The sequence below is a fragment of the Streptomyces sp. NPDC005799 genome (assembly GCF_040630525.1).
Lineage (GTDB): Bacteria > Actinomycetota > Actinomycetes > Streptomycetales > Streptomycetaceae > Streptomyces > Streptomyces griseorubiginosus_B.
Genome location: NZ_JBEXXQ010000022.1, coordinates 57093 through 153698 on the forward strand (window position 1 = coordinate 57093; position 96606 = coordinate 153698).

At 69.7% G+C, this 96606-nt stretch carries 94 protein-coding genes, 4 tRNA genes, 1 pseudogene and 1 riboswitch (1 of these 100 cut by a window edge); of the genes and pseudogenes, 27 read left to right on the forward strand and 72 right to left on the reverse strand.

Going from position 1 to position 96606, the window contains the following annotated elements:
* The 17 genes from rpsH to ABZ453_RS22450 all read right to left on the reverse strand — a co-directional run.
* Nucleotides 1-2, reverse strand: partial view of a 30S ribosomal protein S8 gene (rpsH, locus tag ABZ453_RS22370; RefSeq protein ID WP_007384075.1) — a 2-nt sliver only. The gene continues 397 nt to the left of window position 1, outside the view; a 2-nt sliver of its 399-nt coding sequence is all that appears in the window; its start codon straddles the left edge of the window (only 2 of its three bases are visible, at nt 1-2); its stop codon lies beyond the left edge, outside the window.
* Nucleotides 3-212: 210 nt separating this feature from the next.
* Nucleotides 213-398: a type Z 30S ribosomal protein S14 gene (locus ABZ453_RS22375; protein WP_003948630.1), complete on the reverse strand. Its 186-nt coding sequence runs from the start codon at nt 396-398 to the stop codon at nt 213-215.
* 5 nt (nt 399-403) lie between these two features.
* Nucleotides 404-961, reverse strand: a complete 558-nt coding sequence (gene rplE, locus ABZ453_RS22380; protein WP_020135807.1) for a 50S ribosomal protein L5 — start codon at nt 959-961, stop codon at nt 404-406.
* Complete coding sequence (rplX, locus tag ABZ453_RS22385; protein WP_133043289.1) at nt 961-1284, reverse strand: 50S ribosomal protein L24; 324 nt, start codon at nt 1282-1284, stop codon at nt 961-963. Before rplX ends, rplE begins: the two co-directional genes overlap by 1 nt.
* Before the next feature lie 2 nt (nt 1285-1286).
* Nucleotides 1287-1655, reverse strand: a complete 369-nt coding sequence (gene rplN / locus ABZ453_RS22390; RefSeq protein ID WP_003998823.1) for a 50S ribosomal protein L14 — start codon at nt 1653-1655, stop codon at nt 1287-1289.
* Between the two features lie 206 nt (nt 1656-1861).
* The gene (gene rpsQ, locus ABZ453_RS22395; protein ID WP_007384073.1) at nt 1862-2149 is read right to left on the reverse strand and encodes a 30S ribosomal protein S17; all 288 of its coding nucleotides are present in this window, start codon (nt 2147-2149) and stop codon (nt 1862-1864) included.
* On the reverse strand, nt 2149-2373 hold the full coding sequence (rpmC, locus tag ABZ453_RS22400) for a 50S ribosomal protein L29 (protein ID WP_007494763.1): 225 nt from the start codon (nt 2371-2373) through the stop codon (nt 2149-2151). The genes rpsQ and rpmC overlap by 1 nt, the downstream gene beginning before the upstream one ends.
* The gene (gene rplP / locus ABZ453_RS22405) at nt 2373-2792 is read right to left on the reverse strand and encodes a 50S ribosomal protein L16 (RefSeq protein ID WP_007494765.1); all 420 of its coding nucleotides are present in this window, start codon (nt 2790-2792) and stop codon (nt 2373-2375) included. The genes rpmC and rplP overlap by 1 nt, the downstream gene beginning before the upstream one ends.
* A gap of 5 nt (nt 2793-2797) precedes the next feature.
* Nucleotides 2798-3634: a 30S ribosomal protein S3 gene (gene rpsC / locus ABZ453_RS22410; protein WP_359016914.1), complete on the reverse strand. Its 837-nt coding sequence runs from the start codon at nt 3632-3634 to the stop codon at nt 2798-2800.
* Nucleotides 3634-3981: a 50S ribosomal protein L22 gene (gene rplV / locus ABZ453_RS22415; protein ID WP_003974262.1), complete on the reverse strand. Its 348-nt coding sequence runs from the start codon at nt 3979-3981 to the stop codon at nt 3634-3636. Before rplV ends, rpsC begins: the two co-directional genes overlap by 1 nt.
* A gap of 44 nt (nt 3982-4025) precedes the next feature.
* The gene (rpsS, locus tag ABZ453_RS22420) at nt 4026-4307 is read right to left on the reverse strand and encodes a 30S ribosomal protein S19 (RefSeq protein ID WP_007384069.1); all 282 of its coding nucleotides are present in this window, start codon (nt 4305-4307) and stop codon (nt 4026-4028) included.
* Nucleotides 4308-4319: 12 nt separating this feature from the next.
* Entirely contained in the window at nt 4320-5156 is an 837-nt protein-coding gene (gene rplB, locus ABZ453_RS22425; protein ID WP_359016917.1) for a 50S ribosomal protein L2, read from the reverse strand.
* Nucleotides 5157-5194: 38 nt separating this feature from the next.
* Nucleotides 5195-5614: a 50S ribosomal protein L23 gene (gene rplW, locus ABZ453_RS22430; protein ID WP_359016919.1), complete on the reverse strand. Its 420-nt coding sequence runs from the start codon at nt 5612-5614 to the stop codon at nt 5195-5197.
* Nucleotides 5614-6270, reverse strand: a complete 657-nt coding sequence (gene rplD / locus ABZ453_RS22435; RefSeq protein WP_359016921.1) for a 50S ribosomal protein L4 — start codon at nt 6268-6270, stop codon at nt 5614-5616. The genes rplW and rplD overlap by 1 nt, the downstream gene beginning before the upstream one ends.
* 7 nt (nt 6271-6277) lie before the next feature.
* Nucleotides 6278-6922, reverse strand: coding sequence for a 50S ribosomal protein L3 (gene rplC, locus ABZ453_RS22440; RefSeq protein WP_046732368.1), 645 nt, complete (start codon nt 6920-6922; stop codon nt 6278-6280).
* A gap of 16 nt (nt 6923-6938) precedes the next feature.
* Nucleotides 6939-7247 (reverse strand): 30S ribosomal protein S10, encoded by a 309-nt coding sequence (rpsJ, locus tag ABZ453_RS22445; protein ID WP_003948644.1) that lies wholly within the window; start codon nt 7245-7247, stop codon nt 6939-6941.
* Between the two features lie 449 nt (nt 7248-7696).
* On the reverse strand, nt 7697-10906 hold the full coding sequence (locus ABZ453_RS22450; protein WP_359016924.1) for a BTAD domain-containing putative transcriptional regulator: 3210 nt from the start codon (nt 10904-10906) through the stop codon (nt 7697-7699).
* Nucleotides 10907-11118: 212 nt separating this feature from the next.
* Between ABZ453_RS22450 and ABZ453_RS22455 the strand changes: the two genes are divergently transcribed.
* Both ABZ453_RS22455 and ABZ453_RS22460 read left to right on the forward strand, forming a co-directional pair.
* The gene (locus ABZ453_RS22455; protein ID WP_359016926.1) at nt 11119-11850 is read left to right on the forward strand and encodes a helix-turn-helix domain-containing protein; all 732 of its coding nucleotides are present in this window, start codon (nt 11119-11121) and stop codon (nt 11848-11850) included.
* A 250-nt stretch (nt 11851-12100) separates the two neighbouring features.
* Nucleotides 12101-12478, forward strand: a pseudogene (locus ABZ453_RS22460) (S41 family peptidase); the annotation flags it as partial.
* Here ABZ453_RS22460 and ABZ453_RS22465 read toward each other — a convergent pair.
* The 6 genes from ABZ453_RS22465 to ABZ453_RS22490 all read right to left on the reverse strand — a co-directional run bounded on the left by ABZ453_RS22465 (nt 12475) and on the right by ABZ453_RS22490 (nt 19109).
* Nucleotides 12475-13617, reverse strand: coding sequence for an acyltransferase (locus tag ABZ453_RS22465; RefSeq protein WP_359016928.1), 1143 nt, complete (start codon nt 13615-13617; stop codon nt 12475-12477). The pseudogene ABZ453_RS22460 and the gene ABZ453_RS22465 sit on opposite strands and share 4 nt — an antisense overlap.
* A gap of 247 nt (nt 13618-13864) precedes the next feature.
* Nucleotides 13865-15058 carry an elongation factor Tu gene (gene tuf, locus ABZ453_RS22470; protein WP_359016930.1) on the reverse strand — a complete coding sequence of 398 codons (1194 nt, stop codon included), beginning with the start codon at nt 15056-15058 and terminating at the stop codon, nt 13865-13867.
* Between the two features lie 170 nt (nt 15059-15228).
* Entirely contained in the window at nt 15229-17355 is a 2127-nt protein-coding gene (fusA, locus tag ABZ453_RS22475) for an elongation factor G (RefSeq protein WP_359016932.1), read from the reverse strand.
* Between the two features lie 39 nt (nt 17356-17394).
* The gene (rpsG, locus tag ABZ453_RS22480; protein WP_003992340.1) at nt 17395-17865 is read right to left on the reverse strand and encodes a 30S ribosomal protein S7; all 471 of its coding nucleotides are present in this window, start codon (nt 17863-17865) and stop codon (nt 17395-17397) included.
* A gap of 2 nt (nt 17866-17867) precedes the next feature.
* Nucleotides 17868-18239 carry a 30S ribosomal protein S12 gene (gene rpsL / locus ABZ453_RS22485; protein ID WP_003948652.1) on the reverse strand — a complete coding sequence of 124 codons (372 nt, stop codon included), beginning with the start codon at nt 18237-18239 and terminating at the stop codon, nt 17868-17870.
* Nucleotides 18240-18554: 315 nt separating this feature from the next.
* Entirely contained in the window at nt 18555-19109 is a 555-nt protein-coding gene (locus tag ABZ453_RS22490; protein ID WP_359016934.1) for a DUF1707 and DUF4190 domain-containing protein, read from the reverse strand.
* An 801-nt stretch (nt 19110-19910) separates the two neighbouring features.
* Between ABZ453_RS22490 and ABZ453_RS22495 the strand changes: the two genes are divergently transcribed.
* The gene (locus ABZ453_RS22495) at nt 19911-20648 is read left to right on the forward strand and encodes a hypothetical protein (protein WP_359016936.1); all 738 of its coding nucleotides are present in this window, start codon (nt 19911-19913) and stop codon (nt 20646-20648) included.
* Nucleotides 20649-20673: 25 nt separating this feature from the next.
* On the opposite strand, the gene ABZ453_RS22500 is transcribed toward ABZ453_RS22495, so the two are convergent.
* The 11 genes from ABZ453_RS22500 to ABZ453_RS22550 all read right to left on the reverse strand — a co-directional run bounded on the left by ABZ453_RS22500 (nt 20674) and on the right by ABZ453_RS22550 (nt 34795).
* Complete coding sequence (locus ABZ453_RS22500) at nt 20674-24573, reverse strand: DNA-directed RNA polymerase subunit beta' (RefSeq protein ID WP_359016938.1); 3900 nt, start codon at nt 24571-24573, stop codon at nt 20674-20676.
* A 100-nt stretch (nt 24574-24673) separates the two neighbouring features.
* On the reverse strand, nt 24674-28159 hold the full coding sequence (gene rpoB / locus ABZ453_RS22505; protein WP_359016940.1) for a DNA-directed RNA polymerase subunit beta: 3486 nt from the start codon (nt 28157-28159) through the stop codon (nt 24674-24676).
* Between the two features lie 576 nt (nt 28160-28735).
* The gene (gene rplL, locus ABZ453_RS22510; protein ID WP_359017059.1) at nt 28736-29119 is read right to left on the reverse strand and encodes a 50S ribosomal protein L7/L12; all 384 of its coding nucleotides are present in this window, start codon (nt 29117-29119) and stop codon (nt 28736-28738) included.
* Nucleotides 29120-29241: 122 nt separating this feature from the next.
* Nucleotides 29242-29772, reverse strand: a complete 531-nt coding sequence (gene rplJ / locus ABZ453_RS22515) for a 50S ribosomal protein L10 (protein WP_133043302.1) — start codon at nt 29770-29772, stop codon at nt 29242-29244.
* Nucleotides 29773-30052: 280 nt separating this feature from the next.
* Nucleotides 30053-30904, reverse strand: a complete 852-nt coding sequence (locus ABZ453_RS22520) for a DUF1396 domain-containing protein (RefSeq protein WP_359016942.1) — start codon at nt 30902-30904, stop codon at nt 30053-30055.
* Between the two features lie 104 nt (nt 30905-31008).
* Nucleotides 31009-31875 (reverse strand): hypothetical protein, encoded by an 867-nt coding sequence (locus tag ABZ453_RS22525; RefSeq protein WP_359016944.1) that lies wholly within the window; start codon nt 31873-31875, stop codon nt 31009-31011.
* Nucleotides 31876-32006: 131 nt separating this feature from the next.
* On the reverse strand, nt 32007-32732 hold the full coding sequence (gene rplA, locus ABZ453_RS22530; RefSeq protein WP_359016946.1) for a 50S ribosomal protein L1: 726 nt from the start codon (nt 32730-32732) through the stop codon (nt 32007-32009).
* Between the two features lie 78 nt (nt 32733-32810).
* A complete protein-coding gene (gene rplK / locus ABZ453_RS22535) occupies nt 32811-33245 on the reverse strand; it encodes a 50S ribosomal protein L11 (protein ID WP_037858373.1) in 435 nt (144 codons plus the stop codon).
* 167 nt (nt 33246-33412) lie between these two features.
* Nucleotides 33413-34252: a transcription termination/antitermination protein NusG gene (gene nusG / locus ABZ453_RS22540; RefSeq protein ID WP_359016949.1), complete on the reverse strand. Its 840-nt coding sequence runs from the start codon at nt 34250-34252 to the stop codon at nt 33413-33415.
* A gap of 80 nt (nt 34253-34332) precedes the next feature.
* Nucleotides 34333-34617, reverse strand: a complete 285-nt coding sequence (gene secE / locus ABZ453_RS22545) for a preprotein translocase subunit SecE (RefSeq protein WP_133043307.1) — start codon at nt 34615-34617, stop codon at nt 34333-34335.
* 105 nt (nt 34618-34722) lie between these two features.
* Nucleotides 34723-34795, reverse strand: a tRNA-Trp gene (locus tag ABZ453_RS22550).
* 282 nt (nt 34796-35077) lie between these two features.
* Here ABZ453_RS22550 and ABZ453_RS22555 point away from each other — a divergent pair.
* A complete protein-coding gene (locus ABZ453_RS22555; protein WP_359016950.1) occupies nt 35078-36304 on the forward strand; it encodes a pyridoxal phosphate-dependent aminotransferase in 1227 nt (408 codons plus the stop codon).
* A gap of 118 nt (nt 36305-36422) precedes the next feature.
* Entirely contained in the window at nt 36423-37463 is a 1041-nt protein-coding gene (locus tag ABZ453_RS22560; protein WP_359016952.1) for an adenosine deaminase, read from the forward strand.
* On the opposite strand, the gene ABZ453_RS22565 is transcribed toward ABZ453_RS22560, so the two are convergent.
* Both ABZ453_RS22565 and ABZ453_RS22570 read right to left on the reverse strand, forming a co-directional pair.
* On the reverse strand, nt 37444-38115 hold the full coding sequence (locus ABZ453_RS22565; RefSeq protein ID WP_359016954.1) for a hypothetical protein: 672 nt from the start codon (nt 38113-38115) through the stop codon (nt 37444-37446). The genes ABZ453_RS22560 and ABZ453_RS22565 overlap by 20 nt on opposite strands.
* Nucleotides 38106-38708: a helix-turn-helix domain-containing protein gene (locus tag ABZ453_RS22570; RefSeq protein WP_359016957.1), complete on the reverse strand. Its 603-nt coding sequence runs from the start codon at nt 38706-38708 to the stop codon at nt 38106-38108. The genes ABZ453_RS22565 and ABZ453_RS22570 overlap by 10 nt, the downstream gene beginning before the upstream one ends.
* 122 nt (nt 38709-38830) lie before the next feature.
* Between ABZ453_RS22570 and ABZ453_RS22575 the strand changes: the two genes are divergently transcribed.
* Entirely contained in the window at nt 38831-39463 is a 633-nt protein-coding gene (locus ABZ453_RS22575) for an NAD(P)H-binding protein (RefSeq protein ID WP_359016959.1), read from the forward strand.
* Between the two features lie 148 nt (nt 39464-39611).
* Here ABZ453_RS22575 and ABZ453_RS22580 read toward each other — a convergent pair whose 3' ends face one another.
* From ABZ453_RS22580 to ABZ453_RS22615, 8 genes are all read right to left on the reverse strand, one after another.
* Entirely contained in the window at nt 39612-40667 is a 1056-nt protein-coding gene (locus ABZ453_RS22580) for a UDP-N-acetylmuramate dehydrogenase (protein ID WP_359016961.1), read from the reverse strand.
* Nucleotides 40668-40973: 306 nt separating this feature from the next.
* Entirely contained in the window at nt 40974-42419 is a 1446-nt protein-coding gene (locus ABZ453_RS22585; RefSeq protein ID WP_359016963.1) for a DHA2 family efflux MFS transporter permease subunit, read from the reverse strand.
* A 102-nt stretch (nt 42420-42521) separates the two neighbouring features.
* Nucleotides 42522-43091 (reverse strand): TetR/AcrR family transcriptional regulator, encoded by a 570-nt coding sequence (locus ABZ453_RS22590; RefSeq protein WP_359016965.1) that lies wholly within the window; start codon nt 43089-43091, stop codon nt 42522-42524.
* Nucleotides 43092-43294: 203 nt separating this feature from the next.
* Nucleotides 43295-43723 carry a MaoC family dehydratase gene (locus ABZ453_RS22595; protein ID WP_359016967.1) on the reverse strand — a complete coding sequence of 143 codons (429 nt, stop codon included), beginning with the start codon at nt 43721-43723 and terminating at the stop codon, nt 43295-43297.
* Nucleotides 43724-43730: 7 nt separating this feature from the next.
* On the reverse strand, nt 43731-44183 hold the full coding sequence (locus ABZ453_RS22600; protein ID WP_359016969.1) for a MaoC family dehydratase N-terminal domain-containing protein: 453 nt from the start codon (nt 44181-44183) through the stop codon (nt 43731-43733).
* Nucleotides 44184-44375: 192 nt separating this feature from the next.
* A complete protein-coding gene (rpmG, locus tag ABZ453_RS22605) occupies nt 44376-44540 on the reverse strand; it encodes a 50S ribosomal protein L33 (protein WP_003948671.1) in 165 nt (54 codons plus the stop codon).
* A 90-nt stretch (nt 44541-44630) separates the two neighbouring features.
* Nucleotides 44631-44703: transfer RNA gene (locus ABZ453_RS22610), tRNA-Met, on the reverse strand.
* Between the two features lie 46 nt (nt 44704-44749).
* A tRNA-Thr gene (locus tag ABZ453_RS22615) sits at nt 44750-44822 on the reverse strand.
* Between the two features lie 267 nt (nt 44823-45089).
* Here ABZ453_RS22615 and ABZ453_RS22620 point away from each other — a divergent pair.
* Together ABZ453_RS22620 and ABZ453_RS22625 are read left to right on the forward strand one after the other, a co-directional pair.
* The gene (locus tag ABZ453_RS22620) at nt 45090-46442 is read left to right on the forward strand and encodes an amidohydrolase family protein (protein ID WP_359016971.1); all 1353 of its coding nucleotides are present in this window, start codon (nt 45090-45092) and stop codon (nt 46440-46442) included.
* Between the two features lie 692 nt (nt 46443-47134).
* On the forward strand, nt 47135-47791 hold the full coding sequence (locus ABZ453_RS22625; RefSeq protein WP_359016973.1) for an SDR family oxidoreductase: 657 nt from the start codon (nt 47135-47137) through the stop codon (nt 47789-47791).
* Nucleotides 47792-47872: 81 nt separating this feature from the next.
* Here the strand turns inward: ABZ453_RS22625 and ABZ453_RS22630 are convergent, their stop codons facing one another.
* Nucleotides 47873-48085: a hypothetical protein gene (locus tag ABZ453_RS22630; protein ID WP_356949120.1), complete on the reverse strand. Its 213-nt coding sequence runs from the start codon at nt 48083-48085 to the stop codon at nt 47873-47875.
* Between the two features lie 36 nt (nt 48086-48121).
* On the reverse strand, nt 48122-48595 hold the full coding sequence (locus tag ABZ453_RS22635; RefSeq protein WP_359016975.1) for an NUDIX domain-containing protein: 474 nt from the start codon (nt 48593-48595) through the stop codon (nt 48122-48124).
* A 230-nt stretch (nt 48596-48825) separates the two neighbouring features.
* On the opposite strand from ABZ453_RS22635, the gene ABZ453_RS22640 reads away from it, so the two are divergent.
* The gene (locus ABZ453_RS22640; protein WP_359016977.1) at nt 48826-51219 is read left to right on the forward strand and encodes an MFS transporter; all 2394 of its coding nucleotides are present in this window, start codon (nt 48826-48828) and stop codon (nt 51217-51219) included.
* 183 nt (nt 51220-51402) lie between these two features.
* On the opposite strand, the gene ABZ453_RS22645 is transcribed toward ABZ453_RS22640, so the two are convergent.
* Nucleotides 51403-51484: transfer RNA gene (locus ABZ453_RS22645), tRNA-Tyr, on the reverse strand.
* Nucleotides 51485-51708: 224 nt separating this feature from the next.
* On the opposite strand from ABZ453_RS22645, the gene ABZ453_RS22650 reads away from it, so the two are divergent.
* Nucleotides 51709-52197 (forward strand): YajQ family cyclic di-GMP-binding protein, encoded by a 489-nt coding sequence (locus ABZ453_RS22650; RefSeq protein WP_359016979.1) that lies wholly within the window; start codon nt 51709-51711, stop codon nt 52195-52197.
* Between the two features lie 132 nt (nt 52198-52329).
* Here the strand turns inward: ABZ453_RS22650 and ABZ453_RS22655 are convergent, their stop codons facing one another.
* Nucleotides 52330-52596, reverse strand: coding sequence for a GlsB/YeaQ/YmgE family stress response membrane protein (locus ABZ453_RS22655; RefSeq protein WP_359016981.1), 267 nt, complete (start codon nt 52594-52596; stop codon nt 52330-52332).
* Nucleotides 52597-52812: 216 nt separating this feature from the next.
* On the opposite strand from ABZ453_RS22655, the gene ABZ453_RS22660 reads away from it, so the two are divergent.
* Nucleotides 52813-54078 carry an APC family permease gene (locus ABZ453_RS22660; protein WP_359016983.1) on the forward strand — a complete coding sequence of 422 codons (1266 nt, stop codon included), beginning with the start codon at nt 52813-52815 and terminating at the stop codon, nt 54076-54078.
* Between the two features lie 14 nt (nt 54079-54092).
* Here ABZ453_RS22660 and ABZ453_RS22665 read toward each other — a convergent pair whose 3' ends face one another.
* From ABZ453_RS22665 to ABZ453_RS22725, 13 genes are all read right to left on the reverse strand, one after another.
* On the reverse strand, nt 54093-54659 hold the full coding sequence (locus tag ABZ453_RS22665; protein WP_359016985.1) for an SMI1/KNR4 family protein: 567 nt from the start codon (nt 54657-54659) through the stop codon (nt 54093-54095).
* 185 nt (nt 54660-54844) lie between these two features.
* Nucleotides 54845-55237, reverse strand: coding sequence for a YccF domain-containing protein (locus tag ABZ453_RS22670; protein WP_359016987.1), 393 nt, complete (start codon nt 55235-55237; stop codon nt 54845-54847).
* On the reverse strand, nt 55234-56097 hold the full coding sequence (htpX, locus tag ABZ453_RS22675; RefSeq protein WP_359016989.1) for a zinc metalloprotease HtpX: 864 nt from the start codon (nt 56095-56097) through the stop codon (nt 55234-55236). The genes ABZ453_RS22670 and htpX overlap by 4 nt, the downstream gene beginning before the upstream one ends.
* A 193-nt stretch (nt 56098-56290) precedes the next feature.
* Nucleotides 56291-57799 (reverse strand): NADH-quinone oxidoreductase subunit N, encoded by a 1509-nt coding sequence (locus ABZ453_RS22680; protein WP_359016991.1) that lies wholly within the window; start codon nt 57797-57799, stop codon nt 56291-56293.
* Nucleotides 57796-59370: an NADH-quinone oxidoreductase subunit M gene (locus tag ABZ453_RS22685; RefSeq protein WP_359016993.1), complete on the reverse strand. Its 1575-nt coding sequence runs from the start codon at nt 59368-59370 to the stop codon at nt 57796-57798. The genes ABZ453_RS22680 and ABZ453_RS22685 overlap by 4 nt, the downstream gene beginning before the upstream one ends.
* Before the next feature lie 6 nt (nt 59371-59376).
* A complete protein-coding gene (locus ABZ453_RS22690; RefSeq protein ID WP_359016995.1) occupies nt 59377-61371 on the reverse strand; it encodes an NADH-quinone oxidoreductase subunit L in 1995 nt (664 codons plus the stop codon).
* On the reverse strand, nt 61368-61766 hold the full coding sequence (nuoK, locus tag ABZ453_RS22695; RefSeq protein ID WP_133043332.1) for an NADH-quinone oxidoreductase subunit NuoK: 399 nt from the start codon (nt 61764-61766) through the stop codon (nt 61368-61370). Before nuoK ends, ABZ453_RS22690 begins: the two co-directional genes overlap by 4 nt.
* Nucleotides 61766-62458 carry an NADH-quinone oxidoreductase subunit J gene (locus ABZ453_RS22700; protein ID WP_359016997.1) on the reverse strand — a complete coding sequence of 231 codons (693 nt, stop codon included), beginning with the start codon at nt 62456-62458 and terminating at the stop codon, nt 61766-61768. Before ABZ453_RS22700 ends, nuoK begins: the two co-directional genes overlap by 1 nt.
* A complete protein-coding gene (locus ABZ453_RS22705; RefSeq protein ID WP_359016999.1) occupies nt 62455-63063 on the reverse strand; it encodes an NADH-quinone oxidoreductase subunit I in 609 nt (202 codons plus the stop codon). Before ABZ453_RS22705 ends, ABZ453_RS22700 begins: the two co-directional genes overlap by 4 nt.
* Before the next feature lie 2 nt (nt 63064-63065).
* Nucleotides 63066-64034, reverse strand: coding sequence for a complex I subunit 1 family protein (locus ABZ453_RS22710; protein WP_359017001.1), 969 nt, complete (start codon nt 64032-64034; stop codon nt 63066-63068).
* The gene (locus ABZ453_RS22715; protein WP_359017003.1) at nt 64031-65842 is read right to left on the reverse strand and encodes an NADH-quinone oxidoreductase subunit C; all 1812 of its coding nucleotides are present in this window, start codon (nt 65840-65842) and stop codon (nt 64031-64033) included. Before ABZ453_RS22715 ends, ABZ453_RS22710 begins: the two co-directional genes overlap by 4 nt.
* Nucleotides 65839-66594, reverse strand: a complete 756-nt coding sequence (locus tag ABZ453_RS22720; protein WP_359017005.1) for an NADH-quinone oxidoreductase subunit B family protein — start codon at nt 66592-66594, stop codon at nt 65839-65841. Before ABZ453_RS22720 ends, ABZ453_RS22715 begins: the two co-directional genes overlap by 4 nt.
* The gene (locus ABZ453_RS22725; RefSeq protein ID WP_359017007.1) at nt 66585-66980 is read right to left on the reverse strand and encodes an NADH-quinone oxidoreductase subunit A; all 396 of its coding nucleotides are present in this window, start codon (nt 66978-66980) and stop codon (nt 66585-66587) included. The genes ABZ453_RS22720 and ABZ453_RS22725 overlap by 10 nt, the downstream gene beginning before the upstream one ends.
* A gap of 194 nt (nt 66981-67174) precedes the next feature.
* On the opposite strand from ABZ453_RS22725, the gene ABZ453_RS22730 reads away from it, so the two are divergent.
* The 5 genes from ABZ453_RS22730 (at nt 67175) to ABZ453_RS22750 (ending at nt 74049) form a co-directional block, all read left to right on the forward strand.
* Nucleotides 67175-68374 (forward strand): sensor domain-containing protein, encoded by a 1200-nt coding sequence (locus ABZ453_RS22730; RefSeq protein ID WP_359017009.1) that lies wholly within the window; start codon nt 67175-67177, stop codon nt 68372-68374.
* A 121-nt stretch (nt 68375-68495) separates the two neighbouring features.
* Nucleotides 68496-69860: a sensor domain-containing protein gene (locus ABZ453_RS22735; protein WP_359017011.1), complete on the forward strand. Its 1365-nt coding sequence runs from the start codon at nt 68496-68498 to the stop codon at nt 69858-69860.
* Between the two features lie 247 nt (nt 69861-70107).
* Complete coding sequence (locus ABZ453_RS22740; RefSeq protein WP_308286707.1) at nt 70108-70767, forward strand: response regulator transcription factor; 660 nt, start codon at nt 70108-70110, stop codon at nt 70765-70767.
* Between the two features lie 266 nt (nt 70768-71033).
* Nucleotides 71034-72977: a 2-oxoacid:acceptor oxidoreductase subunit alpha gene (locus ABZ453_RS22745; protein ID WP_359017013.1), complete on the forward strand. Its 1944-nt coding sequence runs from the start codon at nt 71034-71036 to the stop codon at nt 72975-72977.
* Complete coding sequence (locus ABZ453_RS22750) at nt 72970-74049, forward strand: 2-oxoacid:ferredoxin oxidoreductase subunit beta (RefSeq protein WP_359017015.1); 1080 nt, start codon at nt 72970-72972, stop codon at nt 74047-74049. Before ABZ453_RS22745 ends, ABZ453_RS22750 begins: the two co-directional genes overlap by 8 nt.
* Before the next feature lie 79 nt (nt 74050-74128).
* On the opposite strand, the gene ABZ453_RS22755 is transcribed toward ABZ453_RS22750, so the two are convergent.
* Nucleotides 74129-74536, reverse strand: a complete 408-nt coding sequence (locus tag ABZ453_RS22755) for a helix-turn-helix domain-containing protein (protein WP_359017017.1) — start codon at nt 74534-74536, stop codon at nt 74129-74131.
* A 92-nt stretch (nt 74537-74628) separates the two neighbouring features.
* Between ABZ453_RS22755 and ABZ453_RS22760 the strand changes: the two genes are divergently transcribed.
* A complete protein-coding gene (locus tag ABZ453_RS22760; RefSeq protein WP_359017019.1) occupies nt 74629-75483 on the forward strand; it encodes an SDR family oxidoreductase in 855 nt (284 codons plus the stop codon).
* 186 nt (nt 75484-75669) lie between these two features.
* A complete protein-coding gene (gene rarD, locus ABZ453_RS22765; RefSeq protein WP_359017062.1) occupies nt 75670-76623 on the forward strand; it encodes an EamA family transporter RarD in 954 nt (317 codons plus the stop codon).
* Between the two features lie 139 nt (nt 76624-76762).
* Here rarD and ABZ453_RS22770 read toward each other — a convergent pair whose 3' ends face one another.
* Entirely contained in the window at nt 76763-78223 is a 1461-nt protein-coding gene (locus tag ABZ453_RS22770; RefSeq protein WP_359017021.1) for a tetratricopeptide repeat protein, read from the reverse strand.
* A gap of 252 nt (nt 78224-78475) precedes the next feature.
* Here ABZ453_RS22770 and ABZ453_RS22775 point away from each other — a divergent pair, with 252 nt between their 5' ends.
* Nucleotides 78476-78994: a DUF6668 family protein gene (locus tag ABZ453_RS22775; protein ID WP_359017023.1), complete on the forward strand. Its 519-nt coding sequence runs from the start codon at nt 78476-78478 to the stop codon at nt 78992-78994.
* Nucleotides 78995-79123: 129 nt separating this feature from the next.
* Nucleotides 79124-79720 (forward strand): NAD(P)H-dependent oxidoreductase, encoded by a 597-nt coding sequence (locus ABZ453_RS22780; protein WP_359017025.1) that lies wholly within the window; start codon nt 79124-79126, stop codon nt 79718-79720.
* Between the two features lies 1 nt (nt 79721).
* Here the strand turns inward: ABZ453_RS22780 and ABZ453_RS22785 are convergent, their stop codons facing one another.
* The 6 genes from ABZ453_RS22785 to ABZ453_RS22810 form a co-directional block, all read right to left on the reverse strand.
* Entirely contained in the window at nt 79722-80621 is a 900-nt protein-coding gene (locus ABZ453_RS22785) for an ABC transporter permease (protein WP_359017027.1), read from the reverse strand.
* Nucleotides 80608-81582, reverse strand: a complete 975-nt coding sequence (locus ABZ453_RS22790; protein WP_359017029.1) for an ABC transporter ATP-binding protein — start codon at nt 81580-81582, stop codon at nt 80608-80610. Before ABZ453_RS22790 ends, ABZ453_RS22785 begins: the two co-directional genes overlap by 14 nt.
* Before the next feature lie 83 nt (nt 81583-81665).
* Nucleotides 81666-82910: a DUF2092 domain-containing protein gene (locus ABZ453_RS22795; protein ID WP_359017031.1), complete on the reverse strand. Its 1245-nt coding sequence runs from the start codon at nt 82908-82910 to the stop codon at nt 81666-81668.
* A 271-nt stretch (nt 82911-83181) separates the two neighbouring features.
* Nucleotides 83182-84144 carry a CHRD domain-containing protein gene (locus ABZ453_RS22800; protein ID WP_359017033.1) on the reverse strand — a complete coding sequence of 321 codons (963 nt, stop codon included), beginning with the start codon at nt 84142-84144 and terminating at the stop codon, nt 83182-83184.
* 258 nt (nt 84145-84402) lie between these two features.
* On the reverse strand, nt 84403-85413 hold the full coding sequence (locus ABZ453_RS22805) for a polyprenyl synthetase family protein (RefSeq protein ID WP_133043353.1): 1011 nt from the start codon (nt 85411-85413) through the stop codon (nt 84403-84405).
* Between the two features lie 85 nt (nt 85414-85498).
* Nucleotides 85499-85771, reverse strand: coding sequence for a hypothetical protein (locus ABZ453_RS22810; protein WP_359017036.1), 273 nt, complete (start codon nt 85769-85771; stop codon nt 85499-85501).
* A 282-nt stretch (nt 85772-86053) separates the two neighbouring features.
* Nucleotides 86054-86242: riboswitch (cyclic di-AMP (ydaO/yuaA leader) on the forward strand.
* A 5-nt stretch (nt 86243-86247) separates the two neighbouring features.
* Here ABZ453_RS22810 and ABZ453_RS22815 point away from each other — a divergent pair.
* The gene (locus ABZ453_RS22815; RefSeq protein ID WP_359017038.1) at nt 86248-86730 is read left to right on the forward strand and encodes a transglycosylase SLT domain-containing protein; all 483 of its coding nucleotides are present in this window, start codon (nt 86248-86250) and stop codon (nt 86728-86730) included.
* A gap of 13 nt (nt 86731-86743) precedes the next feature.
* Here ABZ453_RS22815 and ABZ453_RS22820 read toward each other — a convergent pair whose 3' ends face one another.
* The 3 genes from ABZ453_RS22820 to ABZ453_RS22830 form a co-directional block, all read right to left on the reverse strand.
* The gene (locus tag ABZ453_RS22820) at nt 86744-87547 is read right to left on the reverse strand and encodes an HAD family hydrolase (protein ID WP_358593153.1); all 804 of its coding nucleotides are present in this window, start codon (nt 87545-87547) and stop codon (nt 86744-86746) included.
* A gap of 196 nt (nt 87548-87743) precedes the next feature.
* Complete coding sequence (locus ABZ453_RS22825) at nt 87744-88943, reverse strand: FAD-dependent oxidoreductase (RefSeq protein ID WP_359017041.1); 1200 nt, start codon at nt 88941-88943, stop codon at nt 87744-87746.
* 66 nt (nt 88944-89009) lie between these two features.
* Nucleotides 89010-90278: an ATP-grasp domain-containing protein gene (locus ABZ453_RS22830; RefSeq protein ID WP_359017043.1), complete on the reverse strand. Its 1269-nt coding sequence runs from the start codon at nt 90276-90278 to the stop codon at nt 89010-89012.
* Nucleotides 90279-90473: 195 nt separating this feature from the next.
* Here ABZ453_RS22830 and fahA point away from each other — a divergent pair, with 195 nt between their 5' ends.
* The 6 genes from fahA (at nt 90474) to ABZ453_RS22860 (ending at nt 96534) form a co-directional block, all read left to right on the forward strand.
* Nucleotides 90474-91691 carry a fumarylacetoacetase gene (gene fahA / locus ABZ453_RS22835; protein WP_359017045.1) on the forward strand — a complete coding sequence of 406 codons (1218 nt, stop codon included), beginning with the start codon at nt 90474-90476 and terminating at the stop codon, nt 91689-91691.
* Between the two features lie 417 nt (nt 91692-92108).
* The gene (locus tag ABZ453_RS22840; RefSeq protein ID WP_359017047.1) at nt 92109-93050 is read left to right on the forward strand and encodes a M56 family metallopeptidase; all 942 of its coding nucleotides are present in this window, start codon (nt 92109-92111) and stop codon (nt 93048-93050) included.
* A gap of 120 nt (nt 93051-93170) precedes the next feature.
* Nucleotides 93171-93959, forward strand: coding sequence for a GntR family transcriptional regulator (locus ABZ453_RS22845; protein WP_359017049.1), 789 nt, complete (start codon nt 93171-93173; stop codon nt 93957-93959).
* A 59-nt stretch (nt 93960-94018) separates the two neighbouring features.
* Nucleotides 94019-94246 carry a ferredoxin family protein gene (locus ABZ453_RS22850; protein WP_016437651.1) on the forward strand — a complete coding sequence of 76 codons (228 nt, stop codon included), beginning with the start codon at nt 94019-94021 and terminating at the stop codon, nt 94244-94246.
* A 15-nt stretch (nt 94247-94261) separates the two neighbouring features.
* Nucleotides 94262-95632: an ABC transporter substrate-binding protein gene (locus ABZ453_RS22855; protein WP_359017051.1), complete on the forward strand. Its 1371-nt coding sequence runs from the start codon at nt 94262-94264 to the stop codon at nt 95630-95632.
* A complete protein-coding gene (locus tag ABZ453_RS22860; RefSeq protein ID WP_359017053.1) occupies nt 95629-96534 on the forward strand; it encodes an ABC transporter permease in 906 nt (301 codons plus the stop codon). The genes ABZ453_RS22855 and ABZ453_RS22860 overlap by 4 nt, the downstream gene beginning before the upstream one ends.
* Nucleotides 96535-96606: the final 72 nt, after the last annotated feature.

The window sequence follows — 96606 nt, forward strand, 5'->3', positions numbered from 1 at the left end:
ATGAATTGGCCTTCGGCCTCTCTCGCCGGGGTTTCCAGGTGCCCATCCCTCTCCTCGATCCGAGACGAGGCGGGTGCGGTGCGGTGGACCTACGGCGTAGTAAGTCGTACGGGCGTCAAGGCGCCCAACCCTCCCAGCCTAAGCCATGGAGGGATGGGCCCCTGACCAAACCCTTTGCTTACCGAGAGCTTCAGGTATCCCCAAGTAGGGGATTACCAGGAGCTCTTGGTCACGCCCGGCAGCTCGCCACGGTGAGCCATCTCACGAAGGCACACGCGGCACAGGCCGAACTTGCGGTACACGGAGTGCGGACGGCCGCAGCGCTGGCAGCGGGTGTAGCCACGCACACCGAACTTGGGCTTGCGAGCAGCCTTGGCAATCAGAGCCTTCTTCGCCATCTCGCTCACGCCTCCTTGAACGGGAAGCCGAGGTGACGAAGGAGCGCGCGGCCCTCAGCGTCGTTGGTCGCCGTGGTGACCACGGTGATGTCCATGCCCCGGGTACGGTCGATCTTGTCCTGGTCGATCTCGTGGAACATGACCTGCTCCGTGAGACCGAAGGTGTAGTTGCCACGGCCGTCGAACTGCTTGGGGGACAGACCGCGGAAGTCGCGGATGCGCGGGAGCGCGAGCGACAGGGTGCGGTCCAGGAACTCCCACATGCGGTCGCCACGGAGCGTGACGTGGGCACCGATCGGCTGACCCTCGCGCAGCTTGAACTGCGCGATGGACTTGCGGGCCTTGGTGACGGCCGGCTTCTGACCGGTGATGGTGGTCAGGTCGCGGATCGCGCCCTCGATCAGCTTCGAGTCACGGGCGGCGTCGCCGACACCCATGTTGACCACGATCTTCACGAGACCGGGGATCTGCATGACGTTCTCGTACTTGAACTCGTCACGCAGCTTGCCCGCGATCTCCTCGCGGTACTTCGTCTTGAGACGCGGAGTGGTGGTGGTAGCCATCAGATGTCCTCACCCGTCCGCTTGGCAACGCGGATCTTGTTGCCCTCGTCGTCGAAGCGGTAACCGACACGCGTGACGACCTTCTGACCGTCCTTCTCAACGACCAGCTGGACGTTGGAGACGTGGATCGGCGCCTCGGTCGTGACGATGCCGCCGGCCTGCGAACCGCTGGCGGTCGGACCGGCCTTGGTGTGCTTCTTGACCCGGTTGACACCCTCGACCAGGACGCGCTCGTCGCGCGGGTAAGCGGCAATGACCTTGCCCTGCTTGCCCTTGTCCTTGCCGGTGATGACCTGGACCAGGTCGCCCTTCTTGATCTTCATGCTTACAGCACCTCCGGAGCCAGCGAGATGATCTTCATGAACTTCTTCTCGCGCAGCTCACGCCCTACCGGGCCGAAGATGCGGGTGCCGCGAGGGTCGCCGTCGTTCTTCAGAATGACGGCGGCGTTCTCGTCGAAGCGGATGTACGAGCCGTCCGGACGGCGGCGCTCCTTGACGGTGCGAACGATGACCGCCTTGACGACGTCACCCTTCTTCACGTTGCCACCGGGGATCGCGTCCTTGACGGTGGCGACGATGACGTCACCGATGCCCGCGTAGCGGCGACCGGAGCCACCGAGCACACGGATGCAAAGGATCTCCTTCGCACCAGTGTTGTCGGCGACACGCAGTCGCGACTCCTGCTGGATCACGTCTATCTCCTGTTTGTCTGCCGGTTCCCGCAGCGGCCTTTCGGGCCGAGCCTGCGAGCCTGGCGGAACCGTCCTGCGAAGGTTGCCCCGCAGGAATTACTAACGCCTCTGGAAGGGAAGAACCCGCCCGCCGGGGACCTCGGCCCCCGGCGGGGTGCCCGGGCCGGAGCCCTGGCGGGGGTCAGCGGGGGCGAACCCCCGCTTGATTACTTCGCCTTCTCGAGGATCTCGACGACGCGCCAGCGCTTCGTCGCGGACAGCGGCCGGGTCTCCGCGAGGAGGACACGGTCGCCGACACCCGCGGCGTTCTGCTCGTCGTGCGCCTTGAGCTTGTTCGTACGGCGGATGACCTTGCCGTACAGCGCGTGCTTCACGCGGTCCTCGACGGCGACGACGACGGTCTTGTCCATCTTGTCGCTGACGACCAGACCCTCACGGGTCTTGCGGAAGCCGCGGGCCTCTGCGGTCTGCTCAGTCACGTTGCTCTCACTCATCAGGCGTTCTCCACCGTTTCGATGCCCAGCTCACGCTCGCGCATCAGGGTGTAGATCCGCGCGATGTCCTTGCGGACCGCCTTCAGACGGCCATGGTTCTCGAGCTGACCGGTCGCCGCCTGGAAGCGGAGGTTGAACAGCTCTTCCTTGGCCTCGCGGAGCTTCGCCAGAAGCTCCTCGTTGCCCAGCTCGCGCAGCTCGGACGCCTTGGTACCGGCCGACATCACGCTTCACCTGCCTCGCGCTTGACGATCCGGCACTTCATCGGCAGCTTGTGGGCCGCACGAGTCAGAGCCTCACGGGCGATCTTCTCGTTGGGGTACGACAGCTCGAACATCACGCGTCCGGGCTTGACGTTGGCGATCCACCACTCAGGAGAACCCTTACCGGAACCCATGCGGGTCTCGGCGGGCTTCTTGGTGAGCGGACGGTCCGGGTAGATGTTGATCCAGACCTTGCCACCACGCTTGATGTGACGCGTCATGGCGATACGAGCGGCCTCGATCTGACGGTTCGTCACGTACGCCGGGGTGAGCGCCTGGATGCCGTACTCGCCGAACGCAACCGTCGTGCCACCCTTGGCGGCGCCGGAGCGCCCGGGGTGGTGCTGCTTGCGGTGCTTGACCCTACGGGGGATCAGCATGTCGGTCAGGCCTCCGTTCCGGTGCTCTCAGCCGGTGCAGCGGCGGCGGGGCCCGAAGACTCAGTCTTGGGGGCCTCGGCACCGGCAGCCTGCTGCGGCTTGCGACCGCGCCGCTCGCCACCACGGCCACCACGGGCCGGGCGGTCGGCACCGCCACCACCACGGGCCGGGCGGTTGCCGGCACGGGCAGCGGCGTTCTCGGCGCGGACCTCGGCGATGTTCTTGACGTCGCCCTTGTAGATCCAGACCTTCACACCGATGCGGCCGAAGGTCGTCTTGGCCTCGAAGAAGCCGTAGTCCACGTTCGCGCGGAGCGTGTGCAGGGGCACGCGGCCCTCGCGGTAGAACTCCGAGCGGGACATCTCGGCGCCGCCGAGGCGGCCGCCGCACTGGATCTTGATGCCCTTGGCGCCGGCCTTCATGGCGGACTGCATGCTCTTGCGCATGGCCCGACGGAAGGAGACGCGGGAGGAGAGCTGCTCGGCGACGGCCTGCGCGACCAGCTGAGCGTCCGTCTCGGGGTTCTTGACCTCGAGGATGTTCAGCTGGACCTGCTTGCCCGTGAGCTTCTCGAGGTCACCGCGGATGCGGTCGGCCTCGGCGCCACGGCGGCCGATGACGATGCCCGGACGAGCGGTGTGGATGTCCACACGCACGCGGTCACGGGTGCGCTCGATCTCCACCTTCGAGATGCCGGCGCGCTCCATGCCGGACGTCATCATCCGACGGATGGCGACGTCTTCCTTGACGTAGTCCTTGTACAGCTTGTCGGCGTACCACCGGGACTTGAAGTCCGTGGTGACACCGAGTCGGAACCCGTGCGGGTTAACCTTCTGGCCCATTACCGGGTTCCTTCCTTGCTGCTGACGACCACGGTGATGTGGCTGGTCCGCTTGCGGATCCGGTAGGCACGGCCCTGGGCACGCGGACGGAACCGCTTCAGGGTCGGGCCCTCGTCGACGTACGCCTCGGAGATGAAGAGGCTGTCGGCGTCGGTGTGGTCGTAGTTGTGCGCGGCGTTGGCGATGGCGCTGTCGAGCACCTTGCCGACGGGCACGGAGGCTGCCTGCGGAGCGAATCGCAGAACAGCCTGAGCCTCCGTGGCGTCCATGCCACGGATAAGGTCCACCACGCGGCGGGCCTTCATGGGCGTAACGCGGATGTACCGCGCCTGGGCCCTGGCTTCCATGGTTGTCCCTCTCAGTTACTTACGTGTCTGAATGCGATCCGCTACTAGCGGCGCTTCGACTTCCGGTCGTCCTTGACGTGACCCCGGAAGGTGCGCGTCGGCGAGAACTCGCCGAGCTTGTGGCCGACCATCGACTCGGTGACGAACACCGGGATGTGGGTCTTGCCGTTGTGCACCGCGATCGTGTGGCCGAGCATGGCCGGGACGATCATCGAGCGACGGGACCAGGTCTTGATGACGTTCTTAGAGCCCGCTTCGTTCTGGGCGTCCACCTTCTTGATCAGGTGGTCGTCGACGAAGGGCCCCTTCTTGAGACTGCGCGGCATCTAAACCCGCTCCTAGCGCTTCTTGTTCGTCTTGCGGCGGCGGACGATGTACTTGTTCGACGCCTTCTTGGGCGAACGAGTACGACCTTCCTTCTGGCCCCAGGGGCTGACCGGGTGGCGACCACCGGAGGTCTTGCCCTCACCACCACCGTGGGGGTGGTCAACCGGGTTCATCGCCACACCGCGAACGGACGGGCGGACGCCCAGCCAGCGCTTGCGGCCGGCCTTGCCCCAGTTGATGTTGCTCTGCTCGGCGTTGCCGACCTCGCCGACCGTGGCGCGGCAGCGCTGGTCGACCAGGCGGATCTCACCGGAGGGCATGCGGAGGTGGGCCATCGTGCCCTCCTTCGCGAGCAGCTGCACGGAGGCACCGGCGGAGCGGGCGAACTTGGCGCCGCCGCCCGGACGAAGCTCCACGGAGTGGATCGTCGTACCGACGGGGATGTTGCGCAGCGCCAGGTTGTTGCCGGGCTTGATGTCGGCGCCCGGACCGTTCTCGATCCGGTCGCCCTGGGTCAGACCCTTCGGCGCCAGGATGTAGCGCTTCTCGCCGTCCGCGTAGTGGAGCAGCGCGATGCGCGCGGTGCGGTTGGGGTCGTACTCGATGTGCGCGACCTTCGCCGGCACGCCGTCCTTGTCGTGACGACGGAAGTCGATCACGCGGTAGGCGCGCTTGTGTCCGCCACCCTGGTGGCGAACGGTCACACGACCGGCGTTGTTACGGCCGCCCTTGCTGTGCAGGGGGCGGACCAGCGACTTCTCCGGCGTGGACCGCGTGACCTCGACGAAGTCGGCGACGCTGGAACCACGACGGCCCGGCGTAGTCGGCTTGTACTTGCGGATTCCCATTTCTCAGTCCTCGTCCGATATCGGACGATCCGACCCGCTTACGCGGTCGGACCGCCGAAGATGTCGATACGGTCGCCCTCGGCGAGGGTCACGATCGCGCGCTTGGTGGCCGCACGCTGGCCGAAGCCGGTGCGGGTCCGCTTGCGCTTGCCGATGCGGTTGATCGTGTTGACCCCGGTGACCTTGACCGAGAAGACCGCTTGGACGGCCTGCTTGATCTGGGTCTTGTTGGCGTTCGGGTCGACGATGAACGTGTACTTGTTCTCGTCCAGGAGCGCGTAGCTCTTCTCCGACACGACCGGCTTGAGCAGCACGTCACGGGGGTCCGTGTACGACTTGCTCAGCGGCGTCTCGACGGTGTTCTTGCCCTCGGCGGCGTGGCGACGCGCCTTGGCGACGCGCGCGGCCTTGGCGGCCTTCGCCGCCTTGGAGGCAATGCTCGGGTGACGCGTAGCCATCAGGCCTCGCTCCCTTCGGTGTCGTTGGCCTTCGGGCCGGCGACGAAGGACTCGAAAGCGGCCTGGGTGAAGACCACGTCGTCCGAGACGATCACGTCGTACGTGTTCAGCTGGCCCGGCTCCAGGATGTGCACCTGGGGCAGGTTGCGGGCGGACAGCCACGCGGCCTCGTCGGCGCGGTCGACGACCAGGAGCAGGTTCTTGCGCTCCGAGATCTTGCCGAACAGCGTACGAGCGGCCTTCGTGGAGGGGGTCTCGCCCTCGATCACGCCGGTGACGACGTGGATGCGGTTGTGGCGGGCCCGGTCGGTGAGGGCGTGGCGCAGGGCCGCGGCCTTCATCTTCTTCGGGGTCCGCTGCGAGTAGTCACGCGGCTGCGGGCCGTGGACGACGCCACCGCCGGCGAACTGCGGCGCGCGGGTCGAGCCCTGACGGGCGCGGCCGGTGCCCTTCTGGCGGTACGGCTTCTTGCCGCCACCGCGAACCTCGCCGCGGGTCTTGGTCTTGTGCGTGCCCTGACGGGCAGCGGCGTTCTGCGCGACGACGACCTGGTGGATCAGCGGGATGCTGACCTTCTCCACGCCGAAGATCTCCGCGGGGAGCTCGACGCTACCGGTCTTCTCGCCCGCAGGCGAAAGGATGTCAACAGTGCTCATCGGTACCTCAGGCCCCCTTGGCCGCGGTGCGGACCAGGACGAGGCCGCCGTTCGGACCGGGAACCGCGCCCTTGATGAGCAGCAGACCCTTCTCCGCGTCAACGGCGTGGACGGTCAGGTTCTGGGTGGTGACACGCTCGTTGCCCATGCGACCCGCCATGCGGAGGCCCTTGAACACGCGGCCCGGGGTGGCGCAGCCACCGATGGAACCGGGCGAGCGGTGCTTGCGCTGGGTGCCGTGACCGGCGCCGAGGCCCTTGAAGTTGTGACGCTTCATGACACCGGCGAAGCCCTTGCCCTTGCTCTTGCCGGTGACGTCGACCTTCACGCCGGCCTCGAAGACCTCGGCGGTGACTTCCTGACCGAGCGTGTACTCGGCGGCGTCGGCCGTCCGGATCTCGACGAGGTGACGACGGGGAGTGACGTCGGCCTTCGCGAAGTGGCCCTTGAGGGGCTTGTTCACCTTGCGCGGGTCGATCTCGCCGAAGGCGATCTGGACCGACTCGTAGCCGTCGACGTCGTTGGTGCGGACCTGGGTGACGACGTTGGGGCCGGCCTTGACGACGGTGACCGGAACAACACGGTTGTTCTCGTCCCACACCTGCGTCATGCCGAGCTTCTCGCCCAGGATGCCCTTGATCTGCTTAGCCATTCTCAGATCACCGGCCTCAGAGCTTGATCTCGATGTCGACACCGGCCGGGAGGTCGAGTCGCATCAGAGAGTCAACGGTCTTGGGGGTGGGGTCGAGGATGTCGATCAGGCGCTTGTGGGTGCGCATCTCGAAGTGCTCGCGCGAGTCCTTGTACTTGTGCGGCGACTTGATGACGCAGTACACGTTCTTCTCAGTGGGCAGCGGCACCGGGCCCGCGACCGACGCACCAGTACGGGTCACCGTCTCGACGATCTTCTTCGCCGAGGAGTCGATGACCTCGTGGTCGTAGGCCTTGAGCCGGATGCGGATCTTCTGTCCCGCCATGGCTACTCAGTAGTCCTGTCTCTTCTACAGCTCTGGAACCCGGTGTTCCCTTGACTTCCTCCGACCCACGCGGTCGGGCGTGTCGCGCTTTCACTGACACAGATGTCCCTTGTTCGAACATCCCTTGCCTGGGAAAGAGGTTCACCGGGTGCCTGGCCAGTGCCGCACCACACTTCCCGGAAGATTCCCGTACGTCCGCCCCAGTGCTGCCATCAGGCAGTTAGGACGACGAGTACTGTGGGACTCGCTTCCGGTCCCCCCGGCGGGAGGCGCGCAGCATCAACACTCGACCGAGCAACTCCGACAGTCTGCCATATGGGGCAGGGGCCTGGCCAATCGAGCCGGAGACAATACCCCCGGAGTGACGCAGGTCAAACACACGTCTCCACCCACGTCTCCACCGGCGAGGCGATCAGCCGCGGAAACGTGCCTGACTGTCTCCCCCTCGTTCAGCCAGAAACGGTCGGAGCAACTCCAGGCACACGCCCATCCGGAGGCGGCGGGCGGCGGAGCCGGTCGCGCAGTGGGTCGGCCTCCGGCAGGCCCAGCTCGTCGAAGACGGCCAGCGCCCGGCCCCAGGCGCCGCGTGCCGCCTCCGGCTCCCCCGCGGCATCGAGGGTGTCGCCCAGGTAGGCCAGGCCGATCGCCTCGCTGCGCCGGTCCCCCGTTTGCCTGAACAGGCGTAGCGCCTGCTCGTAGCAGTCCACCGCCTCCGCGAACCGCCCGAGGAGGCGGTGGACAAAGCCGAGGCTGTCCCAGGTGTGCGCCTCGCCGTTGAGGTCACCGATCTCCTGTACGGCGGCGAGGGCCTGCCGGCAGGAGGTGAGCGCCTCGCGGTGGTCGCCGAGTTTGGCGAGATACCAGCCGATCTGGTTCAGGGCGATGGCCTGTCCGCCGCGGTCGTGCGCGGCGCGGAAGTGGCCAAGGCTCAGCCGGGCGTGCTCCAGCGCCTCCGCGTGGGCGCCCCGCGCCGAGGCCGCGATGGCCAGGTTCTGGCGGATCCGGGCCTGTCCGGCGTGGTTGCCCAGCTCCTGGAACAGGCCGAGGCCCAGCAGATAGTGCTCACGGCCGCGGTCGGCGTTGCCCAGCCGGTACCAGGCGAGCCCGAGGCCGCGGTGGGCGTTGGCCTGACCGGCCTTGTCGTGGCCGCGCCGAGCGCTGTCCAGGGCGATGGTGTGCGCGTCGGCCAGCGCCTGCCAGTGGCCCTGCCGTTCCAGGAAGGTGCCGAGCGTCGTGGCGAGCTGCCAGGTGTGGGTCTCGAAACCGGGCTGCCCTCGCTGCACCGCGGACAGCAGCACGGAGTACTCGGCGGCGAACCAGGCCAGCGCCTCGTCGGGGTCCGTGGGCCGTCCCGGCAGGGCGCCGGGCAGCGCCGGGGCGAGCGTCATCGGGTCCCGCCGCCGGGTCAGCAGCGCGTCGGCTGCGTAGGCAGTGTGGAGATAGTGGTCGAACATCCGGTGGACGGCGGCGTGGCGAATGTCCTCGCCGTCGTGTCCGGCGGCCAGTTCGGCGGCGTACGCGCGCAGCAGGTCGTGGAAGGTGTACCGGCCGGGCCGGTGCTCGGTGAGCAGCTGCGCCTCGGTGAGTTCGGCGAGCAGGGTCCGGGCCGCGGGGGCGGTGGTCCCGGCCAGTGCCGCCGCGGCCGGCACGGCGGTGTCGGGTCCGGGGTGCAGGCCCAGCACCCGGAACAGCCGGGCGGCCTCCGGGCTCAGCATCCGGTACGACCACTGGAACACCGACCGCACTCCGGTGAGCGAGTCGCCGCCGTCCAGCGGGTCCAGTCGGCGGTCGGCCGTTCGCAGCTCCTCCGCGAGCCCGGCCAGCGGCAGTCCGGGCCGGCCGGCGGCGCGGGCGGCCACGACCGCGAGGGCCAGCGGCAGCCCCGCGCACTGCACGACGATCTCGTCCACCGCCGCGGGCTCGGCGGCCATCCGGACGGCCCCGAGCCGCCCGGCCAGCAGCGCGCGGGCCTCGGCGGGGGTGAGCAGGTCGACGGGGAGAAGATGGGCGCCTTCGGTGACCGCCAGTCCGGTGAGCCGGTTGCGGCTGGTGACGAGCGCCAGACAGCCGGGTGCCCCGGGCAGCAGTGGGCGTACCTGGTCCGCGTCCCGGGCGTTGTCGAGCACGATCAGCACCCGTCGGCCGGCCAGCAGACTGCGGTAGAGCGCCGCCTGGGCGTCGAGTCCGCGCGGCACCCGGTCCGCGGGCACCCCGAAGGCGTCGAGGAACCCCCGGATCGCCTCGCCCACGCCCACCGCGGCGCCGCCCGGGTCGTACCCCCGCAGGTTCACATAGACCTGCCCGTCCGGAAACTCCGCCCGCACCTGTCGCGCCCAGTGCACGGCGAGCGCGGTCTTGCCCACGCCGGCGGTGCCGGAGAGGGCCGAGATGACAACGGCCGTCGGCTGCCGCTCGACCTCGGCGAGGAGATCGTGGAGCCGTGCGAGCTCTTCGACACGACCGGTGAAGTCGCCGACGCTCATGGGAAGTTGAGCCGGGATGTCATGCGAGGGCCGCGGCGGCGCCCCGGTGACGGCACGCCTCCCGCCGGACGCCGCGGTGGCAGCCGGGGCGGGGGGTCGGACGGCGGCGAGCTCGGCCGCCGGCACGGCAGCGGTAAGCCCAGGCGGCACAGGCGGCGCGGCGGAGACCTCGGCCGAAGAACCGGCAGCGGCCGTCGCCACAGGCGGTGCGGAGGGAGCGATGCGTGCCGACCGAACGGAGGCGGCCGAGGGCGGCAGGGCGGGCTCCGTCGTACGCGGCGCACCGACCAGGCTCCGCACCTCACCGGTGACATACGTCCCCGACAGGCCGACGTCCCCTCCGAAACGCCGCCCCTCCTGGACCGACTGCCCTGTCCCGCCGGGATTCCCGGCGGAGGGCGTGCGCCCGCCCCCGCCGAATCTCCGCCCCCGCAGGATCGCCGCGTGCGTCCCGCCGAGCCGTTCTCCCGGGTCCGCCCCCAGCTCCTCCGCCAGCCGCTCCCTGATCTCCACGAAGCAGCGCAGCGCCCCCGCGCTGTCCCCCACGGCGTGCAGTGCCCTCATCAGCACCTCGGCCAGGGGTTCCGCCAGGGGGTACTCCCCCAGCAGTTCGGTCAGCGGCTGTACGACGGCGGCGGGGTCCCCCTCGCGGAGTTCCACCTCGGCCAGCAGAACGGCCGCGTCGACACGTCGGCGATGCCATGCCTGCCGTACTCGCTCGGCCCACGGACCGTCCAGCCCGGTCAGCGGCTCGCCGCGCCACAGGGCGAGCGCCTCCCGCAGCAGCGACACCTGTGTGCCGACGGGCTGTCCGGGCCGCCGGGCCAGCTCGTCCAGCCGACGGAACCGGTGCAGATCCACCTGGTCCGGGCCCGCCTCCAGCTGATATCCGCCGGAGCGCCGCAGCAGCCGTAAGGGCTCCTCCCCGGCGTCGCCCGTCCGCTCGCACACCCGCCGGATCCTGGCGACATGGGCGTACAGGGCCCGCCGCGCACCGGACGGCGGAGCGGCACCCCAGATCCTCTCGGTCAGTACGTCGACCGGGACCGGCCGACCGGCGTCCACCGCGAGAGCGGCCACCACGGTACGGCGCTGCGGCGGCCCGAGCTCCTCGACGCGCCCCCGCAGCTCCAGCTCGACCGGTCCCAACAGCCGTAACTGAACCAAGAGTTCCACCTCCCTGGCACATTTTCTTCACAGAATGCCCGTGGGAGAACGCGGCGCGACAACCTTTCGGCAACATCCCGCCCCAGACTCGCCCCCCACCCTGGTCGAGCGCCTCCCGCCACGGGGGAGCGGGAGGCGCTCGACCACCCGCGTCATCACCGCACGCGACCACCGCGGGGAAGACAAGGGAGAACAGAAGAAGAGAAAACGGGGATCTGCCGATGAACCAGGCGACATCGGTGTCCACACCCGCGCCCATGACCGGGGCGAACGGGCGTGGAGTACTGGAGGGCGCGTTCGCGCTGCTGAGAGCGGTGGAGCGGGCCGAAGGGGCGAGGCTGACCAGGCTGGCGGCGCAGTGCGGGCTGCCCAAGACGACCGCGCACCGGCTGCTGGAGCAGCTGATCGAACTCGGCGCGGTGCAGCGCAGCGGCGTCGGCTACGGGATAGGCCCGCGCGTGTACCAGCTGGGGCAGCGCTGGCAGCCGTTCCCGGGCCTGCGGACGGCCGCGCGCGAACCGGCGAGACGGCTGGCCGCCGCCACCGGCATGGCGGTCGGCCTCAATGTGCTGTGGCAGGGCCAGACCCTGGTCCTGGACTGGACGCCCGGCCGGGCATCGTCCGTCGGCTCGCCGGACACCGAGGCGACCTGGCCCTGGTACACGGCGGCCGGAAAGGTTCTGGTCGCCGGCGCCCACCCCGGCCTTCCGGTGGGCCCGCTGCCCGCCCTCTGGCGGCGCGAGGCGGAGTCGATACGGGACCTGGGCGCCGCCTTCGACCGGGAGGGGGTGCTGGAGGGGGTGTGCTGCGTGGCCGTACCGCTGTACGGCCCGGACCGTGCGCCGATAGCGGCGCTGAGCGTGCTGACCGACCCGTCGCACCACCTGGAACGGCTCGCCGGCCCGGCACGGCGCGCGGGGGCGGCGATCAGCAGGGCGCTGGGCCACCGCTGAACACCGCCCCCGCGGGTCTTCCGTCCCGCTTACCCCGTCCTACTGGGTGTGCCACCGGTCGTACTGGTCGGAAGGATCACAGGGGGTCGTCCGCAGGAGCGTGCCGTTGGCCACGCTCGGCGTCGACAGGCAGTATCCGCTCGACACGTTCTGCCAGACGTCGTACCAGCCCGAGGGCGGGCCCTCCGGGTTGTCCGCGAAGTACACCCGCCACTGCTGGTTGGCAGCGGCGGCGTTGCAGAACTCCTGCTCCAAGCGCGCCCGCGACGACCCCGCCGACGCCACCTGGCACACCCGCCCCGAGCCGATCCCGGTCGTCCCGGCCGCCGGGCCCCGCTACACCGGCCCGGTAGCCGTCCTGACCGGCGGCTCCACGGTGAGCGCCGGCGAGACGTTCACGCAGGCCCTCGTCGACCGGCCGGGCCGGACGGTACGGATCGGGCAACCGACGCAGGGCGTCTTCTCGGACGTCGTGATCCGCAGACTCCCCGACGGCATGGCCGTCTGGCTTCCCAACGAGGAGTACCTGACCCGCACCGGCCGCACCTTCGACGGCGCCGGCATCCCGCCCCACCTCACCGAGCCGGTCTTCACGAAGGAGGATTTCGCCCAGCTGCTGCGCCGCTAGGAAGCCGCGTTCCGCAGCCGGGCGAACGACGTCTCCAGGCCCCTTTTCAGCAGGCGGGCCACCGGTGCCTCCACGACGCGGTGGACCAGCCAGCTCAGGAGCAGGAAGCCGGCGATGACGGAGGCGACCAGGAGGCGGGCGTCCATCGTGTCCTTGAGGCGGCTGATGACCGCCGTACCGGCGGCGTAGTGCATCAGGTACAGCGGGTACGTCAGGCTGCCGGCCGTCACCAGCCACTTCCAGCGGACACGGTCCGTCGCGCCGAGCGCGATCGCCACCATGACCAGCAGGAACACGGTGTAGATCAGCAGCGCCCCGCGCCAGCTGGAGACGTGCTCGACGGTGTCGATCCGTTTGCCGAGCTCCCGCTGTCCCATCAGCCAGGACATCGCGAGGATGCCCCACAGCAGCAGGTCCTGGCCGAAGCGGTACATCAGGTACAGGGCGAGGCCGGCGATGAAGTACCAGGCTCCGTCGGGGTTGGCGACCAGGGTGAGGAGTCTGAAGTCCGCCACCGGCGTCAGCATCGCCGCCGCGCCCCAGACGCAGCAGAAGACGACGACCTTGCGGTACGTCAGCCCGGTCGCGACCACGAGCAGGAAGAGCAGGTAGAAACGGAGCTCGGACCAGAGGGTCCAGTACACGCCGTCGACGTTGCCCACGTTCGAACCGGCCTGCAGCATCGTGAAGTTGAGCAGCACGTCCCGTGCCCGCATCCGGTCCCAGAGGCCGGGTAGCAGCACCAGGACGGCGGTGGTGAAGGCTATGGCGAACCAGTACGCGGGGTAGAGCCGTATGACCCGGGAGACGAAGAACTGGCGTGGGCTGCGGCCCCAGCAGGACATGCAGATCACGAAGCCGCTGATGACGAAGAAGATCTCGACGCCGATCCAGCCGTAGGACGCGACGTGGAACACCGTCGGCATGATGTCGGACACCGGCCGGTCCCAGATGGCGTTGCCCGGCTGGTTCACCCGCCAGGTACCGGCGTAGTGGTGCGCGGCGACCATCAGCGCGGCCGCCAGCCGGATGCCGTCGATGGCGTACAGCCGCGGGCGTTGCCGGCGCGGCGGGTCGGCGGGACGGGGCACCCGCACCACGCGCAGCTGCTGCGTCGGCCGGTCGGCCATCACGGACATGCACGTCCCCCTGTCTGCCTGTTTCTGCCGGTCGGTCCACGCTAGGACGTCACAAGAACCCCACAGAGAACAGAGGCGAACAATCGGGGCACCGATGGCGGGGAGTTGGTCCAACTCTCGACGACATGTCCCGCAAGGTTTGCCGAGACTTCACCGGCCGACCATCGCCGGGCCGCGCGCCGGGCAAGCGAAAGGGCCCGTACGACCGAAGTCGTACGGGCCCTCTCAGAGGCCTAGCGGCTCAGAGTCACTTGGTGATCTTGATGACCTGGCCGGCGCCGACCGTCCGGCCACCCTCACGGATGGCGAACTTCAGGCCCTCTTCCATGGCGATGGGCTGGATGAGCTCCACCTTCATCTCGGTGTTGTCACCCGGCATGACCATCTCGGTGCCCTCGGGGAGGGTCACGACGCCGGTCACGTCCGTCGTACGGAAGTAGAACTGCGGACGGTAGTTGTTGAAGAACGGCGTGTGGCGGCCACCCTCGTCCTTGGACAGGATGTAGGCCTGCGCCTCGAACTCGGTGTGCGGGGTGACCGAGCCCGGCTTGATGATGACCTGGCCGCGCTCGACGTCCTCGCGCTTGATGCCGCGGAGCAGCAGACCGACGTTCTCACCGGCCTGGCCCTCGTCGAGCAGCTTCCGGAACATCTCGATGCCGGTGACCGTGGTGGTGGTCTTCTCCGGCTTGATGCCGATGATGTCCACGGTCTCGTTGACCTTCAGGACACCACGCTCGATACGGCCGGTGACGACCGTACCGCGACCGGTGATCGTGAAGACGTCCTCGATCGGCATCAGGAACGGCTTGTCGACGTCGCGCTCCGGCTCCGGGATCGCGGTGTCGACGGCGGCCATCAGGTCCAGGACCGACTGGCCCCACTCCTTGTCGCCCTCGAGCGCCTTGAGCGCGGAGACCTTGACGACCGGAACGTCGTCGCCCGGGAACTCGTACTCGGAGAGCAGCTCACGGACCTCGAGCTCGACGAGCTCCAGGATCTCCTCGTCGTCCACCATGTCGGCCTTGTTCAGGGCGACGACGATGTACGGAACGCCGACCTGGCGGGCCAGGAGCACGTGCTCCTTGGTCTGCGGCATCGGGCCGTCGGTGGCGGCGACAACGAGAATGGCGCCGTCCATCTGCGCCGCACCCGTGATCATGTTCTTGATGTAGTCCGCGTGACCGGGGCAGTCGACGTGGGCGTAGTGACGGGTCTCCGTCTGGTACTCGACGTGCGCGATGGAGATGGTGATACCGCGCTGGCGCTCTTCGGGAGCCTTGTCGATCTGGTCGAACGCCGAGGCCTCGTTCAGGTCCGGGAACGCGTCGTGCAGCACCTTGGTAATGGCGGCCGTGAGGGTCGTCTTACCGTGGTCGATGTGACCGATGGTGCCGATGTTGACGTGCGGCTTAGTCCGCTCGAACTTCGCCTTCGCCACTGGGGTCCTCCTGTGGAGTGGTTCTGTACGCCTTACTTCATCGGCGCCAGGTGATCTTTGCTGTCAGTGCCCGGGCCCCGGGGCATTCCCCCACGATTGGGGAGGAATACCCCGGCAGGCTCCGGAGTCAAGCCTACGGCGTATGAACGCGGTGCGTTAACGCGGTGCGTTTACTCGCCCTTGGCCTTCGCGATGATCTCCTCGGCGACGTTCCGCGGAACCTCGGCGTAGGAGTCGAACTGCATGGAGTAGCTGGCCCGGCCGGACGTCTTGCTGCGCAGGTCGCCGACGTAACCGAACATCTCCGAGAGGGGCACGAGGCCCTTCACGACGCGGGCACCGGCCCGCTCCTCCATGGCCTGGATCTGGCCACGGCGGGAGTTGATGTCGCCGATGACCTCGCCCATGTAGTCCTCGGGCGTGGTGACCTCGACGGCCATCATCGGCTCGAGCAGCACGGGGCTGGCCTTGCGCGCGGCCTCCTTGAAGGCCTGCGAACCGGCGATCTTGAAGGCGAGCTCGGAGGAGTCGACCTCGTGGTAGCCACCGTCGTGCAGGATCACACGGACACCGGTCATCTCGTAACCGGCGAGGATGCCGAACTGCATGGCCTCCTGCGCACCCGCGTCCACCGAGGGGATGTACTCCTTGGGGATGCGGCCACCGGTCACCTTGTTGATGAACTCGTACGAGGCGTCGCCGCCCTCGATCGGCTCGATGCCGATCTGGACCTTGGCGAACTGACCCGTACCACCGGTCTGCTTCTTGTGCGTGTAGTCGACGCGCTCGACGGCCTTGCGGATCGTCTCGCGGTAGGCCACCTGCGGCTTGCCGACGTTGGCCTCGACCTTGAACTCACGGCGCATGCGGTCGACCAGCACCTCGAGGTGCAGCTCGCCCATACCACCGATGATGGTCTGGCCGGTCTCCTCGTCCGAGTGGACCTGGAAGGACGGGTCCTCCTCGGCCAGGCGCTGGATCGCGACGCCCAGCTTCTCCTGGTCGCCCTTCGACTTGGGCTCGATGGCGACCTGGATGACCGGCGCCGGGAAGTCCATGGACTCCAGGATCACCGGGGCCTTGTCGTCGCACAGCGTCTCGCCGGTGGTGGTCTGCTTCAGACCCATGACGGCGATGATGTCGCCGGCACCCACCGAGTCGATCTCCTCACGCTTGTTCGCGTGCATGCGGTAGATCTTGCCGATGCGCTCCTTCTTGCCCTTGACGGAGTTCAGCACCGAGGTGCCGGACTCCAGGCGGCCCGAGTAGACCCGGACGAAGGTGAGCTTGCCGAGGTGCGGGTCGCTCATGATCTTGAACGCCAGCGCGGACAGCGGCTCGTCCTCGGACGGCTTGCGCTTGACCACGACCTCCGGGTCCTTCACGTCGTGGCCCTCGATGGCCTCGACGTCCAGGGGGGAGGGGAGGTAGCGCACGACCGCGTCGAGCAGGGGCTGGACGCCCTTGTTCTTGAACGCGGTGCCACAGAACACGGGGGTGACCGTGACGTCCTTGGACTTGCCGGACGCGATGGTGATACGACGGATCGCGGCGTACAGCTGCTCCTCGGTGGGCTCGACGCCCTCGAGGTACAGCTCCATGATCTCCTCGTCGTTCTCGGCCACGGCCTCCAGCAGCTTGCCGCGGTATTCCTCGGCAGCCTCGGCGTGCGTGTCCGGGATGTCGACGACGTCGTACATCTCGCCCTTGGTGGCCTCGGCGGACCAGACGAGCGCCTTCATGCGGACCAGGTCCACGACGCCCTTGAAGTCGGCCTCGGCACCGATCGGGAGCTGCATGACGATCGGCTGAGCGCCCAGGCGGTCCGAGATCATGTCCACACAGCGGTGGAACTCGGCGCCCGTGCGGTCGAGCTTGTTGACGAAGCAGATACGCGGAACGCCGTAGCGGTCCGCCTGACGCCACACCGTCTCGGACTGGGGCTCGACGCCGGCGACGCCGTCGAACACCGTCACGGCACCGTCGAGCACGCGCAGCGAACGCTCCACCTCGACGGTGAAGTCGACGTGGCCCGGCGTGTCGATGATGTTGATGGTGTGGTCGACGTCTTCCAGCGGCCAGTGACAGGTGGTGGCAGCAGAGGTGATCGTGATGCCACGCTCCTGCTCCTGCTCCATCCAGTCCATGGTGGCAGCGCCGTCGTGGACCTCACCGATCTTGTAAGACACACCGGTGTAGAACAGGATCCGCTCGGTGGTGGTCGTCTTGCCCGCGTCGATGTGGGCCATGATCCCGATGTTGCGGACCTTGGCCAGGTCAAGTGAAGTGGTAGCCATAAGGCTTCAGTCTTCTCTCGGTCTCGATGTGGGTAGCGACTACCAGCGGTAGTGCGCGAAGGCCTTGTTGGACTCGGCCATCTTGTGCGTGTCCTCGCGCTTCTTCACAGCGGCACCAAGGCCGTTGGAGGCGTCGAGAAGCTCGTTGAGCAGACGCTCGGTCATGGTCTTCTCGCGACGGGCGCGGGAGTAACCGACCAGCCAGCGCAGCGCGAGCGTGTTGGCGCGACCGGGCTTGACCTCGATCGGAACCTGGTACGTCGCACCACCGACACGGCGGGACTTGACCTCGAGGGTCGGCTTGATGTTCTCCAGTGCGCGCTTCAGCGTGATGATCGGGTCGTTGCCCGTCTTCTCACGCAGACCCTCCATGGCGCCGTAGACGATGCGCTCGGCGGTGGAGCGCTTGCCGTTCAGCAGCACCTTGTTGATGAGGGAGGTCACCAGAGGAGAACCGTAGACCGGGTCGATGATGACCGGGCGCTTCGGGGCGGGGCCCTTACGAGGCATTCTTACTTCTCCTTCTTGGCGCCGTAACGGCTGCGAGCCTGCTTGCGGTTCTTGACACCCTGGGTGTCGAGCGAACCGCGGATGATCTTGTAGCGAACACCCGGCAGGTCCTTCACACGGCCGCCGCGCACGAGCACGATGGAGTGCTCCTGCAGGTTGTGTCCCTCACCCGGAATGTAAGCGGTGACCTCGATCCCGCTGGTCAGACGCACACGCGCGACCTTACGCAGGGCCGAGTTCGGCTTCTTCGGGGTGGTCGTGAACACACGCGTGCAGACGCCACGACGCTGAGGGGAACCCTCGAGTGCGGGCGTCTTGTTCTTCTCGACCTTGTCCTGCCGGCCCTTGCGGACCAGCTGCTGGATCGTAGGCACTACTTCTCCGGTTTCTGTGTGCCGATGGGTACAGCTAACCTGGAACGTCGCCGACCCACGCGGTCGGGTGTGTCGAATCCGGCAGACTCCCGCCGCAAGGCAAAAGGGCACAGATTACGGTGGCCAGTTACGGCTCGCTATGCGGTTGATGGCACGCACAAGAGCCAGGGCACACCCCAGGCACAAGGTCTGAGCGTACCTACCGCATTCGCTGCGGTCAAAACAAATGGGCCCCGCCCGCATCACCATGCGGAACATGTCAAGACCCTACGCCGTACGTGATCTTCGATTTCACGTCCCGGTCACGTGGAGACGCTAGCCGGAAGCGAGCGACACCGCGATGAGAAGGGTCAGCACCAGGGCCCATCCGGCGGTCGACAGCCAGCCCAGCACCAGCCCGGTCATGGCGAGCCCCTCACCCGTCTCGCCGGTCCGCTCGATCTCGGCGCGCGCGGTGTGGCCGAGGATCACCGCCGGGATCCCGGTGAGCCCCAGCGTCGGCACGCACAGCAGCCCGCACACGGCGGCCCCGACGGCCTTCCCGTTCGTCTGGGGCCGCGCGGTGGGCAGGAACGTCCGCGGTACGGGCGGTACGGCCATCAGGGGCGCCGGCTGCGGTACGGGGCCCGCGGGCAGGTCGCCGACCAGCAGGGCCAGCTCCCCCACCGTCCGCGCCGCGTAGGCCCGCGCCACCCGCTTCTCGAACTCGGAGTGCTCCAGCCGCCCCTCCCCGTACCCGGCTCTGAGCACGTCGACGGCCCGCTCGCGGTCGGCGTGCGAGGCGAGCATGGAGGAGGTGGTGTGGGACTGCCACGGCTGCGGGACACCTTGCCCCGACTGCCACGGCTGCCATGGAGTCGGTTGAGACACGGGCGCCTCCCCCCAAAAGCGAATGAACGCCTCCATCATCCTCCAACGCCCCGCTTTCGCCACGGGTTCCCACACAGCGGACCCACTTCCGGCCACCCCTTGACCCACCGAGCGCCATTGACCGGACGGCAGGGTCGTCGCGTGGCGCCGGGGGCAGGCGTGGACCCGCGGCGGTCGTAGGCGGGTTCCACCGGACGCCGGCAGACCCGACAGTCGCGTGACCAGGGTCTGGGCCGCGGCTGGGGCCCCGCCGGATCCCGACCGGCCCGGCAGTCTGCCCGTGGCGGGGTGAGGGCGATCAGCCCCGGGTCCGACTCCTCACCGGGAGCTGGGGGCCGAGTGGCCCCGCGGGCGGATCGCGCGTGTAGCGCCGGGGCGGGGCGTTGCCCGGGTTCGGCGGTGAGGGGTGGCTCAACGCGGCGTGTTTGCTCCCTGACGGTGGTGTGGGTCCGCGTCGGACACTGGGCCCGGAGGAGTGACCGGGGGTGGGTCGCTGGCTGGTGGGGGAGCCTCGTGGGGGAGGTTTCTGGGTCATGGGCTGATCAGTGGGACCGTCGTCTTCGGGCTGATGGTCCTCGTGTTCGGCCTGGTGCCGGTCGGCGACGGCACGGCCGCGCTGCTGATGTATCTGGCCCTGGTGGTGCCACCGGCGCTGACCGCCCGCCGGTTCTCCCGGAAGGGCGGCGCAGGCGGAGAGGTCCGGTCACGCCGCACGCGAAGCCCGCCGGGGCGCGGGCGCCCCGGCGCACCCGACCCACGGCCACCGAGGCGGCAGAGCTCGCCGTCACGTCGTACGGCGAAATGCCGCGCCTGCACCCCTACCGCCCCGGCCCCTCGGCCGACCCCGACGACTACCGCACCGACCTGGAGGCCTACGACCCGGCGCGGACCAACACCCCGCGCCGGGTGCCGGAGCTTCTCGACCGCGGCCGGGAGGCGCTCGAGCGGCTGGACGCCGCCCGCCTCGCCGGCACCGACATCGCCTGGATCCACGGCGCCGGCGACACCAGGGTGCGCGTGCCCGCGCCGGACGACGGCCCCGTTCTGCTCGTCTTCGAGTCCACCGACCGGCACGGCGGCTTCTCGGTGCCCGAGGGCGGCGGCCTGAACCCCTGTCCGCAGGCTGTTCCGGGTCGCCCACGGGGACTGGCGCCCGGTGTCCGGCCGGGTCCGTGTCCTGCTGCCGCGCAGCGCGGCACGGAGCGGCTGCTGGACGTCTGGGCATTGGGGTCCGTGGCGGCCGCGCTGCGCCCGCCCGGCGAGGCCCGGCGACTGGAGACGGGTCTGCCGCCCACGGGACAGGGCATCGAGACGGTCCTGAAGGACGACGGATGCCGGGTTGCCGAGCACTACGACACGGGAGCGTTCACGCTGCACGAGGTGACCCGCACCCACCGCACCGGCCGCCTCCTCGCGAACGGCCACGACCCGGCCCGCCTGTCCGTGGCGGTGCCGGAATCCCGCCGCGTCCCGCGCGTCGAGTCCACCGGCCGCTGGACCCTGCGCACGCCGAAGGGCGGCCACCCCTCCACGAGGTGACCGCCCTTCAACTCAAGCTGCTCGCTTACTGGTTGTACGGACCGTAGTCGTAGTCCTCCAGCGGAACGGCCTGGCCGGAGCCCGTGCCGAACGGCGAGTAGTCGATGTCGTCGTAGCCGACGGCCGAGTACATCGCGGCCTTGGCCTCCTCGGTCGGCTCGACCCGGATGTTGCGGTAGCGGGACAGACCCGTACCGGCCGGGATGAGCTTACCGATGATGACGTTCTCCTTGAGGCCGATGAGCGAGTCGGACTTGGCGTTGATCGCCGCGTCCGTGAGGACTCGCGTCGTCTCCTGGAAGGACGCCGCCGACAGCCAGGACTCCGTGGCCAGCGAGGCCTTGGTGATACCCATGAGCTGCGGACGACCGGAGGCCGGGTGACCGCCCTCCTGGACCACACGACGGTTCTCGTGCTCGAACTTCGAGCGCTCGACCAGCTCACCGGGCAGCAGCTCGGCGTCGCCGGACTCGATGATCGTCACGCGGCGCAGCATCTGCCGGATGATGATCTCGATGTGCTTGTCGTGGATCGACACACCCTGCGAGTTGTAGACCTTCTGGACCTCGCCGACCAGGTGGACCTGGACGGCACGCTGGCCCAGGATGCGCAGCACGTCGTGCGGGTTGGTGGCACCCACGGTGAGCTTCTGGCCCACCTCGACGTGCTCGCCCTCGCTGACCAGGAGCCGGGCACGCTTCGAGATCGGGTACGCCGTCTCGTCGCTGCCGTCGTCCGGGGTGATGACGATCTTCTTGGTCTTCTCCGTCTCCTCGATGCGAACGCGGCCGCTCGCCTCGGAGATGGGAGCCACACCCTTCGGGGTACGGGCCTCGAAGAGCTCGACGACACGCGGCAGACCCTGGGTGATGTCGTCACCGGCCACACCACCGGTGTGGAAGGTACGCATCGTCAGCTGGGTACCGGGCTCACCGATGGACTGGGCGGCGATGATGCCGACCGCCTCACCGATGTCGACCAGCTTGCCGGTGGCCAGCGAACGGCCGTAGCACATCGCGCAGGTGCCGACGGCGGACTCGCAGGTCAGGACCGAGCGGGTCTTGACCTCGGAGACACCGTGCTTGACCAGCTCGTCGATGAGGACATCGCCCAGGTCGGTATTGGCCGGGGCCAGCACCTTGCCGTTGACGGTGATGTCCTCGGCCAGCGCACGTGCGTACACGCTGGTCTCGACGTTGTCCGCCTTGCGCAGCACGCCGTCCGCGCCGACCTCCGCGATGTGCAGCTTGAGGCCGCGCTCGGTGCCGCAGTCCTCCTCGCGGATGATGACGTCCTGGGAGACGTCGACCAGACGACGGGTCAGGTAACCCGAGTCGGCCGTACGCAGAGCGGTGTCCGCCAGACCCTTACGGGCACCGTGCGTGGAGATGAAGTACTCCAGCACGGACAGACCCTCACGGAAGGACGCCTTGATCGGACGCGGGATCGTCTCGTTCTTCGCGTTCGACACCAGACCACGCATACCGGCGATCTGACGCATCTGCATCATGTTGCCTCGTGCACCCGAGTTCACCATCATGAAGATCGGGTTGGTCTTCGGGAAGTTGTCGTTCATCGCCTCGGCGACCTCGTTGGTCGCCTTGGTCCAGATCGCGATGAGCTCCTGCGTGCGCTCGTCCTTGGTGATCAGACCGCGCTCGTACTGCTTCTGGACCTTCTCGTCCTGCGCCTCGTAGCCCTTGACGATCTCCTTCTTCGCCTCGGGAACGACGACGTCGGAGATGGCCACGGTGACACCGGAACGGGTCGCCCAGTAGAAGCCGGCCGCCTTCAGGTTGTCGAGCGTCGCCGCCACGATGACCTTGGGGTAGCGCTCGGCGAGGTCGTTGACGATCTCGGAGAGCTGCTTCTTGCCGACCTCGTAGTCGACGAACGGGTAGTCCTCGGGCAGCAGCTCGTTGAAGAGCGCGCGGCCCAGTGTGGTGTTCAGCCGGAAGCTGTCACCCTGCTGCCACTCCGGGTCGCCCTCCTCCCGCGCCGGCGGGGTCCAGCCGCGCGGCGGGATGGTGCCCACCGGGAAGCGGATGTCCACGCGCGACTGGAGCGAGAGCTCGCCCGCGTCGAACGCCATGATCGCCTCGGCCGCGGAGCCGAAGGAACGGCCCTCGCCCTTGACGCCCCGCATCTCGCCGTCGGTGGTGAGGAAGAACAGACCGAGGACCATGTCCTGGGTCGGCATCGTCACCGGACGGCCGTCGGCGGGCTTGAGGATGTTGTTCGAGGACAGCATCAGGATGCGGGCCTCGGCCTGCGCCTCCGCGGACAGCGGCAGGTGCACGGCCATCTGGTCACCGTCGAAGTCCGCGTTGAACGCGGTGCAGACGAGCGGGTGGATCTGGATGGCCTTGCCCTCGACCAGCTGCGGCTCGAAGGCCTGGATGCCGAGGCGGTGCAGGGTGGGGGCACGGTTGAGCAGCACCGGGTGCTCGGCGATGACCTCTTCGAGGACGTCGTACACGACGGTGCGGCCGCGCTCCACCATGCGCTTGGCGGACTTGATGTTCTGCGCGTGGTTCAGGTCGACCAGGCGCTTCATCACGAACGGCTTGAACAGCTCCAGCGCCATCGCCTTCGGCAGACCGCACTGGTGCAGCTTCAGCTGCGGACCGACGACGATCACGGAACGCGCGGAGTAGTCCACACGCTTGCCGAGCAGGTTCTGACGGAAACGGCCCTGCTTGCCCTTCAGCATGTCGCTGAGGGACTTCAGCGGGCGGTTGCCGGGGCCGGTCACCGGACGGCCGCGACGACCGTTGTCGAAGAGGGCGTCAACGGCCTCCTGAAGCATGCGCTTCTCGTTGTTGACGATGATCTCGGGCGCGCCGAGGTCCAGCAGCCTCTTCAGACGGTTGTTGCGGTTGATCACACGGCGGTACAGGTCGTTCAGGTCGGAGGTCGCGAAGCGGCCACCGTCCAGCTGCACCATCGGGCGGAGGTCCGGCGGGATGACCGGGACGCAGTCGAGGACCATGCCCTTGGGGCTGTTGGAGGTCTGCAGGAAGGCAGACACGACCTTCAGCCGCTTCAGGGCGCGGGTCTTCTTCTGGCCCTTGCCGGTGCGGATGATCTCACGGAGGCGCTCGGCCTCCTCGTCGAGGTCGAAGGACTCCAGGCGCTTCTGCAGCGCCGCGGCACCCATCGAACCGTCGAAGTACGTGCCGAAGCGGTCGCGCAGCTCGCGGTAGAGCAGCTCGTCGCCCTCGAGGTCCTGGACCTTGAGGTTCTTGAACCGGGTCCACACCTCGTCGAGACGGTCGATCTCGCGCTGCGCACGGTCGCGCAGCTGCTTCATCTCACGCTCGGCACCCTCGCGCACCTTGCGGCGCACGTCGGCCTTGGCGCCCTCGGCCTCGAGCTCGGCCAGGTCGGACTCGAGCTTCTTGGCGCGGGCCTCCAGGTCGGCGTCCCGGCGGTTCTCGATCTGCTGCCGCTCGACCGAGACGTGCGCCTCCAGGGAGGGCAGATCGCGGGTACGGCGCTCCTCGTCGACGTACGTGATCATGTACGCGGCGAAGTAGATGACCTTCTCGAGGTCCTTGGGCGCCAGGTCCAGCAGGTAGCCGAGGCGCGAGGGGACACCCTTGAAGTACCAGATGTGCGTGACGGGGGCGGCCAGCTCGATGTGGCCCATCCGCTCACGACGCACCTTGGCGCGAGTGACCTCGACGCCGCAGCGCTCACAGATGATGCCCTTGAAGCGGACGCGCTTGTACTTGCCGCAGTAGCACTCCCAGTCCCGGGTCGGACCGAAGATCTTCTCGCAGAAGAGTCCGTCCTTTTCGGGCTTGAGGGTGCGGTAGTTGATGGTCTCGGGCTTCTTGACCTCGCCGTGGCTCCACTGACGGATGTCGTCAGCGGTGGCCAGGCCGATCCGGAGCTCGTCGAAGAAGTTGACGTCGAGCACTATGCGTCAATCCCTCTCAGGGTTGTAAGTCTTGGGGTCTGAAACGGGGGTCCCGGAGCCGGCCGGAGGTTCCTCACCAGGTCCTCCGGCCGGACTCCCGTCAGACCTCTTCGACGCTGCTCGGCTCGCGCCGGGACAGGTCGATGCCGAGCTCCTCCGCAGCGCGGAAGACGTCCTCGTCGGTGTCACGCATCTCGATGGACATACCGTCGCTGGACAGCACCTCCACGTTCAGGCAGAGCGACTGCATCTCCTTGATGAGCACCTTGAAGGACTCGGGGATGCCGGGCTCGGGGATGTTCTCGCCCTTGACGATGGCCTCGTAGACCTTCACGCGGCCGGTGACGTCGTCGGACTTGATGGTCAGCAGCTCCTGGAGGGCGTACGCGGCGCCGTAGGCCTCGAGGGCCCACACCTCCATCTCGCCGAACCGCTGGCCACCGAACTGCGCCTTACCACCCAGCGGCTGCTGGGTGATCATCGAGTACGGACCGGTCGAGCGGGCGTGCAGCTTGTCGTCGACCAGGTGGTGCAGCTTCAGGATGTACATGTAGCCGACCGAGATCGGGTCCGGGAACGGCTCACCGCTACGGCCGTCGAACAGCCGCGCCTTACCGGTCGGGAGCACCATGCGCTCGCCGTCCCGGTTGGGGATGGTGTGCTGCAGCAGACCCGCGAGCTCGTCCTCGCGCGCACCGTCGAAGACGGGGGTCGCGACGTTCGTGCCCGGGTCGACCTGGTCGGCGCCGATCACCTGGAGGCGCTGCGCCCACTCCTCCGCGAGGCCGGAGACGTCCCAGCCGCGGCTGGCGAGCCAGCCGAGGTGGATCTCCAGGACCTGTCCCGGGTTCATTCGGGACGGCACACCCAGCGGGTTGAGGATGATGTCGACCGGGGTGCCGTCCTCCAGGAACGGCATGTCCTCGATCGGCAGGATCTTGGAGATGACACCCTTGTTGCCGTGCCGGCCGGCGAGCTTGTCACCGTCGGTGATCTTGCGCTTCTGCGCGACGTAAACGCGCACCAGCTGGTTCACACCGGGGGGAAGCTCGTCGCCCTCCTCGCGGTCGAAGACGCGCACGCCGATGACCTTGCCGGTCTCGCCGTGCGGCACCTTCAGCGAGGTGTCACGGACCTCACGGGCCTTCTCACCGAAGATCGCGCGCAGCAGGCGCTCCTCCGGGGTCAGCTCGGTCTCACCCTTGGGGGTCACCTTGCCGACGAGGATGTCACCGGCGATGACCTCGGCGCCGATGCGGATGATGCCGCGCTCGTCGAGGTCGGCGAGGACCTCCTCGGAGACGTTCGGGATGTCCCGGGTGATCTCCTCGGGGCCGAGCTTGGTGTCACGGGCGTCGACCTCGTGCTCCTCGATGTGGATCGAGGAGAGGACGTCGTCCTGCACGAGGCGCTGCGACAGGATGATCGCGTCCTCGTAGTTGTGACCCTCCCACGGCATGAACGCGACCAGCAGGTTCTTGCCGAGCGCCATCTCGCCGTTCTCGGTGGCCGGACCGTCGGCCAGGACCTGGCCCTCGATGATCCGGTCGCCCTCGTTGACGATGACCTTCTGGTTGACCGAGGTGCCCTGGTTGGAGCGGGCGAACTTGGCCAGCCGGTAGGTGATGTACGTGCCGTCGTCGTTGGCGGTGGTGATGTAGTCCGCGGAGACCTCCTGGACCACACCGGCCTTCTCGGCCTTGACCACGTCGCCGGCGTCGACCGCGGAGCGGTACTCCATGCCGGTGCCGACGAGCGGGGCCTCGCTCTTGATCAGCGGCACGGCCTGACGCATCATGTTCGCGCCCATGAGGGCACGGTTGGCGTCGTCGTGCTCGAGGAACGGGATCATGGCGGTCGCGACCGACACCATCTGGCGCGGCGAGACGTCCATGTAGTGCACGTCGTCACCGGCGACGTAGTCGACCTCGCCGCCACGGCGGCGGACGAGCACCCGGGCCTCGGCGAACCGCATGTCGTCGTTGAGCGTGGCGTTGGCCTGCGCGATGACGAAGCGGTCCTCCTCGTCGGCGGTCAGGTAGTCCACCTCGTCGGTGACCTGGCCGTCGACGACCTTGCGGTACGGGGTCTCGACGAAACCGAACGCGTTGACCCGGCCGTAGGAGGCGAGCGAGCCGATCAGACCGATGTTCGGGCCTTCAGGGGTCTCGATCGGGCACATGCGGCCGTAGTGCGAGGGGTGCACGTCACGGACCTCGAAGCCGGCCCGCTCACGGGAGAGACCACCCGGACCAAGGGCCGACAGACGGCGCTTGTGGGTGAGACCCGACAGCGGGTTGTTCTGGTCCATGAACTGCGACAGCTGGCTGGTGCCGAAGAACTCCTTGATGGAGGCGACGACCGGCCGGATGTTGATCAGGGTCTGCGGCGTGATCGCCTCGACGTCCTGGGTCGTCATGCGCTCGCGCACGACGCGCTCCATACGGGCCAGACCCGTGCGGACCTGGTTCTGGATGAGCTCGCCGACGCTGCGCAGACGACGGTTGCCGAAGTGGTCGATGTCGTCGGTCTCGACGACGATCGTGTCGCCGTTGTCCCCGGCGGTCTCGGTCTCGCCGGCGTGCAGCTTCACCAGGTACTTGATCGTCGAGATGATGTCCTCGACGGTCAGGATGCCCGCGTCCAGCGGGGCGTCCGCACCCAGCTTCTTGTTGACCTTGTAGCGGCCGACCTTGGCGAGGTCGTAGCGCTTGGGGTTGAAGTACAGGTTCTCGAGCAGCGTCTGCGCGGCCTCACGCGTGGGGGGCTCGCCCGGACGCAGCTTGCGGTAGATGTCGAGCAGCGCGTCGTCCTGGCCCTGGGTGTGGTCCTTCTCCAGGGTGGCGCGCATCGACTCGTACTCGCCGAACTCCTCGAGGATCTGCTCGGTCGTCCAGCCGAGAGCCTTCAGGAGAACGGTGACGGACTGCTTGCGCTTGCGGTCGATACGGACACCGACCATGTCGCGCTTGTCGATCTCCATCTCCAGCCAGGCACCCCGGGAGGGGATGATCTTGGCCGAGAAGATGTCCTTGTCGGACGTCTTGTCGATGGTGGAGTCGAAGTAGACACCGGGCGAGCGGACCAGCTGCGACACCACGACACGCTCGGTGCCGTTGATGACGAAGGTGCCCTTGTTGGTCATGAGCGGGAAGTCACCCATGAAGACCGTCTGGGACTTGATCTCGCCGGTCTCGTTGTTGGTGAACTCGGCCGTGACGAAGAGCGGGGCCGCGTACGTGAAGTCGCGCTCCTTGCACTCGTCGATGCTGTTCTTCGGCGGCTCGAAACGGTGGTCGCGGAACGTCAGCGACATCGACCCGGAGAAGTCCTCGATCGGGGAGATCTCCTCGAAGATCTCCTCCAGACCGGACTTGGTGGGGACGTCCTGACCGGACTCCAGAGCCTCCTCGACCCGACTCTGCCAAGCGGTGTTGCCGAGCAGCCAGTCAAAGCTCTCGGTCTGCAGCGCGAGCAGGTTGGGAACCTCGAGAGGCTCCTTGATCTTTGCAAAAGAGATGCGCAGCGGGGCGGTGCTGGCGCCGTTGTTCGTATTCGCGGTCGAGGCAGTGCGCGAGGCGGCCAAGAGGGGGTCCTTCCGAGGGCTCGGACTCACTACGCGCTCCCCGGCCCCTTGCCACCGCATCACGACAGGCCCTTCCAGATCTGGCAAAAGGCCAGGTCAGGGATGATCCGGTCGACAATGCTGAGGCGAGGGCAGACCCCTGGTGACGGGCAGGGGACAGCTAACAGGCAGCGCAAAGGGTCAGTGTAGCCACTTGGCGCACTGATGTCCAGCCCCGCTTTTCTGAGACCCTCGTTGTCCTCAACGCCCTCGGCATGCCTGCCCTCAACGCACGTTGATACTGCCCTCTTCGTCGCCGATCCATGCCTCGGATTCGGACCGTTCTGGCGACGCGTCCTGAGAATTGCGCGCTGCGTGCGGTTCGTCAAGGCCCCCTTGCCCGAACCGGAGTTCCGGGAGACACGACGAAGATCACCATACCCCTCGCATGCGAGCCTGCAAGGTGACCGTGGCCGCGCCCCCAGGAACGCCGAAGAGCGACCACCCGGATGGATGATCGCTCTTCGGTGCTTGAGCGTTACAGCCCTCTGTTACGACGGCTGCGGCGCACGTGAGTCCTGGCGGACCCGAGAGGTCTTACTTGACCTCGACGGAGGCACCGGCGCCCTTGAGGGACTCGGCGGCCTTGTCGGCGGCTTCCTTGTTGACCTTCTCCAGAACCGGCTTCGGCGCACCGTCGACCAGGTCCTTGGCCTCCTTCAGGCCGAGGGAGGTCAGCTCACGCACGACCTTGATGACCTGGATCTTCTTGTCGCCGGCGCCGGTGAGGATGACGTCGAACTCGTCCTTCTCCTCAGCCTGCTCGACCGGGGCGGCCGGACCGGCGGGGCCGGCGACGACGGCCGCGGCGGCGGCGGTGACGTCGAACTTCTCCTCGAACGCCTTCACGAACTCGGAGAGCTGGATGAGGGTCATGCCCTCGAACTCGGCGAGCAGTTCGTCCTGGGTGAGAGCCACGATGGCTTTCCTTCCACTAATTTCGGCTGGTGCCGGATGTACATGTAAGGCGGGCGTACGTTCGGCCCGCTACGACCACTGCCTGCGGCGGGCTGCCTCAGGCGGCGGTCATGATGCGAGCCGAGTTACTCGGCACCGCCCTGCTCGTCCTGCTTGGCGCGAAGGGCGTCCACGGTGCGGACGAGCTTCGTCGGAAGCGCCTGGAAGAGCTGTGCAGCCTGCGTCTGCTTGCCCTTCAGTGCGCCCGCCAGCTTGGCGAGCAGAACCTCGCGGGACTCGAGGTCCGCAAGCTTCTTGATCTCGTCGGCGGACAGAGCCTTGCCGTCAAGGACACCGCCCTTGATGACGAGGTTCGGGTTGTCCTTGGCGAAGTCACGAAGACCCTTCGCCGACTCCACCGGGTCACCGGTGACGAAGGCGACCGCCGTCGGACCGTTGAACAGGTCGTCGAGCGTCGTGATCCCGGCCTCGTTGGCCGCAATCTTGGTCAGCGTGTTCTTCACCACGGCGTACTGGGCGTTCTCACCGAGCGAGCGGCGCAGCGTCTTGAGCTGCGCCACGGTGAGACCCCGGTACTCGGTCAGCACGGCGGCGCTCGAGCTGCGGAACTGCTCCGTCAGCTCGGCTACCGCGGCAGCCTTGTCGGGCCTTGCCATAGAGCGTCGGCCTCCTTCCGGGTGATGACGACCGCTCGGAAGGGGCTGGGGAAAACGAAACGCCCCGGCGCAGGCGCACGGGGCGTAGCTCGACCGGGCGACCCCATGGTCAGGGGCGTTCCGGGAGCACTTCCACAGTCACCTGCGCGGGTCGTCCGCGGTTCAGCGGATCCTTCGGCCACCGGGCCCTCTTCCGAGCGCACGGCAACGACCAGCGGTCTTTGGCTTCTGTAGGAGAGTACGGGACCGGATCGCCGTGAGGCAAATCCGGTCGTACGGCTCAGCCCTGGGCGTCCTTCATCATCTCGGCGAGGTCGGCGACGTCCTTGGCCGGCGGGGCGGTGACGGCGACCGGCTTGTTGTAGTCGACGAAGGTGATGGTCATGTCGAGCGGGCCCTTGTCGGCCTGGCCCTTCATCCGGAACTGCTTGGTGCGGTCCTGGCCGTCGACCCACATGTCCATCGTCATCGTGTCGACGCCGAGCTTCTCGTACTGCTGAAGGCTCTTCTCGCGCTGCTCGCGGACGTCCTTGCTCTCCTTCTTCAGGGAGGCCTTGAGCTCGTCGAGGGTCAGGGTGCCCCGGTAGTGGGTCGTCTCCACACCGTCGACGGTCTCGGTGCCCACCTTCTTCAGGTCCTTGGCGCCGGTGAGGAAGCCGGACTCGGCCGCCGGGTTCTGCTCGGCCTGGCCGGCTCCCGGCGCGCCCGCGCCGAGCTGCTTGTCGCCGAGGGCGGACAGATCGAACTTCAGCCAGGTCTTGCCGTCCATCTCCTTGGCCATCGCGGGATTGCCGCCGATGTACATGGCCTTGTCGACGAGCCGGATCTCCGCGGCGCCCTCGGCGCCCTGGGAGGGCACGTTCATCTTCATGCTCATCGCGACGGTGGGCTTGAGCCGCATGGAGGCCTCGGCCGTCATCTTCCCCTGCTCGGGGTAGGTGCCCTTCATGCGGTAGTGCAGGGACGTGATGTTCTGCGTCTTCTTCGCGGCCCTGGCCACGGCCGCGACAGGCGACATCTCCGGCGACTTGTCGCCCTTCCCGCAGGCGACCGCTCCCCCGGCGAGCACCAGGGCGGCGAGCCCGGCCCCCGTCGCCCGGCGGCGCACAGAACCACGTACAGCAGACCTCATTGATTCCCCCCAAAGGAACACACGGAACACACGGAACACATGGTCGATACACAGGTGCGCTGTGAGCCTATCCCCAAGGGAGTGCAAAGTGCTCCCGAATATCATCACGCTTCAGGAGCGAGCCCCTGTTTCTTCAGCAACTGCCTGAAGTCCTCGGTGTCCCCCGCCGGCGGCCGGGCCGCGAAGACCCGCACGCCGTAGTCGCTGTAGTACGCGGTCTGGGTGTAGGCGCCGCTCGCCGTCCGGCCCCGCTCGACCTTCTTGACCAGCAGGTCCCGGTCGTTGACCCAGATGTCGACGCTCTCGCTGTCGACGCCGGCGTCGGTGAGCTGCTTCCTGAGGTCCCCGGCGGCGAGGTCGGCGACCCGCACGGTGCCGGCGTAGTGCGTGGTGTGCTCGCCGTGCACCTTCTCCTCGCCGACCTCGCGCACATCGCCGGAGGCCAGCAGGAGCTTCACGGACTGGTTGGGCGTGGTGGAGCGCATCTGGTTCTTCAGCTCGGCACCGGATCCACCGCCGAGGCCGGCGAGATCGTCGTAGCCGTACCGGATCCAGTGCCTGCCGCCGGCCTGCCGGGCGAACTTCTCGCCCATGCGCGCGTAGTAGGCGTCCGGCAGATAGCGGGCCTCCATGGAGGTCGTGCCGAGACGTCGCATGAGGTCGGCGGTCGTGCCGCTGGTGTAGGTGATGGTGACCGTGCCGGTCGTGCCGTCGCTCCAGGCCAGGACGCCGTCCGCCGTCATGGACAGCTCGGAGCCCAGGGTCGTGGTGGAGCGGACCCGGGCCGACTCGGCCCGGTCGGTGGAGCGTTCGGCGCCGCGCAAGGCGGTGGTGACGGCGGCGGGGACCGAGGCCTTCCGGGACGGCTCGTCCTGCCCGGAGGGCCCGGAGGAGGTGCACGCGGCCGTCGCGGAGAGCGCGAGCACCGCCGCGGCCGTCAGGGCCGCGTGGCGCACGGTCGTGCTCTTCATACGTCCCACCCCTGTGCGATCGCCCTGCTCGCACGCTAACCCAGGGCACGCGCGCGTGTACCGCAAAAGGGGACGGGCCCCGCACCTGGGCAGGTGCGGGGCCCGTCGTCCGACTGGGGTGAGCCTCAGGCTCAGACCGCGGCCGGGTCCTCCTCGACGAGGAGGTTGCGGGTGCGGTTCGGGTCGACCGGGATGCCGGGGCCCATGGTGGTGGAGACCGCGGCCTTCTTGATGTAGCGACCCTTGGCGGCGGACGGCTTCAGACGGAGGATCTCCTCCAGCGCGGCGCCGTAGTTCTCCACCAGCTTGTCGTCGTCGAAGGACGTCTTGCCGATGATGAAGTGCAGGTTCGAGTGCTTGTCGACGCGGAACTCGATCTTGCCGCCCTTGATGTCATTGACGGCCTTCGTCACGTCCGGGGTCACGGTGCCGGTCTTGGGGTTCGGCATGAGACCACGGGGACCGAGCACACGGCCGAGGCGGCCGACCTTGCCCATGAGGTCCGGGGTGGCGACGACGGCGTCGAAGTCCAGGCGGCCCTTCGAGACCTCGTCGATCAGCTCGTCGGCGCCGACGATGTCGGCGCCCGCGGCACGCGCGGCCTCGGCACGGTCACCGGTCGCGAAGACCAGGACCCGGGCGGTCTTACCGGTGCCGTGCGGGAGGTTCACGGTGCCACGGACCATCTGGTCGGCCTTGCGCGGGTCGACACCCAGACGGAAGGCGACCTCGACGGTGCCGTCGAACTTGGTCGTGGAGGTCTCCTTGGCGAGACGGACGGCCTCGAGCGGGGCGTAGAGCTTCTCCCGGTCGACCTTGGCGTCCGCAGCGCGGAGAGACTTGCTGCGCTTGCTCACTACTGCTCCTGTGTGTTCTTGAGGAGTCGTGGTGCGGGCCGAGCAGGCCCTGCCACTTCTGCTGCTGGGGGGTGGGGCTCAGCCCTCGACCGTGATGCCCATGGAACGGGCGGTGCCGGCGATGATCTTCGACGCGGCGTCCAGGTCGTTGGCGTTGAGGTCGGGGAGCTTGGTCTGGGCGATCTCGCGGACCTGCGCCTCGGTGATCTTGGCGACCTTGGTCTTGTGCGGCTCGCCGGAGCCCTTCTCGACACCCGCGGCCTTGAGGATCATCTTCGCGGCCGGCGGCGTCTTGGTCACGAAGGTGAAGGAACGGTCCTCGTAGACCGTGATCTCCACCGGGATGACCCAGCCACGCTGCGACTCGGTCGCGGCGTTGTACGCCTTGCAGAACTCCATGATGTTGACACCGTGCTGACCGAGCGCGGGGCCGACCGGCGGGGCGGGGTTCGCCGCACCGGCGTTGATCTGGAGCTTGATGAGCCCCGTGACCTTCTTCTTCTTGGGAGGCATTACTCTCCGGGTCCTTTCGGTTCGGGTCCTGCCTGCCTACGGGGAGCACCCGAACGCAGGCATACCGCACAACGATAACGGGTATAGATGCGCGGCCAAAAACCGAGCAGGTCAGGCGCTCGTGCGAGCGATCGCCTGACCTGGTCGGAAGCTCTGTGCGGCGGAGGCTAGTTCTTCTGGATCTGGTCGAAGGACAGCTCGACCGGCGTCTCGCGGCCGAAGATCTCGACGAGACCCTTGACCTTCTTCGAGTCCGGATTGATCTCGTTGATGGTCGCCTGCAGCGTGGCGAACGGGCCGTCGGTGACGGTGACCGAGTCGCCCACCTCGAAGTCCAGCACCTGGACCTCGACCTTGCGCTGCGGAGCCGGCTTGCCCTCGGCCTCTGCGGCCTCGCGGGCGGCCTTCTCCTCGGCCTCCGGGGCGAGCATCTTGACGATCTCGTCCAGGGTCAGCGGGTACGGGTCGTAGGCGTTGCCGACGAAGCCGGTGACACCGGGGGTGTTGCGGACGACGCCCCAGGACTCGTTCGTCAGGTCCATGCGGACCAGGACGTAACCCGGCAGCTTGTTCTGCTTGATCGTCTTGCGGTCGCCGTTCTTGATCTGGACGACCTCTTCCTGCGGCACCTCGGCCTGGAAGATGTAGTCCTCGACGTTCAGCGAGACGGCGCGCTGCTCCAGGTTGGTCTTCACGCGGTTCTCGTAGCCGGCGTAGGTGTGGATGACGTACCACTCGCCGGGCAGCGTGCGCAGCTCCTCGCGGAGGGCCTCGACGGGGTCGACCGGCTCGGCCTCCTCCTCGACGGCGGCTTCCTCGACGTCCTCGTCGGCCTCGGAGTCCTCGTCCTCGTCCACGACGTGGACGGCGGCCTCCTCGGCGGCCTCCCCCAGCTCTGCCTCGGCAGCCTCGAACTCGTCCTGCTCGTCCGCGCCCTCGACGATGTCGAGCTCGTCGTCGACAGACTCGTCGGGCTCGATGGCGTCGTTCAGGTTCTGCTCAGACACGGTGGCTGCTTCTTCCTGGATACATAGGGGTGGAACACGCGAAAGGGGCGCCGGTAACCACGGCGCCCTTCGCAGTCGGCTCAGCCGAAGACGTACTTGGCGGCGTGGCTGAGTCCATAGTCAATCACGGTCACCAGGGCGATCATGATGGCGACGAAGAAGATCACCACGGTGGTGTACGACGTCAGCTGGTTACGCGTCGGCCAGACGACCTTGCGGAGCTCGGCGACGACCTGCCGGTAGAAAAGGGCAAGCCTCTTGAGCGGACCCTTCTTGGCCCGCTTGCCACCCTTACGGGCCTTCTTCGTCTCCTGTGCCTCGTCCTGGGCATCAGGCGTGTCGATGGAGCCCACGGCGTCCGCCATTCGTCCTCACCTGTTCCCGGGTCGTGGCCGTGCCGCGCCCGGTCTGAGCCGCACGGCGGTGCGTTGCTGTACGTACATGCGCACACCTGGTGAAGGTGTGTGTAGCAGGGCCGGAGGGACTTGAACCCCCAACCGCCGGTTTTGGAGACCGGTGCTCTACCAATTGAGCTACGACCCTTTGTGTGTCCCCCAACGTACCGCATCCGACCGAGTGCTCGGTGTGCACCGCTTGCGGCGCGGCAGCTGATGGCCAACGAGGTGAGAGTGTACGTGGTCCGGAGCGCCCCGTCGAACAGAAAGTGCCCGTGGGGGCGTTGACGCCGGAAGATCGCCGCTGAACCCCCGGAAGATCACCCAGGCCACCGCATGATTCCGGACGGGTGTTCAGTGACCGACCCCTGGATGTTCAGTCTGTGAAACCCGCGTGCCCGCCATGTTTCGAGTCTGGAACGATGGGCCCATGAGCGCTGCAACCCCTCCCACCGAGCGCCGGGTCTCCGCCCGAGTCGGCGCGATCTCCGAGTCCGCCACCCTCGCCGTGGACGCCAAGGCCAAGGCCCTCAAGGCCGCCGGGCGTCCGGTGATCGGCTTCGGCGCCGGTGAGCCCGACTTCCCGACCCCGGACTACATCGTCGAGGCGGCCGTCCAGGCCTGCAAGAACCCCAAGTACCACCGGTACACACCGGCCGGCGGTCTGCCCGAGCTGAAGGCCGCGATCGCCGCGAAGACGCTGCGCGACTCCGGCTGGGAGCCCGACGTCTCGCAGATCCTGGTCACCAACGGCGGCAAGCAGGCCATCTACGAGGCCTTCGCCGCGATCCTCGACCCGGGCGACGAGGTCATCGTCCCCGCGCCGTACTGGACGACGTACCCCGAGTCGATCCGGCTGGCCGGCGGTGTCCCGGTGGAGGTCGTCGCCGACGAGACGACCGGCTACCGGGTCTCCGTCGAGCAGCTGGAGGCGGCCCGCACGGAGAAGACCAAGGTCGTCCTCTTCGTCTCCCCCTCCAACCCGACTGGCGCGGTGTACACCGAGGCCGAGACCGAGGCGATCGGCCGCTGGGCCGTCGAGCACGGTCTGTGGGTGCTGACCGACGAGATCTACGAGCACCTGGTCTACGGCGGCGCGACCGCCGTCTCCCTGCCCGCGCTGCTGCCCGAGCTGCGCGACAAGTGCGTCGTGGTCAACGGTGTGGCGAAGACCTACGCCATGACCGGCTGGCGCGTGGGCTGGGTCATCGGCCCGAAGGACGTGGTCAAGGCCGCGACCAACCTGCAGTCGCACGCCACGTCGAACGTGTCGAACGTCGCACAGGTCGCCGCCCTCGCCGCCGTCTCCGGCGACCTGGAGGCCGTGGCCACGATGCGCGAGGCCTTCGACCGGCGCCGCAAGACGATCGTGCGGATGCTCAACGAGATCGACGGCGTGCTGTGCCCCGAGCCGGAGGGCGCCTTCTACGCCTACCCCTCGGTGAAGGCGCTGCTCGGCAAGGAGATCCGCGGCAAGCGGCCGCAGGACACGGTCGAGCTGGCCGCGCTGATCCTGGAGGAGGCCGAGGTCGCGGTCGTCCCGGGTGAGGCGTTCGGCACGCCCGGGTATCTGCGGCTGTCGTACGCCCTGGGTGACGAGGATCTCGTCGAGGGCGTCAGCCGGATCCAGAAGCTGCTGGCGGAGGCACAGGACTGACGCGTCGCCGCTGCGCACGGGCCCCCTCGGCTTGAGGGGGCCCGTTGCTTTGTGCGAGCAAGACCACGTTCGGGGATTCCGCTACCAGTACGGCGACGACGTACGGCAGGATCCTGGGATGGAGCGTGTACGTGATCTCTCTGAGCTGCCCAAGGCCCATCTGCATCTGCACTTCACCGGGTCGATGCGGCCGGGGACCGTCCTGGAACTGGCCGACAAGTACGGCGTGCGACTGCCCGAGACGCTGAGCGAGGCACTGACCAGCGGGGAGCCGCCGAAGCTGCGGGCCACGGACGAGCGGGGCTGGTTCCGTTTCCAGCGCCTGTACGACGCCGCGCGGTCGTGTCTCAGAGAGCCCGAGGACATCCGGCGGCTGGTCCGGGAGGCCGCTGAGGAGGACGTCCGGGACGGGGCCGGGTGGCTGGAGATCCAGGTCGATCCGACGTCGTACGCGCCGCGGCTGGGCGGGCTGATCCCGGCGCTCGAGATCATCCTGGACGCGGTGGAGACGACCTCGCGGGAGACGGGCCTGGGCATGCGCGTGCTCGTCGCCGCCAACCGGATGAAGCATCCGCTGGACGCGCGCACGCTGGCCCGGCTCGCGGTGCGGTACGCCGATCGGGGCGTCGTCGGGTTCGGGCTGTCGAACGACGAACGGCGGGGCATGGCCCGGGACTTCGACCGTGCCTTCCACATCGCGCGGGAGGGCGGTCTGCTGTCGGCTCCGCACGGGGGCGAGCTGACCGGGCCCGCGTCGGTGCGGGACTGTCTCGACGACCTGCACGCCGACCGGATCGGGCACGGGGTGCGGGCGGCGGAGGATCCGCGGCTGCTGAAGCGGCTCGCCGAGCGGGGGGTCACATGCGAGGTGTGCCCTGCCTCGAACGTGGCGCTGGGGGTGTACGAGAAGCCCGAGGACGTGCCGCTGCGGACGTTCTTCGAGGCCGGTGTGCCGATGGCGCTGGGCGCGGACGACCCGCTGCTGTTCGGTTCCCGGCTGGCCGCGCAGTACGAGATCGCGCGGCGCCATCACGGCTTCACGGACGAGGAGTTGGCGGAACTGGCCCGGCAGTCGGTACGGGCTTCGGCGGCGCCGGAGCCCGTGCGGGCGCGGTTGCTGACGGGGGTGGACGACTGGCTCAGCGGCCCGGGCGCTTGAAGTGGGCGTACGGCGGATAGGGCTTGAAGCAGATCAGGACGTCCTGGGGATGGCCGCCGCCGGGTGACTGGACCAGTGCCGGCAGATCCGCCATCAGCGCCGAACGTCCTTCGACCACGTTCTTGTGGAGCGGGCCCCGGCCCGCCGCGTGGGCGAAGGAGGTGGCGCTCTGGGCGAAGACGTCACGGCTGCCGAAGAGGAAGAACGTGTCGGCGTGCGTGGCGTGCCGCAACTCCTCGCGGAAGTCCGCCCGTTCCCGGCGTCCGCGCCACCGTGCGGCGTCCCGGTCCGTACGCGCCTCGTCCGTGCGGGCGGTCAGCGGGGTGCCGTGGCGCAGCCTCCGGCGCAGTTCGGGCCACCGACCGGGGCGCAGGCCGAGGGTGTGGTGGGCGAGGACGAGGTCGACCGGCCGGCCCCAGCCCTCGTCGGGCGGGACCCCCTCGCGCAGGGGCACGTGGACGATCGTGTGGCGGGAGCAGGCGGCGAAGGAGAACAGGCCTGCGAGCCGATGGAGGCCGTCGTGGTCACCCAGCAGCAGACCGATCGGCTCCGGTGGGCTCAGAAAGGTGTGCCGCAGAGGCAGCCAGGGCTGGACGATCCGGTGCTCGTACGGGCCGGTCCTCGGCCGGAACTCGCGCAACCTCAGTCGCATGCGGCGATTCCGCTCAGCACCGTGCGGGCCATGCGCCGGGCGAAGTCGTCCACGGGGGGCGGCTGCCCGTCGCTCGTGGCGGCATAGGCGAAGGCGCGCTGTGCGCAGGCGCCCAGGAGAAGGGATGCGGCCGCGAAGGTGTCCGCGTCGGGGTGGACGCGGCCGGCCGCCTGTTCGGTGCGGAGGTAGGCGTCGAGGCCCTCGATGGGCTTGTGCGCGCCGGATCCCATCTGCCGCATCGCGTCGTCGTGACGCTTCTTGAGCTGGGTCTCGGCGTAGAGGGAGGCCGCGATCGGGAAGCTCTGCTCGTAGAACAGGGCCGCCTGCCGGGCGATCTCGGTGAGGTTCTCCTCGAGGGTGTGCCTGCCGGGCTCGGCGGTAAGGGTGCGCAGGAGCGGGCCCAGTCCGGGGAGCCGTTCACGCAGGACCTCGATGAACAGTTCCTCCTTGCTGCTGAAGTGCTTGTAGAGCGCGGCCTCGGAACAGTCGGCCGCCCTGGCGATCTCCTTGGTGGTGGCGCGGGCCAGCCCGACGGTGAGCATGAGCTCGTGAGCGGCGTCGAGGATGCGGGCGCGGGCCGGTTTCTGCTGCATGGCGCCCAAGGATCGCATGCCTTGCCCAACGGTTCTTGACGAGTGGGTGAGTACTTACTCACTCTAGGAGACAACGGGGTGAGTGAGTACTCACCCACCGCTGGAGAAGTAGGAGTGGATCAATGAACCTCACCGTTTTCGGCGCCACTGGGGGAATCGGGCAGGAGGTCGTCCGGCAGGCGCTCGCCGCGGGCCACCGGGTCACGGCCGTGGTGCGGGACCCGGCCCGGCTCGAGGTGACCGGTACCGGCCTGGAGGTCTTCCGCGCCGACCTCACCGACCCGGAGGCGGTGCGCCCCGCGGTCGCCGGCCGGGACGCGGTCCTCTCCGGTCTGGGTGCCCGCAGCCGCAGGGACGCCGGGGTCGCGGCCCGGCTGACCCGTACGGTCCTGCGGGCCATGGAGGTCGAGGGCGTGCGCCGGGTGGTCGTTGTCAGCGCGGCCCCGGTGGGGCCCGAGCCGGAGGGCGACGGCCTCCTCGACCGCGGCATGCGCGGGATCGTCTCGGCGCTGCTCAAGGACGTCTACGCCGACCTGCGCGAGATGGAGGACGAGTTGGCTCGCAGCGGCACGGACTGGACGTCCGTACGGCCACCGCGGCTGCAGGACAAGCCCCTCACCGGCTCGTACCGGGTCGTCGTCGGCGGCTTCCCGCGCCGGGGGCGGTTCATCGCGCGGGCGGACGTCGCTCACGCGATGCTGGGCATGATCGATGATCCGGGGACGGTGAAGGAGGGAGTCGGGGTGGCGTACTAAGCGCTCCGCTGGAAGTGCCGCGCTGTGTCGTCGGTCGTCCGCGGCGCCGTCGTGGCCGGTCGCGCAGTTCCCCGCGCCCCTTCAGGGGTGTTATCGAACCGCTGCGGACTTCACCATGTCCGCTTAGTCCCTGGCCGGGCGGGGCGGTCTACAAGCTGACGTTCACTGTCACGGGCTCGTTGACCAGCGTGATGCCGAAGGTCTCGCGAACGCCGGTGACGACCTCGCGGGCGAGGGACAGCAGGTCCTCGGTGGTGGCGCCGCCGCGGTTGGTGAGGGCGAGGGTGTGCTTGGTGGAGATGCGGGCCGGGCCGGTGCCGTAGCCCTTGGTGAAGCCCGCCTTGTCGATCAGCCAGGCCGCGGAGGTCTTGGTGTGGCCATCTCCCGCCGGGTAGGCGGGCGGTTCGGTGCCCTCGCCCAAGTGGGCCCGCACGCGCGCGTGGAACTCGGCGAACTGGTCGTCGGTGAGGATCGGGTTGGTGAAGAAGGAGCCGGCCGACCAGGTGTCGTGGTCCTCGGGGTCCAGGACCATGCCCTTGCCTGCGCGCAGCTTCAGTACGGTGTCGCGGGCCTCCGCCAGGGGGACACGGTCGCCGGGCTCCACGCCCAGGGCACGGGCGGTCTCGGCGTACTTGATCGGCGCCGAGAGGCCGTCGGCGTCTTCGAGCCGGAAGCGGACGCGCAGGACGACGTAGCGCTCGGGGTCGGCCTTGAAACGGCTGTGGCGGTAGGAGAAGGCGCAGTCCTCGTTGGCGAGGGTCACCGTTTCGGCGGTGCGGCGGTCGTAGGCGATGACCTCCGTGATGGTGGAGGAGACCTCCTGGCCGTAGGCGCCGACGTTCTGGATGGGGGTCGCGCCGGCGGAGCCCGGGATGCCGGCCAGGCACTCGACGCCGGCCAGGCCGGCGTCGACGGTGCGGGCGACGGCGTCGGTCCATACTTCGCCGGCGGCGAGTTCGAGGGTCGTGCCGTGCAGTTCGTAGCCGGTGGTGGCGATGCGGAGGGCGGTGCCGTCGAAGCCCTTGTCGGCGATGACGAGGTTGGAGCCGCCGCCGATCAGCAGGAGGGGTGTGCGGGCGGCGTCGGCCTCGCGGACCGCTGAGATCACTTCGGCGTCGGTGGTGGCGGTGATCAGGCGCTTGGCCGGGCCTCCGAGGCGGAAGGTGGTGAGCGGGGCGAGGGGGGCGTCGTGTCGTTCCTGCACGGGCCCAAGGGTACGGGGTGGGGGTGCGGGGTGGGGGTGCGGGCGATGCCTGCGGCGGCCCGCGCGGGTTCGGTGGGGGCTTGCGTCGCGCACTGCTCGCCGCGGAAGGTCGGTGCCGCGGCGGGGGGTGTCCGTCCTCGGTCGGGCGGTTCTGTTGCTACGGCAGCACTGTCCGCGGACGCCCGACGCTGCGGGCGGACACCCCCCGCCACGTCCCCTTCTCGCCGTTGCGGGGGTGCGGGCGCGATGCTTCGCAGGCAGGCAATGGCCCCGTCCTGGACAGACGGGGCCATTGCTTCTCTCGGGTCAAACGGTTTCCAACTCCGGGGCTGCTTCCGCCGACGGGGTCGGGGTCTTGGTGTGTGCCGTGGTCCTCCTCGGGATCAGCAGGGTCGCCACGGCGGCTGCGGCGACGACTGCCGAGCCGGTGACCAGGGCGGGCTGCAGGCCGTCGACGAAGGTCTGGGCGGTGGCGTAGCCGCCCTGCGACGAGAAGATCGAGGACATGATGGCGATGCCCAGCGCGCCGCCCACCTCGCGCAGCGCGTTGTTCGCGCCGGAGGCTATGCCCTGTTCCTTCGGGCGGACGCTGGACATGACCAGGTTGGAGGCGGGGGCGAAGAAGAGGCCCATGCCGATGCCGCTGACGATCAGGGCGGGCAGCTGCGTGGCGTAGGAGACGCCCGGCGTCACGACGGTCGCCATCCAGCCGAGGCCGAGGGCCTGGAGGAAGAGGCCCGTCGCCACTACGGGGCGGCCGCCGATGCGGTCCGAGAGGATGCCGGCGACGGGCGCCGCCAGCATCGGCATGCCGGTCCAGGGCAGCATCCGCAGTCCCGCCTCGGTGGGCGAGTAGCCGAGCACACCCTGCATGAACTGGCTGAGCAGGAAGATCGAGCCGAACATGCCGAGGAACATCAGGAGGCTCGCTGCGTTGATGCCGGAGAAGGCCCGGGAGCGGAACAGGCGCATCGGGAGCATCGGGTTCTTGGCGCGCAGGCTGTAGAGGACGAAGGCGGTCAGGAGCGCGGTGCCCGCGAAGAGGCCGGTGAGGACGAGGGAGCTGGTCCACCCGTCCGCCGGGCCGCGGACCAGGCCGTAGACGATGCCGAAGAGGCCGCCGCTGGCGAGGAGGGTGCCGGGGATGTCGAGGGGGGCACCGGTGCCGTACGACTCGTTCAGGCGGAGGCGGGCCAGGGGCAGAACCGCGATGCCCAGCGGGACGTTGAGCCAGAAGATCCAGTGCCAGGAGACGTGCTCGGTGAGGCTGCCGCCGATGAGGGGACCGGAGGCCACGGCGAGGCCGTTGACGGCACCCCAGATGCCGTAGGCCATGCCGCGCCTGGCGGCCGGGACGGCGGCGGTGAGCAGGGTGAGGGTGAGCGGCATCATGATCGCCGCACCGACGCCCTGGACGGCGCGGGCCGCGATCAGGGAGTCGATGCCGGTGGCCATGGCGGCCGCGGCGGAAGCGCCGGTGAAGACGGTGAGGCCGACGAGGAACATACGGCGCCTGCCGAAGCGGTCACCCAGGGCCGCGCCGAACATGAGGAGGACGGCGAAGGTGAGGGTGTAGGCGCTGACCGTCCACTCCAGGTCGCCCAGGGCTCCGCCGAGGTCCTTGCGGATCGAGGGGAGGGCGGTGGTGACTACCAGGTTGTCGAGGGCCGCCATGAATCCGGCGACGCTGGTGATGACGAGGGCCCAGACGGTTCCCCCGCGACGATGTGGTGCGGTCTGCTGCTCTGACATCGCTCCCCCAGAGGGTTTGTGGTTGGTCTCGCTGAACTGATTAGTTATTGATCACTAATTTTTGCGGGCAAGCGAAGGTGGCTTGGGTACCTTCCGCTTGGGCTACTTCTCCAGGCGACCCTTGAGCTGCGCCTCCGGATAGAGGCCCTCCCACACCCTGTGCTCGGGCGGGAAGCCCATGGCCACCAGGCAGTTGATGAGCATGCCGTACGCGAGGAACGTCGTCGTCTCGCTGACGTCCGCGCCCAGCGGCACGTGAACCGTGTCCCACAGGCGCATCCAGCCCGCCCGCACTTCCTCGCCGAGCTCGTGATCGCCGGCCTGCTCGGCGGCGGCCACGGTGACGTACATCTGCATCTGCATCAGCAGCCGCTCGGGCCGCTCGGCGATGACCTTCGTGTACGCGTTGGCCATGGCCCGGACGGCTTCCTCGCCCTCCAGCCCCTTGGCCGCCTCCTCGAACATGCGGATGGTGTCCTCCACGCACCGCTGGGCGGCGGCGAGGAAGATCGCCTTCTTGCCCGGGAAGAGCCGGAAGAGGTACGGCTGCGAGACACCCACCCGCCTGGCGATCGCCTCGGTCGAGGTGCCGTAGTAGCCCCCGCGGGCGAACTCGGCGGTCGCCGCGCGAATGACGCTCTCGCGTCGCTCTTCTGCGCTCATCCTGGCCATGAGAGAAAGTTAGTACTCAATCACTAACTTCGTCAAGGGTGGGGGTCGAGAGATGCGCGGACTTGTTCGGAAGGCTTTTTCGGGTAAGGGGCGTCCTCGGCGTCCTCCATGGAAGGGCGCCCCTTACTCACGGCACGCGCGTGTGCGGCGGGCGCGCGGCACGGGCGCATGAGGCACACGCGCATGAGCCACGCGCGTGTGCCTCATGCCAGGCGTACAACCGCCCGCGACATGCCCAGCACCTTCTGGCCGGCGCTCGTCGCGGTGAGGTCCACGCGGACCGTGTTGTCGTCGAGCTTGGCGGCCACCTTGGCGCTGACCTCGATCAGGGCGCCGTGGTCATCATTGGGGACGACGACGGGCTTGGTGAAGCGGACGCCGTACTCGACGACCGCGCCCGGGTCGCCGGTCCAGTCGGTGACCACCCGGATCGCCTCGGCCATCGTGAACATGCCGTGCGCGATGACGTCCGGCAGGCCCACCTCCTTGGCGAACTTCTCGTTCCAGTGGATGGGGTTGAAGTCACCGGAGGCGCCCGCGTACTGGACGAGCGCGGCGCGGGTCACGGGGAAGGACTGGGCCGGCAGTTCGGTGCCGACCTCGACGTCGTCGTATGCGATCTTCGCCGTCATCCTGCTCTCACGCCTCCTCTGCCGCACGCGCGACCAGCTTCGTCCAGGCGGTCACCACGTGCTCGCCCGCCTCGTCGTGGACCTCGCCCCGGATGTCGAGGATGTCGTTGCCCGCCAGGGACTTGATCGCCTCGATGGTGGAGGTGACGGTGAGCCGGTCACCGGCCCGCACCGGGCGGACGTAGGAGAACTTCTGGTCGCCGTGCACCACGCGGCTGTAGTCCAGGCCGAGTTGCGGGTCCTGGACGACCTGTCCGGCCGCCTTGAAGGTGATGGAGAACACGAAGGTCGGCGGGGCGATGACGTCGGGGTGACCGAGCGCCTTGGCCGTCTCCGGGTCCGTGTACGCGGGGTTGGTGTCCCCCACCGCCTCGGCGAACTCGCGGATCTTCTCCCGGCCCACCTCATAGGGGTCGGTGGGCGGGTAGCTCCGCCCCACGAAGGACTGGTCGAGCGCCATGGCTCGCTACCTCCTGCTGATGTCTGCCTGGTGTGTGCGGGGTGGCTGATGGCTGATGGCTGATGGCTGATGGTTGGCGGCCGGTGGTCTGTCGCCGGTGGCCTGCGACCAGTCGGAACCGGTCGGTAACCGAGGCTCAAACGACGCGAGGCCGCCCCCGACTATGGGGGCGGCCTCGCGAACGAGCCTGATTTATCGCGTCTCGCGGTGCGCGGTGTGCGCGTTGCAACGCGGGCAGTGCTTCTTCATCTCAAGACGGTCCGGGTTGTTGCGCCGGTTCTTCTTGGTGATGTAGTTCCGCTCCTTGCACTCCACGCAGGCCAGCGTGATCTTCGGGCGGACGTCGGTGGCAGCCACGTGAGTGCTCCTTGACGAACGGATAGGACGGGTTTAACGCATAGAAGAGTAGCCGATCGAAGGACCGACCCCGCAATCGGCTACTGTCAGTAGCGGTGACCGGACTTGAACCGGTGACACAGCGATTATGAGCCGCTTGCTCTACCGACTGAGCTACACCGCTGCGATGCGATCCGTTCCCGCCTCACGACGGGAACCTCACACACCAGAGCCCCAATACGGAATCGAACCGTAGACCTTCTCCTTACCATGGAGACGCTCTGCCGACTGAGCTATTGGGGCGAGCGATGAAGACATTACACGGTCCGCCGCCGTTCACCCAAATCCGTTTCGCGGCCCCCGTACCGGCCTGTCCGGTCGGTGGGGGCGGGGTGCGCCGCGGCCCGTCCGACCGCCCTCCCACCAGGCTCTCCAGGCCCCTTTCGTGCGGCGGACCACACCGGTACGACTATTGCGCTCCTCCCTGTGATGGGCGGATCGCCACCCTAGGCTCGACTCACTCTGCGTGATCTTGCGTCCCCCTGCGCAGTCCCGAGCCCCTGGAGCGCGATGCCCGACAGCCAGCCGCAGCCGCCGCACTCGTCGTCGCCTTCGTCGTCGTCTTCGTCGCCTTCGTCTTCGTCTTCGTCGTCTTCGTCCGGCGCACCAGGCCCCGTGGGTTCCTCAGGTTCGACGGGTTCCTCGGGATCTTTGGGTCGGAGTGATTCGGGGGCGCTCCTGCTGTGCGGGGCCCGGCTGACCGATGGGCGCACCGTGGACGTACGGCTCGGCGGCGGGCGGATCGAGGCGGTCGGTACGGCGGGGAGCCTGGCGGCGGTCGGCACGCGCGCGTGTGGTGCGCGTGTGGATCTCAACGGCTATCTGCTCCTGCCGGCCCCTGCAGAACCGCACATCCATGGCGACACCGCCCTCTCGGCCGACGATGACGGCCCCGCCTCCCCCGACCCGCAGGATGTCCAACGACGAGCCATCGAGGCCGCGTTGCTGCAGCTCGGGCACGGAGCGACCGCGGCGCGGGCACATGTGCGCGTGGGCGACGTCCAGGGTCTCGGCGCGTTGGGCGCCGTACTGCAGGCCCGGCGTTCACTGCGGGGGCTTACGGAGCTGACCGCCGTGGCGATGCCGCGGCTGCTGACCGGGGTCGCCGGGGCGGACGGGCTGGCCGTGCTGCGGGACGCGCTGAAGATGGGTGCGTCCGTCGTGGGCGGCTGCCCGGACCTGGACCCCGATCCGACCGGGTATGTGGAGGCGGTCCTGGAGGTCGCCTCCGAGCACGGCTGTCCCGTGGACCTGCACACCGACGCCGAAGACCCGGCCCGCCTAGCCCGTATCGCCGCGATGGCGGGGGGCCTGCGGCCGGGCGTGACCCTCGGTCCGTGCGGCGCCCTGGCCCGTCTCCCCACCGAGACGGCCACCCGCACCGCCGACCAGCTCGCCGCCGCCGGGGTGGCGGTGGTGTGCCTCCCCCAGGGCGGTTGCGGCGCCACCGACCACCGCGGTACGGCTCCGGTACGGCTGCTGCGCGCTGCCGGAGTGCGCGTCGCGGCGGGCAGCGGCGCGTTGCGGGACGTGTCGAATCCGGTCGGCCGCGGTGATCCCCTGGAGGCCGCGTACCTGCTGTCCTCCCGCTACGGCCTGCGTCCCGAGGACGCGTACGACGCGATCAGCTCCTCGTCACGTGCGGTCCTGGGCCTGCCCGAGGTCCGAGTGGAGGCGGGGTTCCCGGCCGAACTGCTGGCCGTCAGGGGGGACCGGCTGCCCGGTGCTCTGTCCCTCGCGTACAGCCGAATCGTGGTGCACCGGGGGCGCGTGGTGGCCCGGACCAGCGCGGTACGGGAGTACTGCAGCTCGGCTGCCGTCGTGGAGTTGGGGTTGCCTCGGCAGGGGCGCGGATTGTCGTGAGGGGGAGGGCGGGCGCGCTGGAAAGGGGCGCCCGCAGGAGCCTGCCCTGGGGCGTCGGGTTGTGTGGCACTGGATTTGCACTGAGGGGCGTACGCCGGAGCGTGCGTGTGCATTGGGGGCGCACGGAGTGGGGGCGCGCTCCGGGCGTGCCTAGCGAGGCAGGGGCGCGTGAAGTGGGTCCGCGCGCTGTGGCGCACGCCTCCGGGGTGGGTGTCGGTGCTTTGAGCGGTGCGCGGCTTGACCGGTGCGCGGCTTGAGCGTTCGCGCCGGGCTTGCGTGCGAGGCTTGCGTGGCAAGCTTGCGTGGGACCGCGCCCGCGCCGAGAGGGTGGGGCCCCGCCCGGCAGGCGCCGACGGGGCGCGCAGCCACAGCGCATGCGCTCTGAGCGCGCGCCATACATGTACGCTCCCGGCGCACACGCGGGTAGGCCACGGCGCCCGGCGCACACGCAGCAGAACCGTGTGCCGGGCGCGCGCAACCCGGGCCAGTGCACCCGGCGCACACACATCAGCTCGCGCGCCGGGCGTGCACAACGCCAGCTCGTACGCTCCGCGCGTGCGCCCCAGCATGCGCCTGGATGATCCGCCTGTACGCCCAGTCCCTTCGCCCCGCGCGTGCGCTGCGGGCGTGCGCCCTGGGGCGTGGCTCAAGTCGTGCGGCGGATGCGGCCGTCCGGGCGTACGGTCGGAGACATGCGCATTGTCATCGCTGGAGGTCATGGTCAGATCGCCCTGCGGCTGGAGCGGCTGCTCGCCGCGCGCGGAGACGAGGTCGCGGGGATCATCCGTCACGCCGAGCAGGGCGACGACCTGCGGGAGGCCGGTGCCGAACCGGTGCTGCTGGATCTGGAGTCGGCCTCGGTCGAGGAGGTCGCCGAGTGCCTGCGCGGCGCCGACGCGGCGGTCTTCGCGGCGGGCGCGGGTCCCGGCAGCGGAGTGGCCCGTAAGGACACCGTGGACAAGGGGGCGGCGGTGCTGTTCGCGGACGCGGCGGTTCGGGCGGGCGTACGACGGCACGTGATCGTTTCGTCGATGGGAGCCGACCCCGCGCACCAAGGGGACGGCGTGTTCGACGTCTATCTGCGGGCGAAGGGCGAGGCGGACGCGTACGTCCGGAATCTGGACGCGCTCGACTGGACGATTTTGCGCCCCGGTTCACTGACGAACGACGCCGGCACCGGCCTTGTACGGCTGGAGGCGCACACGGGCCGTGGTGCTGTCCCGCGCGACGATGTGGCCGCCGTACTGGCGGAGTTGGTGGACACTCCCGCGACGGCGGGGCTGACCCTGGAGCTGGTCGGCGGGGCGACGCCGGTCTCGGTGGCGGTGAAGTCGGTCGCCGGCAATTGAGGAGGGCACACGCGCCTGCAATTGAGGACGGCGGACGCGGGAGGCCCGGCCGAGCGGGCGGTCGTAAGCGATCCGAAGCGGTCAGAACAGAGGCAGTTGGCCGGGCATCTCGGGGATGACGTAGCCGTCCAATGACGGTTGCGCGGCGTCCGGTTGGGCCGGTCGGCGTGAGCCGGGGCAGGAGACCAGTCCGCCGGTCTCGCGGGCGCCGGGCGGATCGTGCCGGGCGAACCGGCCGGCGACGACCGCGATCTCGCGCCGGCATTCGGGGCAGTGTCTGCGACGAGTGGACATGGGGTCAGTGTGCCCCGGGGCCTGCTGAGTTGATCGTCAGCCGATATAGGGGGACGTACGCGTCCGGTCCGCCGCGTGGGTGATGCGCAGGCGCATGGTCGGGTGGATGTCGAGTTCGGAGAGGGCGTCCGGGTCTACCCAGCGGACCTGGGTGGTCTCGCCGCTGGTGCGCAGTTCGCCGCCGGTGGGGCGCGCCCGGAAGCAGAGGCTGAACTGCTGGCGGACCTCCCCGTCGTCGTACCGCATGACGTGGCCGGGGTCGGTATAGATGCCGGACAGGTCGACGACCTCGACCTGGATCCCGGTCTCCTCCCACACTTCGCGTACGACCGTGTCGCTGATGGACTCGCCGAGGTCGTGGCCGCCTCCGGGTAGCGCCCAGCGGCCGTTGTCGGAGCGCTGGACCAGGAGGATGCGCCCGGCGTGGTCGCGTACGAAGGCGACGACGGCGGGTACGACGGAGGTGGCCGGAGGGGCGTCCGGGTCGTGGAAGTAATCGGTGCGGCCCATGGGCCTTGCATACCCGCATTCCGCCCCCGCGCGCGGGCCGTCATCCCCCGTGCGCCACTGAGCTCTCCCTCCGATTCCCCGCCGCCCCTCCCTCCTCGGCCCTCCACCGGGCCCTCACCAAATCCGACGCCGTACCCACCCAGCCCCTCCTTGCTTAAGTCAATCAACTGACTTAGCTTGATCGGATCGTGCATGCCCGATGCCCCAACGCCGCCCACGGAGGCCCGACCATGTCCCACGCACTCCCCCGACCCGCCGACGACGGGGTGGCGTCCGCAGCGCCGCGGGCCAATGCCGTCGTAGCGGTCCTGGCCTTCGGCGGGATCGTGGTCTCGCTGATGCAGACTCTGGTGATCCCGATCGTCCCAAAGCTGCCGAAGCTTCTGAACGCCCCGGCGTCCGACACCGCCTGGGCCGTCACGGCCACGCTGCTCGCCGCGGCCGTCGCCGTCCCGATGATGGGGCGGCTCGGTGACATGTACGGCAAGCGCCGCATGCTGCTGACGAGCCTGGTACTGCTGGTCGCGGGTTCGGTGACGGCCGCACTCAGCGACTCGCTGACCCCGATGATCATCGGACGGGCGCTGCAGGGCGCGGCCGGCGGTGTCATCCCGCTCGGTATCAGCATCATGCGGGACGAACTGCCCGCGGAGCGCCTTGGTTCGGCCACCGCGATGATGAGCGCCTCGCTCGGTGTGGGAGCCGCGCTCGGACTGCCCGCGGCCGCGCTGATCGCCGACAACTTCGACTGGCACGTGCTGTTCTGGAGCTCGGCCGGGATGGGCGTCGTGGCGCTGCTCCTGGTCCTGTTCGCGGTGCCGGAATCCAAGGTGCGCACGGGCGGCCGCTTCGACGTCGTCGGCGGCCTGGGAATGGCGGCCGGCCTGGTCTGCCTGCTGCTCCCCATCTCCAAGGGCGGCGACTGGGGCTGGGACAGCGGCACCACGCTCGGTCTGTTCGGCGCGTCCGTCGTCGTGCTGCTGCTGTGGGGCTGGTACGAGTTGCGGGCCGAGCAGCCGCTGGTCGACCTGCGTACCACCGCGCGCCGCCAGGTCCTCGTCACCAACCTCGCCTCGGTCGCGCTCGGCTTCGGCATGTTCGCGATGTCCCTGGTGCTTCCGCAGCTGCTGCAGTTGCCTGAGGCGACCGGCTACGGCCTGGGCAAGTCGCTGCTCACCGCCGGTCTGGTCATGGCCCCGTCCGGCCTGGTGATGATGGCGGTGGCCCCGGTCTCCGCCGCCCTCTCCAAGGCGAAGGGTCCGAAGGCGAGCCTGATGCTCGGATCCCTGATCGTCGCGGCCGGCTACGGCCTGCAGATCCTGCTCATGTCGCAGGTGTGGCAGTTCGCACTGGTGTCCTGCGTCATCGGTTCCGGTATCGGCTTCACGTACGGCGCGATGCCCTCGCTCATCATGGGCGCGGTGCCGCCGTCGCAGTCGGGCGCGGCCAACAGCCTCAACACGCTGATGCGGTCCATCGGCACATCGACAGCCAGCGCCGTCGCCGGCGTCATCCTCTCCCAGATGACCATCCGGCTGGGCGCCCTCTCCGTCCCCTCCGAGAACGGCTTCAGGACAGTGCTGGCGGTCGGCGGCGGCGCCGCTCTGCTGGCTTTCGCGGTGGCTTCGTTCATTCCCCGGCATGGGGCTGCGGCTTCTGACGGCGGGACGTCGACTGAGGGTGCGTCGGGCGGTGGAAGTACGGCGGCTACGGGCGCCGCAGCGGTGGTGGCGCCGAGCCCGGCAGGCGCGGTCGGTACCGCAGCATCCGTCTCGACGGTGGGCGGCGCCAGCATGGACACGCCCGGTCGAGTCGCCTCGGGCGCCGGGGACGGCCTCGGCCCGCTCGCCCGCCCGAACGGCGGCGGCATCCCCGTGACCGGGCACGTCTTCGGCGCCGAGCGCGTACCGGTGGCTGCCGCCGCGGTCACACTGATCTCCCTCGGCGGCGAGCAACTGAGCAGGGCGGTCTCGCGGCAGGACGGTTCGTACGGCGTCGAGGTGCCCACCGCCGGTTCGTACGTGCTGATCGCCTCCGCCGAGGGGTTCCAGCCGCAGGCCTCGACGCTCGTCGTCGCGGACGTCCCGGTGTCGTACGACGTCCTGCTGAGCGGCACCAGTGGGCTCGCCGGTCTGGTGCGGTCCGCGGACAGGGGGGCTCCGGTCGCCGACGCGGTGGTCATCGTGACGGATGTGCGCGGGGAAGTGCTGACGACCGGACGAACGGACGTGCTGGGCGAGTTCACGGTCACCGACCTGATGCCGGGGACAGTGACCCTGGCCGTCACATCCCCCAAGCACCGCCCGCTGGCGCTGCCCGTCGAGATCGGCGCCACGGGCACCACGCGGGTCGAGGTGGAACTCCGGCCGGGTGCCCACGTCCGGGGCACGGTCCGCGGAGGCGGCGCCCCACTGAGCGACGCCCGCGTGACCCTCGTCGACGCGGCGGGCAACGTGATCGCCACGACCCGCACCGACGTCGACGGCGCCTACGCCTTCTCCGACCTGGACAGCGGCGCGTACACCGTCATCGCGACGGGGTACCCGCCGCGAGCGGCGACGGTGACGGTCTCGGGGAGCGACGCCGACGAACACGACATCGAACTCGCGCACAGCGCGGAGTAGTTCGGCGCGGGCGGAAGCGGGCGGCCGGGCGGGTGGGGGCGAGGGTGGGCGGCCGGGGAACTGTCCGGCCGCCCACCGAGCGGGGCGGCCGACCCGACCCGCGCAGCCCACACCCACGCTCCACACGCAAAGACCCCCTCCGCTCTGCGTCTCCGCAGAATGGAGGGGGTCTCTTTCTCAGCGTGGCGGCGCCAGGATTCGAACCTGGGAAGGCTGAGCCGGCAGATTTACAGTCTGCTCCCTTTGGCCGCTCGGGCACACCGCCGGGGTTGCTGCCGTTCGAACCGCTTTTCGGCGGTGCTCCCTGGCAACGACGTAAACAATACCCGATGCCGAGGGGTGCTTCGCCACCCGATTGATCTGCGCTCGGAGGACCGTGGGTGGCTAGGCTTGAGCGGATGCGGCCCGGGCAACACGCCGGGCTCGGCGGTCACCCCCACGCCCGCCGATCCGCACCCACACGCACCCCGATACAAGGAGCCACAGGACATGGCCGACTCCAGTTTCGACATCGTCTCGAAGGTCGAGCGGCAGGAGGTCGACAACGCCCTCAACCAGGCCGCCAAGGAGATCTCGCAGCGCTACGACTTCAAGGGCGTGGGAGCCTCGATCTCGTGGTCCGGTGACAAGATCCTCATGGAGGCGAACTCCGAGGACCGGGTCAAGGCCGTCCTCGACGTCTTCCAGTCCAAGCTGATCAAGCGCGGGATCTCCCTGAAGGCGCTGGACGCGGGCGAGCCCCAGCTCTCGGGCAAGGAGTACAAGCTCTTCGCGTCGATCGAGGAGGGCATCTCCCAGGAGAACGCGAAGAAGGTGGCGAAGATCATCCGCGATGAGGGTCCGAAGGGTGTGAAGGCCCAGGTCCAGGGGGACGAGCTGCGCGTCAGCTCCAAGAGCCGGGACGATCTGCAGGCCGTCATCGCCCTCCTGAAGGGCAAGGACTTCGACTTCGCGCTCCAGTTCGTGAACTACCGGTGACACCGGCGGAACCGGCGACATCGGCGACATCAGGCAGTCGCTGACTCCTCCGGCGTACGAGAAGGGTGGGCGCCCGTCGGTGCCCACCCTTCTCCCCTGCTGGCTGCGGTCCGGGGGTGTACTCGGTGGTGCTCAGTCGCGCGAGTTGCCGAACAGGACGCGGTAGACGATCAGCAGGACCAGTGAGCCGCCGATCGCCGCTGCCCAGGTGGCGCCGTCGTAGAAGTTCTTGGAGATCGGATGGTCCAGCCAGCGGGCCGAGATCCAGCCGCCGATGAACGCACCCGCGATGCCGATGAGCGTCGTTCCGATGAAGCCGCCCGGGTCGCGGCCCGGCAGCAGGAACTTGGCGATGGCCCCGGCCAACAGCCCCAGAATGATCCAGCTGATGATCGTCATGCCGTGAACCTGCCCTTCCGCACTGTGCTTGCACTGTCCGTACGGTGTGATTTCGGTGCGGACATGCTGTGCGCCGCGCGTCGTGCGTCCGTGGTGCGCGGGCCGGGGGCCGGTCGGTCCGTACGACCGGCTCGTCGCGCGCCTGTTCGTGCTCTGTTGGGATAGAGGACGTCACGGCGGCACTCCTCGGTTGCGGCGATCAGTAGGGTTCCGGACATGACACATTCAGGCGCCGTGTCCGAGCTACGGCGCACCTTGGGGGTCGGGGATGCCGTGGTCATCGGGCTCGGCTCGATGGTCGGGGCGGGCATCTTCGCCGCCCTCGGGCCGGCGGCACGCGCCGCCGGTTCTGGGCTGCTGGTCGGCCTGGCGGTCGCGGCCGTGGTCGCGTACTGCAACGCCACGTCGTCGGCGCGGCTGGCCGCGCTGTATCCGGCCTCCGGCGGCACCTACGTGTACGGGCGCGAGCGGCTCGGTGCGTTCTGGGGTTATCTCGCGGGCTGGTCGTTCGTCGTCGGGAAAACGGCCTCCTGTGCGGCGATGGCGCTGACTGTGGGCGCGTACGTCTGGCCGGAGCAGACACATGCCGTGGCGGTCGCCTCCGTGGTGGCGCTGACGGCGGTGAACTACGGCGGCATCCAGAAGTCCGCCTGGCTGACGCGGGCGATCGTGGCGGTGGTGCTGGCTGTCCTCGCTTCCGTGGTGGTCGTGTGCCTGGGGTCGGGGGAGTCCGAGGCCGGGCGGCTGAGCGTCGGAACGTCGGGCGGTGTGGGTGGGGTGCTGCAGGCGGCCGGCCTGCTGTTCTTCGCGTTCGCGGGGTACGCCCGCATCGCGACCCTCGGCGAGGAGGTACGGGATCCCGCGCGCACCATCCCCCGAGCCATCCCGGTGGCTCTGGGCATCGCGCTCGCGGTGTACGTGTGTGTGGCGGTGGCCGTCCTTTCGGTGCTCGGTGCCGATGGTCTCGGGCGGGCGGGGGCCCCGCTGGCCGACGCGGTGCGGGCTGCCGGGGTGCCGGGGATGGTGCCGGTCGTGCGGGTGGGTGCCGCAGTGGCCGCGCTGGGTTCGCTGCTCGCCCTGATCCTGGGGGTGTCACGAACGACGCTGGCCATGGCCCGGGACCGGCATCTGCCCGGCGCGCTGTCGGCCGTGCATCCGCGCTTCCAGGTGCCGCACCGGGCCGAACTGGCTGTCGGCGCGGTCGTCGCCGTCCTGGCCGCCACGGTGGACGTCCGGGGCGCGATCGGGTTCTCCTCCTTCGGTGTGCTGGCGTACTACGCCGTGGCCAACGCCTCCGCCTGGACCCTCGATCCGGCTCCGAAGGCGCGGCTGTTGCCGGCGATGGGACTCGTCGGCTGCGTGGTACTGGCGTTCTCGCTGCCGGGCATCTCGACGGTGGTGGGCGCGGCAGTGTTGGCGGTGGGTGTGGTGGCGTACGGCGTGCGGCGGCGGGTGGCGGCGCGAGGTGCGGGCGGTCGTTGAGTGCCGGGCCGGTGTCAGGAAGCGGACACCTGCGCCGTACGTATACGGAAGTCGGTCCAGGCAGGCATCTGGAACTCGTCGTCCATCACGTCGTACCAGCCTGTGCCGTCGACCCAGGCCCGTAGCCAGTCCGCGAGGTCAGGGGTGTCCACGAACCAGGCATGGTCGGGGTCGCCCGGGTTGGGTTCGAACAGCAGAACCGTGGCTTGCGGGGAGTGGCAGTCCACACAGGCGTACATGGCGCAGCCCCAGTGGGATATCGGCAGGACGCCCTCGGGCCAGGGCCAGTCGGGGTCCTTGCGGCCGCTGTCGCGGTTGGCGAGGTACTGCACCACGGCGGCGGGCTCACCGGCAGGCGGGCTGTCGAGCAGGGGCAACAGGCCGTATTCCGGGCCGAATCCGCCGTCCCCTATCCGCAGGTACAGGTCGGAGAGCAGCGACGGCAGGGTGAAGCCCAGGGCGGCCTGCGCGCGGGTCAGCGTCGCCTCGTCGACGGGGTCGGGGAGGGAAGGCCAGCCCCAAGGGCGGGTGTTGCGTGCCTTGGCGGCCACCCGTGCCAGCAACTGCTCGTTCTCGGTCATGGGTTCATGATGCAAGCCGCCACTGACAACCGGGCCGGCCTGTGGACAACCGCAGGCCTGTGGAAAACGTCGGCTGTGGAAAACGCGGCGGCCCGGGCGGAGGTCCGCCGAAGCCGCCGGTCTTCCGTTCGGGCTGCGGGTAGGTAGGAGCAGGGCGTGCCGTGTTGTTGAAAGGACCGGGGAGGTCAGCCGGCCGCGAAGGGCTCGTCGGTGCGCACGATCTCGCGGCCGAGCGGCAGCAGGGAGACCGGGATCAGCTTGAAATTGGCGATGCCGAACGGGATGCCGATGATCGTGATGCACAGCGCGATGCCGGTGACGATGTGCGTGAGCGCCAGCCACCAGCCCGCGAGGACCAGCCACAGGACGTTGCCCACGCATGAGGGCGCACCGGCGTCACGGCGCTCGACCGTGGTGTATCCGAAGGGCCACAGGGCGTAGACGCCGATACGGAACGCGGCGATTCCGAAGGGAATGCCGATGATCGTGATGCAGAGCAGGAGTCCCGCGGCCACGTATCCGAGGAACAGCCAGAAGCCGCTGAGGACCAGCCAGATGACGTTCAGGATGGTTTTCACTGGGGGCGACCTGCCATCTTCTCGAGCCGGGCGATGCGGTCCGCCATCGGCGGATGCGTCGAGAACATCTTGGAGAGTCCCTGACCACGACGGAAGGGGTTCGCGATCATCATATGACTCGCGGTCTCGATGCGCGGCTCGGGAGGCAGCGGCAGCTGCTGGGTGCCCGTCTCCAGCTTGCGCAGCGCGCTGGCGAGGGCGAGCGGATCGCCGGTGAGCTGGGCGCCGGACGCGTCGGCCTCGTACTCACGCGAGCGGCTGATCGCCAGCTGGATGAGGGTGGCCGCGAGAGGGCCCAGGATCATGATGAGCAGCATGCCGAGGATGCCGGGACCGTCGTCGTCATCCGAACGGCCGATCGGGATCAGCCAGGCGAAGTTGACCAGGAACATGATCACCGAGGCGAGGGCTCCGGCGACCGACGAGATGAGGATGTCGCGGTTGTAGACGTGGCTGAGCTCGTGGCCGATGACTCCGCGCAGTTCGCGCTCGTCCAGGATGCGCATGATGCCTTCCGTGCAGCACACGGCGGCGTTGCGCGGGTTGCGGCCCGTGGCGAAGGCGTTGGGGGCCTCCGTCGGGGAGATGTACAGACGCGGCATGGGCTGGCGGGCCTGGGTGGAGAGGTCGCGGACCATGCGGTAGAGGGCCGGGGCCTCGAACTCGCTCACCGGGCGCGCGCGCATCGCGCGTAGCGCCAGTTTGTCGCTGTTCCAGTACGCGTACGCGTTCGTGCCCAGCGCGACGAGAACCGCTACGACGAGCCCCATGCGGCCGAAGAAGCTGCCGATGACGATGATGAGGGCGGACAGTCCTCCGAGGAGTACTGCGGTCCTTAGCCCGTTGTGCCGGCGGTGCACGGTACGCCCTCCAAGTCGTGCAGCAGGGGAACCCTTTGCTTGCGGATCGTGCTTGCTGTCTCCGATGCCACTGGCCCGTGGTGACACGTCCAGTGGACCCTCCCGCCCAGCTCAACGCCAGGCGAGGGTCACGAGTTCCCTTGTGCGTACGACGGCATGCCTCCGCCGTGCGGGTGACGGGCCCGGCGGAGGTTCAGAAGAGGCCGGTGTCGGCGAACCGCAGGACCAGTTGGGGGGCGCCGGAGAGGGCGATACCGAGGGCCCCGGTGAGGGTGATCGCGACGGTGAGGGGCGCCGGGAGGCGGTGCTTGACGGACTCGCCCTCTGGGGCGCGGAACAGCAGCGCCGTCCACTGCAGGTAGTAGAAGAGGGCGATCACGACGTTGGCGGCCATCACGACGGCCAGCCAGCCCAGGCCCGCGTTCACGGCGGCGGAGAAGACGGTGACCTTGGCGAACAGGCCGATGATGCCCGGTGGCAGTCCCGCCAGGCAGAGCAGGAAGAAGGCGAGGAGGAGGGCGGCGAGCGGGTTCGTGGCGTAGAGGCCGCGGTAGTCGGTGATGCGGTTCGCGGTCCTGGTGCGGCCCACGACTGCGGCCACGGCGAAGGCGCCGAGGTTCACGGCCGCGTACATGAGGGCGTAGGCGACCGTGGAGCCGATGGAGCGTTCGGCGTCGTTCGAGTAGGCGGCCGCGGCGATCGGTACGAGGAGGTAGCCGGCCTGGCCGACGGAGGACCAGGCGAGGAGGCGTACGGCGCTGTACGCGCGCGTGGCCTGCTGGCGCAGGGCGCCGACGTTGCCGACGGTCATGGTGAGGGCGGCCAGGGCGGCAAGTGCAGGACCCCAGACGTCGGCGTACGAGGGGAAGGCGACGACCGTGACGAGGATCAGGCCGGTGAAGCCGACCGCCTTGCCCACGACCGACAGGTAGGCGGCGATCGGGAGCGGGGCTCCTACGTAGGTGTCGGGGACCCAGAAGTGGAAGGGTACGGCGGCGGTCTTGAAAGCGAAGCCGACGAGGGTGAGGACGACACCGGTCTGGGCGAGGGTGTGGAACTGGCCGTCGACGTGCTGGATGCGATCGGCGACCTGGGTGAGGTAGAGGGTGCCGGTGGTCGCGTACACGAAGCTGATGCCCATGAGGCTGACGGCGGTCGCGGTGACCGACGACAGGAAGAATTTCAGGGCGGCTTCCGAGGACTTCTTGTCGCCGTGCCGGATGCCGACGAGGGCGAAGGCGGGCAGGGATGCGACCTCCAGGGCGACGATGAGGGTCGCGAGGTCGCGGGAGGCGGGCAGGAGGGCGGCGCCGGCGGCGGAGGACAGCAGGAGGCACCAGTACTCCCCTTCGGGGAGTTGTCTGTCCGCGTCCTTGAGGGTGGTGACCGACAGCAGGGCGGCCAGGAGGGCCCCGCCGAGGACCAGGAACTGGATGACCAGGGTGAAGCGGTCGGCGGTGTAGCTGCACGCGTGTGTGCCGTTCACGCAGAAGGTGGCGCGGTCGCCGTCCAACAGCGGCAGGAGCATGGTTGCGGCCGCGGCGAGACCTGCTACGGAGACCCAGCCGAGGAGCGGTTTGCGTGCCTCGGGCACGAACAGGTCGGCGACGAGGACGACGAGTCCGACGGCTGCCGCGATGGTGGGGGGCGCGATGGCGAGCCAGTCGACGGACTGGACGAGGTTCGCGGCCAGGGCGCTCATCGGGTGCCTCCTGCGAGGAGCTGTTGCACGGCCGGGTCGGTCAGGCCGAGAAGGGCCCTGGGCCACAGCCCGGCGACGACGGTGAGGGCGACGAGCGGGGTCCAGGCCGCGAACTCGTACATGTGCACGTCGGCGAGTTTCGGCGCTTCCTGCGGTACGGCGCCCATGCAGACGCGGCGGACGACGACGAGCATGTACGCGGCGGTGAGGAGGGTGCCGAAGGCAGCGATGGCCATGAAGGTGAGGAAGGCGGCGCGGCTGAGGTCCGCGGACGGTTTGAAGGCGCCGAACAGGGCCAGCATCTCGCCCCAGAACCCGGCCAGTCCCGGCAGTCCGAGCGAGGCGACCGCGGCGAACGCGAGGAGGCCGCCGAGGTGCGGGGCCTTGCCGTAGAGCGCGGCGCCGGTCTCCTCGGCGAGGGTGTCGAGGTCGGTCGTGCCGGTTCGGTCCTTGAGCGCTCCGACCAGGAAGAACAGTAGGCCGGTGATGAGGCCGTGGGCGATGTTGGCGAACAGGGCGCCGTTGACGCCGGTCGGGGTCATGGTCGCGATGCCGAGCAGGACGAAGCCCATGTGGCCGACGGAGGAGTAGGCGATGAGCCGTTTGAGGTCGCCCTTCGCCCCCTGCTTGGCGAGGGCCAGGCAGGCCAGGGATCCGTAGATGATGCCGACGACGGCGAAGGCGGCGAGGTAGGGGGCGAAGGTGCGGAAACCGTCCGGCGCGATCGGGAGGAGGATCCGGACGAACCCGTACGTACCCATCTTCAGCAGGACACCGGCCAGCAGGACCGAACCGACGGTCGGGGCGGCGGTGTGGGCGTCGGGCAGCCAACTGTGCAGCGGCCACATCGGCGTCTTGACCGCGAGCCCGATCCCGATCGCCAGAACGGCGATGACCTGGACGGATGCGGTGAGCGACCGGCCGTTGTCAGTGGCGAGTGCCACCATGTCGAATGTGCCGGCCTTGATCCCGATCAGGAGCAGGCCGAGCAGCATGACGACCGAACCGAGCAGTGTGTAGAGGATGAACCGCCAGGCGGCCCGGGTCCTGCCCTCGCCGCCCCAGCGGGCGATGAGGAAGTACATCGGGATGAGCACCATCTCGAACGCCAGGAAGAACAGCAGCAGATCGAGGACGGCGAAGGTCGCGAGCGTTCCGGACTCGAGGACGAGCAGCAGCGCGACGAAGGCCTTCGGGGTCGGGCCCGCGGGCATCTTGAAGTACGAGTAGAGCGCGCAGAGGAAGGTCAGCAGCGCGGTCAGGACCAGAAGGGGGAGGGAGATGCCGTCGATGCCGAGGTGGATCCGCACATCGAGTGCGGGGATCCAGCTGATGTCGGTCGTGGCCTGCATCTTCGACGGATGGTCGCGGTCGAAGCCGACCGCGAGGACGATCGTTGCGATGAGGACCGCGCCGGTCACGGTGACGCCGTGCCGGAGCACGGCCTGCCCGGGCGACTTCCCCTTCAGTCCGGGCGGTGCGGGCAGGAGAGCCGCGACCGCGCCGAGGAGCGGGGCGACGACGACGAACGCCAGAAGGAACTGCATCACGGACTCGTTGATATCGATCACGCCTGCTCACGCTCCCGTGGCGACGAGGAGGACGGCGACCGCCAGGACGACGGTGCCTGCGAGCAGCGCGCTCACATAGGTCTGCACATTGCCGGTCTGGGCGCGGCGCACGGCGGCTCCGAGCAGCCGGGGCAGGGCGCCCGCACCGCGTACGTAGGTCTCGACAACCTCGCGGTCCAGGAACCTCACGAGGCTCGCTCCGGCCTGGACCGGGCGGACGAAGAGGGTCGCGTACACGGCGTCGAGGTGGAAGCCTACGGCCGCGTGCCGGTGCAGCGGACCGAGCAGCAGCCGTCCGGGGTCGGCGGGATCGGGCGCGTAGGCCACTCCCCCGTACACGGGGGCGTGGCTGGCGATCGCCTCGGCCTCGACGAGCCCGGCGTCCCTCTCGGGGTGGGCCGCGACCGCTCCCAGCGGGACCCGGGCCGCGAGGGCGGTGGTGTGGCGCCAGGCCGCGTAGGTGACGATGCCGCCGACCAGGGCCAGGCCCGTTCCGACGACGGAGGTGGTCAGAGTCGGGGTGAGGTCGCGGCCGTCGAACCAGTCCGGCAGCAGGCGGAAGGTGAACCCGCCCAGCGCGAGAGACGGGACGGCGAGCACCCACAGCACGACGGTCATGGTGAGGGGTTGCCTGCCGTGGTCGGGGGCTTCGGTACCTCGGCCGTGGAAGGCCAGCAGCCACAGGCGGGTCGCGTACGCGGCGGTGAGCAGGGCCGTGAGCAGTCCGGCGACGAGGGTGATCCAGCCGGAGGCTTCGGGGACGTGCTCGGTGTGGCCGGTGGCGACGTGCTCGGCGGCGCCCAGGACGGACTCCTTGGAGAAGAAGCCGCTGAAGGGCGGGATCGCGGCGAGGGAGAGCAGCGCCACGGTCATCGTCCAGAAGGCGTCCGGGACGCGGTCGCGCAGGTTGGTCATGCGGGACATGGCGGCCAGCGAGTTGGTGCCGGCGGCATGGATGACGACGCCGGCGGCGAGGAACAGCAGTGCCTTGAAGGCACCGTGTGTGAGGAGGTGAAAGACGGCGGCCCCGCGCTCGCCGACGGCGAGGGCGCCGGTCATGTAGCCGAGCTGCCCGATGGTCGAGTAGGCGAGGACCCGCTTGATGTCGTCCTGGGCGAGTGCGGCGAGACCGGAGCCGAGCATCGTGACGGCGGCCATGACGGCGAGGACGACCATCGCGGCCCGGCTGGCCTCGAACACGGGGAGGAGACGGGCGACGAAGTAGACGCCGGCGGCCACCATCGTCGCCGCGTGGATCAGTGCGGAGACGGGCGTCGGACCCGCCATCGCGTCGGGAAGCCAGGTGTGCAGCGGGAACTGCGCCGACTTGCCCGCCACGCCTGCCAGGAGCAGCAGGGCGATGACGGTCGGGTGGTCGAGTCCGCCGTGCGCGACGGCGTCGAGGACGGCGGTGATGCGGAAGGAGCCGGTCTCGGTGGCGAGCGCGAACAGGCCGATCAGGAAAGGGACGTCACCGAGCTTGGTCACCAGGAAGGCCTTGATGGAGGCGGCACGGGCCTCCGGGGTCTCCCAGTAGTGGCCGACGAGGAAGTAGGAGCAGATGCCCATGATCTCCCAGCCGACCAGCAGCACGATCAGGTCGCCGGAGTAGACGACGAGCAGCATCGCGGAGGTGAACAGGGAGATGAGAGCGGCGTACGAGGGGTAGCGCGGGTCGTCGCGGAGGTACCCCGTGGAGTAGATCTGCACGCAGGTCGCGACCACGCCGACCAGGACGGCGACGAGGGCGGCGAAGCCGTCGACGTGCAGGGAGAGCTCGATCGGGACGGAGCCGGTGGGGGTGAGCTCGGTGGCCGCGTCGACGGCCCGTCCGCCTCCTTGGTCCGCCGCGACGAGGACGGCGAGGACGAGGGCCGCGAGGGTCGGTACAACGGCCAGCGGCCGGACGAAGCCGGGAGCCGTACGGCCCAGCAGCAGGCCTGCGGCCGCCCCCAGGAAGGGCAGGAGGGGGACGAGGACGGCGAGGGTGGTCGTGGTCACGCGGTGGCCTCGGTCTTCCCGGCCCGGCCGGCCTGCTCGGCCGTGAGGGCGTCACTGTCGGGGCCGTCGGTCTCGTGGCCCTCGGCGGTGTCCCGGAGCTTGTCGATGTCCGAGGTGCCGCGGTTGCGGTAGACGGCGAGGACGATCGCCAGACCGATGCCGATCTCGGCGGCGGCGATGGCGATGGTGAACAGGGTCAGGGCCTGACCGGAGTGCAGGGTCTCCCGGGTGGTCCGGCTGAGCCATACGTCGAAGGCGACCAGGTTCAGGTTGACGGCGTTGAGCATCAGCTCGACCGACATCAGCACGAGGATGGCGTTGCGGCGGGCGAGGACTCCGTACAGGCCAGTGCAGAAGAGAAGGGCGGCCAGCACGGCGGGATAGGCGAGGTGCATCAGCGGGCGCCTTCCTGCTCGGCCGGGCTCTGCTGTATGGCGGACTTCGACTGCCCGGTGGGGGCCTGTCCCCCAATCGGGTGATTCCGGGAATCCGGGACGGATGGGGAACCACCGGTCGTGGCCCGGGAGTTCACAGGGGGAGAGCTCGACTCGGCCTTCGCCTTGCGGGACAGGACGATGGCGCCGACCAGTGCGGCGAGGAGGAGGACGGAGAGGGCCTCGAAGGGAAGGACCCAGTTCTGGAACAGGCTGGCGCCGGTCACGGCGGTGGATCCGGAGGCGGGGCCGTCCAGGTCGACCCAGGTCGTGCGGAAGGCGTCGACGACGACCCAGACCAGGGCGGCAGCCGCGGCGACGGCCACGGTGAGGGCGGCCCAGCGGTTTCCGGAGTCGGCGTCCGGCGATCGGCCGATGGGGGCCTTGGTGAGCATGAGACCGAAAAGGAGGAGCACTACGACGGAACCGACGTAGATGAGGACCTGCACCCAGGCGATGAACTCGGCGGTGAGCAGGAGGTATTCGACGGCCAGGCCACCGAGGGTGACCACCAGCCAGAGGGCGGCGTGCACCAGCTGTCGGGTGGTGACGGTGACGAGCGCGGCGCCGAAGGTGACCAGGCCCACGAGGAGGAAGGCGATTTCGACGCCGGTCGGAGAGAGGAAGCCGTGTTCCGCGGCAGAGAGGGTCACGGCTGTTCTCCGTACGGCTCGGTCGGCCCCGGCTGTGCCGCCGCCAGCTTCTCGGCGGTCTTGCGGGCGGCGGCGATCTCCTTCGGCTCCTCAGCGCCGGGGTCGAGAGCGGGTGGGGCCGGCACCGTCCACATCCACTCGCGGAGCTTGTCGCGTTCGTGGGTGAGCTCGCGGATGTCGGTCTCGGCGTACTCGAACTCCGGGGACCAGAACAGGGCGTCGAAAGGACAGACCTCGATGCAGATACCGCAGTACATGCACAGGGAGAAGTCGATGGCGAAGCGGTCCAGGACGTTGCGGCTGCGCTCACGTCCGCCGGGGGCGGCCGGCGGGACGGTCTCCTTGTGGGAGTCGATGTAGATGCACCAGTCCGGGCACTCCCGAGCGCACAGCATGCAGACCGTGCAGTTCTCCTCGAACAGGCCGATCACACCTCGGGTGCGGGGCGGAAGGTCGGGCTGGACGTCCGGGTACTGCTCGGTGACGGTCTTCTTCGTCATCGTGCGGAGGGTGACGGCCAGGCCCTTGGCCAGGCCGGAGCCGGGGATGCGGGGCCTGGTGGGCGGGGCAGCGCCGCGCCGGGTGGACGGGACGGGCTCGGCCATGGCTACTGGGTCACCACCTTGACGATGCCGGTGAGGGCGATCTGAGCGAGGGAGAGGGGGACGAGGAGGGTCCAGGAGAGTTTCTGGAGCTGGTCCTCGCGCAGGCGCGGATAGGTGACGCGGAGCCAGATCACGACGAAGGCGAGGACGGCCGTCTTCAGCAGGGTCCACACCCAGCCGAGGCCGTCGGCGCCCCAGGGGCCGTGCCAGCCGCCGAGGAAAAGGACGGTGGTCAGACCGCACAGGACGATGATCCCGGCGTACTCGGCGAGGAGGAACAGGGCGAAGCGCAGGCCGGTGTACTCGGTGTAGGCGCCGAAGATGATCTCCGAGTCGGCGACGGGCATGTCGAAGGGCGGGCGCTGGAGTTCGGCGAGGCCGGCGACGAAGAAGACGACGGCGCCCACGATCTGCCAGGGCAGCCACCACCAGTGGAACGCGTCGAGGATGCCGGGGAGGGAGACGGTGCCGGCCGCCATCGCGACGGAGGCGGCGGCGAGGAGCATGGGGAGTTCGTAGGCGAGGAGCTGGGCGGCGGTACGGAGGCCGCCGAGGAGGGAGAACTTGTTGGCGGAAGCCCAGCCGGCCATGAGGGAGCCGAGGACGCCGATGCCCATCACCGCGAGGACGAAGAAGATGCCGGCGTCCAGGACCTGGCCGACGGCGCCCTCACCAGGGCCGATGGGGATGGCGAGGAGGACGACGAGGTACGGGAGGAGGGCGACGGCGGGGGCGAGCTGGAACACGCGGCGGTCGGCGCCGGCCGGTACGACGTCTTCCTTCTGGGCGAACTTCACGCCGTCGGCGACGAGTTGGGCCCAGCCGTGGAATCCGCCCGCGTACATCGGGCCGAGGCGACCCTGCATGTGGGCCATCACCTTGTGTTCGGTCTGACCGACGACCAGGGGGAAGGTGAGGAAGACGACGAAGACGACCAGGAGTCGCAGAGCGACGTCGAGAGCGTCATTCACTGCGGGCCTCCTGGGGGGTCTTCGCGGCTGGTGTCCTCCGACGTGGGGTCTGCGGACGCCGGTGCATCGGGTGCGGGAGTCTGGGGCGCGGGGGCTTCCGGCGTTGGGTCCTCGGACGCGGGTGCTTGGCGTGTGGAGTCTTCAGGCGCTGGTGCGTCCGGGGCGGGGGTTCGGGGCGCGGGCCTGTTCCGTGCGGGCTGCATGGCGGTGGGGGGCTCCGGTGCCGTAGCGGGCTGCGGCTGGTCGGCTCCCTCCTGTGGCTGGGGCTTGGTGGCCGGGCGGGCGGATGGGGCGGGGTCGTCGAAGGCTGGGCGGGCGTGGTGCCAGGGCGCGTCCGGGCTGCGCGGAGCGGTGGGCGCCTTCGGTTCGGGTGTGGTCGAGGTGGGCCGCGGCCCGGAGCCCTCGTCGGTCGTCCCGGAGCCCTCGTCGGTCCCAGCGCCCTCGTCGGTCCCGGCGCCCTCGTCGGTCGTCCCGGAGCCTTCGTCGGTCCCGGCGCCCTCGTCGGTCGACGCCGTGGCACGCTGGCTTGCCGAGCCCTGGCTCGCACTCCGCGACCGGCGGGGGGCGGTGGGCGCCGCTGGGGCTGGGGGCTTGGTGGCGCCGGTCGCGGACTCGGCAGCCCCGGTTGGGGGCTCGGCGGCAGGCGCCACGTCCTCAGCCCGAGGCGCCGACCCTTCTGCCGCGCTCTGGGGGCCGGCCGCCGTCTGGCTCGCGGAACCGTCGGCCGCCGAGCGGGTACGCCGTGGTGCGGCAGTCGACGGAGCATCCGCAGCGGGGGTCTCGCCGGCCACCGTCTCTGCCTGACTCGCCGAACCTTCAGCCGTCGTCCGCCCACGCCTCGGAGGCGTCCCCGACGTGCCTGTCGTCTGACTCGCCGAACCTTCAGCCGTCGTCCGCGCACGCCGCGGAGCCGCCCCCGACGTGCCTGTCGTCTGGCTCGCCGAACCTTCAGCAGCCGAGCGCGCACGCCGGGACTCCGCTGCCTCCGACGCGGCCGGCTGGCTCACCGAGCCCTCAGCCGCCGAACGCGCACGCCTCGGAGGCGTCCCGGCGGTCGAAGTCTCCTCCGCTGAGGCTCCCGCAGGCGCCTCCGGTTCCGTCTGACTGGCGGAGCCTTCGGATGCCGAGCGGGTTCGGCGGGGCGGGCGTTCGGCTGCGGTGCGGGCCGGGCGGTCTGGCGCGGTTCGGTCCGCTGCGGTGCGGCCTGCCGCTCGGGCGGGGCGGGACGGGGCCGGGGGGAGTTGGCCCTTCAGGGGGCCCCACTCGTTGGGGTCCGGGACGCCCGGGGGAAGCATCTGGCGGCGTTTGGGGCCGCCGTGGTCGGACTCGCCGGGTTCCTTGGCGCCGGGCCAGGCCTTGGCGACGCGGGCGGCGAGGACGAAGTCCTTGCGGAGGGGGTGGCCCTCGAAGGTCTCCGGGAGGAGGAGGTGGTCAAGTGCCGGGTGGCCTTCGAAGGTCACGCCGAACATTTCGTGGGTCTCGCGTTCGTGCCACGCGGCGCCCGCGTAGAGGTTCACCGCGCTCGGCAGGATCGGCGCGTCGTGCGGGACCGTCGTACGCAGGAGGAGGCGGCGGACCGGGGCGAGGGCGACGACGTGTACTGAGACGCGGAAGCCCGTGCCGGGTTCGTCGACCGCGCTCAGCCAGTCGAAGTAGGTGCAGGCCAGCTGGTCACGGGCCACCGCCAGCGCGGTGAGCCAGGAGGCGGGCGCAACGTCCACGGTCAGGATGTCGTAGGACACGTCCGCCGTGGCCTCCGTACCGAACAGTTCCTCGACCGGGGCGGGAAGCCAGCCGACCGTGCTCATCGACCCTCCTCGGAAGCCGGAGCATCGGAAGCCGGAGCATCTGAAGCCGGAGCGTCATCGGCTTCGGAGTCGGAAACACCGGCCCCCGAAGCCCCCCTCTCCCCCGGCCCCTTCACCAACCCGCTCTGCAATGCTCCCGCCGACGGCCGACCACCTGTGTCCACCGCGCCGTACCGCTCGCCCAGGGACTCCCTGGCGATCTTCTCCTGGAGCTTGAGGATGCCCTGGAGGAGGGCTTCGGGGCGGGGTGGGCAGCCGGGGACGTAGACGTCGACCGGGATGATCTGGTCGACGCCCTTGGTGACCGAATAGGAGTCCCAGTAGGGGCCGCCGCAGTTGGAGCAGGCGCCGAAGGAGATGACGTACTTCGGTTCCGGCATCTGTTCGTACAGACGCTTCACGGCCGGGGCCATCTTGTCCGTGACCGTGCCCGAGACGACCATCAGATCGGCCTGGCGGGGGCCCGGGGCGAAGGGGATCACGCCGAGGCGGATGAAGTCGTGGCGGGCCATCGACGCGGCGATGAACTCGATCGCGCAGCAGGCCAGGCCGAAGTTGAAGACCCAGAGCGAGTAGCGGCGGCCCCAGTTGAGGATCACCTTCATCGGTTCCGGCGCGAGGCGGGCGAGGGCGCCGAGTCGCTTCCGCTCCGGCAACAGGACCGGCTGCTCCGGAGACAGGACCGGCTGCCCGTCCGTGACGACGGAGGCGCCAGTGGCGTCGGTGACGTTGGTCTCTGGCGTCACGTCCATGCCAGTACGCCCTTCTTGTATGCGTACAGCAGCCCCACGGACAGGAAGCCGAGGAAGATGAACATCTCGACCAGGGTCGTCGCGCCGTAACCCGGGGCGGCGAAGACCGTCGCCCAGGGGAACAGGAAGATCGAGTCGACGGCGAAGACGACGTACAGGAAGGCGTAGACGTAGTAGCGGACCTGGGTGTGCGCCCAGCCCTCGCCGACGGGATCGACTCCGCACTCGTACGTCAGGAGTTTCTCCGGGGTGGGGACCACCGGCCGCAGCAGGCGGCCCGCGCCGAAGGCGACGGCCACGAAGAGCACGCCGACCACGGCGAGCAGTCCGACGACCGAGTACGACCGGAAGTAGCCCGCCGCGATGACGACGGTCGGTTCCCGCACGTCCGTCCCCTCACTCGCTTCACTCGCTGCTGTTCGACGATCTGTACGCAGGGAGTCTAGGCCCTGATAAAGGGACGGTAAGCAGCCCGTCATGCCTTGAGATCGGCACGTGATGCCAAGGTGGGGTTTTCCCCAGCAGACGGGGGCGGCCGACCTCATGGCGCGGGCGCCCGGCGCGCGGCACGCTAGCCCATATGACCGAAGGATTCTCGCGCCCGGCCTGGGCCCCGGAAGGCGCCGACGACCGTCTGCCGCCCGCCCGTCTCGCCTACGAAGGGCACACCTGGAAGGAGATCGCGCATCTGCTGGCGAACCTTCCGCTGGCGGTGTTCGGGTTCGTCTACGTCGTGACGGTGCTGTGGACCGGTTTCTGGCTGACGGTGACGGTGATCGGGTTCCCGTTGCTGGCGGCCGGGCTGATGGGTGCGCGGCGCTGGGGACGGATGGAGCGGGCACGGGCCAGGCGGCTGCTCGGGGTGCGCGTCGACGAGCCGAGTCCGCTGCCCCGGCGTGCGGCGGCGGGCGGTTTCCTGCCCTGGCTGTGGATGGCGGTGAAGGATCCGGTCGCCTGGCGCACGGTGCTGTACGACTTCATCCGGCTGCCGTGGGGCATCCTCACCTTCGTCACGACGCTGACCTCGTTGTTCGTGCTGTGGCCGGTGCTGCCGTTCATCGCGCGCGGGCTGGCCAACGCGGACCGGGCGATGGTGCGCGGGCTGCTGTCGCCCTCCGACGAGCTGGAGCGGCGCATCGCCGAGTTGGAGTCGGACCGGGGGGTCGTGGTGGACACGGCCAACGCGGATCTGCGGCGCATCGAGCGCGACCTGCATGACGGGGCGCAGGCGCGGCTGGTCAATCTGGCGATGGGGCTGGGCCTGGCGAAGGAGAAGCTTCTGGAGGATCCCGACTCGGCGGCTGAGATGGTCGCCGAGGCGCACGGCGAGGTGAAGCTCGCGCTGCAGGAGCTGCGGGACCTGGCGCGAGGCATCCATCCCGCCGTACTCACCGACCGGGGACTGGACGCGGCGCTGTCCGCCGTCGCCTCCCGCTGCACCGTGCCCGTCAAGGTGACCGTGGACCTGGAGTCCCGGCCGGCCGCGGCCATCGAGGGCATCGCCTATTTCACCGTCTCGGAGCTGCTGCAGAACATCAGCAAGCACAGCGGGGCGAGGAACGCGGTCGTCGAGGTGTGGCGGGCGGAAAACCGGCTGCTCATCCAGGTCGAGGACGACGGCCGGGGCGGTGCGCGGCTGGACGGCGGTACCGGGATGCGGGGGCTGGCCGAGCGGCTGGGCGCGGTCGACGGGCTGTTCGTCGTCGACTCGCCGCAGGGCGGGCCGACCGTCGTCACGGCGGAACTGCCCTGGCGCGACCGTTCCGGAGCCGGGGGGTAGGGAAAACCCCCCGCCGAAGATGCCGACGGACTCCATGGTTCGCGGACCTGCGGCGCAGCAGGGTGGAGGTAGGGCGGGAGAAGCCGCAAAGGGAACGGGACGAGTAGAACGGACGACGCGGATGGCCACGGAGTACGGACAGGGCTACGGGCACGGGTACGACAGCGGGTTCGGGCTCGCGGAGCCGCGCCGGCGCCGGCTGCCGGCCGGGCTGCGGGCGCCGTTCGAGGCGCGCAGCTGGCGGGAGTTCGGGTATGTGCTGCTGAGCCTGCCCATCGGGATCATGCTCTTCACGTACGCCGTGACGATGGTGGCGCTCGGCGCCGGTCTGCTGGTGACGTTCCTCGGCATCCCGGTGCTGGCGGCGGGGCTCGCCGGCTGCCGGGGGTTCGGGGCGCTGGAGCGGGCGCGGGCGCGCGGCATGCTGGGGCTGGAGGTCGGGGACCCCGAGCCGCTGCGGATGAAGAAGTCCGGGGTGATGGCCTGGATGGGGGCCGTGCTGAAGAGCGGCACCTCGTGGCGGACGCTGCTGTACGCGCTGCTGCAGTTCCCCTGGTCGGTGTTCTCGTTCGTGGTCGCCGTGAACCTCTGGGCGTACGGCTGGGCGCTGCTGACGTACCCGCTGTGGTTCTGGGTCTTCCCGGTCTACGCCGGTCAGGGCGGGCTGCAGCTGTTCGGCGACGCCCATCACTCGGTCTACCTCGACAACCCGTTCGAGATCACCGTCACGGCCTTGGTGGGGCTGTTGTTCACGCTGGCCACGCCGTGGATCGTGCGGGCGCTGACCATGGTGGACCGGGTCATGGTGCACGGGCTGCTGGGGCCGTCGCGGCTGTCGGCGCGGGTGGTGGAGCTGGAGTCGGACCGGGGGGTCGTGGTGGACGCCGCGGCGGCCGACCTGCGGCGGATCGAGCGGGACCTGCACGACGGGGCGCAGGCGCGGCTGGTGGCGCTGGCGATGGATCTGGGGCTGGCGAAGGAGAAGCTGGCGGAGGATCCGCGGGCGGCGGCGCGGATGGTGGACGAGGCGCACGGTGAAGTGAAGACGGCGCTGCAGGAGCTGCGGGACCTGGCGCGGGGGATCCATCCCGCCGTGCTCACCGACCGGGGACTGGACGCGGCGCTGTCCGCCGTCGCCTCCCGTTGCACGGTGCCCGTGCAGGTGGAGGTGGATCTGGCCGAGCGGCCGGCACCCGCGATCGAGGGGATCGCCTACTTCACGGTGTCGGAGCTGCTGCAGAACATCAGCAAGCACTCCCGGGCCACCTGGGCGGCCGTTGACGTGTGGCGCGTCGAGGGTCGGCTGATGGTGCAGGTCGTCGACAACGGCGTGGGCGGCGCGGACGCCTCCACCGGTTCGGGCCTGGCCGGGCTCGCGGAGCGGCTGGACGCGGTGGACGGGATCCTGGTGGTGGACTCCCCGACGGGCGGGCCGACCCGGGTGACGGCGGAGCTGCCGTGGCGGGGGGAGCGGTCGTTGCGGTGACGCGTCCGTACGTTCATTTCCCGTACGCCCAGTTCCCGTACAACCGATTCCCGTACGGCTGATTCCCGTACAACCGATGATCGGCAACGCGCGCACGGCAGGCCGGAAACGGTCCTGCCGTGCGGCTGTTTCTCGCTGATTGCCCAGGGAATCGCGTTGCCGGGGCCCCTCCGGGTCCGGATGCTGGAATGCTGGACTACTGGCAGACGGAACAGGGCGTGGGGGGCCGGACATCGTGGAGGACAGGGTGCGGGTGGTCATCGCCGAGGATTCGGTGCTCCTGCGGGAGGGGCTGACGCGGCTGTTGACCGACCGTGGGCACGACGTCGTCGCCGGGGTCGGGGACGGGGAGGCGCTGATCAAGACCATCACGGAGCTCGACGGGCAGGGCGAGCTGCCGGACGTGGTGGTCGCGGACGTGCGGATGCCGCCGACGCACACCGACGAAGGGGTGCGAGCCGCCGTACAACTGCGGAAGGCACATCCCGGTCTCGGGGTACTCGTACTGTCGCAGTACGTGGAGGAGCGGTACGCCACCGAGCTGCTCGCCGGGTCCAGTCACGGCGTCGGCTATCTGCTCAAGGACCGGGTGGCCGAGGTGCGCGAGTTCGTGGACGCGGTGGTGCGGGTGGCCCGGGGCGGGACCGCGCTGGACCCGGAGGTGGTGGCGCAGCTGCTCGGACGCAGCCGTAAGCAGGATGTGCTGGCCGGGCTCACGCCGCGGGAACGGGAGGTGCTGGGACTGATGGCCGAGGGACGGACGAACTCCGCGATCGCCCGGCAGCTCGTGGTCAGCGACGGCGCCGTGGAGAAGCACGTCAGCAACATCTTCCTGAAGCTCGGACTGTCGCAGAGTGACGGGGATCACCGGCGTGTTCTCGCGGTCCTCACCTACCTCAACTCATGACCGGCTGACACCGGACCGGCGGCCGCGCGCTCAGCCGTCAGTCCAGCGTCCGTCCAGCCCCAGAACCGAAGAATCGCGGGGAGCGTCTTCAGAGCAAGCGCCGAGGGGCGAGAAATCATGACAATTCAGGGCGTCGGACCGTCTCAAAAGCGTGTCCATCATGCGAATGGCCGAGGGAAGGCGACCCTAACGGACGTAGGGTTGATCCTGGGAAGGCCTGCGGGAAGGCCGGTCCCAGACAGCCGCCTCGAGGGAGGTCCAGTTCAGTGACCAGCCAGGTCAGCAGGACAGCGGAGCAGGCAGAAGCGGACACGGCGGACGGAGCCGTCGTAGGAGAGCAGCGCAGGCCGGCGGGGACGAAGGATGTCCGCCGGCTGGACCGGGTGATCATCCGGTTCGCGGGAGACTCCGGTGACGGGATGCAGCTCACCGGTGACCGATTCACCTCGGAGACGGCGTCCTTCGGCAACGATCTCTCCACCCTTCCGAACTTCCCCGCCGAGATCCGCGCCCCCGCCGGAACCCTCCCGGGTGTCTCGTCCTTCCAGCTCCACTTCGCCGACCACGACATCCTCACTCCGGGCGACGCGCCGAACGTGCTCGTCGCGATGAACCCGGCCGCGCTGAAGGCGAACATCGGCGATCTGCCGCGCGGCGCGGAGATCATCGTCAACACGGACGAGTTCACCAAACGGGCGATGCAGAAGGTCGGCTACGCCGTCTCCCCGCTGGAGGACGGCTCGCTGGACGGCTACAGCCTGCACGAGGTGCCGCTGACCACACTGACGGTGGAGGCGCTCAAGGACTTCGACCTCAGCCGGAAAGAAGCCGAGCGCAGCAAGAACATGTTCGCGCTGGGGCTGCTGAGCTGGATGTACCACCGGCCGACCGAGGGCACGGAGAAGTTCCTGCGCACCAAGTTCGCGAAGAGGCCTCAGATCGCCGAGGCGAACCTGGCGGCCTACCGCGCGGGCTGGAACTTCGGCGAGACGACCGAGGACTTCGCGGTCTCCTACGAGATCGCCCCGGCCACGACCGCGTTCCCGCCGGGCCTGTACCGCAACATCTCCGGCAACCTCGCGCTCGCCTACGGTCTGATCGCGGCCTCGCGCCAGGCAGATCTGCCGCTGTTCCTGGGCTCGTACCCGATCACCCCGGCCTCGGACATCCTGCACGAGCTGAGCCGGCACAAGAACTTCGGCGTGCGCACCTTCCAGGCGGAGGACGAGATCGCGGGCATCGGAGCGGCCCTCGGCGCGGCCTTCGGCGGCTCGCTGGGCGTGACGACGACGTCCGGTCCGGGTGTGGCACTCAAGAGCGAGACCATCGGTCTGGCGGTCTCCCTGGAGCTGCCGCTGCTGGTCATCGACATCCAGCGCGGCGGTCCGTCCACGGGTCTGCCGACCAAGACCGAGCAGGCGGACCTGCTGCAGGCCATGTTCGGCCGCAACGGCGAGGCGCCGGTCCCGATCGTCGCCCCCCGCACGCCGGCCGACTGCTTCGACGCGGCCCTGGAGGCCGTCCGCATCGCCCTGACCTACCGAACCCCCGTGATGCTGCTGTCCGACGGCTACCTGGCCAACGGCTCCGAGCCCTGGCGCATCCCGGAACTGGACGAACTCCCGGATCTGACCGTGCAGTTCGCGCAGGGCCCCAACCACACGCTGGCGGACGGCAGCGAGGTCTTCTGGCCCTACAAGCGCGACCCGCAGACCCTGGCCCGCCCCTGGGCCGTCCCGGGCACACCCGGCCTGGAACATCGCATCGGCGGCATCGAGAAGCAGGACGGCACGGGCAACATCTCCTACGACCCCGCCAACCACGACTTCATGGTCCGCACCCGGCAGGCCAAGATCGACGGCATCGACGTACCGGATCTGGCGGTCGACGACCCGCACGAGGCACGCACCCTGGTGCTGGGCTGGGGCTCGACATACGGACCGATCACGGCGGCGGTACGGCGGCTGCGGGCGGCCGGCGAGTCGATCGCGCAGGCGCATCTGCGCCACCTCAACCCCTTCCCGCGGAATCTGGGCACGGTGCTCGGGCGTTACGAGAAGGTCGTGATCCCCGAGATGAACCTCGGTCAGCTCGCCACGCTGATCCGGGCGAAGTACTTGGTCGACGCCCACTCGTACAACCAGGTCAACGGCATGCCGTTCAAGGCCGAGCAACTCGCCACGGCTCTCAAGGAGGCCATCGATGGCTGAGACGTCCACGGAAGGCACGGGCACGATCGAGGCGCTCACTCTCGTCCCCAAGGCCGCGGCCCGGCAGTCCATGAAGGACTTCAAGTCCGATCAGGAAGTGCGCTGGTGCCCCGGCTGCGGTGACTACGCGATCCTGGCGGCCGTCCAGGGCTTCATGCCGGAGCTGGGTCTGGCCAAGGAGAACATCGTCTTCGTCTCGGGCATCGGCTGCTCGTCCCGCTTCCCCTACTACATGAACACGTACGGGATGCACTCCATCCACGGCCGTGCTCCGGCGATCGCGACGGGGCTCGCGGCCTCGCGGCGGGATCTGTCGGTGTGGGTGGTCACGGGCGACGGCGACGCGCTGTCGATCGGCGGAAACCATCTGATCCACGCCCTGCGCCGGAATGTGAACCTGAAGATCCTGCTGTTCAACAACCGGATCTACGGCCTGACCAAGGGCCAGTACTCCCCGACCTCCGAGGTCGGAAAGATCACGAAGTCGACGCCGATGGGCTCGCTGGACGCCCCCTTCAACCCCGTCTCCCTCGCCCTCGGCGCGGAGGCGTCCTTCGTCGCCCGCACCATCGACTCCGACCGCAAGCACCTCACCGAGGTCCTGCGCCAGGCCGCGGCCCACCCGGGCACGGCGCTGATCGAGATCTACCAGAACTGCAACATCTTCAACGACGGCGCCTTCGACGCCCTCAAGGACAAGCAGCAGGCCGAGGAGGCGGTGATCCGCCTCGAGCACGGGCAGCCGATCCGCTTCGGGGCGGAAAGTTCGCGGGGCGTCGTCCGCGATGCGGTCACCGGCGATCTGAAGGTGGTCGACGTGACGCCGGACAACGAGTCCCAGATCCTGGTCCACGACGCCCACGCGGCGTCCCCCACGACCGCCTTCGCCCTCTCCCGCCTGGCCGATCCGGACACCCTCCACCACACCCCGATCGGCGTCCTGCGCTCGGTGGACCGGCCGGTCTACGACACCCAGATGGCCGACCAGCTGGACTCCGCCATCGAACAGAACGGCAAGGGCGACCTGGCGACGCTGCTGGCGGGCGGCGACACCTGGACGGTCGTCGGCTGACGACCGCCGCCGCGACACAGGGGGCCCGGATGCACCACACGGCATCCGGGCCCTTGTCATTCCTCGGGTGGGTCGCCGCTCACTCCTCGGACGAGCCGGCACCGGCCTTGGCGGCGTCGTACCGCTCCCGCGCCTCCTGCACCGCATCGAGCCGCTTCTGGGTCCATACCGCCAGCCCCCTCACCTGCTCCGCCGCCTCGCGGCCGAGGTCGGTCAGGGAGTAGTCGACTCGGGGCGGGATGACCGGCTTGGCGTCGCGGTGGACCAGGCCGTCGCGTTCCAGGGTCTGGAGGGTCTGGGTCAGCATCTTCTCGCTGACACGGCCGATCGACCGGCGCAGTTCGCTGAAGCGGTACGGGCGGTCGAGGAGCTCGATCAGGACGAGGACGCCCCAGCGGCTGGTGACGTGTTCCAGGACGAGGCGGTACGGGCACATCGCCTCGCCGGTGTCGTACTTGGAGACAGAGTCCACTGTACTTACGGCCATGCCAGTACCTTACTTCAAAGTGGGTACTTTCGCAGAGTTAGCGCTCCCCCTAGGGTTAGTGGCATCAGCACCCCACAAGGAGATCGCACATCATGAGCATCGTCGTCACCGGAGCCACCGGACATCTCGGCCGCCACGTCATCGAGCAGCTGCTGGAGAAGGTCCCGGCCGAGCAGGTCACCGCCATCGTGCGCAACGAGGCCAAGGCCGCCGACCTCGCCGAGCGCGGCGTGAAGCTCGCGGTCGCCGACTACAACGCCCCCGAGACCTTCGACCACGTCTTCTCCGCCGGTGACAAGGTGCTGCTCATCAGCGGCAGTGAGGTCGGCAACGACCGCGTCGGCCAGCACCGGGTCGTCATCGAGGCCGCCAAGGCCGTCGGCGTCGCCCTGCTCGCCTACACCAGCGCCCCGGGCGCCCTGAAGGCCGCCCTCGCCGACGACCACCGCGGCACCGAGGAGATCCTGCTCGGCTCCGGCGTGCCGTACGTCCTGCTGCGCAACGGCTGGTACCACGAGAACTACACCGAGAACCTCGCCCCGGTGCTGGAGCACGGCGCCGTGGTCCAGGCCGCCGGTGACGGCCGCGTCTCCTCCGCCTCCCGCGCCGACTACGCGGCCGCCGCGGTCGCCGTACTGACCGGCGAGGGCCACGAGAACAAGACATACGAGCTGGGCGGCGACGAGGCGTGGAGCTTCGCGGAGTACGCGGCGGAGCTGAGCAAGCAGACCGGCAAGGAGATCGTCTACAACCCCGTCTCCGTCGAGGCCTTCACCGGCATCCTGGCCGGCGCCGGGCTGCCGGAGCCGGTCGCCGCGATCATCGCGGGCGTCGACGCCTCCGTCGAGAAGGGCGAGCTGGTCGTCGACAGCGGTGACCTCTCGCGGCTCGCCGGCCGTCCGACCAGCACGATCGCCGACGCGATCACGGCCGCGCTCAAGGGCTGATCTCCCCGGAGGTCCGAGGGCCGCACTCCCCCGCCGGGCCCTCGGACGCACCACCCCCGCCTGTCATGACCGTATAGCGATACGGGCATGACAGGCGGGGGCCTTCGGCGTTACCTTCTTGCCTGCACACGTGTGCGACGGCGCGAGAGCGTCGAGCAGGTCGAGTTCGCCGAGGAGGAGGTGCCCGTGAGCGGGAAGTCGAAGGGCGAGCGGCGCACAGGTCTGCTGAACGGTTTCGCGGCGTACGGGATGTGGGGCCTGGTGCCCCTCTTCTGGCCCCTCCTCAAGCCCGCCGGCGCGGTCGAGATCCTCGCCCACCGCATGGTGTGGTCGCTGGTCTTCGTCGCCGTCGCGCTGCTCTATGTACGGCGCTGGGCCTGGGCCGGTGAGCTGCTGCGGCAGCCGCGACGGCTGGCCCTGGTCGCCGTGGCGGCGGCGGTCATCACCGTCAACTGGGGCGTGTACATCTGGGCCGTCAACAGCGGCCATGTCGTCGAGGCCTCGCTCGGGTACTTCATCAACCCGCTGGTCACCATCGCCATGGGCGTACTGCTCCTGAAGGAACGGCTGCGGCCCGTGCAGTGGGCGGCGGTCGGGACCGGCTTCGCGGCGGTGATCGTGCTGACCGTCGGGTACGGGCAGCCGCCGTGGATCTCGCTGACGCTGGCCTTCTCCTTCGCGACATACGGACTCGTGAAGAAGAAGGTGAATCTGGGCGGGATCGAGTCGCTGGCCGCGGAGACCGCGATCCAGTTCCTGCCGGCCGTCGGTTACCTGCTGTGGCTGACCTCGCGCGGGGACTCCACGTTCACCACCGAGGGACCCGGACACGGGGCGCTGCTCGCGGCGACGGGGGTGGTGACCGCGCTGCCGCTCGTATGCTTCGGGGCGGCGGCGATCCGGGTGCCGTTGTCGACCCTGGGGCTGCTGCAGTACCTGGCACCGGTGTTCCAGTTCCTGCTGGGAGTCGCCTACTTCCATGAGGCGATGCCGGTCGAGCGGTGGGCCGGGTTCGCGCTGGTGTGGGGCGCCCTGTGCCTGCTCACCTTCGACGCGTGGCGGACGGCACGGGAGACGAGGCGGCGGCTGGCGGAGGTGCCGCGGGTCGAGGTGGCGCCGTCGGCTCCGGTGGACGTCTGACCGCGCCGATGCGGACGGGGATGTTCCATTATGCGAACTCCCCGTCCGGATAGCGCCCTTGACGGCCGTTGGTAAGGGAGAACGCTCGGCGCCTCTTACAGCGTGTCGGGGGGCGTGCATGCTCGACTTCTCCGCGCCGTCACCGGGACGACTTGCGGGCGCGTTCCGTGAGTCGGCCCATGCGGGCGCGGGCCGACTCCAGTTCCTCGATGTCGTCGGCGGCCGGCCCCTCCTCGGCCGTCAGCTCCGTCCACAGGCCGATCAGGTCGCGGCCCAGCTCCAGCCCCTGGTGCGGGTCGCGTACGGCGCGCCAGGCGGAGGCGGCGCTCTGGACATTGCCGTACGCCCCCTCCGCGTCGCCGGCGCGCCGATAGGTCCGGGCGAGGTCGAGGGACAGCCGGAAGGCACGCACCGGGTCGCCCGCCAAGTAGGCGATGTAGGCGGTCAGTTCGCGCAGCTTCAGCACCTCGCCGTGTTCCGGCCCGAGCACCGCCATGGCCTCCCCCACGGCTCCCACAGCCAACCCGTCCGCCTCCGCTATCCGCCCCGCCTTCACGGCTTCGTTGATCCGTGTCATCGGCTCCGCGAGAACCCCGGTGGTGGTGGACGGCTCGTCCCCCAGCACCGCCTCGGCCACGGCATCGAACCCACGGGCGGGAGTCGGGGTGGGCTCGGGACCGGGATCGAGGGGCGGGATGGCGAGGGGGTTGGGGGCGGCGGCGGCGAAGTCGGGCGCGGGCAGGGGGCTGGGGGCCGAGGCTGCTGAGGGAGGCGCGGGTAGTGGATGAGGGGCCGAGGCGGCTGAGAGGCTCGCTGCGAGCGGGTGGGGGGAGTGGTCGGCCCTTGCTCCGGTTGTCCGGTCGGCCCCGGGCGCCTGGTCGGCCCCGGCGACCGCGTGCGGCGGGATCGCGTCCATGGGCGGGGGCGGACCGAACTGGCCCGTGGGCGGTGCGACCGTGCCGGGTGCGCGGTCCTGAGGCGGCTCCGGCAGCGCTCGCAGAGGGAAGGTCGGCACGGCGTCCCGTACGGACTCCGAGGTGGGCCGCAGCAGGTGGGTGGGCTTGTCGCGGTACGGCGTGGACTGCGGCTGGGGATCGGACGGTTGCGCGGGGTGCTCCTTCGCCACCGCGTCCCCCGACAGAGCTACGCCCGCCGTCGCCGGGGCCGACTCCCGTACCGCAGAAGCCGACGGGACCGCTTCCTCCCGGTGCCGGGCCTCACCCTTTGCCCGCTCCCCCTGCTCGACCGGCTTCCCCTGCTCGACCGGCTCGACCGCCGGAGGCATCCGTACCGGCTCCCCCGTGAACGTGCTCGAACCGTCGGCCGCCACCTGGAGATGTACGACGCAGCCGATGCGCTCGTCGTGAATCGTGGCCCGGACGGGGTGGCCCGTGGCGAGGACGATGCGGTGGAGGTGGTCGAGGACGGCCTGCTGGATCTCCTCACCGGCCGCCGGGACGACCGGAACGCCGCCGATCGAGGCACCCCCCGCTCCCGGACCGCCCGCGGGGACATGGACGTCGATCGGTGCCGCCACAAGGGCCGCGGAGAGCGCGGCCCCCTTCTGTTCCCGCTTCTTCTCGCGGCTGAGTCGAGACATCGGTTCCCTCACTCGGATGCGTCGGAAGTGGAGCGGACGGCGCGTTCGGGTTCCATGGTGCTCCCTCCCGCCGTCGGGCCCCGCCACCCCGGCGTCAAGATCCGGTCGTTCACGTACTGTCGAGTCTCTCCGGTCGCTGCCGGTTCTCACGTCACCGTCGCGTCACAGACTCGTCCCAGCGATCGGCACCCCGGTTCGCGGGCCGCCCGGCACCGCGCGGATCCGTGGGCTTGGCGAGGAAGGAGAGCGGGCATGCGCACGGACATGCAACAGGGACCGGAGATCTGGCTCCGCGGACCGGTCGCCCCGTCGGAGCCCGGACCCCAGGAGCCCACCCACGCCGTCGCCACCGCCCGGCGCTACTCCTGGGTCGGCACCCACGGCGGCGCCGGCGTCTCCACCCTCGCCGCCGTGTACGGCGGCCATGACTGCGGCCGGGAGTGGCCCGGACCGGACGACCCGCGCTCCGTCCTGCTCGTCGCCCGCACCCATGCCTCCGGACTGGCCGCCGCCCTGCGCGCCCTGGAGGTGTTCCGGCGCGGACAGGCGCCCCAGGGGCTCGACCTGGACGCCCTCGTCCTGGTGTCGGACGCGCCGGGCCGGCTGCCCCGCCCGCTGGACCGGCAGATCCGGCTGCTGGAGCAGGTCATCGACGTCTACCGCGTCCCCTGGGTCCCCGACTGGCGTCTCGGCGACCTCGGCGGCCGTCCGCCCCGCGAGACGGAGGCGCTGGCCCGGCTGACGGGGGCGGCGGCCGGACGGCGCGGCTGAGTCCCGTCCGTCGGGAGGCGCCCTCCGGGCGTCGCCCCGCCGCCCCGCCACCCCATGGACAACTACTTGCGTACACATATAATGCAGGTGCGAGTAATCGTCGTACGCCGCCTTCCTCTGGGGGACCTCATGACCCGTCGCTTCCTGTTCGTGCTCGGCAGCAGCCGCACCGAGGGCAACACCGAACTCCTCGCCCGCCGGGCCGCCGAGCAGTTGCCCGCCGAGGTCGAGCAGCAGTGGATCAGCCTGGCCGAGCAGCCGCTGCCCGACTTCGTGGACCTGCGACGCGACAACGACCACGTCCACCCGCCCACCGGAAGTGCCCCGGCCCTCCTTCTCGACGCGACGCTGGCGGCCACCGACATCGTGATCGCCTCCCCGCTGTACTGGTACTCGGTCTCCGGTCTGACCAAGCGCTACCTGGACTACTGGTCCGGCTGGCTGCGCACCCCGGGTCTCGACTTCAAGGCGGCCATGGCCGGCCGCACGCTCTGGGGTGTCGCCGCGCTCGCCGACAGCGAGCCGTCCGTCGCCGACCCGCTGATCGGCACGCTGAACAACTCGGCCGCGTACCTCGGGATGCGGTTCGGCGGAGTGCTCCTCGGCAACGGCAGCCGGCGCGGCGATGTGCTGCACGACACGGCGGCCCTCGCCCGCGCCAAGAGCTTCTTCGCGCAGGAGCCGCCGCTCGCCCGCTTCCCCCACGAGACCCGGGCCGCCGCCTGAGCTACGCCGTGATGTCCCTCGCCGTGAAGCGCGCCCAGGCCGCCGAGCCGAACACCGCCGCGTACAGGGCCTGGAGGCCGAGGTTCTTCGTCAGGTCGTCCCAGTAGACCGGGTCGCGCATCAGGTCGGCGAAGGACAGCCAGTAGTGGGAGAAGAAGTACGGCTGCAGGGCGTGTAGTTGGGGTATCTGGTCGAGGATCTGAACGGTGATCAGCAGTCCGACGGTCGTCGCCATCGCGGCGATGCCGCTGTTGGTCAGCGTCGAGATGAACAGGCCGAGCGCGGCTATGCCGATCAGCGAGGCCGCGACGACCAGGGCGATCAGCAGGGCACGGACCAGACCGTCGGCGAAGCTGATCCGGGTGCCGGAGATGGTCGTCAGATCGCCGAGCGGGAACAGGACGGCTCCGACGGCGAGCGCCGATGCCGCGACCACGAGGGTGGCGACCAGGCAGAAGGCCAGCACCGTCGCGTACTTCGTGAGCAGCAGCCGGGTGCGGCCGGCCGGGGCGACCAGCAGGTAGCGCAGGGTGCCGGCGTTGGCCTCCCCCGCTATCGCGTCCCCCGCGACGACCCCGATCGCCATCGGGAGGAAGAACGGCAGCGTCGCCGCGAGGGCCGTGAAGACCAGGAACAGGCCGTTGTTGGTGATCTGGGCGATGAACGCCGGGCCGCCCCCTCCACCACGACCGGGGCCGCCCGAGGAGCCGTCGCTCGTCTCGATCTTGACGGCGATGCCGACGAGGATCGGGACGGCCGCGAGGACGGCGAGCAGGGCGAGGGTGCGCCAGCGGCGGAAGGTGGTGACCAACTCGCTGCGCAGCAACCCGAAGGTCCACAGGGGGCTCGGCGTGCGCACCTCGCCCGGCTCCCATGGGGTCGCCGTCTCAGCCCGCGACATCGAAGCCCTCCCCCGTCAGCGCCACGAACGCGTCCTCCAGCGAGGCCCGCTCCACTCCGAAGCCACGCACGCGCACACCCGCCGTCACCAGCGCGGCGTTCACCTCGGCCAGGTCTCGGTCCGGGGGCTCCGCGGTCACCCGGTCCTCGGCGACGACGACATCGGCGGCGCCCTGCTCCTTCAGCACGCGGGCCGCGTCCCCGGTGTCCGGCGTCGTGACGACCAGTCGGCCGCGCGCGCCCGCCGCCAGGTCGGACACCGCGCCCTGGGTGATGAGGCGGCCCTGTGCCATCACCGCCGCGTGGGTACAGACCTGCTCGATCTCGTCCAGGAGGTGGGAGGAGAGGAAGACGGTGGTGCCGTCCGAGGCCAACTCCCGGACCAGGGAGCGAATTTCCCGCATGCCCTGGGGATCGAGGCCGTTGGTCGGCTCGTCCAGCACCAGGAGTCTGCGCGGCTGCAACAGCGCGGCGGCGAGACCGAGCCGCTGCTTCATGCCGAGCGAGTAGGCCTTGGCCTTCTTGCCGGCCGCCGCCATGAGCCCCACCCGCTCCAGCGCCGCCGCGACGCGGGCCCGCCGGGTGCGCGGATCGGCGGTCGGGTCGGCGGCGTCGTAACGGATCAGGTTCTCGCGGCCGGAGAGGAAGCCGTACAGGGCGGGGCCCTCGATGAGCGCGCCGACGTGCGGGAGGACGGCGCGCGAACTCCTCGGCATGGGGCGGCCGAGCACCCGGGCGGTGCCCGAGGTGGGCTCGATCAGCCCCATCAGCATGCGGATGGTGGTGGTCTTGCCCGAGCCGTTCGGACCGAGGAAGCCGAAGACGCTGCCCGCCGGGACGGTCAGGTCGAGGCCGTCGACGGCGAGTTGCCCGCCGCGGTAGCGCTTGGTGAGCCCGCGGGTGGCGATGACGCTGTCACCCGGCTCAGCGCGGTCCGGCTCCGGGGCGGACGCCTCGTCCATCGGCTCCCTCGATTCGTGCTCGTACCGCGTGGCGCGGCGACTACTCACCGTGATGACGAATGGCCGCCGCGCAAGGTTCCCGGCTAGCCCGCGTTCGCCGCCTTCACCAACGCGTCCTTGCTGACCGCGCCGACGTAGACCTTGCCGTCGTCGGTGATCAGGGCGTTGATCAGACGGGTCTTGAAGACCGTGCCCGAACCGAACTTGCCCGTGACCTTGTCGCCGAGGGAGTCGAGGAAGCCGCCGAACTGGCCGCCGGCCTCGGCGCCGGAGGGCACGCCCTGGCCGCCGGTGTCGAAGGTGGCGATGGAGTCCCAGCCCTTGCCGATGACGTTCATCCCGTCGGGCCCCTTGCCCGCGTCCTTCCCGGACGGGCCGCTCCTGTCGTCGCCCTTCGGAGCGCTCTTGGGAGCACCCTTGGCGTGCCCGTCCGCGTGCTCGCCCTGGTCGCCCTCGGTGACCTTCGCGCCCTTGGGGGCCTTGAAGTCGAAGGTCGAGGCGGCCGGCTTGGCGAAGCTGATCTGCGTGAAGCCCGCGTCGATGACGGCGGCGCCGCCGCTCGCCGGGGTCAGGGTGAACTTCAGCGGCAGACCGGTCTTCGCGTCCACGGCCACGGTGATCTGACCGACCGTCGAACCGGAGTCCTTCGGCTTGACGACCAGCCGGTACGCGTCCCGGCCCGCGACCTGGGCGGTGCCCTGGACGGTCACGGAGGTGGTGTCGTCGACGGCCTTCAGGGCGTCCTTGGTGAGCTGGTCGGGCGTGGCGGGCGGCTGCTCCTGCTTCTTCTCGGAGGCGCCGTCGTCGGGGGCGGTGGAGTGGTAGACCTCGTTCGACTGGCTGTCGTAGCCCCAGACGTCCTTGCCGTTGTGGATGAGGCTGTATTCCGCCGCGTTCTCCAGCAGGGACAGCTTCTGCCGGTCCGGGCCGTCGGCCGCCACGCGCAGGGTGTGGGTGCCGGTGGCGAGTTCGGTGAGCTTGGACGTGGGGTCGGCGGAGGACCCGTCACCGGATCCGCGCCCGGCACCGGACGTCAGGCTGCTCTCCAGGCCGCCCAGGTTCGGCAGGCCCAGATCCGTGGTGACCTTCACCGTGCCGGACAGCTGCTGCACGTCCGACTTGGCGATCTTGTCGAGGAGTTGCTGCGCGCTGATCTTCGGCAGGCTGGGGTCGCCGGAGTCGGCGAGCGCCGGGACGAGCCCGATGGTCGCCGCCGCCACCCCCACCACCGCGACCGGGACGACGTACCGCGCGGCCTTGCGCCTGCCCGCGCGCAGGTCGTCGGCCTCGCCGGCGATCGTGCTGTCGTCGGATTCGTACGGTGCCATGTGTGCGCTACCTCCGTCGTCGGCGGCGGCTTCCAACTTGCCTGTCAGCACTCGTCTTCCACCCAAGCCGCCATTCTCACCCGAATCGGTGAGGAGTGGTGTTTTCCGTGGTTTCCAGTTGACCAAATCGACGGAGGAGAAGCGTCAAACCTCGGAGGCAACTCCGTGTACTCCTGGGGTATGACACGGGAGGGCGACGCCTCCCCCGACCCGTAGGGGTACGGGTGTGACGGGGAGGGCGCCGCCCTGGGTCTGAGCCTCAACTACCGTGTCAGCGCTGCAGGAACACGTAGTCCGCGTGGTACGGGACCCCGACGATGTCGCCCGGCGTGCAGCTGCCGGAGGGAGCGACTCCGCCGACCGTGTTGAGCCGCAGGATCTCCGTGGTACCGGCGAGCAGGCCCCGGTGCTTGCCGGACTGCGTGGCCTTCAGGTCGAGCTCGGGAATGTTGCCGTTGCCGTTCGGGGTCTTGGTCAGGACGGCCCCGGTCACCGCGCTGCCGTCGGGTGCGACCCACTGCGGCGTACCGGAGTTGGGCGCGACGAAGGAGTGCCTGATGCCGCCGCCGAGCAGGGCGCTGACGTCCCGCTGGGCGAAGGCGTACCCGCCGCCGTCGGCCGGCTTGCACTCGTAGATCTGCTTGCCCTTGACCACGGACGCCTGGAAGTTGTGCAGGGCGTCGCGGAAGTCGAAGGCGGCGACGGTGACCTTGTGGAGCTGGCCGCGAACGGCTCCGCCCGGGAACTGGGACGTGTGCAGGTTGGCGTAGAAGGAGCCGGGGTCGGAGGTCAGCGCCTCGAGCAGCGCCGGGTCGTCGACCTTGACGGTGCCGGTGAGGTGGTGGCCCTTGGCCTTCTTGGCGATGAGCTTGCTGAAATCGATCTTGACGCCGCCGTTGGTGCCCTTGGCGCCCTGGTGGATGTGGAGCATGGTCGGCCTGCCGGTGCCGCGCCAGGTCACGGCGACGGACACCTTGTCGCCCTGGACCTTGACGAACTCCAGCGCGGCGCCGTCCTTGTCCCCCACGGCCGGGCCGCCCTGCACCGGCACCTCGTTGGCGCCGCGCAGGCTGGTGGCGAGCAGGGTCGCGGTGGAAGCCGCGTGGTCGGCGCGGGTGGCCGTGGTGGCGGAGGCGGGAATCGTGCCGGCGGCGACACCGCCGGCGGCGGCCACCGCGAGGGCGGTGACGATGAGGCTCTTACGGCGCTTCGAGAACGTCGTGTTCTTGCCCATGATGCAGTTTTCTCCCCGTAGACCGGCCGACACCCCCTGCGTCGGCCTGCTGGGTATGAGTACGGAAGCGATCTGAGACTGGACTCAGTCCAAGCTTGTGATGCGCATCACATCACCGGGAAGGGCTGGCTCAGCCCGTCCGTTGTAGCCCGTACGGCACCCGGGGAACGAGGCCCTTCCGGGCCGACGGCGGTGCAGGGGAGGAGTCCCCTGCCGCGTCCAAAGGGGCATTCCCCCTGGCGAGGGGGCGTGGGCGGATCAGCCCGCGCGGTGCACCACCGCGTCGCACATCTCCATCAGCGCCAGCTTCGCGTCGCACTCCCTCAGCGGCGCCAGCGCCGAGCGCGCCTCCTCCGCGTAGCGCACGGTGTCCCGCCGCGCCTGCTCCAGGGCGGGATGCGCCCGCAGCCCGGCGAGCGCCTCCGCGTGCCGCTCGTCGTCGGTGAGGTCGGAGTCGAGCAGTTCGCACAGGGCGATGTCCTCGGCCAGCCCGAGTCGCGCGGCCCGCTCGCGCAGCCGCAGCACCGGCAGGGTCGGAATGCCCTCGCGCAGGTCCGTCCCCGGCGTCTTCCCCGACTCGTGCGAGTCGGACGCGATGTCCAGGACGTCGTCGGCGAGCTGGAAGGCGACCCCGAGCCGCTCCCCGTACTGGGTGAGCACGTCCACGACCGTCTCGTCGGCGCCGGACATCATCGCGCCGAACCGGCAGGACACCGCCACCAGCGACCCCGTCTTGCCGCCGAGCACGTCCAGGTAGTGGTCGACCGGGTCGCGTCCGTCCTGCGGTCCCGCGGTCTCCAGGATCTGTCCGGTGACCAGGCGCTCGAACGCCTCGGCCTGCACGCGCACGGCCTCCGGACCGAGGTCGGCCAGGATGTGCGAGGCACGCGCGAAGAGGAAGTCGCCGGTCAGCACCGCCACCGAGTTGCCCCAGCGGGTGTTCGCGCTGTCGACCCCGCGGCGCACCGCCGCCTCGTCCATGACGTCGTCGTGGTACAGCGTGGCGAGGTGGGTCAGCTCCACGACCACGGCGGACGGCACGACTCCGGGCGCGTACGGGTCGCCGAACTGGGCGGCGAGCATCACGAGCAGCGGCCTGAAGCGCTTTCCACCCGCCCGCACCAGGTGCTGGGCGGCCTCCGTGATGAAGGGGACCTCACTCTTGGTGGCTTCGAGCAGTCCCTCCTCGACGGCCGCCAATCCGGCCTGGACATCGGCTTCCAGAGCCTGGTCCCGCACGCTCAGCCCGAACGGCCCGACGACGGTCACGAGGGGTCTCCTGTCTGCTGGTGTCTACTGGCGGTTACGCGGTTTGTCGATACGTCGCTGCCATCACTCAAGTCAGCGTATCCGGTCACCTTTCGATCACCGCTGCCGCCCACCCGTCCAGGCCGGGCGGTATCGGATCACGACCGGTATGTTTTTGATCAACTGATATGAACCGATTTTTACCGACTTGCGCGCCCGACGTGAAGAGGAGCGGCGGCGCGTGTCCCGAACAGAAGCCGACGCCGAGCCCGGCAGTCAACCTTTCCCCGGTGACGACCACGCATTCCTCGGCAGTCAGGCCATCCCGATACCCCCGTCCGCCGACACGCTCACCAATGGCGGAACGGGCGATCGCCACGGCCTGCCCCACGGACGGCTGTTTCACTACGAGTTGAGTTCATTGCCCGTTTTGCCTCTCTTGTCTAAACCAGTGACTTGGCTCACGCCTGAGCGTGCTCCGCATTCCGGTGCATTTCTCCCGATCCGCCTTCTGTCGCGCCCGAGTTGAGGCTTGGCGGCCGCAAAGGATCCAGCGCCCCATATGCCTCAGACCAAGGTCAACAGGGGTGATGTGTGAATTCGGGACTTGTTCCGGACATGTGCTCTCGCATACGTTCCCGGCCTGTCGGGCGGACGCCTAATCCTGCCGCCGCCCGTTCCACCAACCGAGAACGCACGGCAGGAGCGGGGGAACCAGGTAGTTCGCCGATTCGGACGTCCCAGGACATCCGGTCCGGCTCGGGGTGAAGTCGTGTCGCCGTACGGCGGTGCGGCCGGGCATCTCCCGCCCGAACCCGACAGCTCACCTCGCAGGCGACGGAGAGGAACCTCGTCATGTCCGCTGCCGCTCAGCACCGCCGTACCAGAAGCTCCCGCATCGTCCGCAAGCTCGCCGTCATCGGCACGGGTGCCGCCGTACTCGCCCTGCCGATCGTGGGCGCGACCAGCGCCTCCGCCGCCACGCCCACCGTGGCCACCGCCACCTCGCTGGGCTACGCCAACAATCTCGACGGCTGGATCCGGGCCTCCCTCCAGGTCATGGCGCAGCACGGGATCCCCGGCACCTACAACGGCATCTACCGCAACGTGATCCGCGAGTCCTCGGGCAACCCGTACGCGATCAACAACTGGGACTCCAACGCGCTCGCCGGCACCCCGTCCAAGGGTCTGCTGCAGGTCATCGATCCGACCTTCGCCGCCTACCACGTGTCCGGCACCTCGTGGGACCCCTACGACCCGGTCGCCAACATCACCGCCGCCTGCAACTACGCGGCAGCGCGCTACGGTTCGATCGACAACGTGTACGGCGCCTACTGAGCCGACCGGTCAGTCAGAACAGTCTCTCGAGGACGACGGCGATGCCGTCGTCCTCGTTCGACAGGGTGATCTCGTCGGCCACCGCCTTGAGTTCGGGGTGGGCGTTGGCCATCGCGACGCCGTGGGCGGCCCAGTCGAACATCGGGATGTCGTTGGGCATGTCGCCGAAGGCGATGGTCTGCCGCGGGCCGAGCCCCAGGTGTTCGGCGGCCAGCGCGAGGCCGGTGGCCTTGGTGATGCCGCATGGCTGGAGTTCGACGGTCCCGGGCCCCGACATGGTGACGGTGGCCAGCGAGCCCACCACCGAACGCGCCGTCGCCGCCAACTCGTCGTCGGACAGGTCGGGATGGCGCAGCAGCACCTTGCTGATGGGCTCGCACCACAGGTCGTCGCGCCGGCCGACGCGTACGGCGGGCAGGGTGGGGTGCGGCATGAGGTACCCGGGTTCGATGAGCGTGAGGCCGTCGACGCCGTCCTGGTCGACGGCCGCGTACACCTGGCCCACCTCGGCCTCGATCTTGCCGAGGGCCGTCTCGGCCAGCTCCCGGTCCAGCGTGACGGACCACAGCAGGCGGTCCGCGCGGTGGTCGTACACCTGCGCGCCCTGTCCGCACACCGCGAGCCCCCGACCGCCCAGGTCGTCGAGGAGCGGCCGCACTCTGGGGGCCGGCCGGCCGGTCACCACGAGGTGCCGGACACCGGCGCCGGCCACGCGCGCGAGGGCGGCGAGAGACCGGTCGGAGAGGGTGTCGTCACCTCGGAGCAGTGTGCCGTCCAGGTCGGTGGCGATGAGTGCATATGCGGTGGGTGCGGCCATGATCAGAGAATACGGACCGCACGCCCCACCGACTCATCGCGAACCGGTCGACCGGCCCGTTCTCCCCGCCCCTCCGCCAACTCCCGTATCGCCGGCAGGTGTCGCTCAACTCCCTTGTCACCGGCGGGTGTCGGGGAGCTCGCGAGGAGCGCCTCGCGCCGGGCGGACGCGCTCCTCGCCGGTCGGCGGTGGCGGTTCAGCCGTGTGCCGCCGCCAGGTGCCTCGCCAGCCTCGGGGAGGCGAACTCCGTGCCGCAGACGAACCGCATCACCGGTCCGTAGGAGGCCGCGGCCGGCAGGCCGGTGAAGTACAGGCCGGGGACCGAGGACACGTACCCGGCGCCCAGCCGGGGCGTGCCACGGCTGACGGCGACACGGGTGCGCAGCTCGGGCCCGAGGAAGTCCATCGCCGCGATGTTTACGCGGTACCCGGTCGCCGCGATGACGTGGTCCGCCGCCAGCTTCTCGGTCTGACCGCCGAAGGTACGCACGGTGAGCGTCGGGCTGCCACCGTCCGCGTCGGTCGCCACGATCCTGTCGACCTCGATGACCTGCACCTTGCCCTCGAAGCGGTCGCGCAGCCACCACGCGCCGAGCGGGCCGAGGACCCGGCGGACGAGGTAGTGGCGCGTCCCGGCCGGGAGACGGCGGTACGGGTGCGGGTAGTAGCTCAGTGCCCACAGCGACCAGGCACGGCCGAAGGGCGACTCGGGGCGCAGCCTGGGCTGGTCCCAGGGCGGTGCCCCGAAGGCGACCTTGCCGCGGCCCCGGGAGACCACCCTCACCTGCGCGCCCGCCTCCGCCGCCAGCACCGCCGTCTCCAGCGCGGACTGGCCGGCGCCGACCACGATCAGGTCCTTGCCGGCGTAACGCGTGAGGTCGTGGTGCTGTGAGCTGTGGGAGACCGGGCCCGTAGGGGTGGGGCCGTCGGGCGCCGCGGCCAGTTCCGCGGGCAGGTGGGCGAGGCCGTGCAGGCCGGTCGCCACGACGACCGCGCGGGCGGTGAACAACTCGCCGGAGTCCAGCTTCAGTTCGAAGCCGCCGCCGCTCCCCCGGTCGACCGAGACCACCCGCACCCGCTCCAGCTCGGGCACCAGCTTCTGCTGGAACCACTCGCCGTAGGCGATGAAGGTCTCGACCGGGATGATGTCCTCGTCCGTCACCAGCCGCTTGATGCCGGCGGCGTCGCAGTAGTCGGCGAGGGTGTGCCCCTGCTGCGGCGCGTCGAGGCTGGAGGCCACGGGCGTCGACTTCAGGAGCATCCCGGCGGGCATGTGGTCGCGCCAGCTGACCATGGGCTCGCCGAAGACGCGGACCGGGATGCCGCGTGCGCGCAGATGGGCGGCGGTGGACAGGCCGAACGGCCCGGCGCCGATGATCGCAACCGGTTGAATCACGAAGTCCCTCCCCAGGACGCTGAATTCGCCACTTCGTGTGGTTCGGCTCGGACGGCTGACGGTCGGCTAGCCCCCCGAACTGGTGGTACCGCCGCGGCGGTTGGTCCGCCACAGCTGATACAGGTGCTTCGCGCCCGGCCGCACGAAGCGCGCGAGCATCGTGAGGAACGGCAGCGGGTCGTCACCCGCGAGCCAGGCCAGCTCCGTCCCGCTCGCACGGGCCGGCGCGTGCGGCGTCGTGTAGCCGCTGCGGCGGTAGGCGAGCAGGGCGGGCAGGTCGATGTTCTCCACGATGTACCGGTGACCGGCTCGCTGTTCCCCCTCCGGGACGGTGCGGCCGGTCAGGTCCAGATGCATGGCGCGGACGACGTCCACCCCCGACTCGTTCTCGAAGAGCCGGAACTGGGCGCCCACGCGCGGGTTGAAGTCGAGCAGCTTGTACCGGCCGTCGCGCCGGTCGAAGCGCAGGTCGAGGTCGATGATGCCGGTGAAGCCGATCTGTTTGATGAAACGCGCGGCGATGTCGGCGAGTTCCGGGTTGTCGACGACGTACGCGTTCGCCGTCATTCCGGCGTGCGGCGGCCAGGAGCGCACCTTCACGCCGGTGAACATGGCGAGCGGGGTGGAGTCCTGGTCGAAGTAGGCGTGCACGATCCAGTCCTCGGCGTCCTCCCTGGGCAGGTACTCCTGGAGGATCACCCCGGGCCGCTCGCCCCAGTCTCGGGCGAGCCGCAGCAGGCCCTCGCGGGTGCCGATGCGTGTCGTGCCGTTCACCGCGGGCCGCCTGCGCCGCAGGAACGCCTCGCGGTTCTTGGCCACCACCGGGAAGCGGGCCTTCTCGGCGAAGGCCACGATGTCGTCGTACGACCGCGGGAACGCGGCCGGCGGGCTGGGGATGCCGTGCTCCACGCACAGTTCGTGCAGGCCCTGCTTGCTCGCCAGGCGGCGCGGCAGGGCGGGCTCCACACGCGGGAAGAGGAAAAGGCCCGCGAGGTCGCCCTGGTGCTCGGCGATCAGGACGGCGGCCTCCTCGTCGGTGGGCACGAGGACGGTGGGGCGGCCGATGCGCCGCCCGACGCGCAGCAGGCCCTCCACCAGGTGGCCGGGGTCCTCCGTGCCGGTGGTCGGCCAGACGAAGGCCCGCTTGAGATAACGGGAGGATGCGGCGGGTGTGTAGGCGTCCTCGGTGATCGCGTACATGGGGATGCCCAGCCGACCCAGACTCCGGATCGCGCCCACGCCGCCGTGGTGCAACGGATAGTCGCCGAACTTGACGATCAGGCCCGGCACGTCACGGTCCGCCCGGAACGGCACACTGCTCGTGCTCCTGGCCACGGGTCCCCCCACGTGTCCCCCCTACGGACCGGACCCACCCCGTCCGTGTCCCCCAAAGGACGCTAAGCCGGAATTGAGTGCTCCGACAAGGCCAATTCGGACATTGCAAACTCTTTAGACACTGCCCAAGAAGGCGGACCCGGCCGTAACGTGTGGCACGGCCAGCAGAAACGCACGAGAGTGAGGCAGCACCCCATGCCCCCCTTCGATGTTCCCGAAGGCGATCCCTTCGGTCCGCACAACCTTCCGTACGGCGTGTTCTCGCCCGCCGGTTCGGCGCGGCGAGGTGTCGGCGTCCGGCTCGGCGACCACGTCCTGGACGCGGGCGCGGCGGCCCGGGCGCTCGGCTCGCCGTACGCCTCGCTCCTGGCGCAGCCCTCGCTGAACCCGCTGCTCGCAGCAGGTCGCACCGCATGGTCGGACGTGCGGCGCGCGCTGACGGCGTGGGTGACCGTGCCGGCGCATCAGGAGGCGATCGCGGGCTTCCTGCACCCACTGTCCTCGGTGACCCTGCACCTCCCCTTCGAGGTCGCGGACTACGTCGACTTCTACGCCTCCGAGAACCACGCGCGCAACGTCGGGCAGATCTTCCGCCCCGACGCGGCGGACTCGCTGACGCCGAACTGGAAGCACCTCCCGATCGGTTATCACGGACGGTCGGGCACGGTGGTGGTCTCCGGCACCGATGTCGTACGGCCCTCGGGCCAGCGGAAGGCTCCGGGGGACGCGGAGCCGGTCTTCGGGCCGTCGGTCCGCCTCGACATCGAGGCCGAGGTGGGTTTCGTGGTGGGTGTGCCGTCCGCCATGGGAACGCCCGTGGGGCTCGCGGAGTTCCCTGAGCACGTGTTCGGGCTGTGCCTGCTCAACGACTGGTCGGCGCGGGACGTCCAGGCCTGGGAGTACGTCCCGCTCGGCCCGTTCCTCGGCAAGTCCTTCGCCACCTCGGTGTCCGCCTGGATCACTCCGCTGGACGCGCTGGAGTACGCGCGTGTGGCGCCGCCGCGGCGCACGCACGCGTTGCTGCCGTATCTGGACGACTCCGGCCCCGAAGCCGAGCCCGGCGGCTACGACCTGCGGATCTCCGTCGCGATCAACGGCCATGTCGTCTCCGAGCCGCCCTTCTCCACCATGTACTGGACGGCGGCGCAGCAGCTGGCCCACATGACCGTGAACGGGGCCTCCCTGCGGACGGGCGACCTCTACGGGTCGGGCACGGTGAGCGGGCCGGAGCCGGCGCAGCGCGGGTCGCTGCTGGAGCTGACCTGGAACGGACGGGATCCGCTGGAACTTCCGGAGGGCAAGCGGACGTTCCTGGAGGACGGGGACGTGGTGACGCTCTCGGCGTGGGCGCCGGGGCCGGACGGGGTGCGGCTGGGTCTGGGGGAGGTGACGGGGCGGATCGTGGCGGGGTGACGCGGCACGGCTCGTGTGACATGGGCGCGGTTCGAGGCGGGGTGACACGCCACGGCTCGTGTGACGGGGGCTCGTGTGACGGGGTGACGCGGCACGGCTCGTGTGACAGGGGCTCGTGTGACGGGGTGACACGCCACGGATCGTGTGACAGGGGCTCGTGTGACGGGGTGACGCGGCACGGATCGTGGCGGGTGACGCGGCCGGGAGGGCCGGTGAGCAGGCCGATCCCGGGTGAGGGACGGGCCGGCGAGGGGCGGGGAGTTGGGGTGTGACGGTGACTGCACGGGACGTAGTGGGTCGCTCTTGTCTCCTGACTCCGGCGTCCTTCGCCGTCATACTGGCGGCGGGCGACTTGCGCGCCGAGCCGGTTGCCCCGCCCTCGCCCCTTTCCTCCGACCAGGATCCGGAGCCCGTGGCATGACCTTCTGCCTGCTCCTGCTGAGTGTCGTGGCCCTGACGGCCGCCGTGCCGGTCCCGCGTGCCCTGGTGCGGGCCGGCTGGCCCGAGCGGGAGCCCGTGGTCGCGCTGTGGGTGTGGCAGTGCCTGGTGGCCACGGTCCTGATGTGCTGCCTGGCGGCGCTGCTGCTCGGCGCGGCGGCCGTGTTCGGCACGGTGCGCACCCAGCTCTTCGCGCCCGCGCCTCCGGCGGTCACCGCCGCCTACGACCTGTCCGTCGCGCCCGTGTGGGCCGCCGCCCTCACGGTGCTGCTGGCCTGCGGCGCCGCCTGGACGACCGCGATGCTCGGCCGCGAACTGGTCGAGGCGCGGCGGCGGCGCGGAGTGACCCGGGCGCATCTGCGCGAGCGGGCGCCCGAGCTGCCGGCCGGCCTCGGGGCCGCGGCGCGGGGGCCGCTGCTGGTGCTGGAGGACGAGTACCCCGACGCCTGGTGGATGCCGGGACATCCGGCGCAGCTCGTCGTCACGACGGGCGCGCTGCACCGGCTCACCGACCACCAGCTGGACGCCGTACTCACGCACGAACGGGACCACGCGCGGGCCCACCACGACTGGCTGCTGCATCTGTCGACCGCGCTGGCCACCGGGTTTCCGCGGGTGCCGCTGTTCGCCCACTTCTGCGACCAGACGCACCGGCTGGTGGAGCTGGCGGCGGACGACACGGCGTCACGGCGGTGCGGGCACCTGACGACCGCGCTGGCGCTGATCGAGCTGAACCAGCACCGCGGGGTACTGTCCTGCGCCTCCAGCCACCGGCTGCTGGGCGAGCGGGTGGACCGGCTGCTGGAGCCGCCACTGAGGCTGGGGCGGCGGCACCGGGCGCTGACGGCGACGGTGGCCGCGCTCGTGCCGCTGCTGCCATTGCTGATCACGTTCGCTCCCGGCCTGACCGCCCTGTCCTGACTGGCAGATCTTGCTCCACACCGGCCCTTTCCGCAGGTCAGTGCTCTGCCTGACGGGTCGGCAGGTGGCGCAACACTGTCGCAACACTTCATTCCCTACCTGCTCGGTATGGTTCGAGGCATGCCACCGAGCGACCGCATCCGAGACCACGCCGGACAGGGCGCGACCACCGTCGCCGCCCACCGCACGCGGCGCCGGCTGCGCGCCGACCAGGCACGGCAGCTCGCCGACCTGCTCCGTCAGCAACTGCTGGCCGACGGCTTCCTGGACGGCACGCTGCCGCACGAGACGAGCCTCGCGGCGGACTACCGCGCCACCCGCAACACCGTCCGCCAGGCCCTGGACCTGCTGAGGGCCGAGGGACTCGTCGAGCGTCAGCCGGGGGTCGGCACCGTCGTCGTGGGGCGGAAGTACCCGCACGGCCTCGACCGGCTGATGGGCCTCGCCGAGACCCTCCACGAGCACGGCCGGGTCACCAACGAGGTCCGCACAATGGGCCCCGCCCCCGCACCCGCCCCGGTCGCCGAACGCCTGCGGGTCCCCGCCGGCGCGGACGTCCTCTACATCGAACGCCTGCGCAGGCTCAACGGCATCCCCCTCTCCCTCGACCTGACCTACATCCCGCTCGACATCGGCACCGCCCTGCTCGGCGCCGACCTGGAGAACACCGACGTCTTCCGCCTCATCGAGGCCATCACCGGCCGGCGGCTGGGCCACGCCGAGATCACCCTGGAGGCGGTCAACGCGGACGCCCACTCCGCCGCCGTGCTCGAAGCGCCGCGCGGCGCGGCCGTCCTCATGCTGGACCGGCTCACGCACCTCGCCGACGGCCGCCCGGTCGACCTGGAGTTCATCCGCTTCCGCGGCGACCGCATCACCATGAGCGGCCTGCTGCACCGCTCCCTCTAGTCCCCCTCTTGTAGTCCCCTTCCTGTAGTCCCCTCCTGACCCGTTTCCTGGAGACAGCCATGCCTTTGGCGCCCCAGCGGGCCGACGTGCCCGTGACCATCGACGAGTCGAAGTGCATCGACGGCTGCACCCTCTGCGTGGACATGTGCCCGCTGGACTCCCTCGCCATCGACGACAGCAGCGGCAAGGCGTACATGCACGTCGACGAGTGCTGGTACTGCGGCCCGTGCGCGGCCCGCTGTCCCACCGGAGCCGTGACGGTCAACATGCCCTATCTGCTCCGGTGAGAGGCCCGAACTCCCGTGAAACGCGCCGTACTTGCGAACGCACTCGCGCAACGCACCGCCCTTCCCGTCGCCGCGCTGCTGCTGCTCCCCCTGACCGCCTGCGGCAGCAGCGCCGAGGCCGGCGACGGCAAGAACGTCACCATCACCATCGGCTACCAGTCCAAGACCATCAACACGGTCACCGCGGGCACCCTCCTGCGCTCGCTCGGCTACTTCGAGCGGGACCTCAACGCCCTCAACGACGGCCACACCTACAAGGTCGACTGGCAGGACTACGCCACCGGCGCCCCCATCACCGCGCAGATGACCGCGGGGAAGATCGACATCGGCTCGATGGGCGACTTCCCGCTGCTCATCAACGCGGCCCGGGGCAAGCAGCTCGGCAGGCCGACCCGTCTGGTCTCCGTCACCGGCTACAACCTGAGCGGCGGCCTCAACACGATCGTCACCTCCCCCGACTCCAAACTGGCCTCCCTCGCCGACCTGAAGGGCAAGAAGGTCTCCACCAGCGTCGGCTCCGCGGCCGACGGCACGCTCGTACGGGCCCTGCAACGGGCCGGCATCGACCCCGACAAGGGCATCGAGAAGCTCAACCAGCAGCCCGCGGTGGGCGCTTCGGCCCTGTCGGCGGGCAGCGCGGACGCGCTGTCCCAGTTCGTCGCCTGGCCGGGACTGCTCGCCTTCCAGGGCAAGGCGAAGGCCCTGTACGACGGCGCCGAGCTGAACCTCCCCACCTTCCACGGTGTCACCGCCCGCGAGGACTTCGCCAAGCAGCGGCCGGCCGTCCTGGAGACCTTCCTCAAGGCCCAGTCGGAGGCCACCGACTATCTCGACGCCCACCCGGTCGCCGCGGCCGAGTCCGTCGCCAAGGCCACCGGGCTGCCCGCCGAGGTCGTCTACCTCTACAACGGCGCCCACGGCATCTCCACCTTCGACCCGGCGATCAAGCCGCAGTTGATCTCCGCGCTCAAGCAGGACGTCTCGGTCCTGAAGTCGGCCAAGCTGACCGGGGACATCGACGTGGACGCCTTCGTCGACGACCAGTACGTCAAGAACGCACTCGGCGCGGACTACGCCCAGCAACTCGCCTCGACACCCCCGGCGGCGGCGAGCGATGTGTGGCCCAAGGGCGCCGAGAAGACACTGAGCTTCAAGTCGCCCGACCAGCTGCTGAGTTACGTGGCCCGGCACAAGGACGGCATCCGCGCCGCCTACGTCCCCGACGCCACCACCGGCACCCTCTGGTTCGCCGACAAGGCGATCTGGGTGGCCGACGGCAAGCAGCTCCTGCCCTTCGTGGCCCCGGAGACCGCGCGGGCGTACGTCGCCGCGCACGGAGGCGCCCGGGTCGTCACGTACACGGACGCGCTGGGGCGGGCGTCGTGAGCGGGCAGCCCCTTGCACGCTACGCACTGCGGGTGGCGTCGCTGGCCGTCGCTCTCGGGGTCTGGCAGCTGCTGACCAGCCTGAACGTCGACCTGTGGCTGCGTTTCTCGCAGTTCCCGACGGTCGCCGACGTGGCCCGTGCCTTCGCCGACCGGCTGTCCGGGCCCGACTACTGGACGGACCTCACCGACAGCCTGACCCGTATCCTCACCGGCTTCCTCCTCGCCGCCGTCCTGGGTGTGGCGACGGGCGTGCTCGTGGCACGCTCCCGCCTCGCCGAGGACGTGCTCGGTCCGATCCTCGAGGTCGTCCGCCCGATCCCGGCGATCGCCCTGGTGCCGGTCGCGATCCTCCTCTTCCCCTCCAACGAGCAGGGCATCGTCTTCATCACCTGCACGGCCGCCTTCTTCCCGGTCCTGGTCTCCACCCGGCACGCGGTCCGCGCGCTGACGCCCGTGTGGGAGGAGGCGGTGCTCACGATGGGCGGCGGCCGGTGGCGGGTCCTCGGCTCGGTCGTGCTGCCGGGCGCGCTGCCCGGCATCTTCGGCGGACTGTCGGTCGGCATCGGCGTCTCGTGGATCTGCGTGATCTCCGCCGAGATGATCTCCGGCCAGTACGGCGTCGGCTACCGCACCTGGCAGGACTACACGGTCGTCAACTACGCGGGCGTCTTCGTCGGCATGGTCACGATCGGCGTACTCGGCTGGGTCACCTCCACGGCCGTGGAACTGCTCGGCCGCCGTCTCACACGGTGGCTGCCGCGGACCTCCTACGTCCCCGGCGTACGCCCCCGAGCCACCGTGCCGGTGTCGCCCGCCGCCGCGGCCACGAAGACCGAGACCGCCCCGTCGACCGAGGAGACACGCGATGAGCACCTCGTCTGGTCCGAAAATGAAGCATGACCCCTGGTCACCGCAGTGGTGACTGTGATGTGGTCATGCCGCTTCGATGGGGTCGAAGCGGACGGTGAAGCC

What these genes read in the sequence shown, in the direction of transcription:
- ABZ453_RS22375 (WP_003948630.1), bottom strand. Translation starts at nt 398, where the DNA reads ATGGCGAAGAAGGCTCTGATTGCCAAGGCTGCTCGCAAGCCCAAGTTC.
- rplE (WP_020135807.1), bottom strand. Translation starts at nt 961, where the DNA reads ATGGCTACCACCACCACTCCGCGTCTCAAGACGAAGTACCGCGAGGAG.
- rplX (WP_133043289.1), bottom strand. Translation starts at nt 1,284, where the DNA reads ATGAAGATCAAGAAGGGCGACCTGGTCCAGGTCATCACCGGCAAGGAC.
- rpsQ (WP_007384073.1), bottom strand. Translation starts at nt 2,149, where the DNA reads ATGAGTGAGAGCAACGTGACTGAGCAGACCGCAGAGGCCCGCGGCTTC.
- rpmC (WP_007494763.1), bottom strand. Translation starts at nt 2,373, where the DNA reads ATGTCGGCCGGTACCAAGGCGTCCGAGCTGCGCGAGCTGGGCAACGAG.
- rplP (WP_007494765.1), bottom strand. Translation starts at nt 2,792, where the DNA reads ATGCTGATCCCCCGTAGGGTCAAGCACCGCAAGCAGCACCACCCCGGG.
- rpsC (WP_359016914.1), bottom strand. Translation starts at nt 3,634, where the DNA reads ATGGGCCAGAAGGTTAACCCGCACGGGTTCCGACTCGGTGTCACCACG.
- rplV (WP_003974262.1), bottom strand. Translation starts at nt 3,981, where the DNA reads ATGGAAGCCAGGGCCCAGGCGCGGTACATCCGCGTTACGCCCATGAAG.
- rpsS (WP_007384069.1), bottom strand. Translation starts at nt 4,307, where the DNA reads ATGCCGCGCAGTCTCAAGAAGGGGCCCTTCGTCGACGACCACCTGATC.
- rplB (WP_359016917.1), bottom strand. Translation starts at nt 5,156, where the DNA reads ATGGGAATCCGCAAGTACAAGCCGACTACGCCGGGCCGTCGTGGTTCC.
- rplW (WP_359016919.1), bottom strand. Translation starts at nt 5,614, where the DNA reads ATGGCTACGCGTCACCCGAGCATTGCCTCCAAGGCGGCGAAGGCCGCC.
- rplD (WP_359016921.1), bottom strand. Translation starts at nt 6,270, where the DNA reads ATGAGCACTGTTGACATCCTTTCGCCTGCGGGCGAGAAGACCGGTAGC.
- rplC (WP_046732368.1), bottom strand. Translation starts at nt 6,922, where the DNA reads ATGGCTAAGCAGATCAAGGGCATCCTGGGCGAGAAGCTCGGCATGACG.
- rpsJ (WP_003948644.1), bottom strand. Translation starts at nt 7,247, where the DNA reads ATGGCGGGACAGAAGATCCGCATCCGGCTCAAGGCCTACGACCACGAG.
- ABZ453_RS22455 (WP_359016926.1), top strand. Translation starts at nt 11,119, where the DNA reads ATGAACCAGGCGACATCGGTGTCCACACCCGCGCCCATGACCGGGGCG.
- ABZ453_RS22465 (WP_359016928.1), bottom strand. Translation starts at nt 13,617, where the DNA reads ATGTCCGTGATGGCCGACCGGCCGACGCAGCAGCTGCGCGTGGTGCGG.
- fusA (WP_359016932.1), bottom strand. Translation starts at nt 17,355, where the DNA reads ATGGCTACCACTTCACTTGACCTGGCCAAGGTCCGCAACATCGGGATC.
- rpsG (WP_003992340.1), bottom strand. Translation starts at nt 17,865, where the DNA reads ATGCCTCGTAAGGGCCCCGCCCCGAAGCGCCCGGTCATCATCGACCCG.
- ABZ453_RS22495 (WP_359016936.1), top strand. Translation starts at nt 19,911, where the DNA reads ATGCCGCGCCTGCACCCCTACCGCCCCGGCCCCTCGGCCGACCCCGAC.
- rplJ (WP_133043302.1), bottom strand. Translation starts at nt 29,772, where the DNA reads ATGGCAAGGCCCGACAAGGCTGCCGCGGTAGCCGAGCTGACGGAGCAG.
- ABZ453_RS22520 (WP_359016942.1), bottom strand. Translation starts at nt 30,904, where the DNA reads ATGAGGTCTGCTGTACGTGGTTCTGTGCGCCGCCGGGCGACGGGGGCC.
- ABZ453_RS22525 (WP_359016944.1), bottom strand. Translation starts at nt 31,875, where the DNA reads ATGAAGAGCACGACCGTGCGCCACGCGGCCCTGACGGCCGCGGCGGTG.
- rplK (WP_037858373.1), bottom strand. Translation starts at nt 33,245, where the DNA reads ATGCCTCCCAAGAAGAAGAAGGTCACGGGGCTCATCAAGCTCCAGATC.
- secE (WP_133043307.1), bottom strand. Translation starts at nt 34,617, where the DNA reads ATGGCGGACGCCGTGGGCTCCATCGACACGCCTGATGCCCAGGACGAG.
- ABZ453_RS22555 (WP_359016950.1), top strand. Translation starts at nt 35,078, where the DNA reads ATGAGCGCTGCAACCCCTCCCACCGAGCGCCGGGTCTCCGCCCGAGTC.
- ABZ453_RS22560 (WP_359016952.1), top strand. Translation starts at nt 36,423, where the DNA reads ATGGAGCGTGTACGTGATCTCTCTGAGCTGCCCAAGGCCCATCTGCAT.
- ABZ453_RS22565 (WP_359016954.1), bottom strand. Translation starts at nt 38,115, where the DNA reads ATGCGACTGAGGTTGCGCGAGTTCCGGCCGAGGACCGGCCCGTACGAG.
- ABZ453_RS22570 (WP_359016957.1), bottom strand. Translation starts at nt 38,708, where the DNA reads ATGCAGCAGAAACCGGCCCGCGCCCGCATCCTCGACGCCGCTCACGAG.
- ABZ453_RS22575 (WP_359016959.1), top strand. Translation starts at nt 38,831, where the DNA reads ATGAACCTCACCGTTTTCGGCGCCACTGGGGGAATCGGGCAGGAGGTC.
- ABZ453_RS22585 (WP_359016963.1), bottom strand. Translation starts at nt 42,419, where the DNA reads ATGTCAGAGCAGCAGACCGCACCACATCGTCGCGGGGGAACCGTCTGG.
- ABZ453_RS22590 (WP_359016965.1), bottom strand. Translation starts at nt 43,091, where the DNA reads ATGGCCAGGATGAGCGCAGAAGAGCGACGCGAGAGCGTCATTCGCGCG.
- ABZ453_RS22595 (WP_359016967.1), bottom strand. Translation starts at nt 43,723, where the DNA reads ATGACGGCGAAGATCGCATACGACGACGTCGAGGTCGGCACCGAACTG.
- ABZ453_RS22600 (WP_359016969.1), bottom strand. Translation starts at nt 44,183, where the DNA reads ATGGCGCTCGACCAGTCCTTCGTGGGGCGGAGCTACCCGCCCACCGAC.
- ABZ453_RS22620 (WP_359016971.1), top strand. Translation starts at nt 45,090, where the DNA reads ATGCCCGACAGCCAGCCGCAGCCGCCGCACTCGTCGTCGCCTTCGTCG.
- ABZ453_RS22625 (WP_359016973.1), top strand. Translation starts at nt 47,135, where the DNA reads ATGCGCATTGTCATCGCTGGAGGTCATGGTCAGATCGCCCTGCGGCTG.
- ABZ453_RS22630 (WP_356949120.1), bottom strand. Translation starts at nt 48,085, where the DNA reads ATGTCCACTCGTCGCAGACACTGCCCCGAATGCCGGCGCGAGATCGCG.
- ABZ453_RS22635 (WP_359016975.1), bottom strand. Translation starts at nt 48,595, where the DNA reads ATGGGCCGCACCGATTACTTCCACGACCCGGACGCCCCTCCGGCCACC.
- ABZ453_RS22640 (WP_359016977.1), top strand. Translation starts at nt 48,826, where the DNA reads ATGTCCCACGCACTCCCCCGACCCGCCGACGACGGGGTGGCGTCCGCA.
- ABZ453_RS22650 (WP_359016979.1), top strand. Translation starts at nt 51,709, where the DNA reads ATGGCCGACTCCAGTTTCGACATCGTCTCGAAGGTCGAGCGGCAGGAG.
- ABZ453_RS22655 (WP_359016981.1), bottom strand. Translation starts at nt 52,596, where the DNA reads ATGACGATCATCAGCTGGATCATTCTGGGGCTGTTGGCCGGGGCCATC.
- ABZ453_RS22660 (WP_359016983.1), top strand. Translation starts at nt 52,813, where the DNA reads ATGACACATTCAGGCGCCGTGTCCGAGCTACGGCGCACCTTGGGGGTC.
- ABZ453_RS22665 (WP_359016985.1), bottom strand. Translation starts at nt 54,659, where the DNA reads ATGACCGAGAACGAGCAGTTGCTGGCACGGGTGGCCGCCAAGGCACGC.
- ABZ453_RS22680 (WP_359016991.1), bottom strand. Translation starts at nt 57,799, where the DNA reads ATGAGCGCCCTGGCCGCGAACCTCGTCCAGTCCGTCGACTGGCTCGCC.
- nuoK (WP_133043332.1), bottom strand. Translation starts at nt 61,766, where the DNA reads ATGCACCTCGCCTATCCCGCCGTGCTGGCCGCCCTTCTCTTCTGCACT.
- ABZ453_RS22705 (WP_359016999.1), bottom strand. Translation starts at nt 63,063, where the DNA reads ATGGCCGAGCCCGTCCCGTCCACCCGGCGCGGCGCTGCCCCGCCCACC.
- ABZ453_RS22715 (WP_359017003.1), bottom strand. Translation starts at nt 65,842, where the DNA reads ATGAGCACGGTCGGCTGGCTTCCCGCCCCGGTCGAGGAACTGTTCGGT.
- ABZ453_RS22720 (WP_359017005.1), bottom strand. Translation starts at nt 66,594, where the DNA reads ATGGACGTGACGCCAGAGACCAACGTCACCGACGCCACTGGCGCCTCC.
- ABZ453_RS22730 (WP_359017009.1), top strand. Translation starts at nt 67,175, where the DNA reads ATGACCGAAGGATTCTCGCGCCCGGCCTGGGCCCCGGAAGGCGCCGAC.
- ABZ453_RS22735 (WP_359017011.1), top strand. Translation starts at nt 68,496, where the DNA reads ATGGCCACGGAGTACGGACAGGGCTACGGGCACGGGTACGACAGCGGG.
- ABZ453_RS22750 (WP_359017015.1), top strand. Translation starts at nt 72,970, where the DNA reads ATGGCTGAGACGTCCACGGAAGGCACGGGCACGATCGAGGCGCTCACT.
- ABZ453_RS22755 (WP_359017017.1), bottom strand. Translation starts at nt 74,536, where the DNA reads ATGGCCGTAAGTACAGTGGACTCTGTCTCCAAGTACGACACCGGCGAG.
- ABZ453_RS22760 (WP_359017019.1), top strand. Translation starts at nt 74,629, where the DNA reads ATGAGCATCGTCGTCACCGGAGCCACCGGACATCTCGGCCGCCACGTC.
- ABZ453_RS22770 (WP_359017021.1), bottom strand. Translation starts at nt 78,223, where the DNA reads ATGTCTCGACTCAGCCGCGAGAAGAAGCGGGAACAGAAGGGGGCCGCG.
- ABZ453_RS22775 (WP_359017023.1), top strand. Translation starts at nt 78,476, where the DNA reads ATGCGCACGGACATGCAACAGGGACCGGAGATCTGGCTCCGCGGACCG.
- ABZ453_RS22780 (WP_359017025.1), top strand. Translation starts at nt 79,124, where the DNA reads ATGACCCGTCGCTTCCTGTTCGTGCTCGGCAGCAGCCGCACCGAGGGC.
- ABZ453_RS22785 (WP_359017027.1), bottom strand. Translation starts at nt 80,621, where the DNA reads ATGTCGCGGGCTGAGACGGCGACCCCATGGGAGCCGGGCGAGGTGCGC.
- ABZ453_RS22790 (WP_359017029.1), bottom strand. Translation starts at nt 81,582, where the DNA reads ATGGACGAGGCGTCCGCCCCGGAGCCGGACCGCGCTGAGCCGGGTGAC.
- ABZ453_RS22795 (WP_359017031.1), bottom strand. Translation starts at nt 82,910, where the DNA reads ATGGCACCGTACGAATCCGACGACAGCACGATCGCCGGCGAGGCCGAC.
- ABZ453_RS22800 (WP_359017033.1), bottom strand. Translation starts at nt 84,144, where the DNA reads ATGGGCAAGAACACGACGTTCTCGAAGCGCCGTAAGAGCCTCATCGTC.
- ABZ453_RS22815 (WP_359017038.1), top strand. Translation starts at nt 86,248, where the DNA reads ATGTCCGCTGCCGCTCAGCACCGCCGTACCAGAAGCTCCCGCATCGTC.
- ABZ453_RS22820 (WP_358593153.1), bottom strand. Translation starts at nt 87,547, where the DNA reads ATGGCCGCACCCACCGCATATGCACTCATCGCCACCGACCTGGACGGC.
- fahA (WP_359017045.1), top strand. Translation starts at nt 90,474, where the DNA reads ATGCCCCCCTTCGATGTTCCCGAAGGCGATCCCTTCGGTCCGCACAAC.
- ABZ453_RS22840 (WP_359017047.1), top strand. Translation starts at nt 92,109, where the DNA reads ATGACCTTCTGCCTGCTCCTGCTGAGTGTCGTGGCCCTGACGGCCGCC.
- ABZ453_RS22845 (WP_359017049.1), top strand. Translation starts at nt 93,171, where the DNA reads ATGCCACCGAGCGACCGCATCCGAGACCACGCCGGACAGGGCGCGACC.
- ABZ453_RS22850 (WP_016437651.1), top strand. Translation starts at nt 94,019, where the DNA reads ATGCCTTTGGCGCCCCAGCGGGCCGACGTGCCCGTGACCATCGACGAG.